At 33.6% G+C, this 115,343-nt stretch carries 95 protein-coding genes and 2 tRNA genes (1 of these 97 running past the window's edge); 53 read left to right on the top strand and 44 right to left on the bottom strand.

Features of this window, described 5'->3' with window-relative positions; all coding sequences use genetic code 11:
- Window positions 1–475, bottom strand: partial view of a hypothetical protein gene (locus tag GSY47_RS05520; RefSeq protein ID WP_179002349.1) — the 5' portion only. 140 nt of this gene lie to the left of the window's left edge; 475 of the gene's 615 nt are visible here — the first part of the coding sequence; its start codon is at window positions 473–475; its stop codon lies off the left edge, out of view.
- 172 nt (window positions 476–647) lie between these two features.
- On the opposite strand from GSY47_RS05520, the gene GSY47_RS05515 reads away from it, so the two are divergent.
- The 13 genes from GSY47_RS05515 (at window position 648) to GSY47_RS05455 (ending at window position 10,560) form a co-directional block, all read left to right on the top strand.
- Window positions 648–1,751 carry a BamA/TamA family outer membrane protein gene (locus GSY47_RS05515; RefSeq protein WP_179002348.1) on the top strand — a complete coding sequence of 368 codons (1,104 nt, stop codon included), beginning with the start codon at window positions 648–650 and terminating at the stop codon, window positions 1,749–1,751.
- 32 nt (window positions 1,752–1,783) lie between these two features.
- Window positions 1,784–2,947: a glycosyltransferase family 2 protein gene (locus tag GSY47_RS05510; RefSeq protein ID WP_179002347.1), complete on the top strand. Its 1,164-nt coding sequence runs from the start codon at window positions 1,784–1,786 to the stop codon at window positions 2,945–2,947.
- Window positions 2,948–3,031: 84 nt separating this feature from the next.
- Complete coding sequence (locus tag GSY47_RS05505) at window positions 3,032–4,387, top strand: dihydrolipoamide acetyltransferase family protein (RefSeq protein WP_179002346.1); 1,356 nt, start codon at window positions 3,032–3,034, stop codon at window positions 4,385–4,387.
- A gap of 221 nt (window positions 4,388–4,608) precedes the next feature.
- Window positions 4,609–5,379, top strand: coding sequence for a 3'-5' exonuclease (locus GSY47_RS05500; RefSeq protein ID WP_179002345.1), 771 nt, complete (start codon window positions 4,609–4,611; stop codon window positions 5,377–5,379).
- Window positions 5,380–5,469: 90 nt separating this feature from the next.
- Window positions 5,470–6,081: a fumarylacetoacetate hydrolase family protein gene (locus tag GSY47_RS05495; protein WP_179002344.1), complete on the top strand. Its 612-nt coding sequence runs from the start codon at window positions 5,470–5,472 to the stop codon at window positions 6,079–6,081.
- Complete coding sequence (locus GSY47_RS05490) at window positions 6,081–6,425, top strand: Hpt domain-containing protein (RefSeq protein WP_008468078.1); 345 nt, start codon at window positions 6,081–6,083, stop codon at window positions 6,423–6,425. The genes GSY47_RS05495 and GSY47_RS05490 overlap by 1 nt, the downstream gene beginning before the upstream one ends.
- Before the next feature lie 182 nt (window positions 6,426–6,607).
- Entirely contained in the window at window positions 6,608–7,861 is a 1,254-nt protein-coding gene (locus GSY47_RS05485; protein ID WP_179002343.1) for a CinA family nicotinamide mononucleotide deamidase-related protein, read from the top strand.
- 71 nt (window positions 7,862–7,932) lie between these two features.
- Window positions 7,933–8,169, top strand: a complete 237-nt coding sequence (gene rpmB, locus GSY47_RS05480) for a 50S ribosomal protein L28 (RefSeq protein WP_008468080.1) — start codon at window positions 7,933–7,935, stop codon at window positions 8,167–8,169.
- Between the two features lie 27 nt (window positions 8,170–8,196).
- The gene (gene rpmG, locus GSY47_RS05475; protein ID WP_008253902.1) at window positions 8,197–8,379 is read left to right on the top strand and encodes a 50S ribosomal protein L33; all 183 of its coding nucleotides are present in this window, start codon (window positions 8,197–8,199) and stop codon (window positions 8,377–8,379) included.
- 73 nt (window positions 8,380–8,452) lie between these two features.
- The gene (locus GSY47_RS05470) at window positions 8,453–8,605 is read left to right on the top strand and encodes a DUF4295 domain-containing protein (protein WP_008468081.1); all 153 of its coding nucleotides are present in this window, start codon (window positions 8,453–8,455) and stop codon (window positions 8,603–8,605) included.
- 187 nt (window positions 8,606–8,792) lie between these two features.
- The gene (gene ftsY, locus GSY47_RS05465; RefSeq protein WP_179002342.1) at window positions 8,793–9,746 is read left to right on the top strand and encodes a signal recognition particle-docking protein FtsY; all 954 of its coding nucleotides are present in this window, start codon (window positions 8,793–8,795) and stop codon (window positions 9,744–9,746) included.
- A gap of 6 nt (window positions 9,747–9,752) precedes the next feature.
- Window positions 9,753–9,935, top strand: coding sequence for a hypothetical protein (locus GSY47_RS05460; RefSeq protein WP_091492167.1), 183 nt, complete (start codon window positions 9,753–9,755; stop codon window positions 9,933–9,935).
- Between the two features lie 25 nt (window positions 9,936–9,960).
- The gene (locus GSY47_RS05455) at window positions 9,961–10,560 is read left to right on the top strand and encodes a Zn-dependent protease (RefSeq protein WP_179002341.1); all 600 of its coding nucleotides are present in this window, start codon (window positions 9,961–9,963) and stop codon (window positions 10,558–10,560) included.
- Window positions 10,561–10,575: 15 nt separating this feature from the next.
- Here GSY47_RS05455 and GSY47_RS05450 read toward each other — a convergent pair whose 3' ends face one another.
- Window positions 10,576–11,640 (bottom strand): serine hydrolase domain-containing protein, encoded by a 1,065-nt coding sequence (locus tag GSY47_RS05450; RefSeq protein ID WP_179002340.1) that lies wholly within the window; start codon window positions 11,638–11,640, stop codon window positions 10,576–10,578.
- Window positions 11,641–11,760: 120 nt separating this feature from the next.
- Between GSY47_RS05450 and GSY47_RS26270 the strand changes: the two genes are divergently transcribed.
- Genes GSY47_RS26270 through GSY47_RS05440 form a run of 3 tightly spaced genes read left to right on the top strand, consistent with a single transcriptional unit; the run spans window position 11,761 to window position 12,615 of the window.
- Window positions 11,761–11,883, top strand: a complete 123-nt coding sequence (locus tag GSY47_RS26270; protein WP_256871040.1) for a hypothetical protein — start codon at window positions 11,761–11,763, stop codon at window positions 11,881–11,883.
- Between the two features lie 14 nt (window positions 11,884–11,897).
- Complete coding sequence (locus GSY47_RS05445) at window positions 11,898–12,338, top strand: lipocalin family protein (protein WP_109194607.1); 441 nt, start codon at window positions 11,898–11,900, stop codon at window positions 12,336–12,338.
- Complete coding sequence (locus tag GSY47_RS05440; protein WP_091492161.1) at window positions 12,319–12,615, top strand: DUF721 domain-containing protein; 297 nt, start codon at window positions 12,319–12,321, stop codon at window positions 12,613–12,615. The genes GSY47_RS05445 and GSY47_RS05440 overlap by 20 nt, the downstream gene beginning before the upstream one ends.
- A 118-nt stretch (window positions 12,616–12,733) precedes the next feature.
- On the opposite strand, the gene GSY47_RS05435 is transcribed toward GSY47_RS05440, so the two are convergent.
- From GSY47_RS05435 to bshC, 3 genes are all read right to left on the bottom strand, one after another.
- The gene (locus GSY47_RS05435; protein ID WP_012026941.1) at window positions 12,734–13,153 is read right to left on the bottom strand and encodes a nucleoside-diphosphate kinase; all 420 of its coding nucleotides are present in this window, start codon (window positions 13,151–13,153) and stop codon (window positions 12,734–12,736) included.
- Window positions 13,154–13,375: 222 nt separating this feature from the next.
- Window positions 13,376–14,647: an acyltransferase family protein gene (locus tag GSY47_RS05430; RefSeq protein ID WP_179002339.1), complete on the bottom strand. Its 1,272-nt coding sequence runs from the start codon at window positions 14,645–14,647 to the stop codon at window positions 13,376–13,378.
- Window positions 14,648–14,770: 123 nt separating this feature from the next.
- Entirely contained in the window at window positions 14,771–16,360 is a 1,590-nt protein-coding gene (gene bshC, locus GSY47_RS05425; protein ID WP_179002338.1) for a bacillithiol biosynthesis cysteine-adding enzyme BshC, read from the bottom strand.
- Window positions 16,361–16,633: 273 nt separating this feature from the next.
- Between bshC and GSY47_RS05420 the strand changes: the two genes are divergently transcribed.
- From GSY47_RS05420 to GSY47_RS05405, 4 genes are all read left to right on the top strand, one after another.
- Complete coding sequence (locus GSY47_RS05420) at window positions 16,634–17,911, top strand: MFS transporter (RefSeq protein ID WP_179002337.1); 1,278 nt, start codon at window positions 16,634–16,636, stop codon at window positions 17,909–17,911.
- A 100-nt stretch (window positions 17,912–18,011) separates the two neighbouring features.
- Window positions 18,012–18,266, top strand: a complete 255-nt coding sequence (locus GSY47_RS05415; protein ID WP_179002336.1) for an autorepressor SdpR family transcription factor — start codon at window positions 18,012–18,014, stop codon at window positions 18,264–18,266.
- A 3-nt stretch (window positions 18,267–18,269) separates the two neighbouring features.
- On the top strand, window positions 18,270–18,932 hold the full coding sequence (locus GSY47_RS05410; RefSeq protein ID WP_179002335.1) for an SdpI family protein: 663 nt from the start codon (window positions 18,270–18,272) through the stop codon (window positions 18,930–18,932).
- A 21-nt stretch (window positions 18,933–18,953) separates the two neighbouring features.
- Entirely contained in the window at window positions 18,954–20,327 is a 1,374-nt protein-coding gene (locus GSY47_RS05405) for an alpha/beta hydrolase family protein (RefSeq protein WP_179002334.1), read from the top strand.
- 68 nt (window positions 20,328–20,395) lie between these two features.
- Here GSY47_RS05405 and GSY47_RS05400 read toward each other — a convergent pair whose 3' ends face one another.
- The gene (locus GSY47_RS05400) at window positions 20,396–27,625 is read right to left on the bottom strand and encodes an Ig-like domain-containing protein (protein WP_219071137.1); all 7,230 of its coding nucleotides are present in this window, start codon (window positions 27,623–27,625) and stop codon (window positions 20,396–20,398) included.
- Between the two features lie 133 nt (window positions 27,626–27,758).
- Here GSY47_RS05400 and GSY47_RS05395 point away from each other — a divergent pair, with 133 nt between their 5' ends.
- Window positions 27,759–29,963, top strand: coding sequence for a B12-binding domain-containing radical SAM protein (locus GSY47_RS05395; RefSeq protein ID WP_179002332.1), 2,205 nt, complete (start codon window positions 27,759–27,761; stop codon window positions 29,961–29,963).
- Window position 29,964: 1 nt separating this feature from the next.
- Here GSY47_RS05395 and GSY47_RS05390 read toward each other — a convergent pair whose 3' ends face one another.
- From GSY47_RS05390 to GSY47_RS05380, 3 genes are all read right to left on the bottom strand, one after another.
- Window positions 29,965–30,729, bottom strand: coding sequence for an MBL fold metallo-hydrolase (locus tag GSY47_RS05390; protein ID WP_179002331.1), 765 nt, complete (start codon window positions 30,727–30,729; stop codon window positions 29,965–29,967).
- Between the two features lie 85 nt (window positions 30,730–30,814).
- Complete coding sequence (locus tag GSY47_RS05385) at window positions 30,815–31,501, bottom strand: response regulator transcription factor (RefSeq protein ID WP_179002330.1); 687 nt, start codon at window positions 31,499–31,501, stop codon at window positions 30,815–30,817.
- A complete protein-coding gene (locus tag GSY47_RS05380; RefSeq protein WP_179002329.1) occupies window positions 31,498–32,763 on the bottom strand; it encodes a sensor histidine kinase in 1,266 nt (421 codons plus the stop codon). Before GSY47_RS05380 ends, GSY47_RS05385 begins: the two co-directional genes overlap by 4 nt.
- Window positions 32,764–32,927: 164 nt before the next feature.
- Here GSY47_RS05380 and GSY47_RS05375 point away from each other — a divergent pair, with 164 nt between their 5' ends.
- Both GSY47_RS05375 and GSY47_RS05370 read left to right on the top strand, forming a co-directional pair.
- Complete coding sequence (locus GSY47_RS05375) at window positions 32,928–33,344, top strand: DUF1573 domain-containing protein (protein ID WP_179002328.1); 417 nt, start codon at window positions 32,928–32,930, stop codon at window positions 33,342–33,344.
- 168 nt (window positions 33,345–33,512) lie between these two features.
- Window positions 33,513–35,090 (top strand): L,D-transpeptidase family protein, encoded by a 1,578-nt coding sequence (locus tag GSY47_RS05370; protein WP_179002327.1) that lies wholly within the window; start codon window positions 33,513–33,515, stop codon window positions 35,088–35,090.
- A gap of 129 nt (window positions 35,091–35,219) precedes the next feature.
- Here GSY47_RS05370 and GSY47_RS05365 read toward each other — a convergent pair whose 3' ends face one another.
- Complete coding sequence (locus GSY47_RS05365; RefSeq protein ID WP_219071136.1) at window positions 35,220–35,729, bottom strand: C40 family peptidase; 510 nt, start codon at window positions 35,727–35,729, stop codon at window positions 35,220–35,222.
- Between the two features lie 216 nt (window positions 35,730–35,945).
- Between GSY47_RS05365 and GSY47_RS05360 the strand changes: the two genes are divergently transcribed.
- The 3 genes from GSY47_RS05360 to bglX all read left to right on the top strand — a co-directional run bounded on the left by GSY47_RS05360 (window position 35,946) and on the right by bglX (window position 41,143).
- The gene (locus tag GSY47_RS05360; protein WP_179002325.1) at window positions 35,946–37,046 is read left to right on the top strand and encodes an SGNH/GDSL hydrolase family protein; all 1,101 of its coding nucleotides are present in this window, start codon (window positions 35,946–35,948) and stop codon (window positions 37,044–37,046) included.
- On the top strand, window positions 37,036–38,415 hold the full coding sequence (locus GSY47_RS05355; protein ID WP_179002324.1) for a sialate O-acetylesterase: 1,380 nt from the start codon (window positions 37,036–37,038) through the stop codon (window positions 38,413–38,415). Before GSY47_RS05360 ends, GSY47_RS05355 begins: the two co-directional genes overlap by 11 nt.
- 430 nt (window positions 38,416–38,845) lie before the next feature.
- Window positions 38,846–41,143 carry a beta-glucosidase BglX gene (gene bglX / locus GSY47_RS05350; RefSeq protein ID WP_179002323.1) on the top strand — a complete coding sequence of 766 codons (2,298 nt, stop codon included), beginning with the start codon at window positions 38,846–38,848 and terminating at the stop codon, window positions 41,141–41,143.
- Between the two features lie 200 nt (window positions 41,144–41,343).
- Here the strand turns inward: bglX and GSY47_RS05345 are convergent, their stop codons facing one another.
- Window positions 41,344–41,541 carry a DUF433 domain-containing protein gene (locus GSY47_RS05345; protein WP_179002322.1) on the bottom strand — a complete coding sequence of 66 codons (198 nt, stop codon included), beginning with the start codon at window positions 41,539–41,541 and terminating at the stop codon, window positions 41,344–41,346.
- 171 nt (window positions 41,542–41,712) lie between these two features.
- Between GSY47_RS05345 and GSY47_RS05340 the strand changes: the two genes are divergently transcribed.
- Window positions 41,713–42,669 (top strand): aldo/keto reductase, encoded by a 957-nt coding sequence (locus tag GSY47_RS05340; RefSeq protein ID WP_179002321.1) that lies wholly within the window; start codon window positions 41,713–41,715, stop codon window positions 42,667–42,669.
- Window positions 42,670–42,748: 79 nt separating this feature from the next.
- On the opposite strand, the gene GSY47_RS05335 is transcribed toward GSY47_RS05340, so the two are convergent.
- From GSY47_RS05335 to GSY47_RS05300, 8 genes are all read right to left on the bottom strand, one after another.
- On the bottom strand, window positions 42,749–44,728 hold the full coding sequence (locus GSY47_RS05335; RefSeq protein WP_179002320.1) for a glycoside hydrolase family 97 protein: 1,980 nt from the start codon (window positions 44,726–44,728) through the stop codon (window positions 42,749–42,751).
- A gap of 130 nt (window positions 44,729–44,858) precedes the next feature.
- A complete protein-coding gene (locus GSY47_RS05330; protein ID WP_179002319.1) occupies window positions 44,859–46,145 on the bottom strand; it encodes a glycoside hydrolase 5 family protein in 1,287 nt (428 codons plus the stop codon).
- A gap of 149 nt (window positions 46,146–46,294) precedes the next feature.
- Complete coding sequence (locus tag GSY47_RS05325) at window positions 46,295–47,524, bottom strand: glycoside hydrolase family 26 protein (protein ID WP_179002318.1); 1,230 nt, start codon at window positions 47,522–47,524, stop codon at window positions 46,295–46,297.
- Window positions 47,525–47,530: 6 nt separating this feature from the next.
- Window positions 47,531–48,079: a hypothetical protein gene (locus GSY47_RS05320; protein WP_179002317.1), complete on the bottom strand. Its 549-nt coding sequence runs from the start codon at window positions 48,077–48,079 to the stop codon at window positions 47,531–47,533.
- 28 nt (window positions 48,080–48,107) lie between these two features.
- Window positions 48,108–49,298 carry an AGE family epimerase/isomerase gene (locus GSY47_RS05315; RefSeq protein ID WP_179002316.1) on the bottom strand — a complete coding sequence of 397 codons (1,191 nt, stop codon included), beginning with the start codon at window positions 49,296–49,298 and terminating at the stop codon, window positions 48,108–48,110.
- Between the two features lie 6 nt (window positions 49,299–49,304).
- A complete protein-coding gene (locus GSY47_RS05310) occupies window positions 49,305–50,495 on the bottom strand; it encodes a glycoside hydrolase family 130 protein (protein WP_179002315.1) in 1,191 nt (396 codons plus the stop codon).
- 30 nt (window positions 50,496–50,525) lie between these two features.
- Window positions 50,526–51,914, bottom strand: coding sequence for an MFS transporter (locus GSY47_RS05305; RefSeq protein WP_179002314.1), 1,389 nt, complete (start codon window positions 51,912–51,914; stop codon window positions 50,526–50,528).
- Window positions 51,915–51,950: 36 nt separating this feature from the next.
- Window positions 51,951–53,087: a glycoside hydrolase family 26 protein gene (locus tag GSY47_RS05300; protein ID WP_179002313.1), complete on the bottom strand. Its 1,137-nt coding sequence runs from the start codon at window positions 53,085–53,087 to the stop codon at window positions 51,951–51,953.
- Window positions 53,088–53,394: 307 nt separating this feature from the next.
- Here GSY47_RS05300 and GSY47_RS05295 point away from each other — a divergent pair, with 307 nt between their 5' ends.
- From GSY47_RS05295 to GSY47_RS05260, 8 genes are all read left to right on the top strand, one after another.
- A complete protein-coding gene (locus GSY47_RS05295; protein ID WP_091492127.1) occupies window positions 53,395–54,273 on the top strand; it encodes an AraC family transcriptional regulator in 879 nt (292 codons plus the stop codon).
- 318 nt (window positions 54,274–54,591) lie between these two features.
- Window positions 54,592–57,759 (top strand): SusC/RagA family TonB-linked outer membrane protein, encoded by a 3,168-nt coding sequence (locus GSY47_RS05290; RefSeq protein WP_179002312.1) that lies wholly within the window; start codon window positions 54,592–54,594, stop codon window positions 57,757–57,759.
- Window positions 57,760–57,770: 11 nt separating this feature from the next.
- The gene (locus tag GSY47_RS05285) at window positions 57,771–59,333 is read left to right on the top strand and encodes a RagB/SusD family nutrient uptake outer membrane protein (RefSeq protein WP_179002311.1); all 1,563 of its coding nucleotides are present in this window, start codon (window positions 57,771–57,773) and stop codon (window positions 59,331–59,333) included.
- Between the two features lie 21 nt (window positions 59,334–59,354).
- Window positions 59,355–60,428, top strand: coding sequence for an IPT/TIG domain-containing protein (locus GSY47_RS05280; protein ID WP_179002310.1), 1,074 nt, complete (start codon window positions 59,355–59,357; stop codon window positions 60,426–60,428).
- A gap of 85 nt (window positions 60,429–60,513) precedes the next feature.
- Window positions 60,514–61,773, top strand: coding sequence for a fasciclin domain-containing protein (locus tag GSY47_RS05275; RefSeq protein WP_179002309.1), 1,260 nt, complete (start codon window positions 60,514–60,516; stop codon window positions 61,771–61,773).
- Window positions 61,774–61,856: 83 nt separating this feature from the next.
- A complete protein-coding gene (locus GSY47_RS05270) occupies window positions 61,857–63,089 on the top strand; it encodes a glycoside hydrolase family 27 protein (RefSeq protein WP_179002308.1) in 1,233 nt (410 codons plus the stop codon).
- A gap of 9 nt (window positions 63,090–63,098) precedes the next feature.
- Window positions 63,099–64,064 carry a glycoside hydrolase family 5 protein gene (locus GSY47_RS05265; protein WP_179002307.1) on the top strand — a complete coding sequence of 322 codons (966 nt, stop codon included), beginning with the start codon at window positions 63,099–63,101 and terminating at the stop codon, window positions 64,062–64,064.
- A 587-nt stretch (window positions 64,065–64,651) separates the two neighbouring features.
- Window positions 64,652–65,740 carry an outer membrane beta-barrel protein gene (locus tag GSY47_RS05260; RefSeq protein WP_179002306.1) on the top strand — a complete coding sequence of 363 codons (1,089 nt, stop codon included), beginning with the start codon at window positions 64,652–64,654 and terminating at the stop codon, window positions 65,738–65,740.
- Window positions 65,741–66,073: 333 nt separating this feature from the next.
- Here GSY47_RS05260 and GSY47_RS05255 read toward each other — a convergent pair whose 3' ends face one another.
- From GSY47_RS05255 to GSY47_RS05235, 5 genes are all read right to left on the bottom strand, one after another.
- Window positions 66,074–66,976: an N-acetylmuramoyl-L-alanine amidase gene (locus GSY47_RS05255; protein ID WP_179002305.1), complete on the bottom strand. Its 903-nt coding sequence runs from the start codon at window positions 66,974–66,976 to the stop codon at window positions 66,074–66,076.
- 26 nt (window positions 66,977–67,002) lie between these two features.
- Complete coding sequence (locus GSY47_RS05250) at window positions 67,003–67,551, bottom strand: hypothetical protein (protein WP_179002304.1); 549 nt, start codon at window positions 67,549–67,551, stop codon at window positions 67,003–67,005.
- Between the two features lie 42 nt (window positions 67,552–67,593).
- Window positions 67,594–68,907 (bottom strand): 30S ribosomal protein S12 methylthiotransferase RimO, encoded by a 1,314-nt coding sequence (gene rimO / locus GSY47_RS05245; protein ID WP_091492112.1) that lies wholly within the window; start codon window positions 68,905–68,907, stop codon window positions 67,594–67,596.
- A gap of 175 nt (window positions 68,908–69,082) precedes the next feature.
- The gene (locus tag GSY47_RS05240; RefSeq protein WP_179002302.1) at window positions 69,083–70,624 is read right to left on the bottom strand and encodes an OmpP1/FadL family transporter; all 1,542 of its coding nucleotides are present in this window, start codon (window positions 70,622–70,624) and stop codon (window positions 69,083–69,085) included.
- Window positions 70,625–70,664: 40 nt separating this feature from the next.
- Window positions 70,665–71,711, bottom strand: coding sequence for a hypothetical protein (locus GSY47_RS05235; RefSeq protein WP_179002301.1), 1,047 nt, complete (start codon window positions 71,709–71,711; stop codon window positions 70,665–70,667).
- 102 nt (window positions 71,712–71,813) lie between these two features.
- Between GSY47_RS05235 and proS the strand changes: the two genes are divergently transcribed.
- The 4 genes from proS (at window position 71,814) to rpsT (ending at window position 73,964) form a co-directional block, all read left to right on the top strand.
- Window positions 71,814–73,292 carry a proline--tRNA ligase gene (gene proS, locus GSY47_RS05230; protein WP_179002300.1) on the top strand — a complete coding sequence of 493 codons (1,479 nt, stop codon included), beginning with the start codon at window positions 71,814–71,816 and terminating at the stop codon, window positions 73,290–73,292.
- A gap of 78 nt (window positions 73,293–73,370) precedes the next feature.
- A tRNA-Glu gene (locus tag GSY47_RS05225) sits at window positions 73,371–73,442 on the top strand.
- Between the two features lie 44 nt (window positions 73,443–73,486).
- Window positions 73,487–73,558 (top strand) — tRNA-Glu (locus GSY47_RS05220).
- Between the two features lie 154 nt (window positions 73,559–73,712).
- A complete protein-coding gene (rpsT, locus tag GSY47_RS05215; protein ID WP_091492106.1) occupies window positions 73,713–73,964 on the top strand; it encodes a 30S ribosomal protein S20 in 252 nt (83 codons plus the stop codon).
- A gap of 200 nt (window positions 73,965–74,164) precedes the next feature.
- Here the strand turns inward: rpsT and GSY47_RS05210 are convergent, their stop codons facing one another.
- Both GSY47_RS05210 and GSY47_RS05205 read right to left on the bottom strand, forming a co-directional pair.
- Window positions 74,165–74,572 (bottom strand): response regulator, encoded by a 408-nt coding sequence (locus tag GSY47_RS05210; protein WP_179002299.1) that lies wholly within the window; start codon window positions 74,570–74,572, stop codon window positions 74,165–74,167.
- Window positions 74,573–74,577: 5 nt separating this feature from the next.
- A complete protein-coding gene (locus GSY47_RS05205; protein WP_179002298.1) occupies window positions 74,578–76,287 on the bottom strand; it encodes a PAS domain-containing sensor histidine kinase in 1,710 nt (569 codons plus the stop codon).
- 168 nt (window positions 76,288–76,455) lie between these two features.
- Here GSY47_RS05205 and typA point away from each other — a divergent pair, with 168 nt between their 5' ends.
- A complete protein-coding gene (typA, locus tag GSY47_RS05200; RefSeq protein WP_179002297.1) occupies window positions 76,456–78,252 on the top strand; it encodes a translational GTPase TypA in 1,797 nt (598 codons plus the stop codon).
- Window positions 78,253–78,341: 89 nt separating this feature from the next.
- On the opposite strand, the gene GSY47_RS05195 is transcribed toward typA, so the two are convergent.
- From GSY47_RS05195 to GSY47_RS05180, 4 genes are all read right to left on the bottom strand, one after another.
- Window positions 78,342–82,832 (bottom strand): T9SS type B sorting domain-containing protein, encoded by a 4,491-nt coding sequence (locus tag GSY47_RS05195; protein WP_179002296.1) that lies wholly within the window; start codon window positions 82,830–82,832, stop codon window positions 78,342–78,344.
- 193 nt (window positions 82,833–83,025) lie between these two features.
- Window positions 83,026–85,359, bottom strand: a complete 2,334-nt coding sequence (locus GSY47_RS05190) for a T9SS type B sorting domain-containing protein (protein WP_179002295.1) — start codon at window positions 85,357–85,359, stop codon at window positions 83,026–83,028.
- Between the two features lie 15 nt (window positions 85,360–85,374).
- Window positions 85,375–86,211: an ABC transporter permease gene (locus GSY47_RS05185; protein ID WP_179002294.1), complete on the bottom strand. Its 837-nt coding sequence runs from the start codon at window positions 86,209–86,211 to the stop codon at window positions 85,375–85,377.
- Between the two features lie 7 nt (window positions 86,212–86,218).
- A complete protein-coding gene (locus GSY47_RS05180) occupies window positions 86,219–87,127 on the bottom strand; it encodes an ABC transporter ATP-binding protein (protein WP_179002293.1) in 909 nt (302 codons plus the stop codon).
- Between the two features lie 106 nt (window positions 87,128–87,233).
- On the opposite strand from GSY47_RS05180, the gene GSY47_RS05175 reads away from it, so the two are divergent.
- Both GSY47_RS05175 and GSY47_RS05170 read left to right on the top strand, forming a co-directional pair.
- Window positions 87,234–88,286 (top strand): hypothetical protein, encoded by a 1,053-nt coding sequence (locus GSY47_RS05175; RefSeq protein ID WP_179002292.1) that lies wholly within the window; start codon window positions 87,234–87,236, stop codon window positions 88,284–88,286.
- An 82-nt stretch (window positions 88,287–88,368) separates the two neighbouring features.
- Window positions 88,369–89,226: an SdiA-regulated/phytase-like domain-containing protein gene (locus GSY47_RS05170; RefSeq protein WP_179002291.1), complete on the top strand. Its 858-nt coding sequence runs from the start codon at window positions 88,369–88,371 to the stop codon at window positions 89,224–89,226.
- 146 nt (window positions 89,227–89,372) lie between these two features.
- Here GSY47_RS05170 and GSY47_RS05165 read toward each other — a convergent pair whose 3' ends face one another.
- The gene (locus tag GSY47_RS05165) at window positions 89,373–93,104 is read right to left on the bottom strand and encodes a metallophosphoesterase (protein ID WP_179002290.1); all 3,732 of its coding nucleotides are present in this window, start codon (window positions 93,102–93,104) and stop codon (window positions 89,373–89,375) included.
- Window positions 93,105–93,130: 26 nt separating this feature from the next.
- On the opposite strand from GSY47_RS05165, the gene GSY47_RS05160 reads away from it, so the two are divergent.
- Entirely contained in the window at window positions 93,131–94,309 is a 1,179-nt protein-coding gene (locus tag GSY47_RS05160; RefSeq protein WP_179002289.1) for a Pycsar system effector family protein, read from the top strand.
- A 246-nt stretch (window positions 94,310–94,555) separates the two neighbouring features.
- Here GSY47_RS05160 and GSY47_RS05155 read toward each other — a convergent pair whose 3' ends face one another.
- Window positions 94,556–96,925 (bottom strand): GAF domain-containing protein, encoded by a 2,370-nt coding sequence (locus GSY47_RS05155; RefSeq protein ID WP_179002288.1) that lies wholly within the window; start codon window positions 96,923–96,925, stop codon window positions 94,556–94,558.
- 227 nt (window positions 96,926–97,152) lie between these two features.
- Here GSY47_RS05155 and GSY47_RS05150 point away from each other — a divergent pair, with 227 nt between their 5' ends.
- Both GSY47_RS05150 and GSY47_RS05145 read left to right on the top strand, forming a co-directional pair.
- On the top strand, window positions 97,153–97,905 hold the full coding sequence (locus GSY47_RS05150; protein ID WP_179002287.1) for an SDR family oxidoreductase: 753 nt from the start codon (window positions 97,153–97,155) through the stop codon (window positions 97,903–97,905).
- Window positions 97,906–97,977: 72 nt separating this feature from the next.
- Window positions 97,978–98,559 (top strand): TetR/AcrR family transcriptional regulator, encoded by a 582-nt coding sequence (locus tag GSY47_RS05145; protein WP_179002286.1) that lies wholly within the window; start codon window positions 97,978–97,980, stop codon window positions 98,557–98,559.
- An 85-nt stretch (window positions 98,560–98,644) separates the two neighbouring features.
- Here GSY47_RS05145 and GSY47_RS05140 read toward each other — a convergent pair whose 3' ends face one another.
- From GSY47_RS05140 to GSY47_RS05100, 9 genes are all read right to left on the bottom strand, one after another.
- Complete coding sequence (locus GSY47_RS05140) at window positions 98,645–99,703, bottom strand: nucleoid-associated protein (protein WP_179002285.1); 1,059 nt, start codon at window positions 99,701–99,703, stop codon at window positions 98,645–98,647.
- Window positions 99,704–99,749: 46 nt separating this feature from the next.
- Complete coding sequence (locus GSY47_RS05135; protein ID WP_179002284.1) at window positions 99,750–100,109, bottom strand: four helix bundle protein; 360 nt, start codon at window positions 100,107–100,109, stop codon at window positions 99,750–99,752.
- A 95-nt stretch (window positions 100,110–100,204) separates the two neighbouring features.
- Window positions 100,205–100,747 carry an IS1096 element passenger TnpR family protein gene (locus GSY47_RS05130; RefSeq protein ID WP_179002283.1) on the bottom strand — a complete coding sequence of 181 codons (543 nt, stop codon included), beginning with the start codon at window positions 100,745–100,747 and terminating at the stop codon, window positions 100,205–100,207.
- Between the two features lie 213 nt (window positions 100,748–100,960).
- On the bottom strand, window positions 100,961–101,563 hold the full coding sequence (locus GSY47_RS05125; protein ID WP_179002415.1) for an HPP family protein: 603 nt from the start codon (window positions 101,561–101,563) through the stop codon (window positions 100,961–100,963).
- A gap of 96 nt (window positions 101,564–101,659) precedes the next feature.
- Entirely contained in the window at window positions 101,660–102,937 is a 1,278-nt protein-coding gene (locus tag GSY47_RS05120) for a chloride channel protein (protein WP_179002282.1), read from the bottom strand.
- A gap of 344 nt (window positions 102,938–103,281) precedes the next feature.
- On the bottom strand, window positions 103,282–103,671 hold the full coding sequence (gene gloA2, locus GSY47_RS05115; RefSeq protein WP_179002281.1) for an SMU1112c/YaeR family gloxylase I-like metalloprotein: 390 nt from the start codon (window positions 103,669–103,671) through the stop codon (window positions 103,282–103,284).
- The gene (locus tag GSY47_RS05110) at window positions 103,671–104,246 is read right to left on the bottom strand and encodes a sugar O-acetyltransferase (protein WP_179002280.1); all 576 of its coding nucleotides are present in this window, start codon (window positions 104,244–104,246) and stop codon (window positions 103,671–103,673) included. Before GSY47_RS05110 ends, gloA2 begins: the two co-directional genes overlap by 1 nt.
- Window positions 104,247–104,249: 3 nt before the next feature.
- Entirely contained in the window at window positions 104,250–104,708 is a 459-nt protein-coding gene (locus GSY47_RS05105; RefSeq protein ID WP_179002279.1) for a YciI family protein, read from the bottom strand.
- Window positions 104,709–104,712: 4 nt separating this feature from the next.
- Window positions 104,713–105,177, bottom strand: coding sequence for a DinB family protein (locus GSY47_RS05100; protein ID WP_179002278.1), 465 nt, complete (start codon window positions 105,175–105,177; stop codon window positions 104,713–104,715).
- 139 nt (window positions 105,178–105,316) lie between these two features.
- On the opposite strand from GSY47_RS05100, the gene GSY47_RS05095 reads away from it, so the two are divergent.
- From GSY47_RS05095 to GSY47_RS05060, 8 genes are all read left to right on the top strand, one after another.
- A complete protein-coding gene (locus tag GSY47_RS05095; RefSeq protein ID WP_179002277.1) occupies window positions 105,317–107,476 on the top strand; it encodes a TonB-dependent receptor in 2,160 nt (719 codons plus the stop codon).
- 404 nt (window positions 107,477–107,880) lie between these two features.
- A complete protein-coding gene (locus GSY47_RS05090; protein WP_179002276.1) occupies window positions 107,881–108,501 on the top strand; it encodes a hypothetical protein in 621 nt (206 codons plus the stop codon).
- Between the two features lie 21 nt (window positions 108,502–108,522).
- Complete coding sequence (locus GSY47_RS05085; RefSeq protein ID WP_179002275.1) at window positions 108,523–109,860, top strand: 2TM domain-containing protein; 1,338 nt, start codon at window positions 108,523–108,525, stop codon at window positions 109,858–109,860.
- A gap of 2 nt (window positions 109,861–109,862) precedes the next feature.
- Complete coding sequence (locus GSY47_RS05080; RefSeq protein ID WP_179002274.1) at window positions 109,863–110,165, top strand: 2TM domain-containing protein; 303 nt, start codon at window positions 109,863–109,865, stop codon at window positions 110,163–110,165.
- Complete coding sequence (locus GSY47_RS05075) at window positions 110,156–110,497, top strand: 2TM domain-containing protein (RefSeq protein WP_246611271.1); 342 nt, start codon at window positions 110,156–110,158, stop codon at window positions 110,495–110,497. Before GSY47_RS05080 ends, GSY47_RS05075 begins: the two co-directional genes overlap by 10 nt.
- On the top strand, window positions 110,488–110,805 hold the full coding sequence (locus tag GSY47_RS05070; protein ID WP_179002273.1) for a 2TM domain-containing protein: 318 nt from the start codon (window positions 110,488–110,490) through the stop codon (window positions 110,803–110,805). The genes GSY47_RS05075 and GSY47_RS05070 overlap by 10 nt, the downstream gene beginning before the upstream one ends.
- Before the next feature lie 21 nt (window positions 110,806–110,826).
- Complete coding sequence (locus tag GSY47_RS05065; protein ID WP_179002272.1) at window positions 110,827–111,207, top strand: 2TM domain-containing protein; 381 nt, start codon at window positions 110,827–110,829, stop codon at window positions 111,205–111,207.
- Window positions 111,208–111,242: 35 nt separating this feature from the next.
- Window positions 111,243–112,007, top strand: coding sequence for a LytR/AlgR family response regulator transcription factor (locus GSY47_RS05060; RefSeq protein ID WP_179002271.1), 765 nt, complete (start codon window positions 111,243–111,245; stop codon window positions 112,005–112,007).
- A 105-nt stretch (window positions 112,008–112,112) separates the two neighbouring features.
- Here the strand turns inward: GSY47_RS05060 and GSY47_RS05055 are convergent, their stop codons facing one another.
- From GSY47_RS05055 to GSY47_RS05045, 3 genes are read right to left on the bottom strand one after another with little or no spacing between them, the layout of a single operon-like run.
- Window positions 112,113–113,138, bottom strand: a complete 1,026-nt coding sequence (locus GSY47_RS05055) for a COX15/CtaA family protein (protein ID WP_179002270.1) — start codon at window positions 113,136–113,138, stop codon at window positions 112,113–112,115.
- A gap of 15 nt (window positions 113,139–113,153) precedes the next feature.
- Window positions 113,154–114,587: a CCA tRNA nucleotidyltransferase gene (locus GSY47_RS05050; RefSeq protein ID WP_179002269.1), complete on the bottom strand. Its 1,434-nt coding sequence runs from the start codon at window positions 114,585–114,587 to the stop codon at window positions 113,154–113,156.
- 15 nt (window positions 114,588–114,602) lie between these two features.
- Window positions 114,603–114,977, bottom strand: a complete 375-nt coding sequence (locus tag GSY47_RS05045) for a GxxExxY protein (protein WP_179002268.1) — start codon at window positions 114,975–114,977, stop codon at window positions 114,603–114,605.
- Window positions 114,978–115,343: the final 366 nt, after the last annotated feature.

Below are 115,343 nucleotides of genomic sequence, written 5' to 3'. Positions count from 1 at the left end.
TTTTTATAGTTTTAAATTGATGGGTGGAAGCAGGCAGGCTAACTCTCGGATGTGAACCTCCATGTACGCAACCTGTTCCTTCTGAATTCCCTTCTCTTGCTTGTAATTTTATTGTTTGTGTAGATTGATAGGTAATTTCGACAAATTTTGATTCACTCGAAAGATTCGTCGGAATTCCGTCATTGGTTTCCGAAGGTGTAATCATAACATTGAGCTCAATTTCACCTTTTGGGTTATTTTTCGTGGTTATCGTAATTATTCCTTTTTTTATTCGAATAGCATTTAATGTTTCTTCACTTTCTTTTGAAGGGCCAGCGATAAACCATTTGTTAGATTTTACCAGATTTTCTCTTTTTTCCTGAGCTATCGCTGAAAAGCAAATAAGACTAAAAGCTAAAAAGTAAAGTGATAATTGACGCATAAGACTTTTTAAGATCAGATAATTAGAAACCCAAATGTAGCTTTTTTGAATCATTTTAAATCCGTTTTTATTCTACAAAAAATTTAAACATAATTCTAAATTAAAAATTCTAAATTTGTAAGAGATGGTTTTTAAAATATTGTGAGTGAGTAATTTAAAAATTATATATGTATGCTGTTTTTGTTTAATAAGCTCGTTTTGTAACGCTCAAAACGATAGTCTGACTGTGGGAAATCAGGACATATTAGATGTTGTTCACAAAATTTTTGACAAAAACGATACGATCAAAAAAGACAAGCAAAAAAAACTGGCATTCTCATTGCTTCCAGTTCCTGTTGATGTGAATTCGAGTACAGGTTTGGTGGTTTCCTTTTTAACTACTTTTTATCTCGGCGAAGATCACGAAAAAACGAAAATGTCTCAGGTTACTTTTTCACCTTATTTTAGTTTTACCAAACAATATGTTTTTCCTGTTCAGTCTTACGTTTACACAAGCGAAAATAAATGGAATTTTATAGGTGATTATCGATATATGATTTATCCTCAGGATACTTACGGTTTGGGTGAGCACGATTCAAAAGATAAAATGTCAACGCTCGATTATCAGCAGTGGCGGTTTTATCAGTTTGCAACCAGAAAAATTGTTGGGAATTATCGGTTGGGAATGGGTTTTCTTTTAGATAATTATCAAAATATTTCGGAGCAATCTTATATAGACGAGCAGACCGATTATAATCAGTACATGAAAGGAGATTATTCAGACGAAACTTCTTTCGGATTAGCGATTCAGGGTCTGTATGATTCACGGGAAAATATCATCAATCCAAAACAAGGATTGTATATTGAAGCCGATTTTCGTATGAATACAAGCGGAGTTGAAGGAGATAAATGGCAGTCCTTATATATAGACGCCAGAAAATACCATTCTTTCAGTAGAACCAAACACAGAGTTTGGGCTTCAAGAGCTTTTTATTGGTCAACATTTGGCGGAAAGCCTCATTATCTGGATTTGCCAAGTATTGGCTGGGACCGTGACGGAAAAACAGGAAGAGGTTTTACTAAAAACAGATACAGAAGCAATGCCTTAATTTACTTTGAAACCGAATATCGAACGGATATCAGTCGAAATGGTTTTTTTGGCGCTGTCTTTTTTACTAATATTTCTTCGGTTTCCAAACTTGAGACTTATCAATTCAAAAAATGGAATCCTGCGGTTGGAACCGGAATTCGTATCAAATGGAATAAAAGAAATGGCAGTAATCTGGCACTTGATTACGGAATTAGTAAAAACGACTGGTCGCTTCGTTTGGGGTTATCAGAAAATTTCTAACTTTCGACCAAAATCTACTAGATCAATTTTACATGCAGTTATCGATTATTATTCTCAATTATAATGTGCGTTACTTTCTCGAACAATGCGTTTTAAGTGTTCAGGAAGCAATTGCGGCAATCGATGCTGAAATTATTGTAGTAGATAATAATTCATCAGACGACAGTGTTTTGATGATGAGAGAAAAATTTCCAAAAGTAAAATTGATTGAAAACAAGGAGAATTTTGGTTTCCCAAAAGGAAATAATATTGGTTTTCGTCAAGCGAAAGGGAAATACATCTGCATCTTAAATCCTGATACCGTTGTTGCAGAAGATACATTCTTGAAGATTCTGGCTTTCGCCGAAAGGCAAAATAATCTCGGAATCATTGGCTGTAAACTAATTGATGGAACAGGAGAATTTCTGCCTGAAAGTAAAAGAGGAATACCGACACCCTGGGTTGCCTTTACGAAGATTTTCAGTTTGTATAAAATCTTTCCTAAAACAAAACTTTTCAATCAATATTACGCTCAGCATTTACATCAAAACGAAACTGGAAAAGTAGCTATTCTAGTTGGGGCTTTTATGTTTTTAGAAAGTAAACTTTATGAAGATTTAAACGGTTTTGACGAAGATTGTTTTATGTATGCAGACGATATCGATTTGTCGTATCGTGCTTTGCTTTTAGAAAAAGCTAATTTTTATTTTCACGAAACAACAGTTCTGCATTATAAAGGAGAAAGCACAATAAAAGATGAGCAATACATGAAACGATTTCAGGAATCGATGAATTTCTTTTATCAAAAACATTTCAAGAAATCCTGGTTCTTTAGTCTTTTTATTAAAATTGGGACATTTTTGTTTTCATTTGCCAAAATGTTTCAGGGAAAACCAAAAGAGAATCCGTTGCCGGAAAGCTATTTTTTATGCTCCGAAAATGAGAATTTCGCTAAAAAACTGGCTTCGATTTTGGAAAATAAAGTTGGTTTTTTAGAATTCAAAGAGGAAAAAATGGTAAATTCGTGCCTGATTTTAAAGGGTAAAAAGGCAGAGATCATTTTGGATAATCACTATATTTCATTCAAAAAATGTATCGAAATCATAGAAACTCTTAAAGATAAGAAGGTTACTTTTAAAATATTTCCCAAAAATGCGGGTTTTATTATTGGAAGCAATTCAAGAAATGACAGAGGGCAAATTATAAAAATTGAGTAAAAAATTATATTAAGTGTAATTTATGTTTAAAATATTCGTTAATTTCGCAATCTGAAAATCAAAAACATCTTTTAGATTAACAATATGGCAAGATTTGAATTAAAGCTTCCAAAAATGGGAGAAAGCGTCGCTGAAGCAACTATTACAAATTGGTTGAAAGAAGTTGGAGACAAAATTGAAGCTGATGAAGCGGTACTCGAAATTGCAACCGATAAAGTTGATAGTGAAGTACCTAGCGAAGTATCAGGAATTTTAGTTGAGCAATTGTTTGGTAAAGATGATTTAGTACAAGTAGGGCAGACTATTGCCATTATTGAGACTGAAGGCGGTGAAGCGGTGATTACAGAAACAATTTCAGTAGAAGAAACTGTAGCTCCGGCCGAAGCAGTTGAAATTGAAAAAACTATTGAAACGGTAAAAGAAACTGTAACAAGTACAGATTTTTCAGGTTCAGATAAATTCTTTTCTCCGCTAGTAAAAAATATCGCAAAAGAAGAAAACGTTACTTTAAACGAACTTGAAAATATTGCAGGTTCAGGAAAAGACGGACGTGTTACTAAAGAAGATATTTTAAAATATATAGAAGATCGCAAATCTGGAGTAGTGCAAACGCCAAAAGCGGTTGAAGAAACTCCAAAAGTACTTGCAGAAACTCCAAAAACTGAAACTCCTAAAGCAGTTGAACCAGTTGTTCAAAAAAGCCAGCAGGCTGTTCCGGTTTCTGTAAATGGAGGCGACGAAATTGTAGAGATGGACAGAATGCGTAAACTGATTTCAGGTTATATGACGGCTTCAGTTCAAACTTCGGCTCACGTACAGTCGTTTATTGAAGTAGATGTAACAAACATTGTGAAATGGAGAGATAAAGTAAAAACGGCTTTCGAAAAGAGAGAAGGCGAGAAATTGACTTTTACGCCGATTATGATGGAAGCGGTTGCTAAAGCCTTAAAAGATTTTCCTGGAATGAATATTTCTGTTGACGGGGATTATATCATCAAAAAGAAAAATATTAATTTAGGAATGGCGGCGGCATTGCCAAATGGGAATTTAATTGTCCCTGTAATTAAAAATGCAGATCAGTTGAATTTGGTTGGAATGGCAAAAGCGGTTAACGATTTAGGAAACCGTGCAAAAGCTGGAAAACTAAAACCAGACGATACACAAGGCGGAACTTACACGGTGACGAACGTTGGTACTTTTGGAAGTGTTTTCGGAACGCCAATTATTAATCAGCCTCAGGTTGGGATTTTAGCTCTTGGAGCAATTCGTAAAGTGCCTGCTGTTATCGAAACTCCGGAAGGAGATTTTATTGGAATTCGTCAGAAAATGTTCTTGTCTCATTCTTATGATCATAGAGTGGTAGATGGAGCATTGGGAGGAAGTTTTGTGAAAAGAGTGGCAGAATATTTAGAAGCTTTTGATGTAGATAGAGATTTCTAAAATCAATTATAAAAATATTTCAAATCCGATTGGTTTATAACTAATCGGATTTTTTTTGTGTTTTGTAAGAAAAGCGTTAAGTGGTAATGCTTTAAGTTGTTATTGATGTATTTCTTAAAAGTTAAAATCGTTAAATGAAAGCTTTTTTCGACAAAAAAAACGAGAATAAAGGAGGATATTCGGCTTTAAAAATTACATTTGTAGACTTATAAAAATTAGAAATGGAATTAAAACTTAACAAACCAATTTGCTTTTTTGATCTCGAAACAACGGGAATTGATATCGGTAAAGATAGAATCGTAGAAATTTCAATATTCAAAGTTTTTCCTAACGGAAACAAAGAAAGTAAAACCTGGTTGGTTAATCCAACAATTCCAATTCCGCCGCAAACTACTGCGGTACATGGCATCACTGATGAAAAAGTAGCAAACGAACCAACCTTTGCAGAATTAGCGTCACATATTCATAATATGATTAAAGACAGCGATTTGGGAGGATTTAACTCAGATCGTTTTGATATTCCGCTTTTAGCAGAAGAATTACTTCGTGCAGGAGTTGATTTTGACATGAAAAATAAAGTTTCTGTAGATGTGCAGACTATTTTTCATAAAATGGAAGAGCGAACTCTTAGTGCTGCTTTGAAATTTTATTGTGGAAAAAGTTTAGATAATGCCCATTCTGCTGAAGCGGATACTATGGCGACTTATGAAATTCTGAAAGCACAGTTAGATCGTTATCCAGAATTGGAAAATGACATGAAGGCTTTGTCTGAATTTACAACTCGTAAAAAAATAGCTGATTTTGCTGGAATGATTGCTTTTGATAAAGATGACGAAGAAATTTTTACTTTTGGCAAGCACAAAGGGGCAAAAGTGGAAAAAGTTTTGGAGTCAGAGCCAGGTTATTTCAGCTGGATTCAAAATGCTGATTTTCCTTTGTATACCAAAAAAGTTTTGACAGCAATTAAATTGAGAAAATTAAACACAAAGTAAAGTATGCAGTGTTCAGTTTTTAGTGTTCAGTCTCTGAATGCTATAGGTTTTGCTGAATACTAAAAACTGAAAACTGAACACTAAATAATAATGAAGATTATCTGTGTCGGCAGGAATTATGCCAATCATATAGAAGAATTAAAGAACGAACGTCCGAGTGAGCCGGTAGTTTTTATGAAACCCGATTCTGCGGTATTGCTGAAACAACATCCGTTTGTGATTCCGGAGTTTTCTGAGGATGTTCATCATGAAATAGAAATAATTGTAAAGATTAATAAAGTTGGAAAATACATCGAACCAAAATTTGCTCATAAATATTATGATGAGATTAGTGTTGGGATCGATTTTACAGCGAGGGATTTACAGAGTAAATTAAAAGAAAAAGGGCTTCCGTGGGAAAAAGCCAAAGCGTTTGACGGTTCGGCGGTTATTGGTGATTTTTTACCAAAAACAGATTTTCTTTCTATGGAAAATCTTAATTTTGAATTGAAAACAAATGGAGAAACAGTTCAAAAAGGAAATTCAAGCATGATGCTTTGGAAGATTGATGAATTAATTTCGCACGTCTCTCAGTTTTTTACCTTGAAAATTGGAGATATAATTTTTACAGGAACACCAGCTGGTGTTTCGGCTGTAAAACCAAATGATGTTTTAGAAGGCTTTTTAGAAGATAAAAAATTATTCAGAATACAAGTAAAATAATGGCTTTAAAGTATAACCTTTCGAAAGTGTATGCGCTTTCAGATAACGATCCTGAATTTGTAAATCAGATTTTAACTTTATTTGTTACAGAAGTTCCGGAAGATTTAAAACAAATTAAAGAAGGAATTAAGAAAAAGGATCATAAATATGCCTATTCTTATGCGCATAAAATTAAGCCAACATTAGATTTAATGGGTTTGAATGTGGCATTTGAAGAAATTCTTCAAGTAGAAGCTTGGACAAAAGCAGAAGGCAAGAAAAAAGATATTATTGAAACTTTTAAAAGTATTAAAGTCCAAGTAAAAGAAGCAATCAAAGAGATAAAAAAAGACTTTGATTTGTAAAACATAATCAGAACCCAATTCTTATATTGAAAAGGATTGGGTTTTGTTTTCTTATTTTGAAAGTAATAGATTCTTTTTAAAATTAGATTTAGAGTTCTGTTTCTTTAAAAAAGGATTCCAGAGCTAATTCTTCTTAAAATAATAAACCTGTTTGGATCAGGTAAACTTTCCTTAATATAGATATGAAAGCAGCAATCATAACAATTGGAGATGAAATTCTAATTGGTCAAATCGTAGATACAAATTCAGCTTTTATTGCTAAATCACTAGATCGAATTGGAGTTGAGGTAGCAGAAATGTTGTCTATAAGCGATGATAAAAAACATATTTTAGACACATTTGCTCAGTTGCAAAACAGAGTTGATGTTGTAATAGTTACGGGTGGGCTAGGTCCAACAAAAGATGATGTGACTAAAAAAACGTTCTGTGAATACTTTAATGATGAACTGGTTGTAAATCCAGAAGTTTTGGCGCATGTTACCGAATTAATAGAAGGTTTTTACAAAAGACCGATTTCTCAATTAAATAAAGATCAGGCTTTAGTGCCGTCAACTTGTACTGTATTGCCAAATAAAGTTGGAACGGCGCCAGGTATGTGGATGAAGAAAGAAAATACTGTTTTTATTTCGCTTCCGGGAGTTCCTTATGAAATGAAATATTTGGTTGAAGAAGAAATTATTTCTAAGATAGTCAAAGAATATAAACGTCCATATATCATTCATAAAACCATTTTGACTTATGGTCAAGGAGAAAGTTTGGTTGCGGAACGCATTGAGCATTGGGAAAATAATCTTCCAGAATTTATAAAACTGGCTTATCTGCCAAATCCAGGCCGAGTTCGTTTAAGATTAACAGCTAGAGGAGTGGATAAAGAAGTTTTAGAAGCGGCAATTGATGAAAATGTGCGTTCGTTAGATTTAATAATTCATGATATAATTGTGGGGTATGAAGAAAACGAAACATTAGAATCAGTAGTTGGAAAAATTTTGACTAAACAGCATAAAACGGTTTCAACAGCAGAAAGTTTTACTGGCGGAAGAGTAGCCTCGTTATTGTCTGCTGTTCCTGGAGCTTCCAGTTATTTTAAAGGAAGTGTCGTTTCTTATGCAACCGAAGCTAAAATAAATGTGCTTGGAGTTCCAGAAGATTTGGTAGCCAAACATTCTGTTGTAAGTGCGGAAGTCGCGTCGTCTATGGCTTTGAATGTGAAAAAGTTACTGCAAACGGATTATGGGATAGCTACGACAGGTAACGCGGGACCTTCAAAAGGAGATTCTGATGCGGAAATTGGTACTGTTTTTATTGCTTTGGCTACCCCAAATGAGGTAATTGTGGAAGAATTTAACTTCGGACAACCTCGTGAAAAAGTGGTAGATAGGGCAACAGTTAAGAGTTTGGAAATATTGCAGAAAGAAATTTTAAAATTTGTGCAATAATTTTTTGCTACAATGGTTTATTTTTCTTTTCTTTGCACCCTGATTTTGAATAACGATAAAAGATAAGTATAATGTCAAGAGTTTGTGACCTTACAGGTAAAAGAGCGATGGTAGGAAATAACGTTTCTCACGCTATGAACAAAACTAAGAGAAAGTTTTCTGTAAACTTAGTTAAAAAGCGTTTTTATCTTCCAGAAGAAGATAGATGGATTACTCTTAGAGTAGCAGCATCTACGATAAAAACAATTAATAAAAATGGAATCACTGCAGTTTTGAAAAAAGCGCAGTCAGAAGGATTTATCAAATAATCTTTTCCTAAATAAATATATAGCAAGATGGCAAAGAAAGGTAATAGAATCCAAGTAATTTTAGAATGTACTGAGCACAAGACTTCTGGTGTTCCAGGAACTTCTAGATATATTACAACTAAGAACAAAAAAAATACTCCAGACAGATTAGAGATTAAAAAATTTAATCCAATCTTAAAAAGAGTAACTGTTCACAAAGAAATTAAGTAATAATTAGAGATTTTGATAAAATCTCAAATGGTTTTTCATTTGAAGATTTATTGAATTCCAAAACATTTGAATCATGGCAAAGAAAACCGTAGCATCGTTACAAACATCTTCTAAGAGATTATCAAAAGCCATCAAAATGGTAAAATCTCCTAAAACTGGTGCATATACATTCGTAGAATCTATTATGGCTCCTGAAGAAGTTGATGAATTCTTGAAAAAGAAATAATTACAATTACATTATATAGAAAAGCTACTTTCTTTCGGAAGTAGCTTTTTTATTACCTATATTTGTCTGAAAATTTAAAGAATCGTAACAATTGGCCTCTTTTTGGAAAACAATTGCACTTTCTTTAAAGATTTGGATTTCTTGTCTGATAATCGAGAAATCTAGTAAATCTAATAATCTACAAAAAATGAGTTTTTTTAAAAAATTATTCTCTACCGAAAAAAAAGAGACTTTAGACAAAGGTCTTGAAAAAACAAAAACTACTTTTTTCTCGAAGTTAAGCAAAGCTGTTGCAGGAAAATCTAAAGTCGATGACGATGTTTTAGATAATCTTGAAGAAGTTTTGGTAGGTTCTGATGTCGGAGTTAACACGACGTTAAAAATCATTGAAAGAATAGAAAAACGTGTTGCAGAAGATAAATATTTAGGAACAGAAGAGTTAAACCAAATTCTAAGAGACGAAATAGGAGCTTTATTGTCTGAAACTAATACAGGCGAAGCGACTGAATTTGAAGTTCCAAAAGACAAGAAACCTTACGTTTTAATGGTTGTTGGGGTGAATGGAGTAGGGAAAACAACAACAATTGGAAAATTAGCTTATCAGTTTAAAAAAGCAGGACATAAGGTAGTTTTAGGTGCAGCAGATACTTTTCGTGCGGCGGCAATTGATCAATTACAAGTTTGGGCTGATAGAGTAGATGTGCCAATTGTGAGACAAAATATGGGAAGTGATCCAGCTTCTGTAGCTTTCGATACTTTGCAATCAGCTGTTGCTCAAAATGCAGATGTTGTTATTATTGATACAGCTGGGCGTCTGCATAATAAAATCAATTTGATGAATGAGCTTTCAAAAGTAAAACGTGTAATGCAGAAAGTAGTTGCTGATGCGCCACACGATGTGCTTTTAGTTTTAGATGGTTCTACTGGACAAAATGCTTTTGAACAAGCAAAACAATTTACAGCTGCAACAGAAGTTACTTCGCTAGCCGTAACTAAATTGGATGGAACGGCAAAAGGAGGAGTGGTTATTGGTATTTCAGACCAGTTTCAAATTCCAGTTAAATATATTGGTGTTGGCGAAGGAATTGAGGATTTACAAGTCTTTAATAAATATGAATTCGTTGATAGTTTCTTTAAATAAAAAATAATGAGTTTTGAATCTTTAAAAAACATATCTGCTGTTGCTTTTTATTTTGCTAGTGTGATATGTTTTGTTTTGGCAAATGTGCTGAAAGATAATAATCTTTCGGTTTACTATATTTTGATGGTTGCCGGAATTATTTTGTTCTTTTTAGGAGTTCTTAAAAGAACAAATGCGAATAAAAAATAATTGATTTAGTTCGTTTTTGACTAATATGAAATACGGTGTTTTCATTCTGTTGTTTAGTTTGTGCAGTTGCATAAACAAACGAGACAATGAAAATACTGTAAAAAGTCAAAAGGTTATAGTGATACAGCCTTTGGGTAATTTTGAACCCAAACAATCTCAAAAAGTTCTTACCGAAATAAAAACAATTAATCCTAATGTTGTTTTAAGGCAGAATATAGACTTTCCTGAAAAATCTTTTTATAAGCCCCGTAATAGATATCGTGCTGATAGTATTATTAAGAATCTTAAAAATAGTATTGGCAGTGATTCTGTTATTGTTGGTTTGTCACATTTTGACATTAGTACAACAAAAAACAATATTAAAGATTGGGGTGTAATGGGATTAGGTTACATGCCTGGAAAAGCCTGCGTTGTTTCCGATTTTAGGTTGTCTAAAAAACACAGAAATAGCCAGTTTTATAAATTGGTTTTACATGAATTAGGTCATACAGCAGGTTTACCGCATTGCAAAATTAAAACTTGTTTAATGCGTGATGCTGAAGGCGGAAACCCACTGAATGAAGAAAAAGATTTTTGTAAAAGCTGTAAAAGCTTTTTGAAAAATAAAGGATGGCAGTTGATTTAAACTGCAATTCGTAATTTATTGATATAAAGCATTAATTTTCTCCCACAACGTTTTGTCAAAATCAGATAGAGCAAGATTTACATTGTCAGCTGCATCTCCCATTCTAATTACAACCATGTTTTTGCTTGGAACTACGTAAATCTTTTGGTCATTTTTTCCTAATGCCATAAACATATCGCTTGGCCCGGTTGGAATTACACTTCCTTGAAATGTTAACTGCGATTGCGGTAAATGATAATTGGCTTTACCGTTTAGCCACCATAAATAACCGTAGCCTAAATTGATATTTTGTGAAGTATTTGTAGCTTCGTTAAAAAAGGCTTCGTTTAAAATTATGTTATTTTCCCATTTTCCTTTGTTAAGCATTAATAAGCCAAATCTAGCCATACTTCTTGTTGTGCTTGCATAGACACTATTTACGCCAAGCTGTATCCAATTGCCATCCATGCCGATTTTGTCTCTTAATCTGGTGTTGAAATAGTTCTGCCAAGTTTGTCCACTGGCTTTAGTAACTACATCTTGCAGTTTTACATAAACATTGTGGTAGGCCCAACGAGTTCCTGCATCGGCTTTGTAGATTAGGTCTTCTGGATCTACATCATCGGTAGCGTCATCAAGACCAGATGTCATGGTTAAAAGATGCTTGCAGTTTATGAGATTTTCTTTAGCAAGAGTTTCACTTGTCCAGCCAGTTCCTAAATATTGAGAAACTTTATTGGTTATATTTAAAAGCCCTTCTTGCTGCGCAATTCCAGTTACAGTTGAAGTTAAAGTTTTTCCTGCGCTTGCCCAATACCAGTTTGCAGTCGCGGTATGATTGTTAAAGTAATTTTCAAGAACGATTTTTCCGTTTACTAAAATGATGAAAGATTTGGAGTGTTTAAGCTCCAAATAATCTAAAAGTGGCTGTACAGCATTTTGATTCCATTTTAGCTCTGCGATTGATTTTGTTTCCCAAGTTGTTCCTGTTAGAGGAGGGAAATACATGCTTTCTGAGGTAGTTGTGTCGGGTTCTGCTGAATCTTTACTGCAGCTTATAAATAATAAGGCTGTCAATAATCCGTAAATAGTTTTGGTCATGTCTTTTTGTTTTTGGTTTTGGGGTTTGACCAAAAATATGTAAAATAGTTTAATGTGTTTTTTGATTTTTTGTTTCTTTTGATAATTATAAGGTTATCTTTGTAGTCCGAGAAAAATCTTTTGAAAACTGATGCCCTAGCCCTGATGGAAGTGGCATCTCCCGATTTAGAAAAACAAGGCTTTTTAGCCGTAGTTTTTGTTTATCGGGAATACAGCGAACAGCAGGTTTTCAGCTCCTTATAAAAATTCAAGTACTTATGAAAAACACTTTTATGATTTTGGTTTTATCGCTTTTGTTTGTAAGCTGTAAACAAGAAGTAAAACCTGAAGATATTGCTAAGTTAAACGGTTATTGGGAAATTGAAAAAGTAGTTTTTGACAAAGGCGAAGAGAAGGACTATAAGATGAATGAAACTTTTGATTTTTTTCAAATTAAAGATAATAAAGGCGTTCGAACGAAAGTAATGCCACAGTTTGACGGTACATTTTTAACTACGGATACTTTTGAAAATGTTTCGGTTCGTTTTGCGGGAGAACATGTTTTCCTGGATTATAAAACAGATTATACGAAATGGAGCGAAGAAATCATCTCGCTTTCGGATAAAGAATTAGTGGTTAAGAATCCACAAAAAATAGAATATCATTATAAAAAAGCAGCACCAATTAATCTCTTAAACGATGGCGAAAAGACTAAATAGCGAATCTACAATTAGTGCTGTTTTACAGCAAATTATTCAAGTGAATAAGTTACAAGCCGGAATGGATCAGATTGATGTTCGCGATGCCTGGAAAAATCTTATGGGAAGTGGCGTGAATACGTATACAAAAAATGTTATTCTTAAAGGGAGTACTTTGTATGTAGAACTTGGCTCTGCCGTTTTGCGTGAAGAATTAAGCCACGGAAAATCTAAAATCGTTAAAATGATTAATGAAGAATTGAGACGTGATGTCGTGAAGGATGTTGTGCTTCGCTAATTTTAGATTTTAGATTTTAGATTTTTCAATATAAAAAAAATCCATTCGCTCAGCGAATGGATTTTTTTATTTTTATGTTTAGCTCAGCAATCTAAAATCTGAACTCTAAAATCATAAATTAAAACTGCTCTCTTCCAGCAAAGTGGAATGCACTTTCGATAGCAGCATTTTCGTCGCTATCAGATCCGTGAACTGCGTTTTCTCCGATTGAAGTAGCGTATGCTTTACGAATAGTTCCTTCAGCAGCTTCAGCTGGGTTAGTAGCTCCAATTAAAGTTCTGAAATCTTCTACTGCGTTATCTTTTTCTAAAATAGCGGCAACGATTGGCCCGCGAGACATAAATTCAACTAATTCTCCGTAGAAAGGTCTTTCTGCGTGAACTGCGTAGAATGCTTTAGCATCTGCTACAGTTAATTGAGTTAATTTTAATGAAACGATTTTGAAACCACCATTAGTAATCATTGCTAAGATGTTCCCGATGTGTCCGTTTGCAACAGCATCTGGTTTAATCATTGTAAAAGTTCTATTTGTTGCCATTTTGTATTTTATTAAATTTTGTGCAAAAGTATACTTTTTTTATCAATTGATTTTAATAAATTCATAATTAAAAGTCGTTAGAAACGATGTTTTGGGCAAGAAATGTTTTTTATGGAAACCATATAAGTAACATAAGTTCATTTTAGAACGCGGTAAAATTTATTTGGTGTTTCTTCGTGAAGCTTTTAAATGAACTTATGTTACTTATATGGTGAAACAAATTTAGACTTTGAATATCAATTTGTTTCTATAGAAATTCCAAAGAATAAATGTCCAGATTGCTACATAGGTCAACGCGCCCGCTAAAGAAGCTGTCATTGGATTGCTGAAAAAAGGCGCAATTCCGAAATTATATAAATAGTTTAAAAGATTGGTTTGTTCTTCTGGATTGTGAGGATTTTGGAATCGGATCATGGTTAAGGCCTGCGGAATAATCTGTGATGCAAAAAACACAATCATTGGGTTAACTCCCCAAATTACAAATAGTTTGAATCCTTTTTTATATTCGGCTATATCAATGATGTAATACAATGCTGTTAGACATACGGTTGCAAGACCAGTTGTATATAAAACGTAACTGCTTGTCCAGATGGATTTGTTTATTGGGAAAACTAAATCCCACATTAATCCGAAGAAAATAAGCCCGACGCCAATCATTCCCATTCTTTGCGCTTTGTTGATTTTAGTTGCGCCGAGTAGTAAAATTTGTCCAATGAATAAACCGATAATCCCGTTTACAATAGACGGAATTGTGCTTAATATTCCTTCTGGATCCCAAGTTTTGGTTTCGTGATACATATGGCCTTTTAGCAAAACGCTGTCTACCCAAGCGGCTAAATTGGTTCCTCTTTCTAAATTGGCTTCTCCAAATCCTGGAACAGGAATTAAAGTCATAACTGCCCAATAGCCGAAAAGCAAAACGATTCCTGTAATTAATTGTGTTTTTCGAGAAGTTTTTAAGTACAAAAGAGAAACTACAAAATAAACAACGGCAATACGCTGTAAAACACCTGGAAGCCTTACATCTTGATAATTTTCAAATCCTCCATAAGCTAAAATGAGATACAATGCTAATATGCCGAAAGCGAAGATGTTTTTTAGCTTAGTACTGAAGCTTCCCATTAAGGCACAACCAACAGCAATGGTTACAGCTAATCGGGCAATAAGCAACGGAATTCCGTCTAAACCGAACAGCTCAATTTTGCCAAAGAAATTGAAAAATATTCCAAGACAGAGCATTCTTAAGGAACGAATCAGGATTTTATTGAATGTCGTATCGTCATAAACTTTGTCCGGCATTGCGAGCGGAACCGCAACTCCCATTATAAAAACAAAAAAAGGAAATACAAGATCGGTAGGTGTGCAGCCGTTCCAGTGCGCGTGTAAAAGCGGCGGATAAACATTGCCCCAGTCTCCCGGATTGTTTACAATAGTCATTAATAGAATAGTCAGTCCGCGAAAGACATCAAGCGAAATTAGGCGTTCTCTTACCATTTGGTTAGTTCGTTAATAGGTTATAAAATATAATTCTATTTGGTTTGAGAGAAGCAATACTTTCGGAAATGAGCTGGTTATTTATTCCTAAGCTATTACTTTGAATTTCTAAAGATAATTATTTTAGATTATTATGATATCAAAATTATGTTCTAAAGGTTTTAATTTTTGAATTAAAAGCGGTATCAATTGTTCTCCGTTTTCTAAATAAAATTCAGAAAAGTTGGCCTGACGCTCTTGTAAGCTGTGATTTGGAAATAATTCGCACTGCAAATCATTAACACGCTGTAATTGATCCTGAAGTTTTCTTTTTTGCGCTTTTAATAAACGTTTTTCTAAATTTTCTAATCCTTTTTTCTGTTTTACTTCCTGTGCTTTTACGGCTCCAGAAAATGATTTGTCGGTCTTTTCAGCCAATTCAAAAAGATAGTTGAATTGTTTTTCAAGTGCTTCTTTCTGCTCTGTTAAATCAATTGGAAATGGAGAAAGTTTATGCGTGATAGCATTTATTAAATTCTCTGACTTGCTGAACAAATCTTTCCAACTTAAACCTAAATTATCCGCTTTTTTAGCTTGTTTTTCAGTTGCTAAAAGAACAGAATTTCGAACTAATAAGATTGGAAAAGTAATGTTTACAGCATCAAAAAATCCTTTTAACTCCAACCAATATGCAATTTCTCCGCCTCCACCAATATAGCAAAGATTCGGAAGGATAATTTCTTGATACAACGGACGCATGATTACGTTTGGACTGAATTTTTCAGGATTGCTTTCTAGTAATTTTAGAATTTCTTCTTTTGAAAACGAGATTTTAGTATTGTTGACTAAATATTTATCATTTTCAAAAATAATTCTTTCGCGCAGTTTATCTTCGATATAAAATAAATTGATTTCTCTTGGATTTACCTGAACAGTATAATCTGAAAGTTGTTCAATTGATTTTTGTACCGCTTTAAATGAAGTTTGAATCTCTAATTCCTCTTTTACAAATGGAATAAAGGCACGTTTTAAATCGGCATCATCAGCATCAATAATAACCAAACCATAACTAGAAAAAAGAGCATTTGCTAAATAACGAGTAGCATCGGCTAATTTTTCATGTTTTAAGTACGCATCTTCAAATAGCTTTTTAAGTGCGTTAGCATTCGTGCTTGAACCAAGTTCTTTAGAATAGATTTCAAATAAATCTTCCAATCCGTCAGTGGATAATCTTCCAACTGGGCCTGTACTTTCAGCATTCCAGCGGATTTTTTTTCCTTTAAAATTAAAATAATTAATTTCTTCAAAATCGTGGTCTTCTGTTGCCATCCAATAAACCGGAACGAAATTATAAGAAGGGTATTTTGATTTTAACTCTTTGGTTAAATTAATGGTAGAAATGATTTTATACAAAAAATACAACGGTCCACTAAATAAATTTAGCTGATGTCCGGTTGTAATGGTAAAAGTATTTTCGAGTGCTAAAAGCGAAATATTTTGTTTTGTTGAATCGGAGATTTCAATATTCTCGTATTGTTTTTCCAAGGTTTTAACCAATGAAATTCGGTTGTTATGATCAAAATTAGCTGCTTTTTCAGCAATTTGTTTTTCGAAATTTTCTAAGGTTGGGAAATTATTGTACAGCGGTTTTAATTCTTCTTTTTGATCTAAGTAATCTTGCATTAGTTTAGAAAAATAACCAGAAGATTGAAAGCTGATACAGTCGGTAGGCATAATTTTAAATTTATTTTTGACAGCTGTAAATTTAATGAAAATATGCAGTTAAAAACGCTATTAACAATTGCTTAAGAATTGATAATTCCATTTTTGTTTTAAAGTTCCGATAATCAGGTTTTTGAAAACAGATGAAATCGTGCTTTTTAAAATATAAAATACATGAATTTTGTTAAAAAATAGAAAGTGTTTTAAAACTAATTCTCTTAAAGATAAATTATTAATAATGAAACTATATTTTTGTAATCAAAAAAAAAGTTACATCAATTTTACATGAAAACGAACCCGAATCAAAAGAACTCCTTAAAACATGTTCTTTTTGGAAGCCTTATTGGCACAACAATCGAATTTTTTGATTTTTATATTTATGCCAATGCAGCGGTGTTGGTTTTTCCACAGTTGTTTTTTCCTAGTTCAGATTCGACAATGGCAACATTGGAGTCTTTAGCAACATTTTCAATTGCATTTTTATCTCGTCCTTTGGGTTCTGCTTTTTTCGGACATTATGGAGATAAAATTGGTCGAAAATTTACTCTAGTTGCAGCTTTATTAACGATGGGAATTTCTACAGTTACGATTGGTTTTCTGCCAAGTTATGAAAGTATTGGAGTTGCAGCACCTTTATTGTTAATGCTTTGCAGATTTGGACAAGGTGTTGGTTTAGGAGGCGAGTGGGGAGGAGCCGTTTTATTAGCAATAGAAAATGCACCTCCTAATAAACGCGCTTGGTACGGAATGTTTCCGCAACTAGGAGCGCCAATTGGATTATTGCTTTCGGGCGGAACTTTTCTTTTATTGACCGATTCGATGAGCAATGAAGATTTTATGGATTATGGCTGGAGAATTCCTTTCATTGCCAGTGCACTTCTAGTAATTGTTGGATTTTACATCAGAACAAAAATTACGGAAACTCCTTCTTTCGAAAATTCTAAAAAAGAGCAGGAAGAAGTTAAAGTTCCTTTTCTGGAATTAGTAAAATCATATAAGAACCAATTGATTTTTGGAACTTTTGCAGCAATCACAACTTTCTTGGTTTTCTATTTGATGACTGTATTTACCTTAAGCTGGGCAACTTCAGATTTAGGAATCGTGAAAAGAGATGGATTGTTGATTCAGTTATTTTCTGTATTGTTTTTTGCGCTTTTTATTCCAGTTTCTGCGGTGGTGGCAGATAAAATTGGGCGCCGTAAAATGCTTATTCTGGCTACAGCTGCAATTGCTGTTTTTGGATTTTTCTTTTCTTATTTCTTGGGTTCAGGAAATATTGTATTAGTTACTACTTTTGCTTGCATCGGAATGTCTTTAATGGGATTTACTTATGGCCCTTTAGGAACTTTTTTATCTGAATTATTTCCTACGAATGTTCGTTATTCTGGAGCATCGTTAACTTTTAATATGGCTGGAATTTTGGGAGCAGCTTTTGCACCAATGATCGCCATTTGGCTAGCTAAGACATATGATGTGAGTTATGTAGGCTATTATTTGGTTACTGCCGCATTGATATCTTTGATTTCGTTTATAGTAATTAGTAAAGACGAGCATAAGTTTTAAAGGTTTCGTAAAAATATTTAAAAGCAGTAATGTAAAAAATTACTGCTTTTTTTTGTTACTTTAAAAAGTATTTAGATATTTGTCTAAATATATAAATGAGATGAATGATATTTTTAAAGCATTAAATGATGCAACCCGAAGAGAAATTTTGGAGCTCTTAAGACAAAAGGATTTGTCTGCGGGCGAAATTGCGGATGCATTTAATATTTCGAAACCTAGCATTTCGCATCATTTGGATATTTTGAGACGTGCAGATTTAATTACATCCGAAAAAAAAGGGCAATTCATCATTTATTCCATCAATACCACTATAATGGAAGATGTTTTGCAATGGATACTAACCTTTAAAAAATAAAAAATGAATTTAGAATTAAAAAAAGAGCTTCCAATCATTGGAATTATTTTGGTGCCTTTTGTTTATTTAGCAACAATCTGGAATGAGCTTCCGGAAACTGTTCCCATTCATTGGAACTCTAAAGGAGAGATTGATAATTGGGGAAATAAACTTAGCTTAATTGGAATGCTTTTCATGCTTCCTGTTTTAACTTATGTAATCCTGTCTGTGATTTCAAAGATTGATCCTAAAAAGAGAATGTCTCTAATGGGAAGGAAATTGTATCAGCTCAAATTTATTTTGGTTCTATTTATGTCAATTTTAGCCTTGTTTATTATTTACAGCACAAAAAGCCAAACTATTTCGAGTCCGAGTTTTGTTTTTGTAGTGCTTGGTGCTTTATTTATGATTTTAGGCAATTATTTTAAAGTAATGCAACCAAACTATTTTATAGGAATCAGAACACCGTGGACTTTAGAAAATCCAGAAATTTGGAAAACAACACATGTTTTTGCCGGGAAACTTTGGTTTATTGCAGGTCTAATTATCATTTTAGGAAGTTTGATTTTTGAAAGTGCTGGTTTTTCTAAAGTATTTATGATAATTGTTTTTGCCATTGCAATTGCTCCTATTGCTTACTCCTATTTAAAATTTAAAAGCCATACTAAAAAAGAAAATAATCTCTAACTAAACCAAATTCTGCTAAAAATGAAAAAAATAATACTTTTTCTAATTTTCGTTCTAACTTCTTCTGTAATATTTGGAAATGAAATTTTAGGAGATTGGAATGGTCTTTTGAAAGTCCCAGGTGCTCAACTAAGAGTGGTTATTCATATTACAAAAACTGAAAATGGATATGCTGCAACAATGGATAGTCCAGATCAGAAAGCGGTAGGAATTCCTGTTGCAAAAACTACTTTTATAGATGGTGTTTTAAAACTAGAAATTGAAGCTGTCAAAGGCTCTTATGAAGGGACATTCAATAGTGATAACACTATCAAAGGTAAGCTTACACAGAACGGACAGTCTTTTGAATTGAATTTTTCGAGAGAAATTGTTAATAAGGAAGTTCATGCAAGACCTCAAGAGCCACAGAAACCATTTTCGTATTATACCGAAGAGGTAAAAGTTGAAAATGAAAAGGATAAAATTACTTTGGCAGGGACTTTATCTCTTCCTAAAAAAGAAGGCAATTTCCCCGCAGTCATTTTAATTACGGGAAGTGGGGCTCAAAATAGAGATGAGGAAATACTTGGTCATAAACCTTTTCTAGTATTGTCTGATTATTTAGTAAAAAAAGGATTCGCGGTATTACGTATGGACGATCGCGGTTTTGGTGAATCTAGTGGCAAATTTAAAAATGCGACTACCGTAGATTTTGTTAATGATATTCAAGCTGGAGTTGCTTATTTAAAGACTAGAAAGGAAATAAATAAAAAGAAAATTGGTTTAATTGGTCATAGTGAAGGTGGTTTAATCGCACCAATGATTGCTGCAAACTCTAAAGATGTGGCTTTTATTGTACTATTAGCCGGACCGGGACTTTGTGGTGATAAATTGCTGTTAAGACAAAGTGAAGATTTACAAAGACAAAGCGGGGTTTCTGAAAAGGAGATTCAAAAAGAGTTTGAGATTTTAAAAGGTGCTTACGATTTAGTTATCGCTTCTTCTATTAATGATGAGAAATTTAAAAAGAGCATTGAAATTTATTTTGAATCTAAGTTAGGTGCTGAAAATATTGATAAAACTAAACATTATACAGCCTTTGTTATAGATAATTGGGGCTACAATTTTTTAAAGATTAATCCTGCTACTTATCTAGAAAAAGTAAAATGTCCAGTTTTGGCATTAAATGGAAACAAAGATTTGCAAGTTTCTGCCGAAGCTAATTTGGAAGTTATAAAAAAAGCTTTGGCAAAAGCAGGAAATAAAAACGTTACAGCTAAAATTTTGCCTAATTTGAATCATTTATTTCAGGAATGCCAAACAGGTTCTCCAAGTGAATATGAAACCATTGAACAAACATTTTCTCCAATTGCATTGGAAGAAATATCGAATTGGCTTTTAATACAGGCAAAGTAAAATTAAACTTGAAGTTTTAATAAAAAGTCCGCAATCTATAACAAGAATTGCGGACTTTGTATTTTGTGTTATCTCTTCAAACTAAAATGGCCTCTAAATTCTGTTCCATTTAAACGTTTCACAACAAACCAATAATCTGATGCAGGTTCCAGATGACCAAGGTAAGTTCCGTCCCAAGAAGTGTCTGGGCGTAATTCTTTAATAAGTTTCCCATAACGGTCAAAAATTCGAATACCACTGTTTGGGGCTAAGTAAGCAAAATCAATCGTCCAAGTATCATTATGACCATCATTATTCGGAGTAAAGAATTTTGGATATGGAAGTTCCTCAACAAAATGGATACAATCGCCAGTTGTTGCTTCTAGAATATTTATGGTAACAGGAATTCTATCACTTTCACAATTACTGATAGTTTGAGTGGCATAATAAATAATCCCATTTTCAAGAGGTGTTGATTCCGAAATAGAAATATTTGAAGAAATACTTTCATACCATTTTATATTCTGTCCAGAAATCTCAATGTTTTTGATTTTAGCATTCTTTTGAATACAAAATGATTGTGGTGAATCTGAAAATGGAATTTGGGTATCCTGGATTTTTACTGTTACAGCGAATCGCTGACTTTCGCAGTTATTTAGAGTTTGCGTAACATAATAAACAGCGCTTTGTAATAAGGTTGTTTCTGGTAAAATAGTTCCGCCTGTTAAAGCATCATACCATTTAATATTGGTTCCTGTAATGTTTAAATTTTCTAAAGTAGCAATTTCATCAATGCAGAATTGCTGACTATTTTTGCCAGTTGGCATACCTGTATCCTGAACTTTTACTAAAACAGGAGTTCGGTCGCTTTCGCAACCAACAGTTTGCGAAGCATAATAAGTTCTGTTATTTTCTAGTAAAGTGGTATTTGGCAGAGGAGCAGCAGAAAAACTGGTATCATACCATTTTATGTCTTGACCTGTCATTTGAATGTTACTTAATTTTGCATTCTCATTTTTACAAAACTCCAGAGTTCCATTTACAGTAGGAGCAACTGGTGTGTTTATAAATGTAATTGTAACTCCAAATCTAGAACCTTCACAATTGTTTTCGGTTTGAGAAGCGTAATAGGTTTTACCATCAATCAGATTAGTTGTTTTGGCTAATAAATTACCATTGGTTAGTGCATCGTACCATTTAATTTGATTTCCAGTTATTTGAATATTAGCAATTGTTGAATTTTGTCCTGTGCAAAATGTCTGATTTGCATTACCAGAAGGCATAGGAGTATCTTGAATTTTTATAGACAAAGCAATTCTTTCGCTTTCACAGCCATTTATAGTCTGAGAAGCATAATAGATCTTATTATCTTCAAGCAAAGTTGTGTTGGATAAAAGAGATCCATTTGTTGGCGCATTATACCATTTTATGTTTTGTCCTGTAACTTCTATTGAATTTAATGTCGCATTTTGTTGAATACAGAATGTTTGAGGGCTATCTAAAGCAGGCTTTTGAGTAAAATCTGTAAAAGGAGTTATGGTAACTGTTGTTGCATTTGAAACACAGCCGTTACTATTTTTTACCTTTATTAAATAGGTTTTGGGATCAAGATTTGATTTTGTTGCACTTGTAATCCAGCTGGCACCATCATCGAAACTATATTCTGATGCAACATCGGTAATTGTAATAGCGCCTTTAGGATTATTGCAATCGGGCTGCGTAGTTGTAAATAAAGGATTATTTGGATAATCTGTCGGACGATTAATGGTTGTAGATACAGAAGCAGACTCACAGCCACTACTGTTTTTAACACGAACGATATAGGTTCCAGCAACTAACTTTCCAGAATTTGGATTGGTTGAATAACTTTTACCATTGTCAAAACTGTATTGATCAGCAGTACTTGTAATCAAAATTGATCCAAATGGATTGCTACAGGTAATAGGCTGGGTTATATTTAAAGTTGGAACTGCAGGTGCATCTGGCGCTGCATTGATGGTTGCTTTGTACGCAACAGATTCACAACCATTTGTATATTTTATTCGAATAAAATAATTTCCAGGAGATAAATTGGCAGTATTGCTGGCACTCCACGTAAGACCATCGTCAAAACTATATAGATTAGCAATCGTAGAAACCATTATGTTGCCTGTAGACGAATTACAACCAATTGGGTCTGTAACTACAACTTGTGGTGCCTCAGGGATTACAGGTGCAGCTTGTATAGTAACGGGTGTGGCAAGAGAAATACAGCCCGAATTATATTTAATCATCAAATTATAGGTTCCTGAAGATAAATTAGATTTTGAATTGGATGTTCCAAACGTGATTCCGTTATCGAAACTATACAAATCTGCTGCGGTATCAATTGAAATTGATCCTGAAAAAGTGGTGCAATTAGGTTGAGCTGCTGTAAAGGCAGGAGCAGGAAGTGCTGATAATGGTGAAATTGTAACTGGAGCGGCATCTGAGACACAGCCCGCAGCATTTTTAATTTTTATAAAATAAGTGCCTGGAGAAAGATCTGTTTTGGTATTAGAAAAAACATAGGTTAATCCGTTGTCATAACTATAGGTTGCTGCATTTGTTGTAATGGTAATGGAACCTGTCGATGAGCTGCAATTTGGCTGAGTGGTAGTAAAGTTTGGAGCTGCTATTGTAGTACCAGAACTCAAATTGACAACAGTTGTTGTTGATTCGCAACTATATGAATTTGTCTTGATCTTAATAATATATGTACCAGCACCTACATTTATTTTCGTTGGATTTGTTGTCCAGCTGTTTCCATCATTGAAACTATAACTTATAGCTGATGTTGTTATGGTAATGCTACCGTCTGTCGCGCCACAAGAAGAAGGTTGGACTATCTTTACTGCTGGTGCAGCTGGAATTGAGGGAGGTGTATTTATGTAGATATAATTACCAGAAGAAGTGCAACCCAGAGTATTTTTTATTATTACATTATATGAACCACTGGCTAAATTTTTCTTTATAGGATTTGTTGTCCAAGTTATTCCTCCATCAAAGCTATATTGATCTGCAGTAGAATTTACTATTATAGTTCCAGTAGGATTACTACATGTGGGTTGAATAGAAGTTACACTCGGCGAAGGCAGATAATATTTATTTATGTATGTATATTGTGAATTTGATTTACAACCTATTGCATTTTTAATAAGAATATTATAAGACGAACTTGCAGGATTTAATAAAATAGGATTCGTAGTCCAAGTGCTGCCTCCATCAAAACTATAATTGTCTGCAGGAGTTGTTACGGTAATGCTTCCTCCATTTCCACAGCTAGGTTGTACTACTTTTATATTTGGGTTAGGAAGATAATATGGATTGATACTTACTGAGAGACCATTAGATTTACAACCTGCTGCATTTTTTATAATAATGTTATAGTAACCCGAAGTAAGTCCTGAAAGAACTGGATTAGTTGTCCAAGTATTGCCATAGTCAAAACTATAAGAACTTGCAACTGTTGCAATAGTAATGCTTCCATTGATTCCGCAGCTTGGCTGGATTAATGTAAAATCGGGATTAGGTAAATAATATTGCTGAAGGGTAGTGTACACATTGTAAGGGCTAGACGTGCATCCAGAAGCATTTTTTACTAATAAACTATAAGAGTTTGGACTTAGATTAGTAAATGTAGGATTAGTACTCCATGTTCTGCCTCCATCTATACTGTATTGTGCTTCAGTTGAGGTAAAGGTTATGCTTCCTCCAACCCCGCAAGTAGGTTGTGTTGTTTTAAAAGTGGGAGATGGAAGATAAAACTCTTGAAGTGATACCGAGGTTGAGTTAGAAACACAGCCTTGGGCATTTTTGATCATTAGATAATAATATCCAGCTGAAAGATTTGAAAAAACCGGATTTGTGGTCCAATTTGTCCCGTCAATACTATAAGAGCTAGCGGTTGTATTGATTGTAATACTTCCTTTTGTTCCGCATCCCGGCTGTATGGAGGTTACTTTGGGTTGGGCCAGCTTTGAGTTATCCATATAAATGGAAATATAGTTGGATGTACAATTATCTTTTTTTATCATTAAATAGTAAGATCCCTGAACTAAATTATTAAAAACATTACTTGTACTCCAGTTTCTTCCATAATCAATACTATAATAATCCGCAGTAGTGTTGAATGTAATATTTCCAATATTTCCACAACTTGGATTGGTAACCGTATAATCTGGATCAGGAAGCTTTGGATCGTTAATTATAACATTTACGTTGTTAGAAATACAACCTAAATTGTTTTTTATTGCAATACTAGAATACCTATAAGAATTAAGATTTAATAAGGAAGGAGAAGTTCCCCATGTATTACCTCCATCAAAACTATAGAAATCGGCAACTGTATTTATTGTAATGCTGCCAGAAGTTGTACAAGTGGGCTGAACAACTGTGTAATCAGGTTTATCTATATTAGGATTATTTAAATATATAGTATATGGAGAAGAGGTACATCCAAGATTATTTTTTATAATTATGCTATAAATACCAGGAGGTAATGATTTAGAATTAAGGGTTGTCCATGTTGCGCCATTGTCAAAACTATAAAAATCGGATAATGAGTTGATAGTAATTTTTCCGTTTACACCACAAGTTGGCTGTTCTACCGAAAGAATAGGGGTATTCAAGTAAGGCTGATATAAATAAACGTAACTAGTAGCACTGATACATCCTGCACTGTTTTTTATTTTTATCTGATAGGTTCCGAAAGGTAAAACTTTGACATTATTGCTGGTCCATGTTGCTCCATTATCAAAACTATATGAATCTGCTACTGTAGTAATAGTAATGTTACCATCTGTTCCGCAAACAGGTTGTTGAGTCGTATATTGAGGGTAGGTATCTTTAAAATCATTTAAATAAGCATAGGTATAATAAGAAGTACAACCTAAAGCATTTTTAATTCCTAAAGAATAACTTCCTGCATTTAAATTACTCATTTTATTGTCTGTAATCCATGTGCTTCCACCATCAAAAGTGTAAAAATCGGAAAGAGTATTGATGGTAATACTTCCTTTTGCACTACAATCAGGTAATACAACCGTATAAGTTGGAGTCTCAAGCGTATTACTACTGATGAGTACATTGTTTGCCGACGAAATACAGCCTTGTAAATCTTTGGTACGAATTTTATAATTTGCGGGTGAAAGATTGTTTGCAGTAGAATTATTTCCCCAAGTTACACCATCATCAAAGCTATAATATGAAGCTGGAGTTGTGATGGTAATACTGCCTTTATCTCCGCAAAATAAAGGATTTGTATAACTGTAATTTGGGTAAGAAGTAGAAGCGGCTGTAATAGTTACACTTTGAGAATAGGAAGTGCATCCATTTATGGTTTTTATTTTTACTAAATAGGTTCCAGGATATAGATTACTCTTTGTGTCGCTTGTGCCCCAAGTTGAACCATCATCAAAACTATACTGTGATGCTGGTGAAGTTACTTTTATTGTTCCTGTAGTTGAAAAACAAGAGGGTTGTGTAATTTGCAAGATTGGAGAAACGGCAGTTTGGCTTGGTTCGATAGTAACACTTGCATTGCTGGAGCATCCAAAGGAATCGGTTACGGTGACAGAGTAATCTCCTAATGAAGTTACCGTAATACTTTGTGTAGTTTCTCCTGTACTCCATAAATATGAAGCTCCTGAAGAAGAAGTTAATACCGTACTTCCAGAACAAACATTTAGGATACCTGTAATATTTGCTGTTGGATTTCTTACCTCTAAATTAGCAGAAATTATTTTGTAACAGGTAGCATCCTTACTTACTCTAACAAAAATCGAAGCACTTGAACTTGGATAACTTGTAAAATTGGAGATAGCATTCAAATTAGACTCTGCTTCGTTGTAATTTTTGAAATAACTAAAATTCAAGCCTGCAGTAGAAGGAACTATCAAAGAGTTTAATTTAGATAAATCAAAATTTTCGCTTCCATCTCGGTTGGCATCACATTGAGATATTTTGGCAGTAGTTACATTAATAGTACAACTTGAAGAGCAATTCAAAAAAGAAATATCCCAGCCAGGATTTGCATCAGGATCTATGGCAGAATCAAATGTAGTTCCTGCACAAGAAGTTCCAGAAATGTCATAATCTATTTGTACACCTACATTATAATTAGCGTTTGTAACATTTGGAAAATCACTGGCTTTTAATGTAAAACAGAATTTTTTATTTGTTGTGTCTAAACTTGAGGTGGTTGATGTACTATAAACCGATACGTTATTGCTGTTGTAAACATTTAAAGTGATTTTTTTTACCGATGCTGAAATTCCTCCAGAATTAGGAATAGTATAGTTACCACACACTGAAATAGGTAATGTTGGACAAACTTTATATAAAGGGTCAAGTTCTATAGAACCTTGTAAATTTTCAGCGGAATGTAACATACAAACATCATCAACATACATATACCCGAAATGCCCGCCCAATCCGCATCTTGAAGCCATAAATTCAACGGTAAATTCTTCGTTATTGGGAATTGATGAAATATCTAATAATCCTGATTGCCAATTATTAGTATATAAAGTAACATAACTAGAAGTCTGACTCGGGACCTTGCTGAAAATGCAGTTTTTTTCATCTCCTACTAAACAAAATTCACTGACCACTGCGTTATTTTTATCTAAAATACGTGCTTTTACGAAAGCTTGATTATCAGTATGGCTATTGTCGTATACACTTTGTAATACCGCTTTGTAATTAAATTTTAGATAATTTTCATTATTTGTCTTAAATCTTTTACCCTGAACAATAGAACCATAAGTAGAGGAATACTCATAATTAATTTTAAGGGCATATTGATCAAATGCTTTAATATCTCCTATATATGGGTCAACTAAATTCGCAGAAACACCAGTTGCCATAATGTTCATATTATTAGGATTATAGCGATTGATGTATGAATCGGCAGTATTGCTGATTGATCGGCATTGCGTTGGACCAGGAGGATCACCGATAGTACAAAGAAAATTCTTAAGATAACTGTTTCCATTTACAGTTTCATACTGTTCAAAACCTCCATTAGTACACATTTCTACTGCTTGAAGTGTAGCTGCTGTTTTTGAAGTTAAATTTCCGTCTTTTGAATTCAAAATTACTTTTTGAAGACTCAAGACTTCCGCTTTCATCTTTTCCTCTCTAATTTTCAAAAATTCTTTTTGCTGTTCCAAATTTTGAATTAGATGACCATGTTTATCTTCTAATAATAAACTATTGGAAGAATTTGGGGTAATTTCTTGTGCAAAAAGACATGAAAATTTGATAAAAACAATTAAAAAGAGTAAAAATTTCTTCATATAAGACATTTAAAACCGAAGCAAATGTAACTAATTATCTACAAAAGAAAATAAAAAATGCAATCCATAAATGACTAAAATTCTTTTGGTTGAAAAGTCGTCAATATGCTGTATTTTTGCAAAAAAAAAACTTTTGAAAACGAAACTTTTTGTAATTACACCGCCTTTTACTCAACTGAATACTCCGTATCCGGCAACGGCTTATATAAAAGGTTTTCTGAATACCAAAAATATCGAATCGGTTCAGGCTGATTTGGGTATTGATGTCATTTTGGAATTGTTTTCTAAGAGAGGACTTTCAGATTTGTTTGAAGTTTCCAGTTTTAGGTTTCCAGTTTCAGGTTCTGATGTTTCGGATAACTCAAAACGTATTTTTGCTTTACAGGATGAATACATCAAAACGATTGATTCTGTAATTCAGTTTTTACAGGGAAAAAATCCAACTTTGGCGTTGCAGATTTGTCAGGAAGATTTTCTGCCTGAAGCTTCTCGTTTTGCGCAGTTGGAAGAATTGGATTGGGCTTTTGGAACAATGGGAACTCATGATAAAGCCAAACATTTGGCTACTTTATATCTTGAAGATATTTCAGATTTTATTGTAGAATGTGTCGATGAGAATTTTGGTTTCAGCCGTTATGCAGAACGCTTGGGACGAAGTGCCAATTCATTTGACGAATTATATGCCGAACTTCAGAAAGAACCAACTTATATCGATTCCATTTTAATTTCACTTTTAAAAGCAAAAATCGAAGCGGTAAAACCTACGTTATTTTTAATTTCTGTTCCGTTTCCAGGAAATTTATATAGTGCATTTCGTTCTGCTCAATGGGTAAAACAAAATTATCCCGAAATTAAGATTTCGATGGGTGGAGGTTTTCCAAATACAGAATTACGTTCGCTTTCGGACAAACGCGTTTTTGAGTTTTTTGATTTTATTACTTTAGACGATGGCGAAGTGCCAATCGAGGAATTAATAGCCAATTTAGAAAATCCTGATTACAATTCTTATAAAAGAACTTTTCTGTTGGAAAATGGAGAAGTAGTTTATAAAAATAATTCCTTAAAACATGATTACAAGCAAGCTTACGTAGGAACGCCGGATTATTCAGATCTGCCTTTGGATAAATATATTTCGGTAATCGAAATTGTAAATCCGATGCACAGAATGTGGAGTGATGGTCGTTGGAATAAACTCACAATGGCACACGGCTGTTATTGGGGAAAATGTACTTTCTGTGATATTTCTTTAGATTACATAAAAGTTTACGAACCCGTTGCGGCAAGTCTGCTTTGCGATAGAATAGAAGAATTGATTGAAAAAACAGGTCAAAACGGATTTCACTTTGTAGACGAAGCGGCACCACCAGCTTTAATGCGTGCTTTAGCACTTGAAATCTTAAAAAGAAAACTGGCAGTAACTTGGTGGACAAACATTCGATTTGAAAAAAGTTTTTCTAAAGATTTGTGTTTATTATTAAAAGCTTCTGGTTGTATTGCCGTTTCTGGGGGTTTAGAAGTAGCTTCAGATCGATTACTGAAATTAATTGATAAGGGAGTAACAGTGGAACAAGTTGCCAAAGTAACACGAAATTTTACCGAAGCCGGAATTATGGTTCATGCGTATTTAATGTATGGATATCCAACGCAGACTATTCAGGAAACGGTTGATAGTTTAGAGATGGTTCGTCAATTATTTGAAGCTGGAGTTTTACAATCGGGTTTTTGGCATCAATTTGCTTTGACGGCTCATAGTCCCGTTGGGTTGTATCCGGAACAGTTTGGCGTGACCAAAAAAACAGAAGCAATTGGAACTTTTGCCAATAATGACATTGAATATACCGATGCAACCGGAATCAACCACGATAAATTTAGTTTCGGTTTAAAAAAATCGCTTTTTAATTTCATGTACGGAATCTGTTTTGATTACGAACTTCAAGAATGGTTCGATTTTAAAATTCCGAAAACAAAAATTCATCCTGATTTTATTTTTAATGCGCTTGAAGAACAGAATGATTTTAATACAAAACCAAATGCTAAAGTAGTTTGGTTGGGCGGAAAACCTTCGGCAGAACTTTTCACAAAATCAAAAAAAGGAAGAAGCTGGGAAATGATGTCTTTAACTTTTCATGATAAAAAAGAAAGTTTTGACATTCAGACTAGCAAAGAAGAAGGCGAATGGCTGATTTCGATTCTATCTAAAATTTCGATTTCAAAGACAAAAAACTTTACTTTTCAGGAAGTAAAAAATGATTTCGAAACATCGTTAGAAGATTTCGAATTATTTTGGTATTCAAAACCTGTCAATACTTTACGGGAGTTTGGATTATTAGTTTTATAAATTAATACTCCAAACATTCTCCATCTTTCGGAATAGCAGTTTTATTTAGAAGTCCATGATCAGACAACGTAGTCTTTAATTGCAATCTAGTTGTAGGACAATGATTTAAAGCTTCTAAATGATTGGCAAGAACTTTTCCTGGAGCAAGAGTAACAAATTTTAGAATATCATCCATTCGCATTAATAATGGTTGTCCCAAATCCAATCTCGCAGTGCCACAGGCGACAATCGAAATATCAGGTTTTAACTCTGTCAAAACTTTTTCTACATGTTCTGTAAAAATGGTATCAGAACTAATATAAATTGATTTTTGATCTGCCAATTCGATATGAAATCCCATTACATTTCCCATTAATTTGGCAATGAAACCGTAACCATGAATAGCTGGAATTCCAGTGATTTTTCCGTCGAGGAATTTTTGCGGTTCCCAATATTCTAAAGTTTGAATCACGCTGAGTCCGCGCTGTACAAGCGCTTTTTCATCTTTAGCACTACAGATTACGGGAACACTTTTTCTTCTTAGAAATACTTCGCCTGCTTTATCAATATGATCTGGGTGTAAATGCGTTATGAGACAATGCGTCACTCTGCTTAAAATATCACGACTGTTTTTGGGCAGTGCTACAAGCGGGTTTCGTTTGGGTTTGTATCTGAAAATAGTAAAAGGCGGAATCGTTTTTCTTTTACCTAACATAGGATCCACTAAAATAACATGCTTTTCTGTTTCAATTACCAAAGTGGCATTTCGCAAGTGATGTAATTTCATATCGAGGAAATTTAGATCTTAAAATTACGAAGTTTTTCGAAAATGTATTTACAGATTTTTCTTTATTTTTAGCAGAATTGTTATTTTACCCAATAGAAAACCTAAACCCAATTCCATGAAGGTTTTCGATAGAAATTCCGTCTTCATTGGCTAGAATTTTACGAAGACGAGAAATGAAAACATCCAAACTTCTTCCCATAAAATAATCATCTGTTCCCCATAAAGAAGTTAAGATTTGCTCACGCTTCAAAACTGAGTTTTTATGGTCCAGAAAAAGTTTCAATAATTCGGCTTCACGTTGCGTTAGTCCGACTTTCTCTTCATCATTAAAAAGAATAAAATTTTTAGTGTCAAACTGATATTTTCCGACTTCGTAAATGGTTTTTACCGGCGGAATATTTTTCTGCGAACGCTTTAAGAAAATCTCAATCTTCAAAAGCAGTTCTTCAATACTGAAAGGTTTTACTAAATAATCATCGGCACCTAAGCGTAAACCTTTAATTCTGTCTTCTTTTAAAGTTTTAGCCGAAAGAAAGATAATTGGAACATCAACATCAATTTTTCGAACCGCTTGAGCCAAATCAAAACCATCCATTTTGGGCATCATAATATCAAAAATGCAAATATCGAATTCTTCCTCTTCAAAAATGTTTAAAGCTGATTTTCCGTCAGAACAATGTGTTACATCATAATTATTCTGTTCCAGATTGTCTTTGGTTAAAAACGCAAGAGTTTCATCGTCTTCTGCATAAAGTATTTTGAAGTTTCTCATTTTTTATAAGGAATAGATAAAGTTATGGTAACACCTTTTTCTGTATTATTTTCGGCTTTTATTTTCCAGCTCTGAAGACTGCAAATTTCTTTGACGTAGTACAAGCCAAGACCAAATCCGTTGACTTCATTACTTTTTTCATTCTGAACGCGATAGAACTTATCAAAGATAAAAGATATTTTTTTAGGATTAATCCCAATTCCATTATCATTAAACTCCAGTTTTAAACAATTGTTTTCTTCTATGATTTTAATTTTGATTTCAGGTTTTTCATTGCAATATTTCACTGCATTGTCCAATAAATTATAAATCAGATTGCCAAAATGAAAAGAGTCTGTTTCTATTGAATATTTAGTGGATGCCGTTTCAATAGAAAGAGAAGCTTCAGGATATTTCAGCTTGATATTTTCTATCGCTTCTTCAATTATCGGAACAATTAAAACACTTTCCTTTTTAAGTTCTAGAGGCGTATAATCTGATTTGGCAATGTTTAAAATCTTTTCGATATGACCATTTAATTTATTTCCTTGATTGATGATAATATCCGTATAAGTATACAATTTTTTATCTTCTTTAATCGGCTTTTGTTCGATCAAATATTTGGAAGCAATCAGAATCGAAGCCAATGGCGTTTTAAACTCATGCGTCATATTATTAATGAAATCGCGCTGTAATTCGGAATATTTTTTCTGCTGTAAAAGTTTGAAGATAGAATAAACGTAAATCAGTAAAATTAAGATCAAAGCGGTTGAAAGGATAAACCAAAATCGCATGGAACTAAACAAATAAGTAGTTTCATTGGGGAAACGAACGGCAAAATAATAAACAAGATTTTTGTGTTTCGGGAAATAAACGGTCTTTTTGCATTCTGCTTTTTTCTTCGAAAGCGAAATATAATCGCCATAAATCATTTCATCGCTTTGACAGTTGTACATGGCATATTCGAAATCGGTCGTGATATTCATCTTTTTGAATTCCGTTTTCAGATAAAACTCTAAAATTTCGGGTTCAAATTCATTATCAACATTTACAATATAATAGTCATTAGAAATTTTCTGAACCGGATTCTGAGCAGGCAGTTCATGATTCGTTCCTTCGTACAATTTTTTAGCTACTTCCAATAAGGCAATATGTGCCTTCTGACTCAGTTTTTTCTGTTCAATCGTAAAAGCCTCTTTTGTCCATAGCAATTGCGCTACCAATATACTAATGATGGCTACCAATCCTAAGAGGATGATACTGTTGAGTTTATTAATTTTCAAGAATATGGGATTTTGAGAGTGTAATATTAATGAATTTTAGCCTGAAAATAGCCGATTAACAAGTCATTAACAAACATTTGAAAGCGGTTAACAGCGATTCGGTTTTGTCTGAATTACCTTTGTAATATCAAAATGAACTACAAACCATTTTAAATATATCCGTTATGAAAATGATTAAAATTTCGATGTTAGCTTTGGCTTTAGGCCTAATGTCTTTTTCGGCAATTGCTCCGGTAAAATCCTTAGTTTCAGAAACTGCAATTTCAGAAACTACAGCTTCTACAATTGTTTGGAAAGCAGAAACAATTGATGTTGGACAAATCCCGCAAGGAACTCCAAAAGCAATTGTTTACGAATTTAAAAATACTGGAAAAACAGCTGTAGTAATTACAAATGTTCAAGGTTCTTGCGGTTGTACTGCAACAGATTACACAAAAGAACCAATTCAGCCAGGTAAATCGGCAAAAGTTACTGCAACTTACAATGCTGCTAACAAAGGCGCTTTTACAAAAACGGTTACTGTTACAACTAGTGCAGAAACAACTCCAAAAATCCTTACTTTAAAAGGTACAGTTATCTAAGAATTTTTATTAGGTTGGTTATATGGCAAAAGCTCTAAACAAGAAATTGTTTGGAGCTTTTTATTTTTAGAGAATTTGCTGATAGCTTAAAAATGGCGTATTTAAGATTCAGTTTTTAAGATTTTGATTTAATAGAATTTTTTTTACTTTTAATAAAAATTCCTACTTATGAAAATTTGGTATACGCCCTTTATCGCAGTTGTTTTTTTGATCGTTTTTTCGTGTAATTCGAAAGCAGATAAAAAGGAAGAGAATTCAATAAAAACAGTTGAAAAGATTCCAGAATTAAAACTGACAATTGACAGTACACGCATTTCAAAATTTTATGAGAATTATCCAAAACTGGATAAATTTAAAAATGATGTAGCTTCTTTATATCAAAAAAACAAATCAACTCAATTGTGGCAGGATAATAAAGGAGTGGTTGAGTTTGGAAATACTTTATTTAATCAGTACAAAAATTTAGATCAGGAAGGATTAAAAGCCAATTATCCTTATAAAGACGAATTAAATTCTGTTTTTGAAAATAATCCAGCCAAAAAACTATCCAAAGAAGATACGGATTTACTGCTTTCCAATCTGTATTACTATTATGGTGAAAAAGTGGGTGGTTTTGACGAAAAAACAGTACTTTCTTTAGAATGGCTTTTGCCTCGTAAAAAACTGAATTACCAAGTGCTTTCAGATTCTATCTTTAAAAAATCAACCATTTTGGATGATAAGAAAAGAAAGATGTTCAGTCAGTATTACAAACTTCGTGATGCTCTAAAAGATTACAGGGAAATCGAGAAAAAAGGTGGTTGGAAAACCATTGAAACAGGAGACGATTATAAAAGCCTAAAAGTTGGCGATTCGTCCAATGTGATTGCTCAAATTAGAGAAAGACTTTTTGTCACCAAAGATCTAAAAGAAGACACTAAAAGTGCAGTTTGTGATACGGTTTTGATAAAAGCCATGAAGAACTACGAATTACGTCACGGTTATGCTCCAAAAAATACTATTCTTTTAGAACATATAAAGGATTTGAATATTCCGGTTTCAGAGCGAATCAAAACCATTATCGCCAATATGGAACGTTGTCGATGGATTGATCCTGAATTGGAAAAAGGTCAGAAATACATCGAAGTCAATATTCCAGAGTTTAAACTGTATATCATTGAAGACGGGAAAATAGCTTTTACTTCGGCAGTTGTTGTGGGTAAAGCGATGACCAAAACAGTTGTTTTCAGTGGTATGATGAGTAATATTGTTTTCAGTCCGTATTGGAATGTACCGCCTAGTATTATCAAATCGGAGATAAAACCAGGAATGGCCAGAGATAAAAATTATCTGCAAAAGAAAAACTTAGAATGGAACAACGGCTCAGTTCGTCAGCTTCCTGGGAGAAATAATTCATTGGGATTGGTTAAGTTTTTATTTCCCAATTCAAGTAATATTTATCTGCATGATACGCCTTCAAAAAGTTTATTCGAAAGAGAAAGTAGAGCGTTTAGCCACGGTTGCGTACGTGTAGCAAAACCAAGAGAATTGGCAATCGAATTATTAAAACCAGATCCGGCTTGGAATCCTGCCAGAATTGACAAAGCCATGCATGCCGGAAAAGAAAGTTGGTATACGTTGAAGAAAAAAGTTCCGGTTTATATTGGCTATTTTACGGCTTGGGTAGATCGTGAAGGCAATCTAAATTTCTATAAAGATATTTACCAAAGAGATGAAAGTTTATTAAAGCTTTTAACAGAAGAATAAAAGTTGATTTCACGCAGATTTGAAAAGATTTAAGCAGATGCTCGCAGATTTTATTTATTGCAGTGAGCAAAAAAGATCTAATTAATCTGCTCTAATCTGCAAAATCTGCGTGAAAAAATAATAATAAAATTATTTAGATAGAACATCAACACATTTATAAAAGCGTTTGGTATAATGTTCTGTATCAAGTGCTGTTATAGTAACTTGCTGTGCTTTTCCTGAAGAAGCATGAATAAATTTGGACTGCATTCCGTTTGCTTCGCAGATGATGCCAACGTGCCCCACAATATTTCTGTTTTTATAACCATAAAAAACTAAGACATCGCCAACTTTAAATTCTTCTGGTTTTAAAGCCGTTCCTAAATTTTTATATCCGCTTGAACTTCTTGGCAATGTCAATCCAAAATTGCTGAAAACGAAGCTTACAAATCCCGAACAATCAAAACCTTTTTTTGGATTACTGCTGGCGTATACATAAGGTGTTCCTAAATATTGTTTGGCATAAGCAATAATAGAATCACGATTTATTTCGGTCTGAATTTTAGCGTTTGGAACTATAATTTTCGGTTCTTTCTTTTTTACATTGAAAGAAGAAAGTAAAATAACAGGCAGTAAAAATAATAGTAGGCTCGATTTCATTTTTTTAGTCTTATATAAATTGAAACGCTAAAGATAAGCTGTTATTTTACTTTAAAAAGAACAAAAACACCCTAAAAAGTACGAATAAACATCTGATTGCCTCCTAATGATGTGTTTATGTGGTGTTTTTTTATTGCTTTTTGACATTTTAGTATCTTTCTGTGTAATTCATTTCAAATATATTTGTGAATCGTATTTAGATTTAACAAATAAATTATGTTTCTTAAAAAAATAGCTGTTTTAATTTCGTTTTTGCTGATTTCAGTCATTTCGAATGCACAAACTCAAAATTCGAATAAAACTTTTTTATACCAAGGTCGAGTTGATCAACTTCAAAATGATCAGGTTATTTTAATTGGAACGGCTTCTTCTGTTTCATTTAATTTTATAGGAAATAAATGTTCCATCTCGCTTCAAATCGTTGATTCTTATGAACATCACAATTATGTTCAATTGGTTTTGGATGGAAAGTATATTGGAAAGATTAGAATTGAAAAAGGAGCAGTTCAATCCTTTCCAATCAAAGTGACTTCCAATAAAAAAGAACATCGATTAGAAATTTATAAAAATACAGAAGCCCATAGTGGCAATATTTTGTTTGCTGGAACGACGGCGAAACTAATTCCCATTTCATTTAAAAAGAAAAAGAAAATCGAATTTATTGGGGATTCTATTACTTGTGGTGCCGCGAGTGATCCATCTGATGTTCCTTGCGATAAAGGCGAATATATGGATCATCATAATGGTTATTATGCTTACGGACCAACATTATCAAGAGCAATTGGTGCTGATTATTTAATGAGCTGTGTTTCTGGAATTGGAATGTATAGAAACTGGAATGATGAAAATAAAGACGAAGCGATAATGCCGGATGTTTATCCTAATTTATACCTGACAAAAGACGCTTCAAAACCTAGATATGATTTTGCTTTTCAGCCCGATATCATCAGTATTGCTTTGGGAACAAACGATTTTTCTGGCGGAGATGGTAAAAAAGAACGTCTTCCTTTTAATCCGGAAAAATATGTTTCCAATTATATTGATTTTATAAAAATGCTCTATAAACACAATCCAAAAGCACAGATTGTTATTACGAACAGTCCAATGGTTGGCGGAGACAAAGCATTAGTTTTTGAAGATTGTCTGAATAAAGTTAAAAACGCTTTCGCGGATGATAAATCACACAAAACAATTCAGATTTTTAAATTTAAACCCATGACTCCAAATGGATGTTCAGGTCATCCGGATGTGGCAGATCACAAGGTTTTGGCAAACGAATATGCACCATTTTTAAAGAAACTGCTAAATGAAAAATAATATCTATAAGTTTGTTTTCTTTTTATTGATTTCCAGTACTATGATGGCAAACGTTTCGCTTCCGAATATTTTTAGTGATAATATGGTTTTACAACGCAACTCTGAAGTGAAAATTTGGGGTTGGGCAAATCCAAAAGAAGAGATTAAACTGGTTTCCGGCTGGAATAATCAAGAATATAAAACCGTTGCAAATAATCAGGCAAAATGGGAATTGACCATTAAAACCCCTGAAGCGGGAGGGCCTTTTACAATTTCTATAAAAGGTTACAATGAAGTAGTTTTAAAAAATATTTTGATTGGAGAAGTTTGGCTTTGTTCCGGACAATCGAATATGGAAATGTCTGTAAGCTGGGGAATTGATGATGGAGAAGAAGAAGCTAAAAATGCAACAAATCCAAACATTCGATTTTTTACGGTTCCTAAATTGACGGCAGAAAATCCCCAGAATAATTTATTGGGAAACTGGACAGAATCGACTCCTGAAACCATGAAATATTTTAGTGCTGTTGGTTACTTTTTTGCAAAACGTCTTCGCGAGGATTTAAAGAATGTTCCCATCGGATTAATTTCTTCCAACTGGGGCGGAACTCCTGCTGAAATCTGGATGCCGGCAGAAGTCGTAAACAACGATCCAATTTTATTGGAGAACGCAAAAAAACTCAACGAACAAGAATACGGACCAAGACAACCCGGACGTGCTTACAATGCGATGATTTATCCAATTGCTGGATTTAAAATTGCGGGAACGCTTTGGTATCAGGGAGAATCGAATGTGGGTTCTTTGGTTTATGACAAAACATTAGGTGCTTTAATTACATCTTGGAGAAAAGAATGGAAAGATGATTTCCCTTTTTATTATGTTCAGATTGCACCTTTTAAAACAGGAACGAATAATTTCTCGAATGTAACAGTTAGAGATTCACAAAGAAAATTATTGAAAGAAGTTTCAAAAACGGGAATGGTTGTGATTAGTGATATTTCTGATACGATTGATATTCATCCCAAAAATAAAAAATCAGTTGGAATTCGTTTGGCGAATTTAGCTCTGGCTGAAAATTATAAAACGAATTCCAATTTAGTTAATGGACCGCTCTTTAAATCCATTAAAATAGATAAAAATAAAGTTACAGTTTCTTTTGATTATGGAGATGGACTTTATTTTAAAGATAAAAAATCGAATCAATTTGAAGTTGCGGGAGCAGATGGAGTTTTCTATCCTGCCGAAGCTTCAATTAAAAATAACGAAGTGATTTTGACAAGTAAAAAAGTAGCTTCTCCAGCAAAAGTGAGGTTTGCATGGGGAAATACAGTACAGTCAGATTTGTTTAACAAAGTGAATCTGCCTGCTTCTTGTTTTACGACGGAATGATTTTAGAATGTAGATTTTAGATTTTTTGACCACAGATTTTACTGATTGAACGGATTAATACTAATTTTTTGTTTTGCGTTTGTGAGGCTGAGTGGAGTTGAAGTTCTGCAAAGTTAAGTTTGTCATTTCGACTGGAAGGAGAAATCACACTAGAAACTCCATGCAGAATGTCGCCAATCTTTGTCGAATCCCGAGTGTGATTCCTCGTTCCTCGGAATGACAAAACTGTGTGTTGAAAAATAAAAATCAAAAACGCTCTTTTGAAACCGTTTGCGTGAGGGATAGAAGTGGAAAGCCCACAGTCTCGTCAGAATGACGAGACGAGGACTTGAAACGGATAGCCCGACCCGGAGGGACACGCCCAAAAAAACTTAGAATCTTAGCGTCTCAGAACCTTAGCAACTTAAAAAGAACTAACTAAACCACATATATGAAAAATAAAAAAATAATATTTATTGGGGTCTTTTCCCTTTTTACGATTGGAAATATGAATGCACAAAAAAAGCCGTATCTGGATAAGAATAAAACTGTTGAGCAGCGTATCGATTTGCTTTTGCCGTTAATGACCCTTGAGGAAAAGGTAGGACAGATGAATCAATATAATGGTTTTTGGGATGTTACGGGACCAGCACCAAAAGGCGGATCTGCCGAATTAAAATACGAACATTTAAGAAAAGGATTAGTCGGTTCGATGCTGACGGTGCGAGGCGTGAAAGAAGTTCGTGCCGTACAGAAAATTGCGGTAGAAGAAACCCGTTTAGGAATTCCGCTTATTATTGGTTTTGACGTAATACATGGTTATAAAACGTTAAGCCCGATTCCGCTGGCTGAAGCGGCGAGTTGGGATTTGGAAGCGATTAAGAAATCGGCGGCGATTGCGGCTGATGAAGCTTCGGCATCAGGGATTAATTGGACTTTTGGCCCAAATGTCGATGTGGCAAATGATGCTCGTTGGGGACGTGTGATGGAAGGTGCGGGTGAAGATCCGTATTTAGGAAGTAAAGTGGGTTATGCACGTGTGAAAGGTTTTCAAGGAGAAACTGTTGCAGATTTGGCTAAAGTAAATACGATTGCGGCTTGTGCGAAACACTTTGCGGCTTACGGTTATGTTGAAGCGGGATTGGAATATAATATTGTGGATATCAGTAATTCTAAATTGTACAATTCGGTTTTGCCTCCTTTTAAAGCGACTGTTGATGCTGGAGTTCGTACGTTTATGAATTCATTTAATACTTTGAATGGTGTTCCTGCGACTGGAAATGCCTTTTTACAAAGAGATATTTTAAAAGGAAAATGGAAGTTTGACGGATTTGTAATTTCTGATTACGCTTCGATTCGTGAAATGATTGCGCACGGTTATGCAAAAGACGAAGCTGATGCAACGGCTAAAGCGGTAATCGCTGGTTCTGATATGGATATGGAATCGTATTTATATGTAGCAAAGCTTGTTGATTTAGTAAAATCGGGAAAAGTAAAAGAAGCTTTGGTTGATGATGCTGTCCGAAGAATTTTGCGCGTGAAATTTGAATTGGGATTATTTGATGATCCTTACAGATATTGTGATGAAAAACGCGAGAAAGAAGTGGTTGGAAGTAAAGCCAATAACGATGGCGTTTTGGATATGGCGAAGAAATCGATCGTTTTATTGAAGAACGAAAAGAATTTGCTTCCGCTAAAGAAATCTGGACAGAAAATCGCTTTGATTGGCGCTTTAGCCAATGATAAAAACAGTCCGTTGGGAAGCTGGAGAATCGCAGCTTCTGATGATACTGCGGTTTCTGTTTTAGAAGGAATGCAGCAATACAAAGACAATCAACTTACTTTTGAAAAAGGTGTTGATTTATTGAAACAAAAAGCAACTTTCTTAACTGAAACAATTTTTAATACAACAGATAAAAGTGGCTTCGAAGCAGCGAAAAAAGCAGCAAAAAATGCTGACGTTGTAGTAATGGTTTTAGGAGAATACGGTTTTCAAAGCGGTGAGGGAAGAAGTAGAACTGATTTGAATTTACCAGGTTTACAGCAGGAATTACTAGAGGAAATTTACAAGGTAAATCCAAATGTAGTTTTGGTTTTAAATAACGGTCGTCCGTTGAGTATTCCGTGGGCGGCAGAAAATGTTCCAGCAATTGTAGAGGCTTGGCATTTGGGAACTCAGGCTGGAAATGCGGTTGCACAGGTTTTATACGGAGATTACAATCCGAGCGGGAAACTGCCAATGTCGTTTCCTAGAAATGTAGGTCAGGTGCCAATTTATTATAACAAATACAGTACAGGAAGACCAATTGACAGCGATAAAAATGTTTTCTGGTCGCATTATATGGATGTGGAAAAAACGCCTCAGTTTCCGTTTGGTTTTGGATTGAGCTATACTAAATTCGATTATAAAGATTTGAAATTGAATAAAACTTCTTTCGCAAAAGGAGAAAAGGTTCAAGTGAGCGTTACCGTTACAAACTCAGGAAATTATGATGGAAAAGAAGTAGTGCAATTATACATTCATGATGAATATGCAAGTATTGTTCGTCCAATTAAGGAATTAAAAGGTTTTGAATTGGTTAACTTAAAAAAAGGAGAAACGAAAACGGTAAACTTTACTTTGACAGATAAAGAACTTGGTTTTTATGATAACGAAGGAAATTATTTAGTAGAACCGGGAACTTTTAAAATCATGGTTGGAGGAAGCTCTGATAAAGGTTTGCAAGATCGTTTTGAGATAAAAGAATAGAAGGGTTTTTGCCGCAAAGGCACTAAGGCACAAAGTTTTTTTGGCCACGAATTCACTAATTTTTCAATAGCCCCTAGCTTTAGCTAGGGGGAATATGATTGAATAGAAAAAGGCTTTAGCCGAACTTTAAAGTTTGGCTAAAGCCTTTTTGATTGCGTTTATATTTTCATCCAGCTAAAGCTGGACGCTATTGAATATTATTATGCAGAAAAAATTAGAGTGGCAAGAATATGTTCTTTGTTTAATTCCGGAAAATCTTCAATAATTTGTTCAAAAGACATTCCTGTAGAAAGCCACGAAAGAATATCTGAAACACAAATTCTCGTTCCTGTTATGATAGGCTTACCGAATCTGATATCAGGATCTATCGAAATTAAATTTTGCCAATTATTATTCATAATTTTAAATTTTAAACAAATTTACAAAATTAAAAATGAATTAGATTTTTAATTTCCTCTCGCAGATTTAGCAAATTAGGCAGATTTTTTTATCTCCTGTATCTGCTAAATCTGCGGGAGTTTTTTGTATTTTTAAAACCTATTAAAACTCCAACTTTTTAAATTAAAACAATGAAATATAACAGATGCGGGAAAAGCGGTTTGCTGCTTCCAGAGATTTCTTTAGGATTATGGCATAACTTCGGATCAGTAGATAATTTTGATAATGCTGAAAGTATTGCGGTAGAAGCTTTTGATAAAGGAATTACTCATTATGATTTAGCTAATAATTATGGGCCGGTTCCAGGTTCTGCTGAAACTAATTTTGGTAAAATTTTGTGGCATAACTTTCAAGGAAACCTGCGTGATGAAATTATTATTTCAACCAAAGCAGGTTACACTATGTGGGATGGCCCTTATGGAGATTGGGGTTCAAGAAAATATTTGCTTTCAAGTTTAGATCAGAGCTTAAAGCGAATGAAAGTCGATTATGTCGATATCTTTTATTCGCATCGTCCAGATCCTGAAACACCAATCGAAGAAACCATGATGGCTTTAGATTATGCTGTTAGAAGTGGAAAGGCTTTATACGTTGGAATTAGTAATTATTCGGCAGAACAGACTCGTGTTGCGGTTGATGTTTTAAAGCAATTAGGAACGCCATGTCTGATTCACCAAGCCAAATATTCTATGTTGCAACGTTGGGTTGAAGATGGTCTATTAGATGTGCTAGAGGAAAAAGGGGTAGGTTGCATTGCTTTTTCGCCTTTGGCACAAGGACTTTTAACAGATAAATATTTAAACGGAATTCCAGAAAATTCAAGAGCGCATAATCCAAACGGACATTTGAGAGAAGATGAGGTTACGGAGGAAAGAATTCAGAAGTTAATTCAGCTGAATGAAATTGCTAAAAATAGAAACCAATCTTTGGCACAAATGGCTTTGGCTTGGTTGCAAAAAGACAAACGAATTACATCGGTTTTAATTGGGGCGAGTTCTGTAAAACAATTGTGTAATAATATTGATTGTCTTCAGAATACTGATTTTACGGCTGATGAGTTGAATGCGATTGAGAAGATTTTAGCATAACGTTTATGTTATGAGTAGCAAACCCGACAGGTTTTAAAAACCTGTCGGGTTTAAATTTTTATAGAATAGAGAGATTATTTTATTTAATAATCATCGCCAAACCGCCACCGCTTGCTAAATGATATTTTAGTTTCGTTGTCGAATCAACGGTTATGATTTCTTTTTTATAATCTGTTGCGGCTTTGTCAGCATTTAGGCCATCAGAGAAAATTTCTGCTTGGAATTTTTTGCCTTTTTCAAGGAAAGAAAAATCAATCGTAATATCTCTGGAATCCCAATTTGTTATGACACCCAGATACCACGTATTTCCTTTTCTTCGGGCAATTGAAACATATTTTCCAACTTTGCCATCAAGAGCTACAGTTTCATCAAAAGTAGTTGGAATTTTAGCAATAAAATCTGTGCTTTCCTGCTCTTTCATAAAAGCCGTTGGGCTGTCTGCCATCATTTGCAAAGGCGCTTCAAAAATAGTGTAAAGTGCCAATTGGTGACATCTGGTTCCCTGACTCATAGGAGTCGAATGACTAGGTTTGAATTCGCCTTTTGTTGCGTTTCGCATCGCGCCTGGTGTGTAATCCATTGGTCCAGCCATCATTCGGATAAATGGAATGGTACAATCATAAAGCGGAACATCATCATTTGGTGTCCATTTATTATTTTCAAGACCTTTTACACCTTCAAAATTTAAAATATTTGGAAATGTTCTCTGAATCCCTGTTGGTTTGTACATGCCGTGGAAATCAATGATTAATTTATGATTGGCTGCTTTCTGCGCAATATCATAAACGGAATTAACCATTTTAGCATCGTCACGATCTATAAAATCAACTTTAAAACCTTTTACGCCCAGTTTTGCATAATTGTCAAAAACGGCTTCTGTTTTATTATTGATTGCCATCCACGAAGCCCACAAAATAATACCAACATTTCTTTCTTTCGCGTAAGCAATTAAAGCTTCCAAATCTACATTTGGATTGTGTTTCATAATATCGGTTTCAACGCTCCAGCCTTCATCTAAAACTACATATTCAACCTTGTTTTTAGAAGCAAAATCAATATAGTATTTATAAGTCTGCGTATTGATTCCTGCTTTAAAATCGACATTGTAAATATTCCAGTCATTCCACCAATCCCAAGCCACTTTTCCGGGTTTTATCCACGAAATGTCTTTTATTCTTGACGGTTCTGCCAATTTCTGAACCATATCGTTATTGGCTAAATCGGCATCATTTTGAGCAATTACAAACGCTCTCCATGGAAAAGTTCTTGTTCCTTTGGTTTTTACCAAATAATCGGCTCTTTCGGTAATAAGTTTGTTGAGGTAATTAAATCCGCCGTTGGTTTCTTGGGTGGGATATTTAGAAAAACGAGACTCAAAACCTGTTTTATTTTTATTGTTGGTGACAAATAATCCTGGATAATCTTCTAAATCTGCTTCTAGAAAAACTGCTTTTTTATGGTTTTTATAATCAATTAAAAAAGGTAAAAATGCCAAAGTATCTTTAGAAAATTCACTTATTTTTTTGTTTTCATAATGTGATTCAAACGAAGAAATAAATTGATCTTTTGGATTTCTCAAATCACGGACATAAGGTATTAAAGTATTGTAATCCTGATCGAAATTTAAAACTACTTCTTCATTTTTAATCGTAATATCTTTTTTCTTTTTTGTAACAAATCGATAAGCTACGCCATCGTCAAAAACACGAAATTCAAGTGCGAAATCATTTTTAAAGTTGATAGTCAGTTTACTGTATTGATCTTTTACGGTTTTCTTTTTATACAAAGGCGTTTCAAAAGAAGTATTGACATTTTCTTTTTTTGAGTTTAAAACAACTGGATTTTTTCCTAAAACAACATTTCCGTCCAAAGTCAAAGCCATTTCGGACGGAGCTAAAATCAAGTCTTTTTCATGCGAAATGGACCATAAGATTTTGTCATTCACAGCAATTTTAACCTCGATTTTTCCATCAGGAGAAATTACGTTAAAATCCTGTTTCTTCTGTGAAAAACAAAAGTTTGCGAGTATAAAACAAAAAAGAATAAATATATTTTTCATGAAGTTTTGATTTTGGTTATTCTGTAGAGACGCACCGCAGTGTGTCTACGCCCAGTTCACGTCGCGCATATTCGTTACGCATAAGACGCACTGCAGTGCGTCTCTACGAAAAATAGGGATGAATTCTATTCTATTTTTTCAATTTCAGATTATAATCTTTTACAATTTCCAATGTCGATTTATCTCCGTTAAAAACCGAATTTAAACCTTGTGGTTCTTGCGGTGGATCTGTTGTGAAAGGCTCTCCTGGATTCCATTTTCCATCAGGATGAATTGCTTTTCCTTCGCCACCGTAACCCCAGAAATTGGCTGCTTGCAATGGTCCGCCATTTTTAACGCTTTCTGCAACTCTCCCGAAAATATAGCTGTAAAATTTATCTCGGTAAACAGAAGAAGCTCCAGCGTTCAGATTTTCATTTTCTCTCGGAAGTCCAAATTCTTCAATAATAATTGGTCTTTTAAGATTATTAGCCACTTTGATGTGGTCATCAATATATTTACCAGCATTTTCAATTGTTTTTGGCATTGTAGCTTTGGCATTGTCCGCTTTGAACCAATTCCAGTTTTTAGGCCAGATATGCATCGTTAAATAATCGATATTCGGATTTTGATGTGTTCTTTCGAAGATTTCCATACTGTCGTTCGAACTGTTTTTTCCTTCAGAACCTGTAGAAACCAAATGATTTTTGTCTAAACTGTCAATTAAATCTACAATATTATTCAGCCATTTGGTAAATTTTACTTCGTTTTCTACTGTAAAAAGCCTAGGCTCATTTCCAACCTGCCATGACATAATCGTATTATCTTCGTTGTATTTCTTTTTAGAATAAGCATTTGTTCTTCCAATAATAAATTTAACATGATTATTTAAAGCTTCCATACAAGGTTCACAGCTATGAAATTGCTCGGTATACGACATAAACTGAGGCCAAGTATTTGGTGGAATAGCAGGAACAGGAACTGGGCCTTTTCCATTCCATTCTAAATATTGCGACATACCGCCAGACCATTCCCAATTATTGGTTAAATATAAAACGGCGTACATGTTTCGTTTGCTCATTTCGTTGATTAAGAAATCTAGTCCATCTAATAAATCTTCGTCGTACTTTCCCTGTTCGTATTGTAATGCTGGGCGAACTGTAAAATCATATTTTCCGCCATCAGCACCTACTAAAATACGCAGATTATCGATTCCATTTTTCTTCATTAAATTCAGTTCACGAATTAGTCTTTTACGATCGCCAATTTTCTTTGAAGCCAGCATACTCCCGTACCAATAATTGGTTCCAATATAAGCATAAGGTTTGTCGCCTTTGTAAAACTGGTTTCCTTTTACGGTAATTTTTTCCTGTGCATGACAAGCTATCGTAGAGAAAATCAAGGCTAATGAAAGTGTTTTAAAAAATCTATTTTTCATAATTTGTATTTTAAGGAGCTAATCCCGCTATCCGTTGCAATCTTTTATTTTTTAAAGAAAAAAATAAAAGGATTTCCACTTCTATCGGGGCTAGGGCAATCCGTTATTTTACGCGTTTTACTGTGAACCTGAAACCTGAAACAAAAAAACTATTTTGGCATTTCATATATTTTCGGCAGGGAATTTACCAAAGCTGATTTTGTTTTGAGACTGTAAGTTTTAAAATCGGTTGCATTAGAAACCGTTCCATTTGGAACATAATAACCGTCCGAATTATTATTCCAAAACATAACATAACTTATCTGAATATCGTTTTTGGTTAAAGCGTTATATAGTAAAGTCGAAAACCAGTCGGTAATAGCAGGTGTTGTATTGGTAACGCGATAGCCTGTTTCAGTCAAAGCGGCGATTTTTACTTTTGCTTTTGCGTAATCCGAAAGAATTTTCAGTTTCGCATTGGCTTTGTCAGATCCTGTCTGCCCTTGATTATTAAAATCACCATAATTATCCATTCCTATAATATCGACATATTTATCACCAGGATAACGGCTTAAATAATTGGTTTCGGTAGTATATGAGTTATCAGGAGAAAAAGCATACAGAATGTTGTGGACTCCCTTTGTGTTTTTCAAATAATCAACCGTAAATTGATAAGCTTTTTTGTATTCATCTGCTGTACAAAAATCGGCTCCCCACCAAAACCAGCTTCCATCAAATTCATGAAAAGGTCTAAAGATTACAGGAATCAATTCGCCATTGGCACCTTTTAGATTTAGAATAACTTTGGCTACTTTATCTAATTTCTTTTTGTACCATTCGTTATTAACTCCGCCTGGAAGAATACTTCTAAAAGCAGTCGATTTTTGTTCAGAAGTCATATCAGCAGCATAAAAAGATTCTTCTTTATTAGGTTCTCTCAAATGCCAGCTGAAGGTATTGATTATTCCTTTCGCGTAAGCTGCTTTAGTATCAGCTACAATTTTTTGTTCCTGCTGATAAAACCAGTTGTTAGATTGTTCGTTATTGTTTTTGTCGGTTATAAACATAAAATCAGATCCTAAAACAGCAGGATCAATACCTGTATTTTTTTTGATGTCTGAATCTCCGCCAACGTCCTGATAAAAACCATTGAAAGCATCCTGTTGACCAATGGCAGTTTTGGTCTGCGCTAGTCTTTTTAAATTATAGAATAGCGCTTTAGTTTCGTTTGTAGCACTTGGGTCAACCATGTAAGTAGCTACATTTGATGTCGTTAATGGATCATCTTGTGTCGGTGGATCGACTATGATTTCGTTATTGGAATCATTATCTGAAGAACATCCAACCAAAATCAAAATAGAAAAACTCAGTGCTATTATTTTCAAAAGTGATTTTTTCATCTGAGTTTATTTGGTTTCTGGAATCAATTTTGAAAATTCCTCTTCAGAAAGCGTTGTTACTTTTATATCGTCAAAAAATACAGTACCGTTTGTTTGTGCCAAAGCCAGCATAACTTTAATTTTTTTTGCTTCTGAGGGAACTTTTACAGCCTTTTTATAATTGATCCAGTTGGTTGTTCCTTTTGCACGAGCAATTGTTTCGGAGCTAATTGATTTGTCTGCATTGTTGAGAAATTCTACAATTATGATTGCTGCTTTATAATCTTCTTTTTGATTTTCTACGCCTTCAGCTTTCATCCAGGCATTGCATTCGATTGCATAAGTATTTCTTGCAAGCGGAACAGTTTGATCAAATGCTCTCCATTCTGCACCCGTAAACTGATTAATTAAAGCGCTGTTTTTTCCTGATTTTTTATCATAAGGAGAAAGCGCACCATTTTCTTGTCCGTTCCAATTGGTTAAGTCGTATTCAAAACCTCCATTTTTTAAGAGATTGGTTTGTGCATCAATTAATAAAGAGGCTAGTAATAAACTAAAAAGAAAAAAATGTTTCATAACGACTTAAAATTAGAATTGAATAAAATTAATCTTGAATTCGCTGTATAAGTTCTATACAGGCGCGTCCATTGTGATAAGGGCATTTCCAGAATCCGGCTTTGTCTTTTTTCATTGCAGTATAGTCAGGGTAAACTCCCCAAACCCATTCTCCGTTTTGCTGGTCGATTATATGTTTTTTTATGAATTTCCAGTTCTTGTAAACAATATCCAGATATTCTTCTTTTCCTGTTAATTGATAAGCGTTGTAAAAACCAATTAAAGCTTCGGCTTGAGGCCACCAATGTTTTTCTGCTGTCAATTCCTCTTTTTCAGGATTGTACTCGTACCACAAACCGCCATCAGTGTCTAAACCTTCTTTGGTTGCTTCGGCAATTTGAACAGCATGTTTTTTGTAATTTGCAATCAAAGTTTCATTGCCTGAAATTTCGGCGCATTGCTGTAAAAGCCAAGCTGCTTCGATATCATGTCCGTATGAGATAACATCTGGTTTTTCTTTCCAGTTTTCATCAAAAAACAAGCGTAAATGTCCTGTTTTAGTATTGATGAAATATTTTTCGATAGTTTCCAGAAGTTCGATAATAACTTCAAGCAGTTTTTCGTCTTTCCAGACTTTATATAAATTCACATAACCTTCAATAATATGAAGATGTGTATTCATGGTTTTCTTTTCGTTGGCATCTTTAGCGCTTAGGCGTAAATCTTCAATTGGCTGCCAATCTCTGGTAAAAGCTTCAAAATAGCCTTTGTTGACAGGATCGTAACTATGTTCCTGAATTTTTTGATATAGATTTTTAGCTATTTCTAGTGCTTTTTCTTCTTTCGAAATCACATAATATTCAGATAATCCATAAATCGCAAAGGCTAGAGCATAAATCTGGTTTTTGGTGTCTTTTGGAGTTTTATCCTCGTTAATACTCCAAAAAAGACCTCCAAATTGTGTGTCATAAAAGTAAGCTGAAAGAAATTCAAATGCTCTCGCTGCCAGTTTTTTGTGGTTTTCGTTTTTTGTGATTTGATAACTGGCAGAAAAAGTCCAAAGAATTCGGGCATTTAAAACCGAACCTTTTTCTGCATTTGCAATGATATGATCGTTAAAATCGATTTGTCCAACAAAACCGCCATTTTGATCATCAATAGTACGTTCTGACCAATAATTTAATATGGAATCTAGTTCTGTAGTTAGTTCTGATTTTAAAAGCTTTGATTGTAATGACACGATATTTTAAATTGCGTTATTTCTTTCGATTTGATTGATAATAGTTTGTACAGATCCTGCAGAAACAAAAGTATCAGCAGGTGCATTTGTAACATAATCTACAAGTTTGTCAACTGTTGAAACGGCTACATGCATTCTAGTGTCTGAAGAAGCATAATATACATAAACAGTTCCGTCTTCATCTTCAATCCATCCATTAGAGAATAAAACATTCGAAACGTCACCAACTCTTTCAATACCTTCCGGTCCCATAAAGTGTCCAGCAGGAACGTGTGTTACTTTTGTAATGTCATTTAAATCGGTCATGAACATATACAATGTATAACGTAATCCTGCAGCAGTGTTACGAACTCCGTGTGCTAGATGTAACCAACCTTTTGAAGTTTTTATTGGAGCTGGTCCCAAACCATTTTTCAATTCATAAATGGTATGATATTGTTTTCCAAAAATGATTTTTTCATCTTTAACAATTGGGTTTTTCATGTCTTCTACATAACCTAAACCAATTCCACCGCCAGAACCAACATCTATAAAACCATCCTGCGGACGCGTGTATAAAGCATATTTTCCGTTTACAAATTCTGGATGGAGTACAACATTTCGCTGTTGACCTGTATTGGAGATTAAATCTGGAAGTCTTTCCCAATTTACTAAATCTTGAGAGCGTACAATTCCTGCATTGGCCACAGCCGAACTTGTATCGCCTTTTGGTGCTTTTGGATCTTTTCTTTCGGTACAGAAAATTCCATAGACATAACCGTCTTCATGATGGATTAAACGCATGTCGTATACATTTGTATCTGGATCTTCAGTCTGTGGAATTACACAAGGTTTATCCCAAAATTTGAAATTATCAATTCCGTTTGGACTTTCGGCAATCGCAAAAAACGATTTTCTGTCAATTCCCTCTACACGAACAGCCAGAAGATATTTGTCGTTCCATTTCATTGCACCAGCGTTAAAAGCGGCATTGATACCAATTCTTTCTTGCAAAAAAGGATTGGTATTTTCGTTAAAATCAAAACGCCAGTTTAAAGGAGCATGTGCTGCAGTAACAACAGGGTTTTTATAACGTTCATATATACCATTTCCAGCCGTTTGTTCTGGAGTGTTTTTAAGCTCAATCAGCGCTTTATGTTCTTTTTCTAATGCCGATTTTCTTTCCTGAAAAGTCGCCGAAGATGTTATTGTTGTCATATAAATTGATTTCTTTATCTGTATTGTTTGTTAATTTTGATCTCTCTTTTCGTTTAAATCCTGTTCTATAATTTGTAATTTTTCTTCTGATAAAGGGTAAAATAAAATGAATGCAACAGATATGGCTGCAGCAATTGCTGGCAGTATGCTTAACATTAATTGAATTCCGTTTTGAGTTGCCACGGTTTGCTCCACATTGGCCTGAAAACCAAAATAGCCTAAAAGCCAGCCAGCTCCAGCACCACCAATGGTCCAGCCAAATTTTTGTGACATTGATGAAGCAGAAAAAACCAATCCTGTTGCTCTTCGGCCTTGTTTCCATTCTGAATAATCGGCGCTGTCAGCATACATGGACCAGATTAAAGGGAAAATACAGCCCGCACAAATACTGATTAAAACCTGAAAACTCATGATTAAAAAAATATCTTCTTTCCCGAATAAATAGAAAATGAGGCTTAGAATTGCAGCTAAAGCCATAGCTCCAAAAAACGTTTTCTTTTTACCAATTTTATTAGCAATTGGTGTCGCGATTATTACACCGATGATGTTTGCTGCTTGTCCTAAAACCAAATAAATTGAAGTTGGTGTCATATGAAAATCACTTCCAAAAAGTGAAAAATCAAAGTTGACAGCACTGCTTACATAATATTTAAAATAATAAACCGCAGCACCGTCTCGAATAGAATTGAAAACCAATGCTCCAATTCCAGCGCCAAGTAAAATCCACCAAGGTTTGTTTTTCCAAAGATCTTTTAAATCTTCTTTTAGGTTATTTTGTTCGTCTGCAATAGGCTTGATTCTTTCTTTTGTGAATGCAAAACAAGCCCAGAAAAAGATAGTTGTAATGAAGCCGAAAACAGCAATTGTTGACAGCCAGCCTGATTTAGAATTGAGATTTCCTCCAAAATAGTTTACTAAAGGTTCAATTAACCAGAGCGCTAATAAACTTCCGCCAAAAGCAAAAACCATTCGGTAGGACGAAAGTGTATTTCTTTCTTTTCTATCAGAAGACATTACGCCTAAAAGTGAAGCGTAAGGAACATTGATTAAAGAATAAATCATCATCATTAAAGAATAGGTAACATAGGCATAAATAATTTTACCTTTTTCATCAAAATCAGGTGTGTAGAAAGTTAAAACTCCAATGACGGCAAAAGGTATAGCAACCCAAAGAAGATAAGGTCTAAATTTTCCCCATTTGCTTTTGGTTCTGTCAGCTAGAATTCCAACAATTGGGTCAAAACAAGAATCCCAGATTCGGGTAATTAAAAACATGGTTCCTACTACGGCAGGTGCTAATCCGAAAACGTCGGTGTAGAAAAACAGTAAATACATGCTGAAAATTTTCCAGAACATAGAGGAAGCAGCGTCTCCAAGACCGTAACCGATTTTTTCTTTTAAACTAATTTTGTCGTGCATTGGTTATTTTTTAAGGTTTTAATTTATTTTGGGCAGTTATTTTAATTTTTTTGGAATGTCTTTTTCAAATATAGTTTTATCTAGGTTATAAAAATCGAGAAAATCTTTTTCGCTTACTTGTCCAGAAAATGGAGCATAGTAATGCATTTTTTGCTCTTTTTCCTGCCAGCCATGATTTCTCCATAATAAGACATACGAAATCTTATAATCTCCAATCGCTTTTAATAAAGTTCCTGTCCACCATTTTGGATCTGGAACGGCTTCGTAACCAGCTTCTGCCAATGCGATTAATTTGTGTTTTTCAGTGCTTATTTTATTTAGGATTTTAAATTGATTCTGAACCTCGTTAATGAATTTTTCTCCATTTGGATCATTGCTGTTTTGGTAGCTGTCAAAACTTAAAATATCAGCATAATTATCTCCCGGATAATTAGTTAAGAAATCGGCTTCAGTGCCAAAACTACCTGTGTTGTATACGTAGATTAAATTGTGGACACCTTTTTTCTGAAGGTAGTCGAAGGTGAATTTCCAAGCCGTTTTAAATTCTTCAGGAGTACAATTTCCTTTTCCCCACCAAAACCAGCCACCGGTAAGTTCATGAAAAGGCCTGAAGAGAATCGGAATGTTTTTTCCATTTTTATCTTTTAAAGACAGGAAGAAGACTGCTGCTTTGTCTAGCCAAGAAGTGAATTTTTTGTGATTTTCCGCACCTGGTAAAATTGTTTTCAGCGAATTTGGAGTATGATCCCAAGCATCTTTACCAGTTGCTGGGTTGTCAAAATGCCAGCTTATGGTCGAAATCCCGCCTCTTGCATTGGACTCAATAATATATTGTTTCATTTTAGCAAAAGGAACACCGTCTATATTATTGGGACTGTCTTTCTCTAAGCCTGCAATGTCCCATCCATAAACGGCTGGGTAATCGCCAGCAACATCTTTTATATCGCTTCGTTCATCTTCATATTTCCATTTTACGCCATACGCTAGATCGTCTTGATGACCAAATAGAAAGCCTTTTTGAGATAGTGTATATAAGTTTTTGTAAAGTGTTTTAGTTTCTGAAGTTGCTTTTTTATCTGAAAGTGACAAATTTGTATCACTTGGTTTTTTCTGTGATTTACAAGAAGTACCAATTAATACAACTGTTAGAAGCATGATAAAATGTTTTTTCATTGTTGGATTGTTAGTTGTTAATGGAGCTAAATGCTAAAGATACAGTGATTTAGGTTCTGAAAATATATTGACTGTTTTGTTCGAAAATTCTTTAGCAATTTGTCTCTAAAATTATTAAAACTATAAAAAGATATTCGATTAAAAATGATTAATGTTTATTATTAAAGCTCTTTTTAAAGAAATGATAATTTATTTTTTCAAAGATAATTGGATGAATATCGTGTAATTAATATTATTTTATCAATTATATATCATATTATTGCAGTCAAAAAAGAGAAAAATTGCTTTCCTGAAAATAGTTTTTAAGATGAGTACTACAAAAAATTTTTATAGAGAAATTGCGCCTCTTTCAGCAGGTGATAGTTTTTTGGTTTTCGATCGTGTAAAAGACAGCTTCGATTTTCCTGTTCATTATCATCCAGAATTCGAAATAAACTTTATTTTAAACGGAAAAGGAGTGAAGAGAGTTGTGGGAGATAATATTGAAGAAATCGATAATGTCGAGCTGGTTTTGATTGGTCCCAATTTATATCATGGCTGGGAATTGAATAAATGTACTAGTAAAAAAATCCATGAGATCACGATTCAGTTTCATAATGATTTATTTCATGAATCTTTATTATCGAGACGTATCATGAATCCAATTCGGGATATGTTTAATCGATCTATTCATGGTATTCTTTTTTCTAAAAAAACGGCTGAAGAATTAACACCAAGGCTTGTGAGGCTCTCGAAACTAGATGGAATGGATTATTTTCTGGAAATTACTTCTCTATTATATGATCTGGCAAATTCTAGGAATCAACGTCTGCTTTCTACTTATACAGTAGATTATGATACGTTTGATGATTATGATAAGATGAAATTAGTTTACGAATATGTGCAGAAACATTTTGCTGAAAAAATCACTTTGGAAGATGTTGCCAATGTAGCCAGTATGTCTATTATTTCTTTTAACCGCTTTATTAAAAAACGTACTGGAAAAACTTTTGTGAATTATATTAATGATATCCGAATTGGTTATGCGGCACGCTGGCTGGTAGAAAAAGACATGAGTGTTTCTGAAGTGGCATTCAAATCAGGTTTTAATAATATTGCGAACTTCAATCGCAGTTTCAAAGCGACGAAAAACTGTACGCCTAGTCAGTATAGAGAAGACTTTTCTGGTTTGAAACGTATTTTATAATGATACTTTTTTATCACTAATAAATATTATTTTTAACGAAAACGTTTGATTTTAGGGTTTTTGTTAGTTTTTATGTATGGTTTAGGTTCTTTTGAGGATTGTCATTGAGAATAATGTAATTTTTAATGTGTTTTATTTTGATATGTGTTTTTTTATCCGTTTAAAGTAAAAATATTATCATTAAATGATATAATATTATCGATTTGATAATTCTCTCTGTTATAGATTTGTTAAATAATTTACGAGTACAAAAATACACTCCGATTTTTTATCTCTTAAATTGGCAATCAACAAATTTAAACTAACCAAACATTTATTATGAAAAAACTAATGACTAGCTTCATTCATTGGAAGGCTAACCACAGAGCCGCTCCTTTGATATTATTTTTGTTACTGACAAGTAATTTTGTTACGGCTCAGGTAAAGGTTTCTGGAACAGTGTCGGATGACAAAGGACTATCTATTCCTGGTGCGAACATAGTGGTTACAGGTACAAAAAAAACTGCTTCAACAGATTTTGATGGAAAATATTCTATTGATGCACCTGCAAATTCTACGATTTCTGTCTCGTTTATTGGCTATGTTACACAAACTATTAATGTGAAAAATGGAGGAACAATCAATGTTGTCTTAAAGCTTAGTGCAGAGGATTTACGTGAAGTTCTGGTAAATGTAGGATATCGTAGTGTTAAGAAAAAAGATTTAACTGGTGCTATTTCTACAGTAACTTCCAAAGATATTGCAGATTCTCCACAAGTATCAGTAGATCAATTATTACAAGGGCGTGCTGCAGGGGTGGCAGTAACGAATAATTCTGGACAGCCAGGAAGTAGTGTGTCAGTGAAAATACGTGGAACTACTTCGATATCTGGAACTAACGAACCGTTGTATGTGATAGATGGTATTCCGATTTCTGGAGATGCTGCAAATACAGCTACAGGAGGATCAATTGTTACAGGTTATTTGGGGGCAAATACTGGAAATGTAACATCAAGTCCGATTGCTTTTTTGAATCCTAATGATATTGAAACAATGGATATTTTGAAAGATGCCTCAGCAACTGCTATTTATGGTTCTAGAGCGTCGAATGGGGTTGTAATTATTACTACTAAAAGAGGTAAAAAGGGAACTGGGAAAATTACATATGATTCCTATTTCTCTGTTCAAAATGTAACTCGTTTATTAGATACTATGACTTTAAGTCAATACGCAGCGCAGCAAAATGCTTTGGCCGCTGTTTACGGTGTAACGCCGAGAGACGAGTTTGCAGTGCCATCTGTTTTAGGTAAAGGAACAAATTGGCAGGATGAGATTTATAAAACGGCAATAATGAATAATCATCAGATCTCGTTTTCAGGTGCAAAAGATGGTACTAATTATTATATTTCAGGTGGTTATACCAATCAGGAAGGTATTGTTATTGGTTCAGCTTTCAAAAGATATAGTTTTAAAACGAATATTGACAGCAAACTTAAAGATTGGCTGACAGTTGGGGTTTCTCTTGGAACTGGAATTACCAATGAAGACATCACTATTAATGGTGCAAGTAATGGAATTATTAGTACTTCTATCTTGTCTACTCCTGATGTTGCGGTAAAAGATACTAATGGTAACTATGCAGGACCACCGGCAGATGGATCAATTGGTGTTTGGATCAATCCAGTGGCTTCTGCTTTGATGAATACTAATAAACTGATTAAGAAAAATTTTATAGGAAATTTTTATGCGAGCTTCAGATTGGGAAAAGGACTTGAATATAAATTTGAATTTGGAGGATCTACAAATGTGGATAATTTTGAGGGTTTTCAACCTACTTATAAATGGGGTGCCGCAGTCAGAGAGACCAACCAGCTAACAGAGAGAGCAAACAATTGGTATGGTCTTAATGTTAAAAACGTTTTAACCTATAAAGTTGATGCAGGTAATCATCATTTTAATTTCTTAGCAGCTCAAGAGGCTAATGATAGTCATTGGTTTGGAAATTCACAAACAGTTTCTGGTTTGGTAAGTAATGATGTTCATTCTATTAGTTTAGGTGATCCAGATACACTTGTGGCTTCAGAATACAAAGGAAGCTCTGCTTTTTACTCTTACTTCGGAACTTTTAATTATGATTATGATAATAGATATACTCTCCTTGCATCAATGAGGGCAGACGGAAGTTCTAATTTTGGACCAGGTCAAAAATGGGGTTACTTTCCTTCGATTTCAGGTTCTTGGAAACTTTCAAACGAAAGTTTTATGGAAGGAACTAGAGAATATATTGACAATATCAAAATTAGAGTTGGTTATGGTGAGACAGGAAACCAAAATATTGGTGGCGGTGGTTACATGAGTACCGTTCGTGCAATAAAATCGGCTATGGGTAATTTCTTTACAGTCAATAACATTGCCAATCCTGACTTAACTTGGGAGACTTCTCAACAAACCAATATAGGTTTGGATTTTACACTTTTTAAATCAAAGCTGCAAGCAACGTTTGAAGTATATAGAAAACAGTCTGCTGGATTTTTATTTGTTTTACCGTTACCTTATTATGTTACAGGAACAGATGCTTATCAAGGAGGTTTAGGAGCACCTAGTGTAAATTTAGGTAGCTTAAGAAACCAAGGTTTTGAAATGACTCTAGATTATAATAATAAGTTTGGGAAGAATTTTTCTTGGACTTCAAAAGCGACTTTCTCAACTAATAGAGGTAAATTGTTAAGCCTGCAGGATAATTTTGATTTGACTAAAGATGTAATGCTTAATGATTATACTACAAAAGCAGTAACTAAAACAATAGTTGGTCAGGCAGTTGGTCAGTTTTACGGATATCAGTCTGTTGGTATAATCAGAACGAATGAACAATTGGCAAATGCACCTATTCCTTTTACAGGAAATAAAGCGGTAAAAAGTCAGTTAGGAGACGTTGAGTATGTAGATCAAAACAAAGATGGTCTTATTGATGAAAAGGATTTGACTTATATTGGTAATCCACAGCCAAAATTCACTTATGGTTTCAACAATACATTTACCTATAAAAATATTGATTTAGGGGTTCTGTTACAAGGAGTCTATGGTAATAAAGTAATGAACTTAACAAGACGTGCTGGTACTAAAAACCAACGTTTGTATGAAAATCAATTGGCTGAAGCTGCTGATTTTTGGACACCAGAAAATACGGATGCAAAGTATCCAAGACCTGATGGTGGAGACGGACATCCAAATATAGCTATCTCTGATCGTTATGTAGAGGACGGTTCATATTTAAGAATCCAGCAAGTAACTTTAGGTTATAATCTGCCTTCTGACGTGATTTCAAAAGCGAGCATTAGTAAATTAAGATTTTATTTTGGTATTCAAAATCTTTACACATTTACCAAATACACTGGTTATGATCCAGAGGTAGGATCGTACAATCAAGATCCATTATTATCAGGAATTGATTCTGGTCGTTATCCTACCAATCGTAGTTTCACTTTTGGAATGAATTTAGAATTTTAATTACTACTCTTATGAAAAAATATATCAATATAAAGACCTTAGTTTTATTCTTAACACTAGGTTTGGCAACTACTTCTTGCAGTGAAGATTTCTTGGATCGCCCGTCTGAAGATAGTTACAGCAGTTCTGAGTTTTATAATACTGATGAGCAGGTTGCAAGAACGACTTATGGAATGTATGGTGCAATGTGGGCTCCTTACTATACTAAAAATTTTTACGCTTTGTCTGAGTTGTCATCAGGAAATTGTTTGGCTTATGCTGATGGACCAGAGTTGATTCAGTTTAAATTGACTTCTGATAGTCCAATTTTGCTTGATCCGTGGAGAGCCTGTTTTGCAATTGTAGCTCAATCTAATAATTTAATTAATAATATTGAAAAAAATGCCACTGCAAATGTGAGCAGAGACGTCATTAAAAACACTGTAGCAGAAGCGCATTTTTTTAGAGCAATAGCCTATTTTTATTTGGTGCGTTTGTATGGAACTGTGCCTATTATAGAAGATAATTTAGCATTGGCTAAGGATCCTCTGGTTAATACCAATAGAATTGAAGATGTTTATATATTTATTGAAAATGATTTGAAATTTGCAGCAGCAAATCTTAAATCAAAAATAAGATCTAGAACTCCAGGAGGAGAAAATATTTTTGTAACTCAAGGTTCAGCTGAAGCATTTTTGGCCAAAGTATATTTATATGAGAAAAAATATGCAGATTCTAAAGCAATGGCTGAAAAGGTCATTAATTCGGGTGAGTTTGGATTACTTCCAAATTTTGCAGATTTGTTTCTAACAAGTAAAAATAACAACGAAGAATCTATTTATTCTTGGCAATGGTCTGGGGCTATAAATACTTATGGAGGAGGAAATTTCTCTAATATCCAATATGGTCTGGATATTTTGAATGATAATGCTTCTTATGGAGCTACTTATGTGCCAAGTAATGATGTTCAGGATGCTTTTGAAATTGGAGATTTAAGAAGAAAAGAATCTTTTATGGTTTATGGTGATTCTTATCCAAATATGAAAGGAGACGGTGTTGTAGGTTTCGTTATGGACAAAACGAAATATCCAGATGTATTGGCTAATACAGGAGCAGCTGTTAAGAAATATGTAGTAGGTCAGGCTACCAGTGAAACAGGGCCAGCTGATTCTTGGGGAGGAATGAATAACTGTAACTATATTATGCGTTATGCTGATCTTTTATTGATTCATGCTGAGGCAACTATGGCAGGAGCTGATGAAACTACAAACGCTGCAGCAAAAGAATCATTTAATAAAGTAAGACTTAGAGCAGGTCTTGGAACTTTAGGAACAAATGTGCCTTTAACAAAAGCCGCTTTATTTCATGAACGTAGAGTTGAATTTGCTTTTGAAGGAGAATTTTGGTTTGATTTAGGGAGATTGCCACGTCAGGAAGCAATTAATATAATTTCTCAGCAAGATAGAGGTTTTGATTCTCAAGGCGTAATGCATTACACTCCTACGCCAGCTGATTTTACTTATCCAAAACCAGATATTGAAGTTAGAAAAAATCCAAAGTTGAAAGAGGCACCAGTTCCTTACAATTTCAAATAATTTTTTTAAAAGTAAATCACTATGAAAAATATAAAAAATAAAATGTTATTGAAGTTGTATTTTTTGGCTTCGATCTCAATTTTGCTTTTGGCTTCTTGTTCAAACGATGATTCGAATGGTTCCTCTGGAAATATTGAAGTAACAGGAGTTAGCAAATCTGTTGTTGATGATCCTTTGGTTGAAGGAGATCGAGAAGTCGATGTTCCTACAGACATTATTAATGCAGGAAATTATTATATCATTAGAGGATCTGGTTTCGCTACATTAAAATCGATTTCATTTAATGGATTAGAGTCTTATTTTAATCCAACATTCGTAACAGATAATGCTATTGTTGTATTGGTAGATGAAAAAACACCTTATTATAATGAAATGGATGAGATGAAGATAGTTACAGCTAAAGGAACTTTAAGTTATAAAATAGCTATCAGACCTCCAAATCCAAGTATTAAAGGGTTTCCAATTAACCCTAATGCTGGAGATATAATCACGATTAAAGGAGAGTATTTTTTGCGTCCTGTAGTTAATTTTGGAACTACAACAGTTGAGCCTATCGAGTCATCGTTGACAGAAATAAAAGTAAAAGTCCCAGATGATTTTAAATATAAATATTTATCCATAACCAATGTTTCAGGAACAACTGTTGCAAGTCAGGCGTTAGGCAGTGAGATTTATGATGATGCTCCAACTAATATTTGGGGTTGGGATGAAAAATGGGATGGAACTAATGTTTTTGATTTGGCTTATACAAAAGATTTTAGTCAGGGTTCTAAATGTATCGAATGGAAATCAGGTGAGTGGGATGGTTATTTGATAGCCCTTGCTTCTTGGAATTTTACAGATACAGATAAATTCAAAGCGGTAAGATTTTCGGTTAAAGGTGCAAAAGCTGGAAAAGTGAAGTTTTTTGTTAACGGAAATGCTGATAGTAATTTCAAGGTTGTAGAATTTAAATCTGATTCATGGACTTATATTGAAATTCCTTTTAGTGATGTAGGTAATCCAGCCGTATTAAGCAAAATTGGATGGCAGGAATTTGGTGGTTTTGGTGGAAACACAATCTTGCTTGATGATATTGGTTTAGTATTAAAATAATTCTGAAGGATTTAATAATGTATACTTCAATAGTCAAATGGAGTTTATACTGTAGAATCCATAATTAAAAACTAAAAGAGAATTTATGAAAAATATATATAATAAAGTAAAACATATTGCTGTATGCGTCTTTTTGGTTGCTACAGTTTCTTCTTGTGATAACGAAATTCAAGATATTGGAGGGGCGGAGCAAAAGTATAACACTGTATACGGGATGCTTCAGGCAAATACCAATTTAACAGTATTTACAAAAGCAATAAAATTAGCAGGACTAGAATCAACACTGGATACGCCTGATGATTATACCTATTTTGTGCCTAATGATGTTACTTTTGAAGCTTATCTAGTGGCCAACGGTTATGTAAATAATTTAGGATATCCAGATATTAATTTGGTACCCGTAGCAGATTTGAAACAGCTTGTTTTAAGTCACGTTATTAAAGGGGTTAAAAAGAGAGTGGCTAAGCTCGAAGGTGTTCAAGCAGATTATTTGGAAACAGGAGATTATGCCACAATGGCAAATGCAGTAAACCCTGATCTATATCTGCTAAGCATTAATGTAACAAACGGTGTTTTAAAAGTAAACGGATCTGATAAAGCAGCACCAGGTTTAGATTATTATGGTACAAATGGTTTTATAAATGTTTTAAGTAATGTAATAGAATTAACGCCTCCTGCTCCAGTAATTAGCGGTTTGTCGCAAGTTTTAGCTTCTCCAGGTGATGTTATTACAATTACAGGTCAAAATTTTGTAAAAGTTAAAAGTGTGAAATTTGGATCTACTTCAGCTACAATTACGGTGGTGTCAAAAACAGAGATAAAAGCAACTGTTCCAGCCGATTTTGATTCGTATGCACTTATTGTTGTAGAAACTGATTTTGGAGTTTCTGCTCCAAGCGGTATTGGACTTAAATATTTATTATACGAAGACTCATTGAAAGGATGGGGCTGGGGCTGGGGAGGTGACATTACCTGGGAAAGCACAGAAAAAGTTAGCAGAGGAACAAATGCAATTAAAAAAATTGCAGAAGCTTGGAGCGGTCTTTTTATGCATTCTGATTTAGCTCTAAATACGGCGGATTATCAGTTTGTTAAAATGTCTATATTTCCAACAGAAAGCACTAAAATTATGGTCACGATAAATAGTGATACAGGTGATTCTGCTAAAGGTACAACGGTTACTTTAGTGCCAGGGCAATGGAATAATATTTCAATTCCCATTTCAGCTTTGCATCCAGATCTTTTAAATGGAGGTAATTTTGATAGTGTATTTATTCAAGAATTTTCTGGAGGTACAATTACTCCGGGTAGTATCCTTTATATAGATGATTTAGGATTTTTATAAAATAGTTTGTTTTAGTTAGTTTAAAAATGTTCTCTGATTGAAAAATTAGGGAACATTTTTTTAAATATTTTAAATTAGAAAAAATGAAAAAAATTGCTTTACTACTTGCTTTTAGTATAACCAGTTTTGGTTTTGGTCAAGGAAATACACATAAACAGCTAGGCGGAAAATTTGAAGGTCTTGCTATGACTCCGCCAATGGGCTGGAATTCGTGGAATACTTTTGCAACCAATATTGATGAAAAGTTAGTAAAGGAAACAGCAGATATTATGGTTTCGTCTGGTTTAGTGGCAGCTGGGTATAATTATATTGTATTAGATGATGGCTGGATGACACATGATAGAGATGAAAATGGTGATTTAGTGCCTGACCCCGTAAAGTTTCCAAACGGAATGAAAGCGTTGATTGATTATGTGCATAATAAAGGTTTGAAATTTGGTTTGTATAATTGTGCAGGAACAAAAACTTGTGCAGGTTATCCCGGAACAAGAGGTTACGAATATCAAGATGCTAGATTTTATGCAAAACTAGGAATCGATTTTCTAAAGTACGATTGGTGTAATACAGAAGGAATTACGGCTAAAGAAGCTTATACAACGATGAGTAATGCGCTGAAAACGGCTGGCAGGCCAATTGTTTTCAGTCTTTGTGAATGGGGCGACAATCAGCCATGGGAATGGGGAAAACCAATTGGAAATCTTTGGAGAATTTCGGGAGATATTTATCCTTGTTTTGATTGCGAATTCAAACATCCAGAAAATTGGTCTTCTTGGGGATTCATGAAAATCGCCGATATGCGAAAAGATATTCGTAAATATTCCGGTCCAGATCATTGGAATGATTTTGATATGATGGAGGTTGGAAACGAGATGAATGACACTGAAGATAAAACACATTTTGCAATGTGGTGCATGCTGTCTTCACCTTTATTTACAGGAAATGATTACAGGAAAATGTCAAAAGAAACTTTAGCAATTTTAACCAATAAAGAACTTTTGGCAGTAAATCAGGATAAATTAGGAATTCAAGGATTTAAATATTCTGTATTAGATGGAGTAGAAGTATGGGTGAAACCCCTTTCAGATGGAGCTTGGGCAGTGAGTTTTGTAAATAGAACAGAAACAGCGAAGAAATTCAATTTTGATTGGAATAAAAACAATTTCAAAGATGTTGATTTTGGATATGAAGCATATTTTGCTAAAACAACATTCAAAATAAAAGATCTTTGGAAAAATAAAGAAGTTGGAAATACTAAAAAAATATTTAGTACTCAAATAGCTTCTCATGATGTTGTTACTTTAAAATTAATTCCTTAAAAATGTGTTATGAAATTTAAGCTTTGTCATGTCATTGTTTTTCTTTTGATTTTTGTACATGCTTCAAAAGCTCAGTTTGTAAAAAAACATGGGCAGTTAAGCGTTCAAGGAACACAGTTGGTAGATAAGAATAATAATCCAATTGTTCTTAGAGGTTTGAGTTTTGGCTGGCACAGTTTATGGCCTAGATTTTATAATGAAAAAGCAGTAAACTGGCTTAAGAAAGATTTTAATTGTAATATAGTTCGTGCTGCAATGGGAGTGGAACTTGGGGATCTCTCCTATATAAATAATCCACAGTTTTCAAAAGAAAAGATTGAAGCTGTCATAAAAGGTGCTATAAAATCAGATGTATATGTAATTATAGATTGGCACAGCCACAATATAAACTTAAAAGAAGCCAAAGAGTTTTTTGCAGAAATGTCAAAAAAGTACGCTAAGTATCCCAATATTATATATGAAGTATTTAATGAGCCCGATTATGAGACTTGGTGGGAAGTAAAAAATTATGCTGAAGAAGTAATTACAGTGATTCGAGAGAACGATCCCAATAATATTATTTTAGTGGGATGCCCTCATTGGGATCAAGATATCGATCTTCCTGCTGAAGATCCCATAACAGGTTATACTAATATAATGTATACGATGCATTTTTATGCGGCAACACACGGAAAAGAATTAAGAGACAGAACGGATGCGGCAATAAAAAGCGGTCTGCCGGTTTTTGTATCAGAATCCGCAGGAATGGAAGCTTCGGGCGATGGACCATTAAATTACCAAGCTTGGCAGGATTATATTGACTGGATGGAAGCTAAAAAGATAAGCTGGATTACTTGGTCAGTATCGGATAAAGACGAAACATGTTCAATTTTAAAGAAAACTGCTGGATCTGAAGGAAAATGGAAAGATGAGGATTTAAAAGAGTCTGGAATAAAAGTCCGAGAGTATTTAAGAAAATATAATAAGTCGGAATAATAAAAGAATAAACAGGATGGCCCGCTCAAATAAGAGCGGGCTTTTTTATTATAAACCAGTTTTTGATTCTTAAAATTGCCATTGAATGCAATGTGCTTTTAAGATTAATTTTTGTAAGAATTATTTTCTTTGATTTTTATGATTGAGTTCATGTCTATCTGTTGTTTCTGTTTGTTATTATTTTTATATTTTTTGTAGTTACCCCTAAAATTTTAGGGGTCATTATATTTTTTTATACTTTTTATGGATGTTTTTTGTTTTTAAAAAGGGTTGTTTTTTGTTTTGTGTTGTGTTTTTTGGTCTATTTGTGTAAAAGTCTGTTGTTGAATTTTCAAAAACAATTAAAGAATAATATCAAATAACTATTATTGTTAATTTAATTTTTGTAATCCGTAATTCTTCACTAAAAACGTCAAAAAAGCGGTTTTGAATTATTCTGATGATACAAAAGTTAATAAATTCGCTAATGAAAATGATGATGATTTGAAGGCGCATGAAAGGTTTTAGAAATGACTTATACTATTACATAGATATATAAACGATTAACTAACCAGAATCAATTTAATAACTAAAAACCAATTTAAAACATGAAAAAAGCATTTCACATTTTAGCCGCGATGTTAACAAGTTCTTTTGCCTTTGCCCAAGAAGAGGAAGCAGCTACTCCAGCAACCACATGGGGAGGTTCTGCAGATGCGTACTATAAATATGATTTTTCAAAACAAATGAATGGATTAACGAGCTTCACCAACTCACAGAATTCATTCGAATTAGGAATGGCGTCGATAGAAGCAGGTCATACGTTCGGAAAAGCTTCTGTTTTTGTAGACTTAGGTTTCGGAAAAAGAGCAGCAGAGTTTTCGTATAATGAAACACCGGATAAAGATGCAAGTGCAAAATTTTTAATTAAACAGTTGTATTTTACCTATAATGTAACGGATGAATTTAAGTTCGTTGCGGGTAGTTTCGGAACTCATATCGGATATGAAGTTTTAGATGCTGTAGATAACAAAAACTACAGTATGTCGTATGCTTTCTCATACGGGCCGTTCTTTAATACAGGTGTAAAAGCTCAGTATACTTCTGGGAAATTTACAGCTATGTTAGGATTAACAAATCCAACCGATTTTAAATCGGCTATGGATGCGGGATCTTACCAAAAAACGTTCATTGGACAAGTAGGGTATATTGGTGATACGGGAAGTGCTTATTTGAACTTTACAACAGGAAGTACAAATGCAATACCAGGAAGTATCATTCCGGTGTCAGATGAGAATAAAACTCAGTTTGATTTGACTGCGTCTAAAACTATTAGTGATAGTTTCTCTCTTGGGTTAAATGCGACTTATGCAAAAACAACAAATGATTTTGATAGCGCTTTAGACGGAGAATGGTTTTCAATAGTTGGATATGCTAATTATTCTTTCAGTCCATCATTGTTGCTGGCTTACAGAATGGAGTATTTTGATGCTAAAGATGCAGCGCCAAGTATGGGAACATTAACAGGATCTAGTGTATTTGCAAACACAGTTTCTTTAAATTACAAAGTTGGAAAACTTACAATTATTCCTGAGCTAAGATACGATGCAGCGTCTGAAGATATATTCTTAGATAAAGATGCATTGCCAACAGGAGGAAGCTTCTATGCTTTAATTGCAACAACATACTCTTTCTAGAGATAAAGATTGATATTTTTTTTTTTTTTTGGAGCTGTCGAAACATATTAATGTTTTGGCAGCTTTTTTATTTTTAAGAATTATGAGTTTGGGGTTAAGAGTTAGAGGTTAAGAGTTGCAAGCTAGAAGTGAAAGTTGCAACTGTACATTATTAAATCGATTATAGCTGTGAAAAAATATTATTTGTTGTATTTATCACTGTAGAGATGCACCGCAGTGCATCTTTTTGCACACCATATTCTTATTGTTTTTTTCAAGTATGAGAGAGTATATAAATAAAAAAAACGCATTTCCTTATAGAAATGCGTTATATATCTTTAAGCCAATAATTATTTATTGAACTTGTTTTTTGTAAATGGAGTAGATAGTATCAATTGTTTTTCTATCTAAAGTTGAGGTTGTATCTGTTTGAATATAATGTAACTTGAATGCCTGAATTGCTGAGGTAAGATTTTTGGTATTATAACCTATAATTCTAAGAGCAGGTTCGATTTTAAAATCAAATGGCGCAGGTTCTAAAACTTCGTCCTGCCAGATTCCAAAGCCTTTTTCTGCAAGTGTTTTCCACGGAAACAATGCACTTGGATCTTGTTTTCTTCCTGGAGCAATATCGGCATGACCTATGAAGTTTTGAGTTGGAATATTGTAATCCTTTTTCAATTTTGTCAATAAAGCGACTAAACTGCTGATTTGTGCTTCTGTAAAAGGTTTAAAACCATTGTTATCAAGCTCAATTCCAATAGAGCAGGAGTTTAAATCGGTTACTTTTCCCCAAGTTGAGTTTCCTGCATGCCAAGCTCTAAGGTAATCATTAAGCATCTGAACTACTTTTCCATTTTCAGAAATGACATAATGAGCACTTACCTGTGTTTTGGTTTTGGTAAAAGTATTAATAGTCTGTTGTAATGAATCTTGAGCAGTATGATGGATGATAACGAAACTTGGTTTTCTTAAATTGAAATTTACCGTTCCAATCCATTCTGTGTTAATCCCATTTTGCAGATAAGTTGAATTTGTTTTGGATAAAGTATCCTTTACAATTTTCAACTGCTGTGCATAGGTAGTATCAATAACAACTGCGGCAGCTGGAATTGGCTGTGCTTCTTTGCTGGTGATCTGGTTTTCTAAAGTTTTTAGCTGCTGGTCGTACGCTTTTTCGGTAGTCTTGTATGGATTAGTAGAACAAGCGCTGATAATTACGGCTAAAATCAGATAACAAAAATGCTTTTTTGTCATAATTCGTTGTTTATAAGTTTAAACGATTATTCTTCAATTTTCGTATCTGCGTTTTCTTTTACTTCTTTAGAGTCTTTAGAATCCTTATTTTTTTTCTTTTTAGTCTTACCTGTTTTGCCTTCTTTCAATTTTTCCATGAAAGTCTTATAAGGTTCAACTTGATCGGGATTTAAAAAGGAGATTATTTTTTTATCAGTAGTTTCTCGTAGAGCTTTCATTTGCTCAATTTTTAAATCTTGATTGCTGCTCTCATTTTTTAATAAAATGCCTTGTTCTCTTAAGCTGTCTGCTAAAACATTTGTAATGGCAATTGCTTGTAGATCATCAAGTTTAAGTTCTGGTTTCATCTGTTCAGTAATTTTACTGGCAGTTTCTTCCACAGGAATTTCTTTAGGTTTGCTTTGTGAGCCTTGCCCTTGTCCTGCCATCATACTTCTATCCATTCCCATTCCGCCGCCTCTTCCATAACCGTTACCATAGCCATTATTATAGTAGCCGTTTCCATATTGTGCAGAAACAGAGTTGAAACAAAATAAAGTAAAAACGAAAATAATTAAGTTTTGTGTAAGTTTCATAAAAGTATTTTTGTCTAGTTTTAACAATTGTTCAGCGTAAATTTAAGCAGGTTCTCCGTATAAATCAAATTCTGTAGCTTCAATTATTTTTATATTAACAAATTCACCTGTTTTTACATAATGTTTAGATGCGTCTATTAAAACTTCATTGTCAACATCAGGGCTGTCAAATTCAGTACGTCCTACAAAGTGAGCTCCTTCTTTTCTGTCAATGATGCATTTGAAAACCTTGCCCACTTTTTCTTGGTTTAAGTCCCATGAAATTTGAGATTGTAATTCCATAATTTCATTTGCTCTTGCTTGTTTTACATCATCTGGAACATCGTCTTCTAATAAGTAAGCATGAGTATTTTCTTCATGAGAATAAGCAAAACATCCCATTCTGTCAAATTTCATTTCTTGAACAAAATCTTTCAAAATTTCAAAATCTTCCTGAGTTTCGCCGGGATAACCAACAATAAGAGTAGTTCTAATTGCCATTCCAGGAACTGCCGCTCGGAAATCTTTCAACAATTGAGTTGTTTTTGCTTGAGTAGTTCCACGTCGCATTGATTTCAAGATTGAATCTGAAATATGTTGTAACGGAATATCTATGTAATTACAGATTTTTGGTTCACGTTTCATGACATCCAAAACATCCATTGGGAAACCTGTTGGGAATGCATAATGCAGACGAATCCATTCTATACCTTCAACTTTAACCAAGGCTTCAAGTAATTCGGCAAGATTTCTTTTTTTATAAAGATCAAGACCGTAATAAGTTAAGTCCTGAGCAATTAAAATCAATTCTTTAACGCCATTTTTAGCAAGTCCTTCAGCTTCTTTAACTAATTTTTCAATTGGTTGAGAAACGTGAGAACCTCTCATTAGCGGAATTGCACAAAAACTGCAAGGCCTGTCACATCCTTCTGCGATTTTTAAATAGGCATAGTTTTTTGGAGTGGTAGTTAAACGTTCTCCAAGAAGCTCATGTTTATAATCAGCTCCTAAAGCTTTTAATAATTGAGGCAATTCTGTAGTCCCAAAATATTGATCTACATTCGGAATTTCTTTTTCTAAGTCTGGTCTGTAACGCTCAGACAAACATCCTGTTACGAATACTTTGTCAACAAGTCCTCTGTCTTTTTTATCGGCGTATTCCAAAATCATGTTTACTGATTCTGCTTTTGCATTGTCAATAAAACCACAAGTGTTGATTACAATAATGTTTCCTTCTTTTTCTGCTGGAGCTTCATGTTCAACTTCTTTTCCATTAGCGCGCAGCTGTCCCATAAGGACTTCACTGTCATAAACATTTTTTGAACACCCAAGAGTGATTACGTTAATTTTGTTCTTTTTTAAAGACTTGGTTCTCATACTTTTATAAATTGGAGTGCAAAATTACACTTTTTTATTCAAACACCGCTTGTTTCGGTTTTATTTAGGTGTTTTTTGTGAAGGTTTTTTGAATGGAAGACAGCTGTTTTACGGATAAAAAAAATCCGCCAAATTGATTTTTGACGGAAATCTTCATTCATCTATTTATTCTTAATTACAATTCAAATAATAAAGTAAGGGTTACATTGTTGAGTTTTGAATTGATGTTAGCTGCATCTGTAAAACCTTTTGAGAAAAAACCTTGGTTTGATTTTCTTTCTAAATAAGAATAAGCTAAATCTAACTTTGTTGATCCAAAGCTATAGCCTAAACCACCAGAATAGCTGTTCAAGTCTCCAATTGTAGTTCCGTTTTTATAAGGGCTGCCTTCAAAACGATAACCGCCTCTTAAACTTAGTTGTTTAATTTTGTATTCAGCTCCAATTCTTAGTTCTCCTGCAGTGGTCAGACTGTTGCTGATGTCTCTATTGATTCTTGAAAAACCTTCGTCATTTATTGGTTTGAATTTTGAATTTCCATAATCTTTTATTGCATAATCAATGCTTAATAAACCTGATTTTCCAAAAACGTATGCAGCACTGAAAGTCCATTTCGCAGGAGTTTGTAAGGTGTACGATTCATATACATTAACAACATTTGGATTTATTGGATTGTCAAAAGATGCTCCTGAACTGGTTTCTGTTGTTGTGTAGAGACTTTGAGAAAGCTCATCATATAACTCGTACCATGTATTAGATTCGTAAGCGACACCAAGTCTAAAGGCTTCTGTTACTTTGCCTATTGCTCCAAGTTGGAATGAAAATCCATTTCCATAAGTGTATAGCTCATTGTTGAAACGCAAATTTGAAATTGTTTCGTAGGTTTCTAAGGGGTTTTTGTTGTACTCATAAAAACTTGATGATCTCCTATAGTCAGTGACGTGAACGTTTAAGTTTGCTCCAAAATACAATCTTTCTTTGTATGAAGTTGCAATGTTGAAACTTACTTTACTGTTGTATCCTCTGGTGTAAACTTCGTTTTCTTGATGATAATTTCCGTTTTCTCCAGGCGCACCTGCTGGTACATTTGTTACGTATTGAGTGTTGTTGTCGTCTAAGGGGTTTACAGGATTAATTACGTAGCCTCTATATCCAAAATAGGCTTGCTGTTCTGCGAAAAATTGATCTCTGTAGTCTAAATTTTTAATAACGCCTAATGGAACTCCGTTATTTTGTCCTGGTTCGCCATTGGCATATGCTAGGAAATAGCCGTCAATTGATTTGGTTGGGTTTATTCCGGCAGAAAATATATTATTATTAAAATTATTTGTGTTTTCGTATGTGGCACCAATTGCAATTTTACTCCATTTATTCGAAGGGTTTCGGTCTTTAAAAACAAAAACTCCGCCTGCCTGGTTTAGGATGAATGAATTCGCTTTATCTGAAGTTTGATTCCCATAATATTCTGAATTGTTTTTAATATTCTGATTGCTAAAAGATACTCCGACTTGATTTGTATTAAAGATTGCAGATCCAGCAGGATTGACGCTTAGGGAAGATAAATCTCCTCCAACAGCTCCGAAAGCACCGCTCATGGCTCTAAATCGTGCGGTTCCGGTCAGGTTGTCTTGAGAATAACGTATGGCATCTGAAACTTCTTGAGAATATGACGCGCTGACAGTCATTCCTGTTATTAGTAGGAATAGTATTTTTTTCATTTGGATAAGTTTTAGTTTGAATTAGTTTACTGAGGAAAAATTATCTTCTTCCTCCGCCGCCACCGCCAGATCTCATGCCTCCGCCACCGCCTCCGCCAGACGATCTCATGCTTCCTCCTCCGCTGTTATTCATAGAACGTGATGGGCTAGGAGTGTAGTTTCTAGATGAACTGCTGTTGTTGCTAGGTGTGTAGCTTCTGTTTGTTGTGCCACTATTGTTGTAAGATCTTCTGTTAGCAGAGTTGCTGTAATCTGTGCTATTGTTGTAGCTTCTTCTATTTGTAAAGGTAGGACTGTCTGTGCCTCTATTATAGGTAGAGTTTGAGCTTCTTCTAAAGTCTGTGTAACCGTTAGATGATCTATTAGTGGTGTAATTTCTGTTGGTTGTGTAGCTACTTCTATTTGTAGTATAGCTTCTGTTAGTGGTGTAATTTCTATTTGTTGTAAAACCTCTGTTAGAAGAAGTATAGTTTCTATTGTTAGTGTAGTATCTATTTCCGTAGTAGGCAGCAGAGCCTCTTCTTCCGTAGCTATAGTTGTAGTTGTTGTAGCCATAATATCCGCCACCCCAATATCCTGGATAACCCCAGCCACCTCCCCAGTAGCCTGGATAACCCCAGCCACCCCAGTAGCCTGGATATCCCCAGCCAGCTCCCCAGTAGCCTCCGCCCCAGTAACCGCCGTAACCCCATCCGTAGTATGGATATCCCCATCCAAATCCCATTGACCATGTTGGGCTGGTATAGAAGTTTACTGAAACGTCAGAACTGCTGCTTCCCCATGCAGGATAGCCTACAGAGGCAGTTTGAGTGCTGTCGCTTTCTGAGTAGTTAGTATAGTTGTCAACGTCTGTAAAAATTTCAGTTGGCTGATCGTCGTCTTGCAAAGATCTGAAGTATTCTTTGTATTGATTGCTTGTGCCATTAGATTGTTGCACGTAGCGGTTTGATGATGAGTTACCATATACACCGTCATTATCGTAATAAGATGAATTTTGGTAAGAACCACACGACGCTAGTAATAAACTCACTAATCCAATTATGTAAAAATGATTAGAGTTTCGGCGAAGAGAAATGTTAGTTTTCATATCTGTGGTGATTTTTATTGTTGCACATTACAAAAATAGTTAGTTTTGTCAAACTATTTAGTTAAAATTATTGAAAACAAAATTTGTGCCAAACTATATAATATGAGTAAGAACCTCACTACAAGATCAGAAGATTATTCGAAATGGTATAACGAGCTGGTTGTTAAGGCAGATCTAGCTGAAAATTCAGGAGTTAGAGGATGTATGGTGATTAAGCCGTACGGATATGCCATTTGGGAAAAAATGCAGGCTGAATTAGATCGTATGTTCAAAGAAACGGGACATCAAAATGCTTATTTTCCTTTATTCGTGCCTAAGAGCATGTTTGAGGCTGAAGAGACAAATGCTGAAGGATTTGCAAAAGAATGTGCTGTTGTAACACATTACAGATTAAAAAATGATGAAGAAAGACCTGGGAAATTAATGGTTGATCCAAACGCTAAATTGGAAGAGGAGCTTATTGTTCGTCCAACCAGTGAGGCAATTATCTGGTCTACATATAAAGGATGGGTGCAATCTTATAGAGATTTGCCTTTATTGATCAATCAATGGGCAAATGTGGTTCGTTGGGAAATGCGTACGCGTTTGTTTTTAAGAACTGCTGAGTTTTTATGGCAGGAAGGACATACGGCTCACGCTACAAAAGCAGAAGCTATTGAAGAGTCTGAAAAAATGATGAATGTTTATGCTGATTTTGCTGAAAATTTTATGGCTATTCCAGTGGTAAAAGGATTCAAAACAGAAACAGAGCGTTTTGCGGGTGCTGATGAAACGTACTGTATTGAAGCATTAATGCAAGATGGAAAAGCATTACAAGCTGGAACATCGCACTTTTTAGGTCAGAACTTTGCAAAAGCTTTTGATGTTAAGTTTGCTAATGCAGAAGGAAAACAAGAGCATGTTTGGGGAACATCATGGGGGGTTTCAACTCGTTTGATGGGGGCTTTAATCATGACACATTCTGATGATCAAGGTTTGGTGTTGCCTCCAAATTTGGCGCCAATACAAGTCGTTATTGTTCCGATTCATAAAACTGATGAGCAATTAGCTCAGATTACGACTGCAGTTAATGAGTTAACAGCAAAATTAAGAAAGCTAAAAATCTCAGTTAAATATGATGATAGAACAACTCAAAAACCAGGATTTAAATTTGCGGAATGGGAATTAAAAGGTGTTCCTGTTAGAATTGCTGTTGGTCCAAAAGATTTAGAAAATGGAACTTTTGAGGTGGCAAGACGTGATAATTTGACGAAAGAAGTTGTTGCCAGCGAAAATATTGTTGATCATGTAAATAATCTTTTAGAGCAGGTTCAAAAAGATTTATTTGATAAAGCTTTGAATTATCGTAATACTCATATTACGGAAGTAAATAGTTTTGAGGAATTTAAGGAAGTTTTGGAAGGTAAAGGAGGTTTTATTTCAGCTCATTGGGATGGAACTGCAGCAACTGAAGAAAAAATAAAAGACTTAACAAAAGCAACCATTCGTTGTATTCCTTTGGATGCTGTTGAGGAGGTTGGAGCCTGTGTGTTTACTGGGAATCCTTCTTCTAAAAGAGTGCTTTTTGCAAAGGCGTATTAAAAAATTATAAAAAAAATAGCATCAGCTATTGTGCAGATAAAAAATAGATGTATCTTTGCATCCGCATTAGAGAAGCACGGTCCGTTCGTCTATCGGTTAGGACGCCAGGTTTTCATCCTGGTAAGGGGGGTTCGATTCCCCCACGGACTACAAGTTATATTACATATTGAATAGTTTCCAACTTAGGAGAATTAGGTCCGTTCGTCTAGGGGTTAGGACGCCAGGTTTTCATCCTGGTAACAGGGGTTCGATTCCCCTACGGACTACAAAATTAGTTGTAAATAAGTTTTGTAAAATAAAAATTGGTGTCTCGGTTTTTATTTTATTAGTTAAAACCAAAGTGATTGTTTTTACAATTGTGGGAGGTTTTTCTTTTTTAACTAGTATTTATAATAATTATTACATCTAAAATTAAAGAAAATGGCAAATCATAAGTCAGCATTAAAAAGAATCAGAAGTAACGAAAAGAAAAGAGTTCTTAACAGATATCAACATAAAACTACTCGTAATGCTATTAAAGCGTTAAGATTAGCTACTGATAAATCTGATGCTGCTGCTAAATTATCTACTGTAATCTCTATGATTGATAAATTAGCTAAAAAGAACATCATTCATGATAATAAAGCTTCTAACTTGAAGTCTAAATTAACTAAACACGTTGCTAAATTGTAATTAAACAATTTGCTAAAGATATAAAAGTCCTCTTTTAGAGGACTTTTTTTGTTTTATTCCAGTTGGTAAGGCCAAGAATAAAAAAATCCAGATTTCAATTTTTATGACAATTGAAATCTGGATTTTTTATTTGCGAAATCTAATGTTTAAAAACTTTAGTTTTTTTGGAGTTTAGAATCTAATATAGTTAAAAATGAACCTCATAGGCTTATTTTTTTCTTAAGATATTCTAGCATTGGAATTGTAATTGGTTTTGACAGGAAGTCAATGATAATCGGATATTTTTTTGCTTTGGCTAGATCTTCGGGGTCAATTGTAGAAGATAGGACAATTACAGGAACAGAATTGAATGTATTATAATCTGGCGAAGTGAAATGATCTAAAAATTCCCAGCCACCCATTATAGGCATATTTAGGTCCAGAAAAATTAATTCCGGCTTTTTTTTGCTTTTATCGTTGGTGTATTTTAAGGTGTTGAAATGATGGAGTGCTTCTTCACCGTTCTGAGCTGTAATAACTTCATGTGAAAATGAAGATTTAGAAATTACTTTTTTGCATAACATCAGCGTGATGGGGTCATCGTCGATGCATAAAATCTGCTCGAGCATAATAATTAGTTTTTAAATGTTATTGTAAATGTGGTTCCCTTGTTGACTTCGCTTTCTATAGAAATTATTCCTCCCATTGTTTCTACCTGCGATTTTACAAGATAAAGGCCTAATCCTTTACTATCTGGATAATTATGGAATCTTTGATAAAGTCCGAATATTTTATCTCGATTTCTTTCTAAGTCAATTCCAATTCCATTGTCTTTAAAGGTTAATATCGTTTTGTTGTCTATCTTATCGGCTGTAATTGATATTTTTAATTTTCTATTTTCTGATTTGTATTTAATTGAGTTGGTCAGTAGATTTAGTAAAATACTTTCAAGATACGCTTTGTTTGTATTAAGTTCTGGAACCTTGTCAAATTTAAGTTTGATTATTGGTTTATGCAGTTCTATCTGAAATGATAGCTGGCTGAAGACATTTTCAAAAACTTCTTTTAAAGAGACTTCTTCTTTTTGCATTGAAGGGTTGTCTTTTATGATAATAACTTTTACTAAGTCATTTATGGTTTCGTTTAATAAATGTGTTGATTTGGTGAAGCCAGCTAAAATTTCTTCCAATTCTTCATTTTCTAATGGAATATCTTCCATGAGATTTAATAATCCAATTAAATTCGATAAAGGCGCTCTCAGGTTATGAGAGGTGATGTAGGAGAATTGTTTTAAATCTTTATTGTTCTGTGTTAATTCGCGAATAAGATGTTCTTTTTCTGTTTCCAGTTTTTTCTCATCAGTGATATCTCGTTGTATTGAGATCCAATGAGAAATAACGCCTTCGTTATTGAAAATTGGAATCATAGAAAAACGTACCCAATATTCTTCTTTGTTTTTAGTATAAGTTATGGTTTCGATTAAACATTCTTCTTCATTTTTGATGGCTTTTAAGAGTTTCTTTAGCTCTTCAGAGTCGGAATTTGGTCCTTTAAAAATGTTTGGAGATTTTCCGATTATTTCATTGGATAGATAACCAGACATTTGTGAAAATGCGGGATTAACGTATACAATTTTTGGAATTTTTCCATCAGGAGAATTGGCTTCAGTAATTAAAATAGAATCTTTAGATTGTGTAATTACTGTTTCGAGAAGTTTTAAACGTTGTTCTTCTTCTTTTTGTTTTGTGATGTCCTGAATGGCTCCAATCATTCTGATGGCTCTGCCGTTTTCGTCCTTTAATAAAAAGCCTCTGTCGAGAACATATTTATAAGTTCCGTCAGCGCATCTAAAGCGATATTGATCCTGCCATTTTTCCGTTTTTTGTTCAATAAAAGAATATAGTTTTATTGACATTCGGATACTATCTTCCGGGTGAATTTTGTCAAACCACCATTTAGAAGTTTTGCCTACTTCTTCGGGATTATAACCAAAAACACCTTCTATGCCTTTATTCCAGTTAATACTGTCCTCTTGTATTTTCCAATCCCAAATAGTATCGCTTGTTGCTTTTGCTACAATGTCATATTTCTCATTAGATTCTTTTATTTCTTCGTTGGTTTTGTTTAGCTTTTCAAAAATTGTTTTGCTTCTTTTTTCGTTTTTTGAAAGTATAAATCTAAAGACCAATCCTGTAATTAAGATGAATATAATGTCTTTTATAAGGGATAAATACAAGTATTCTGAAGATGAAAAGTAACCTATGAGCAGTTTATGACATAAAACAGCCGTAAGTATCGAGATGATGGTGTAAATAAGAGTAATTTGGAGAGTTTTACTTTTCATTACTCCAAATATAGTTAAATTAACTATAACTAAACATATGTTAATACTATTTTGGGAGCTATATTTTGGCGTTTTGTATTAACTAATTGATTGTATATACGCAAACTATGATAGAAACATTTTTTTTTAAAAAATAAAGTGTACCTTTGCGCCCATTAAAAATCACAGATGGAATCTATTAGAAACATTGCAATTATTGCCCACGTCGATCACGGTAAAACAACTTTGGTTGATAAAATTATGTATCACTGTCAGTTATTTCGTGAGAACGAAAACACAGGTGATTTAATCTTAGATAATAATGATTTAGAGCGTGAGAGAGGTATTACAATTACTTCTAAAAACGTTTCGGTTCAATATAAAGGAACAAAAATCAATATTATCGATACTCCAGGCCACGCCGATTTTGGAGGTGAAGTAGAACGTGTATTGAACATGGCCGATGGTGTATGTTTGCTAGTTGATGCTTTCGAAGGTCCAATGCCTCAAACTCGTTTCGTTTTGCAAAAAGCGATCGATTTAGGATTAAAACCATGCGTGGTTATCAATAAAGTAGATAAAGAAAACTGTACTCCTGAAGAAGTTCACGAAAAAGTTTTTGACTTAATGTTTGAATTAGGTGCTACTGAAGAGCAATTGGATTTTCCAACTGTTTACGGTTCTGCTAAAAACAACTGGATGTCTGATGATTGGAAAAATCAAACGGAAAACATTGAGCCATTATTAGACATGGTTATTGCTAATGTTCCAGCTCCTAAAGTTTCTGAAGGAACTCCTCAAATGTTGATTACATCTTTAGATTTCTCTTCTTTTACAGGTCGTATCGCTATTGGACGTCTTGAAAGAGGTGTATTGAAAGAAGGATCACCTATTTCTTTAGTAAAAAGAGATGGTAAAGTAATCAAATCAAGAATTAAAGAATTACATACTTTTGAAGGTTTAGGCCGTAGAAAAGTAGAAGAAGTAGTTGCTGGAGATATTTGTGCTGTTGTAGGTATTGAAGGTTTTGAAATTGGTGATACTATTGCTGATTTTGAAAATCCTGAGGCTTTACAGACTATCGCAATCGATGAGCCAACAATGTCTATGTTGTTTACAATTAACGATTCACCTTTCTTTGGTAAAGAAGGTAAATTTGTTACTTCTCGTCATATCCGTGAAAGATTGACAAAAGAGTTGGAGAAAAACTTAGCAATGAAAGTTGGAGAAACTGATTCTGCTGATAAATTCATGGTTTTTGGTCGTGGTGTACTTCACTTATCGGTTCTTATTGAAACAATGAGAAGAGAAGGGTATGAGCTTCAAATTGGTCAGCCACAAGTTATCATCAAAGAAGTTGATGGTGTGAAATGTGAGCCAATTGAGGAATTAACTATCGATTTACCGGAAAATCTTTCAGGTAGAGCGGTTGAATTCGTTACAATCCGTAAAGGTGAAATGCTTTCTATGGAAGGTAAAGGTGAGCGTATGATTATTAAGTTCAATATTCCGTCTCGTGGAATTATCGGTTTAAGAAATCAATTACTTACTGCAACTGCTGGTGAAGCTATCATGGCACACCGTTTCATTGGATACGAACCATACAAAGGAGAAATTCCTGGACGTAACAACGGTTCATTAATCTCTATGGAAAATGGAAAAGCAATTCCTTACTCTATCGATAAATTACAAGATCGTGGTAAATTCTTCGTTGATCCAAATGAGGATATCTACGAAGGGCAAGTAATTGGAGAAAATACTCGTAGCGACGATATGACTGTTAACGTTACTAAAACGAAAAAACTTTCTAACGTTCGTTCTTCTGGAGCTGATGATAAAGCTAGAATTATTCCAGCTATCAAATTCTCTTTAGAAGAAGCTTTAGAGTACATTCAAAAAGATGAGTATGTTGAAGTTACTCCAAAATCTTTACGTTTAAGAAAAATCTACTTAAGCGAAACAGATAGAAAAAGATATAAAATCTAATAAATTTTAGATCTCAATATAAAAAATCCCAAATTCCAATTACTTGGAGTTTGGGATTTCTTTTTGCTATTTATTGGAATTTTAAAGATCTATCTTTTTAAACTGAAATGACCTTTTACTTCTCGTCCATCTTCCAATTTTATAGTATACCAATAATCATCGGCAGGCATTGGACTTCCGGTATATGTTCCATCCCAGCCATTTCCAGAAGCTATAATCTGTTTGATTAATTTACCATATCGATCGAAAATAAGGATTTTTGCTCCTGAGTTAAAAACGTCATCAGCTCCTTGTAGATTCCAATAATCATTGTGGCCATCATTATTTGGTGTGAAAAACTTAGGAATGCCAAGTACAGCGATAGTTTTGGAGATTTTGCCGCATTTATTTTTATCGTTGATATAAAGCTCGTGTATTCCTGCTCTAATATTTTCAAAGTAGTTTGAATCTTGAAAAGAACCATTTGGATCATCAATACTATATTCATAATTTCCTGTTCCCGAAACATTTACTTCAACTGTGTTAAAATCAGATAAGTCAGAGATAGTGACAGAATCGAGATGTGCAATATCCGAAGCGGTTACAGTGATGGTTCGAGTTCTGCTGCAGCTTGCCTCGTCTTTTGTGAAAACTTCTACAGTGTATTTTCCTTCTTCATTAACATCTAAAGTTTCATTCGTTTCTCCCGGAATTATGCTTCCATCTTTTGACCAGACATAAGTATATGTACTGGCTGGAATATTTCCGATGATTCCTGCATCAAGTTTAATGTAAAAGGTTGGTAAATTGGAACAAACTAATCCATCATCACTCTTATCAATATTAATATCTATATTGGGTTTTGCATTTACTTTTAATGTTATAAATGGTCCAATTCCAAAACAAGCATTATCCAGATTACTGTCTACTCTTACCCAAATATCTTGCTGATTTGGTTTTGAATTTCTATAACTAGAAGGATCTGATATTGCATTCATTTCTGCAAAAGCATCTATTTCATTAGCATAATACTTTATGGAATAATTGATACTTGCTGAAGGAAGCATCGCTTCAATTTCATTAGTTACACTACTAAAATCAAAGGTCGCAATGCCATCAGTATCAATACTTATGTTTTCAACTGAATCATCGCAAACGGTAAATGATCTTTTAAAAGCAGGGTCAATTTGTGTAGTTGAAACTACTAGATTTAATTGAGCAACAGAAAAACATCCGTTTGAATTTTCAACTCTTGTCCAAATACTTTTGTTATTGCTTGTAAAAGAAAGTGGATTTGAAATTAATGTAGCTGGATCTTTTGTATTTGCTCCAACTAAGCTAGTGTAATAGGTAAAAGTCTCGTTGGTCGAATTGGAAGAAACAAAGCTGTTTTTCTCCGTTATATTAAAATTTGAAATACCATCAGTATCGTCATCGCACTGCACGATTGTAACAGGAGAATTTAATACTGGAAGAGCTAGAATTTTTAATGTCACAGAATTAGCTGAAGTCAATCCGCAGGCATTATTAATTCTGTTTAAAAGCACGCGATATTGATAACCATTCATTGTATTACTTGTTTTCTGAATTGTCAAAGATGTGGTTTTGGTTCCAGTATAAACAGTATTTTCAGTTAAAGCATTCCAAACAATTCCACCATCACTTGAGACCTGCCATTGAAAACTGTCGGCATTAGACTCTACAGAGAAGATTGCTTTTTCTAACTCACAAATGGTTTGATTTTCTGGTTGTTTTGTAATTATAATTGGAGTTGCAATAATATAATTCCCATTTGGTGTTGTATAACCATCAGTTCTGCTGGTTACAATTCCAAATGAATTTACGAGTACAGGAGCGCTGCCTAATTGACCGTCAAAGTCTGGATCAGTAAACCCAGCTTCAGTAACATCGTTACAACCATCATCATCGCTGTCAATTTCTGTGTAATTTTTTATGCCGTCATTATCAGAATCTAAAACAGTATATTTTAAAATACCATTGTCAGGACTCGTTTCTAAAGAATTAGATAATCCGTTGGTTCCAAAATCCATTGTATCAATTACCCCATCTCTATTTGCATCTGGAGCGTTACTGCCAGATTCTACCAAATCATATATTCCGTCATTATCACTGTCTAAATCGAGATAATTTGGAATGCCGTCTTTATCAGTATCTAAGGCGTTTTCGGATAAAGTAAAAATATCGTCTAATCCGTCTAAATTAGTGTCTCTATTAGACAACGGTTTTGGTTGTATCTGCGATTCTATTAAGTCTGGAATTCCATCATTGTCTGAATCTAAATCTAATTGGTCAGGAATTCCGTCTCCATCGGTATCTTTAGGTACACAAGTCGCAATAAGTTTAAAGGTTGATTTGCTTTCTGTTTCATCGGACAGATTTTTATGAGTGATTTTAAACGATTGGGTTTGGTAAGATTGAAATTTGAATGTACCAGTTCCCGCTGGCAAAGGAACATTTCCATTTAATCGAAAGCGAATTTCGAAAGAAGAGAATTCCGTAACACCACTTTCATATATTCCATCATAATTAGTATCAATTAATAATTGATTATCAGGATTTAAAACAGTAAAAGTTTTATTGATATCTGAATTGATAATGTATTCTGAATCAGGATTTATTAATTCATCAGTGTTTGCTGTCGAGCTGTATTCTAAACGAAGGTTTATAGGATTTGTAAATTTTAGAGTATAACTCGTCGAAGCTCCTTTTCCAGATGCAATATGAGTAATAAAACTTCCATCTACACTTCCACTTATGGGCGCTACAACCGGCAAAGGATTGGTAATTTCACCAGAAAAAGAATTAGAATATGTGCCAACTTTAACTAATCCCAAAAGTGGATTTGAAACGTTTAATGGCTGATCTCCATAAGATTCTGTACAATTTGTTATTCCGTCATTATCATAATCAATGTCAATATTGTCGTTTACTAGATCATTGTCCTGATTAATAGGGCAATCACTTACCGGAATTTTGTCAGAGAAAATGTTCGTAACACAGCCAGATATACTTCCTCTTACTTGATAAAAGCCTGGTTGGGTAGGAGTGTAACTGTTTTTAGTTTCCCCTGGGATAAGAATATCGTCTTTATACCATTGAAAAGTATCATAAGAAGATAATGTATTTATTTTTAAAGATACATTTGGAATACATGAAGAATTGTCCAGTGTAATTTTACCACTGACAATTTCAGGTTTTAAATCAAAACCAGAATAATAACCGCCATAGGTTGCAGCGCCATTAGTGCCAAAATAAGAAACATAGATTTGCTTAGTTGATTTTACAGCTATATTTCCTGATAAATCTGGAATATTGTAACGTACAAAATCTGAAGTTCCCTGAATTGGAATTGGAGAATCTGTAATAGGGCTATTGTTTAACGAAACTGAAGCTCCAGTTTCGGTTACAATATTAAGAAAACCATTAAAAGTGTTACTGCCAATAGATTGAATTTGAGGAATATTATCTACTGTATTTGGTGTTGCACAGTTTATTGGAGGTACAAAGAACATATTTTGATTGGCGGGCTGTATGGTTCCTCCAATACTTTGATAAGCAAATACGTTTGCAGATGTCTTTACATATAAACTTCCATTATCAAATTGGCTTCCGTCAATTACTACATATTCTCCACTGTTAAGTGTTTTGTATGAAGATGAAGAACCGTTAAGAAAAACGTCTGTATTATTATAATGTGCAACTAGTAATACACGTTCTAATTCGTCAGTGCCAAGACCTTTTATGAATATATATTCTTTTCCTGTTTTTTCAAGAGAAACGATTTGGTCAAAGCCCACATCTCTTCCTGCAGGAACAGAATTTTTACCTTGATTGGTCATGACAGTACTATTACTTCCTCCAAATGAGCCAGAATTCACTACAACTGATTTGTCAGATTGGACTAATGCTCCAATCATTTTTGAGCTGTTTGAAACAGGCTGGCCATCATTGTAGTTTTTCAAAGCCAATACATAGCTTTCATTTTTATTTAATGTAACTGATATTGGCCCAGAAATTACTGTTCCATCTAAAAGCTGAGTACCGTTTTGAATATTTGAAATAGTGATTTTAGTATTGTTTTCTGTAGCCATGATTGAGGCGAAGTTCAACAATGTTTCGTCATATAATGGATTTAACATCGCTCCCAATCTAAAAGTGGTGCCAAGAGCACTGTTTCCTTTAGAAACTAAGCCACCGGCATGACTATATTGTCCATTTTGAGCTAATCCTGCATTTACTCTCACACTTACATAAATTAAATCCTCGGCTTCAATTACGTAACCGCGCCCCGACACAATTCCATTGCTGTTTGGTGGAGCAAATAATTGTGTATTACTTCCTGTTGCTATATAATAGAAATAAGGATTAGTACTACTTACGGTTCCATTGACTACGCTGCCATTATTGGCTATGATTTTGAAATTTACAGTTGTCAAACTTGGAGTTGAAATATATAAATATTGATCGTTTGCAAGTCCGTCAACAGAAATCAAAGGTGGAATATAATGAGTCTTACTAAATTGTGAGAAACAATCTAAAATGCAAAACAGAAACAGAAAGAAGGGTAATATTTTTTTCATTGGCTTGTTAAATGGCTGTTACTGATTTGAATCGCCTAAACCAAAAATAGAATATATTTTAATTCTCTTTTAATATTGATTGTTTTTTCTTTTCAAATAGTTGAAAATTTAAGAGTTTTTTAAAGTTTTCTTACTTCAAAATTGAGTCTAAGATGAAAAATTAAAAAACAAAATTAATGATTGAAGTGCTTTTTTATCTTTTTAAGCTAAAATGACCTTTTATTTTTCTGCCGTCTACAAATGTTAAAGTAAACCAATAATCGTCTGATGGTAATTGCTGTCCGTTAAAGTTTCCAGTCCAGCCTATACTATTTTGATTCATTTGTTTTAATAATTTTCCATAGCGGTCAAAAATACTTATGGTATAATTTGGAAGCAGATTAGAATCTTTAATAACCCATAAATCATTATATCCGTCTCCATTTGGAGTAAAAAATCTAGGATAATCTAGAACATATACTAAAAACAGATTGGACAAACCGCAACCATTTTTGTCTCTTGCGACAGCATTGTACGTTCCTGTAGGTACTCCGTTAAATGTTGGACTGTCTTGAAAAGTTAAGCCATCTAATGAAAATTCATAATCGCCAGTTCCAGTATATTCGAGTAGTACTGAATTATCGTTTCCTGAGAAATCTTTAATAACAGCGTTTGTAATAATCGCAGGTTCAGATGAAATAACTTTGAAGTTTTTCGTTTTTTCACAGCCATTGGAAGCTTTTACTGTTACTGAATAATCTCCAGCTGTATTAATATTTATAGTATTTGAGGTTTCTCCAGTATTCCATAAATAACTGCTGAAACCAGTATCAACAGTGAGAGTTAGAGTATTATTTGGGCATAAATATTTTGATTCGTCTTCAAAATTTGGAGGGTCAAAAGTATTTACTACAAGCGGAACAGGAACAATATCATAACAATCAGGGCCATTTACAACTCTGGCATAAATGGTTTGATTATAAGCAGTACTATTTTTAAAGATATTAGGTAACGGATTTGTTTCTGTTAATGCCTCAGTAGCCGTTAAAAAATAATTAGCTGTTAATCCGCTTGGAAGACCAGTTGTGATTACTGGTGTAACTTCAGTATTCAAATTGAACTGATAAAATCCGTCTTGAATTTCATCTCCATCACAAGTATTGATAGGAGCAGGATTTGTAATTGAAGTTGTTGCGATTTGCAGTGTTACGGTAGCTGTTATAAAACAGCCAAATTCATTTTCCAGACGAGCATATACAATTTGGTTTGGAGCTTTATTAATGTAGGCTTGTGGTATTGTGATTTTATTTGTTTTGTTTTGCGCATCTGCCAAAGTTTCATAATACCCTTCATTCAAAGTGGATGCGATATTGTTTTTTACGATATTATTTACTTTAGTTAAATCGAAAATTGAGAAACCATCAGTGTTGTCATCACATTGCAATAATGTAGTATTTGTTGAAAGAATCTCGGGAGCAAATTCAAGTTTAATTTCTCCCATTACAGCACAAGTTGATGGTGCAAATGTCACTTCTACTTTATAATTTCCAGTTTCTGTGGCATTATATGATGAAGCGTTTGCGCCAACAATTTCGACATTATCTTTAAACCATTTGTAAGTATAGGAAGGAGATAATTTTGTGTCCAAAAGTATTGTTTCTCCATAACAAACAGAATTATTGTTTGCTGCGGTTCTATCTTCACCAAAATCAATTTTTGAAGTGAAACTGCCTGCTTGTAAGAACACAGCTGAATCGTAATATTGAAATCTGTCATCGCCGATGACAAGTTTAATATGGTATGTTTTTCCAGGTGTAACGTTGGTTCTAGCATTCATTACAATGGTTTGTCCTGTAAAATTAATTGGAGCAGATGGCAGATTAAATCCATTAAAATATTCCTGATTGACTGCTGGACAACCATTATAATCATTTCCATTTCGATCTTTTCCAGGTACAATTGTGGGGCGAATATTTAATGAAGAAACGGGAGTATTTGTATTAGGTAATGTGGCTATATTTTTATAAAGGCCACTTGTCCCTGCTTCTTTAATTAAAAAAGCAAAACCATCTGAATAGGAACAAGGATAGCCATATTGGTACTCATTTGAAGCAAAAATGTAATTGAAACTAATTAAATCCGTTAAAGGAACAAAATCAAACTCTAAGACTGTTGCATTAACAGAAGTAATTCCTAAAGCTTGATTTAAATCAGAATCTCCTAACCAAACATTACTCCCTCCTCCCATTGACGCTGTATAAGGCCCTGCTATTTGTGATGCCATAGAGGTACTCAAAACCACACCTTCAGAAAACGGAAAATTGCTTGTACCTGAATTAAAATAAGCATAGCTCATAGGTACAATAGGAAAAGTTCCATCTCCCTTACCGGCAGTATTACCAATAGCAAGACAAGAGCTGTTGACTAAAGTGTTTTCTATTAATTGCTGTGGCGTTCTAACACCATCTATAGTGATTACTTGTGCATTGGCACAAATACATGTGAAGTTTACAAGTAATAAGATTAAAAGGCTTTTAAAATAATTCATAGTATAACAAATATACTATAAATCTCTATTTTTTAATAGTTTGTAAGAAAAATAAACAAATAAGAAAGTCCATGCTAAAACGATCAAAATACTAAAGTAGCTTACACTGTAATCAATGTCTGTTTCGATCCCAATTTGAGTACCGATATTTTTAACCACAGACAATCTAGGAGCTGGATTGACAATTAAATTTGACATGGATTCTAAAGGAAAAAACTGTGTGATTTTTTCATCAGTATTACTTTCAGGAAATACTTTAAAAGCTAGAAATCCTCTTAATATGCTTTCAATAATACTCCAAACTAAAAGAAAACCTAAAGCAAATGCTGATCTTTTTACAAAAATTCCTAAAAATAAACAGAAAGAAAAGAAACCTGTCAGTTTGACAAAAAAGGCTAAAAGATAATCTAAATCAGTAAAAATAATGCCTATTTCAGTATAAGAAGAAAAAGCTAGTCCTAAAATTAAACTCATTACAAAAACAAAAACAGTTGAGATAAATGCAAACAAAACAACCGTTAAAAATTTAGACAGAATAAATTCTTTTTTACTTAAACCATCGATCAAATTTTGTTTTAAAGTTCCATAACTGTATTCGTTTGCCATCATCGAAACGATAACAATAGCTAAAAATAATTTTAAGATAGCGGCCACATAAGTATTGAAATGCCAGATAAAAGGAAAATTAAAAATTCCCATTTCAGCCAAATGAAATTTGAAAGGCCCAATATCAAATTTTATGGCAGCAATTAAAGCAATAAAAGAAAGTAATATAAAATAAGTTAAAGTCAATATTTTACTGGCTTTATTCATCCAAATTTTTTGTAATTCTATAGAGAGAAGTCTTTTCATGGCTTGGTTAGTTTTTTGGATTGGTGTTTTTTGTTAATTCTAAAAATTGAGCTTCCAGACTATTTTTACGTTTTACCAAATGATTTAAAACAACATTTTTAGAAAACAGAAATTGGTTTAATTCAGAAGCTGGCAACTCTGATTTTAGATAGACCAAAACTTTTCCATCTTCTTCTTTTATTTGTCCAACTGCATCATGATTGCTTAAAACGGATTTTAAAACTTCATTGTCATTTGAAGAGACTTCGAAGAAGCCTTCATTCGAAGCCATTCCGTCTACAGAACCCGAGTATAAAACTTCTCCTTTTCTTAAGACAATTACTTCAGAGCAGACTTTTTCTACTTCGTCCAATAAATGTGAAGCCAATAAAATTGTCGTTCCCTGTGAAGCAATTTTTTTAATGATATCTCGAATCTGATGAATTCCCTGCGGATCTAATCCGTTGGTTGGTTCATCTAAAATCAAAATTTCAGGATCATTTAAGAGTGCCGATGCAATTGCCAGACGTTGTTTCATTCCCAGAGAAAAGGTACTGAACTTGCTGTCTTTTCTTTCGCTTAAACCAACCAATTCCAATTTTTCATTGACTTTGGCGTAATTGATATTTTTGATTTTGCAAACCAGTTTTAGGTTTTGCTCGGCAGTCATATAAGGATAGAAATTGGGTCTTTCTATAATGGCACCAACTTTTTTTAAAGCTTCGTGGGTTTCTACATTCCCGTCAAACCAGCGATAATTGCCGGAAGATTTATTGACAACATTTAAAACAATTCCTAATGTGGTCGATTTTCCGCTACCGTTTGGGCCAAGAATGCCATAAACACGACCTTTTTGTATTGAAAAAGATACATTTTTTAGCGCCTGGATTCGGCCGTATCTTTTATTTAGATTCTCAATGGTTAAAATGGTTTCCAAATTTTTCTGGTTTTAGTTTTTAGTATGACGAACCAATTCGATTTTTGTTACTTTAATTTCTAACATTCAATCGTATTGATGTAAATTTGTAATAAAGATATTCAAAATGAGCGAGCCTTTAATGGTTTTAAAAAAACCTTCTTATCCTTTAACACAACCACTTTTAAGTTATTTGGAGCGATACGAACGTATTTCTAAAGTTTCTGTGTTTTATGATGACTTGCTTCGTTTTTCGGGATCGATAAATGTTTATGACAAACATGACAATGACACACTTTGGATTCGCGTTTATTACAGTGAATTTGAACGCAATGAAATTGACTTAAACCTTAAACGAATTTATTCACTTTTGCATTCTGATGGTAACAGCGAGATTATTCAATTTCTAAATATTGATGCAATTGATTACTGTACTTTCGGGAATTCCAAACCTTTTAGAATTAAAGTTCGAAACATTCTCAATGATAACTACGTTCATTTTTATATCAAAAAAGCCGATGCTTCCCGAATTTATGGTTTGGAATTGGAAGATATTTTATCACCGGATAAAATCAACTTTCTAGTTTATAATGATACTTTAATCGAAGAGCATATTATTGGAATTCCAGGAGACGTTTTTATGGACACTTTGCTGGATGGCTGTTCAGAAATGGAAAAAGCACAGATTGCAAAAGAGTTTGTAAAGTTTAATGAGCGTTGTATGATTCGTCTTTTGGGAGATATGAGGGCATATAATTATGTCATTGTTCCAATTCACGATTTTGATCAGGTGGTGTATAAAATCCGCCCGATCGATTTTGACCAGCAATGTTACGAAGGAAATTTTAAAGTATATCGTCCGCAATTTTTCAAGGAAAATTTCCCAATGATTCAGCTGATTAAAGAAAAACTAGAAGAACGTTCTATTATTCAATATAAAGATGAAGAAAGAGCGATCTTGGCAAAACGTATTCATTCAGCAGAAAACAGAATTAAAAAACTTCTGAATATAATGTGTCACGATACCATTTCAACCGAAGAGCATCTCAATCAGCTCAAAATGGAATTATATAGATATACCAATGATATGAAATTTAAAAATGCCAAATCAATGGGACATGTCATGCATGCAGCATTCGAATTTATTACACGTAATTTTAAAAATACTAACTTAGTTTAAAAGGGTTGAACCATATAAGTTCATGAAGTCTGCTTCTTAAATTTACTTATATGACTTATATGGTCTGCAAAATTATAATCTTATGAAAAAATCTTTTTTAATAGCCGTTTCAATAGTTTTATTGGCTTGCCAACAGCAGTCCGGGAATGATTTAAAAGTGCTTTATTCGCTTCCAAAGAAATTAAAAGAAGTTTCAGGAATAACGTATTTTCCTGAGAACAATCTGCTTTATACCTTAGAAGACAGCGGTAATAAAAATGCTATCTATGCTTTAAATTCTAAAGGTAAAATAGAAAAAACGATTACAATTTCAAATGCCAAAAATGTAGATTGGGAAGACATTACAAAAGATAAAGCTGGAAATATTTACATTGGCGATTTCGGAAATAATGATAACGAAAGAAGAGATCTTTGCATTTATAAGCTGCCAAAAAATCAGTTGAATAAAGATGTGGCTTCCGCCGAATATAAAATCTCATTTTCATATCCGGAACAGAAAGAATTTCCTCCAAAGAAAAAAGAAATGTTTTATGACGTAGAAAGTTTCTTTGAGCACAACGGTTATTTCTACCTTTTCACAAAAAACAGAAGTAAAGGTTTTGATGGAACTGCTTTTATCTACAAAATAAAAAATGCTTCTGGAACTCAGAAAGCAATGAAAATAGGAGAGTTTAAAACCTGTAACAATTACAATCATTGTGTGCTGACGAGCGCGACAATAAGTCCAGACGGGAAAAAAGTAGCTTTGTTAAGTCACGACAAAGTTCTTTTGTTTAAAGGATTCAAAGGCGATTTATTTCATAAAGGAACTCAAACCCAAATAGAACTAAATCATTTTTCTCAAAAAGAAGCCATCGTTTTCAAAGACAACAACACCCTGTTAATCGCCGATGAAAAAGCCGATAAAATAGGAGGGAATGTGTATGAGTTTAGACTTTAAGGTTCTAAGATACTAAGGGACTAAGTCAAAAAAGTTAGCCACGAATTCACGAATTATTTGTAATTAAAATCCGTGAATTCGTGGCTTTTTTATCGCTATCTAAGAAAACCTTAGAACCTTAGCATCTCAGAATCTCAGTACCTTTTTTAAAAACTATATGCCGCTCCAAAAATAACCCTTCCAATTTCGTCAGGAGATTTAAAATATGATATTCTGGCAGTTAAAACATTAATTGCATTTAACCAAAGTCCTCCACCGTAATCGTGATGCCATTTTTTAGAATCTTCGCCATCAAGCCAAACCCTTCCGTAGTCAAATCCACCTAGAATTCCGTAAGTAAAAGGAGCAATAGTTTTTCTGATTCGGCCGATGCTTAAACGTAAGTCCGAACTTTGAGAGAAATACGAACTTCCTAAAAAGCGTTCGTTTCTAAAACCTCTTAAATCAGTATCGCCACCTAAAGAAGCACCTTGATAGAATTCGTAATTATTATTAAAAATAGCTTTTCCTTTAAGATAACTTGCTAAAACCAGTTTGCCCGTTTTATCAATTTTATGTGTAAATCCTAAAGCACTTTCTAGAGTTGGGAAATTTTTATTGGTTTCGTCCAGATTTGCCGTCCAAGTTCCAGCAATCATAAAAAACATTCCAAGAGTTGGCTTCGCAGCAAAATCAGAATTTTTGAAAAGATATTTCACTTTCAAACTTCCATAATTCTGAGTATTAAAAACATCTGGATTTACAATATTTGGAAGATTAATAAAACGATTCTCAGTCTCTTCAACCGTCATTCTCTGGAATATAGGCTGAACGCTGAATTCGCTTCCATATCTTCCAACATGTCTGATGGCTCCCGAAGCATTAAATTTTCTGATGCGGACACGGTTGTAGTCCAAACTTAAATCATCATCATATTTCGACTCATTTCCGTAGCCAAAATAATTCATGGCAAAATTTGGCGTCGTATAAAGTGATTCCACATCGATAACCCATTTTCCAAGTAATCCAGGGAAATGCGCCGCATAGTTAAACTCTAAACCTCCAGTTGCGAAATAGTAGAAAGCATTTAAAACATGTCTTTGCGTGTACGGATTCTGTTTAAAATTATTAACCGTGTAATTTAAATTGATGCCCACTTTTACACCATCATCAGGGTTAAAACCAATATTTGGAAGACCAGAAACTACATTGTATTTCGGTTTTTCATAGTTGTATAAGTTAACATCGTAATCGTCTGTTAACTGTGTTTGGGTTTTAGAATCTAAATTATAGGTGTTTTCTTTTGATTTAAAATCGTAAACAATAACCTTTCTTCCATTTTCAATATTGTAAGTATCGTTGTTCTGACCGCCAATTAAACGAATTTTAATATTCGATTTATAATTTCCTTTCACTTCAAAAGTATCATTATCATCTAAACCGTAAATCCATAAATTTTTAGTTTTGGCATCGGTAACGGTTTTAGTGTATTGTAATTCGTCGCCTTCTTTTTTCGATCTGAAAACTTGAATTTCAATGCTTTTCTTTGCATTATGATTCAAAACAAATTTGTCTTTTTTATCTGTTCCGGCAATCATAACAGTTCTGCTTAAAACATCAGCATAAATGGCAGCATATTTCTGAAGCTCTCTTTTTCTGTTTTTTAGTTTTCGGATAATTTCGTCAACCGTTTCATCCTGAACTTCTTTAGGCATATTTTTAAAAGACTTTTCAATATCAGCATCCGATAAATTGTCCTGAATATATTTTGCCTGCTCAATCCAGTCTTTTTGGTCAGCCGTTTTTAAGAAAGCCAAATCCTGAGGATAAGGTTCTCTACTCAGCCATTTAACGTTGCCAATTTTATCCTTAAAAGTTCTCATGTGTCGCAATGCCGGGATATTCATTAAAATAGAAAGCAAAGCACCATCATATTTTACAAAAGCCTGATCGCGATCTCGCGGAATTGGTTTATAAATTACTTTTCCGTCCTTTTTAAATTCGGCCCAACGCCATTGATCACTATGTCTGTCCCAGTCGCCAATTAAAATATCAAACAAACGGGCTTTTATGTATTCTTTTTCGTCAACCGAATATTTTTCATCTTTATGAAGATTCAGCATGACATCATCAGTTCCAATAATATTACTTGGATTTCCGAAGTTTTTTCCATCTAAATGATTATCAGCTGGTCTTTCTTCAATCATATACAACTGATCTCCAAAACCTGCATTAAATTCGCCCAGACCATTTTGTCTCGGAATATAATATAAAATCGGATTGGTGTGCAGTAATCCAATTTTGTTGGACATACCGTCAATTGCATAAGGAGCGTATGGATGAGAAGTGGTGTAAAAATCAAATAAAAAACTTTCGGCATACGTATCTTCAAAATCATTTACTACATATTGATCTTTAAAAGCAACAGATTGTAAAAATACTGTCGCACTTTTTTTCATGCCTCGCATGACAAATTCACGACCTTTTGGATCTGACATTCTCAAAGAGACAGACTGATGTCCTCCACCTTCACGAATAGGTTTCAAACCTCCTTTTAAAGTATCAACAGTTGCTACAGTGGCCTCAATTGGCATACTGTAATATTTTCTGTAATGTTTTCCGAATAAAAAACTATGAAACCAGCTTTTATCCGTCATTTTTGGCGAATAGATAGAAGTAGTAATTTTTGCCGGGAATTTATTTGGAATATTAGAAGCCCAGTTAATTTCTTTGGCTTTTATAATTTCGCGTTCAAAAAGCAGTTTTTCTTTATTATTTTCATTTCCATAGAAAGAAACTTTAGCATCGCCACTTTTAAATAATGTCAAAGTAGCGTAACCATTTCCTCCGTACGAAAAATCATTTTCGTTTACAGCTCTTGCCGCTTCAGATTTAGATCCCGCACCACTAATAATTTGCTGAATATTTTCATTGCTGATATATTGTAGATTATGATCGTGACCCGAAACTACAATTACATTTTTTTGCTTTTGCAAAAGCGTTTTAATTCGCTTGGCATAAATTGTATATTGTTTATTTTGAATATCCTGCGGACTAACACCGGAAGTTTTTCTCAATAAATTAATAAAAGATCCAATGACAGGTAGCGGAATTTTTTTCTCTAATGGAAATAATTGTTTTTCCAGTGAAAATTGTCCACCGTGAGTTCCGTTGCTCAACAAAGGATGATGAATTGCCAAAACAACCGTTTTTTCCTGATTTTTGTTTAAAAGACTTTCCAGTTCTTCAAAAAAAGCTTCTCTTGTTTTAATTTCGCAATTATCATTAATTGTTGGATGATCGTCCCAATCTTCTAGAAACCATTCACTATCAATAGTTATTAACGTTGTAATACTATCAATTTTGACATCTTCTATTGGACAAGACTTTCTAGGAAGAAATGCTTTCTTGTCGTTTAAATGTTTGGTCACAAAATCAGCTTGTAGTTCTAAGCCTTTAATACCGCTGTACCAATCGTGATTGCCGGGAATAAAAATAGTTTTTCCTCTGTAACCATCGGCTAACTTTAATTGATTTTTCAGTTTGGTTTCGGCTAAAGCCTTATCTCCAGACTTTTTATCACTCGGAAAACCTTTCGGATAGATATTGTCTCCTAAGAAAAGCAAAGTAGATTTTTTACTCGCTTTTTTCAGTCTTTGATGTAAAAGTTCGAGTGTTTGCTGCGCCTGTTCTTCGTCAGCATTTCCAGCATCTCCTACAAGAAAAAACGTATGGTCAATTTTTATGGTATCGGTTGCGTTTTCATTCTCGATAGAACTTACATTTTTTCCGTATTGGGGCTTGTGAGTTGCACAAGAATAAACGAGGGAAAGCAGCAATAAAGTAACCGTTCCAGTTTTAATTTTGGCAATAAAATGATTATCCAAAAACAATTTCATAATTTAGTGGTATAAAAATATTCTTTATGAATCTAATAGAACAATCCGAGGATTTCGTCAGTAATTTACTCAAAGATAAACTTTCTAATTTATATTCTTATCATAATTTTAACCATACTTTCACTGTAGTTACTGCGGTAAAAGAACTCTGTAAAAAAGAGGATGTTAAAGATGATGATAAGGAAGCGATTTTGGTTGCTGCTTGGTTTCATGATGCAGGATATGTAGAAGGTTATGAAAATCATGAAAAAGCGAGTGTTAAAATAGCTGCTGATTTTTTACGCGAAAAAGGTAAATCGGAAGAGTTTATTGCATTGGTTTCAAGTTTGATTCTAGCAACAGTTAAAGAATATGAACCTAAAACGCATTTAGAAAAGATAATCAGAGATGCCGATTATGCTCATTTAATGGGAGAAGAATATACTACAACCTGCGAATTATTGCGTTTGGAATTAAAAAACACAGGAATTGTAAGTTTCTCCAATTCGGAATGGACAAGAGAAAACTTAAACTTTTTACTAAACAAACATCGCTTTTACACCGATTATGCTCTTAGAAAATGGCAGCCATTAAAAGAAAAAAATCTGCTTTTGATTCAGAAGAAAATCAATAAACAAGAGTTAAAAGCGGCCGCAGCAATTGAAGAAGAAAATAAAAAGAAGGAAAAAGTAGAAAAACCAGATCGCGGCATCGATACTTTGTTTCGTGTAACACTTGGAAATCATACTCGCTTAAGTGGCATTGCCGATAGCAAAGCGAATATTTTATTATCAGTAAATGCTATTATTATTTCAATAGCTTTATCTTCTATTATTCCAAAGTTAGATAGTCCTAAAAATGCACATTTGGTTGTTCCAACTTTCATCATGCTGATGTCAAGTGTAATTACAATTATTTTTGCGATTCTTTCCACAAGACCCAAAGTAACATCTGGATTTTTTACACGAGAAGATGTTGAAGCCAAAAAAGTAAATTTAATGTTCTTTGGAAATTTTTATAAAATGCCTTTGGAAGATTATGACTGGGCCATGAATGAAATGATGAAAGACCGAGATTATCTGTATTCAACCATGATAAAAGATTTGTATTATCTGGGGTTGGTTTTACAGCGAAAGTATAATTTACTGCGTATTGCTTACAACTTCTTTATGTTCGGGTTGATTATTACGGTTATCTCGTTCGTAATTGCTTTTAAATCAATTTAAAATTTTAGAATCTATTTTTAAGATTAGCAACTTTGTCAAAGTTTCAAACTTTGACAAAGTTTTTTTATGCAAAAATATTTTTAAACACATAGAAACATAGTTTTTTCTTTAACTACAAAGAATAGAGAAAGAAACTAGTTTCTAACACATAGCTTACCTATGTGAATTAATGCAAGTGAAACGCCTTTTTGAAGCTCTAAAAGCTATGTCTCTATGTGTTTAAAAAATAAAAAAAAAGCCCAACTTTTAGTTGAGCTCATCTAATAAATCTTGATAAGTTATCTTTTTTACTGCAGAGTTTGAAGTGTTATTAATCACTTTTACACGAATGGCTCTTAAACCAGAAACTCCCTGAAGATCTTCAACTTCAAATTGTTCTATTGCCGGTTCTAGAATTTTTTTATGCTGTAAATATTTGATGTATTTTAAATATTCTGCTTCTTCGCTGTTTTGAGAATATACAATCGTGATTTTCTCTTTTTCAGTAATTCTTTCACTTGTTCCTTTAATATGCGATTTATCGATTCGTTTTTTAACGACTTCATATCTCGCATTATAAGTTCCATCAACATCAAAACGTTTTTCATCCATTCTAAAACGGATAGAAAGCGGCGAACTGAAAACCAAAATCAAAGAAGTTACATCCAATTCGTATGGAAGCGATTCTTTCAATTGATGATGTTCTAATTCCATTTCACACAAAGTCTGCAATTGCCACAAACGAAGATTATGCAGATACATAATGTCAAATGGTTTTGTAGGCGAAATTGAAGCTCCGATATATAAATTGTGTTCTACACCATCTGTTTTAAAACGCTCATAATAATGCGGATAAATCTGTTGCGCTTCAACTTGTTTTTTATCTAATACGGTTGCCAGTCTTTTATTAATGATTGACATGGCATTGTCAAATTTCTTTCTTTCCTGATAAAACATTCCTGTTTTTTCGTCCAGAGTTTCAAAGTAAAGTTTTTCTAATTTTTCGCTTTTAGGGTTACTTTTTGTGTTTTTAAGTATCGGATGAATTTCTTCTTCTATATATCGCTGAATATGCTGTTCTGTATCTGCTTTTAAAGGAAAATCCAATTCGCTTCGCAATGATTCCAGTTCAAATTTTCTTTGTTCCAAAAGAACTAGATTTGAATTTGCTTCTTGATTATCGAAAATTTCCAAAAGTGCAGAAAGCTGACTTTTTAAATCAATTTTTACAGTTTCATTTCTGTGTTCAGAAGAACCTTTTATATCAATCTGACCATAAAGCGGGAATACATTTTTAAATACAATTTCTTTAAAAATATAATCTTTTGTATGGTTTATGTTTTGAAAATAGTTTTGAGATTCTTTCCTAAACTTCCAATATACACTAGGATGAATCGTAGTATATTCTCGCTGAATAATCGCTTCGATCTGGTGTTGCATGTCTGTATTGTAACGATCAATGGTATCGGTTAAATACGGAAGAACCAATTCTAGTTTTGTTGCATTTACGCTGTTTAAATCTCTGGCATTTTCAGAAACTAATTCGATAACACCTAATAAATGACCATCTTTTGTAACTGGTGCAAAAACACAGCTCTGAATTCCCTGTCTCAACAGATGTTCTCCTAAATGTTTATTTGTCGATTCCTCGATAAACTTTTTCACATTTGAAATTACAAAAGGCTCATTTTTATCTAGAAGGTTTTCAAAAGAACATCCGAAAAAAGCATTTTTACAATCCACTTCCTGATCAGTGTGTAGTAAAAAGCTTGTGATCTGTTTGTCAAATTTAATAGGTCTAATAAACTTTTCTTCTTCAGGATTATAGATGATAAAACCAACTTTTAGACTCGGAATTTTAAAAATAGATCTAAAAATGTTTTCCAGAATATTATCAGAGTCTAGGCTTTTTGTATTTGGTTTTAAAAGATTACTCTTTAATGTAGAAATTGCACTTTCGGTTGTAGCATCAAAAAGAGAGACAATTCCAAAACCTTTTAAAATCCAGCTTCCCGGAGGAAATTTCGATTTCCACAACTCAATGTCATTATAATTATCAATTAATTGATCGATATCTTGCTGCGTTAATTCTACAGATTTTTCAGTTGGAGTAATTTCCATGAAATCTGCATTGTACAAAATGCGATAGTGTTTTTCGACACCTTCTTCATCTGGAATATCGTAGAAAAAAGGTTTGTTAAAATCAATATTATAATTATAATAGTATGCTAATATCAAACAGCAGTTATTTACATAAAATTGATGATCATCAAAATCACGAATTTCCATGTAAAATTCATCTCCAGCATTTTTTAGAATTTTCTTAAAGCGCTCTGTGTAATTAAAAGAAATATTTTGAAAGGGAATGGTAACGGCTTTTATTTCGTTCTGAGTTAAAGCAGTAGGAAATAAATCGGCTAGAATATTTTTGATTAAACCTTCATTCTCCTTAATAACCGAATAATCTTGAATTCCAGTTCGCAGCTCTGGAATCAATTCAATTTGTTTAAGAATAGCTTTAGCGTAGTTAGATCTATAATCGACGTCAGACAAAGCAATTTCTTCAAATGATTCAATTAGCTTGTGAAATGATATTATGGTAGTGAAAGGACTTTCTTTGAAAAATTGAATATCCATCTTGTTTATTTTTTAATGCAAAATTAAGGATAAATTAAGAATCAACGACATTTTACGATTTCTTTCCTTTATTATTCCATAGATAAATTCCTTATCTGACGGGCATTTCTAAAATCAGTTATTTATTTTAACAAAATATTAACTTGGCAAATAACGGAACGATCGTTCCGTTATTATATCTTTGTATCATAATAATTGAATAATCAATAACTTAAATAACAAATAAAATGAAAAATTTAGAAAACAAAGTTGCAATCGTAACAGGTGGAAACAGCGGAATTGGATATGCAGCTGCAGCAGAATTAGCATCAAAAGGTGCAAAAGTAATTGTAACAGGAAGAAACAAAGAAGCTTTAGCAAAAGCCGAAACAGAATTAAACGTTACTGGAATTGTAGCAGATCAATCAGATCTAAAATCGATTGATAATTTGGTTGAGGAAGTAAAAGGAAAATTCGGAAAAGTTGATATTTTATTTTTGAATGCAGGAATTGCAGCTTTTGCTCCAGTAGATTCAGCCTCAGAAGAGCATTATGACAGTATCATGAATGTAAATGTAAAAGGAGTTTATTTTACCGTTCAAAAAGTATTGCCAATTTTAAATGATGGAGGTTCTATTATTTTTAATACTTCAGTAAATGCTCAATTAGGAATGCCAGGTTCAAGTGTTTATGGAGCAAGCAAAGCCGCAGTTTTATCCTTAAATAGAATCTTTGCCGCTGAATTAGCAGGAAGAAAAATCAGAGTTAATGCCGTTTCTCCTGGCCCAATTGAAACACCTCTGTATGGAAAAGTAGGTTTAGAAAAAGAAGAAGTAGAAGGTTTAGGAGTTGCTTTAGGGCAAAAGATTTTATTAAAACGTTTTGGACAAGCTGCTGAAGTAGCAAAAACTATTGCTTTCCTTGCTTCAGATGATGCATCATTTATTACAGGAACAGAGATTGTTGTTGACGGTGGACTTACTGTAAACACAGTATTATAATTTTTTTGACTAATTCAGGAACGATTGTTCCGTTTAATCATTACCTTTGTAACGAAATTTAATTTGGATATCATGGCTAGAACGAAAGAATTTAATGAGGCAAAGGCTTTAGATAAAGCAATCGAAATTTTTTGGCATAAAGGATATAACGGAACATCTGCCCAAGATTTGGTAACATATTTAGGTTTAAGCCGTTCGAGTTTGTATGATACTTTTGGAGATAAACAAAAGTTGTTTTCCAAATCTTTACAGCGTTATCAACTACAGGCTCAGAATACTGTAAAAGAACTTTTAGAAAAGTCTGAAAATGTCAAAGAAACATTGCTGGATATTTTTAAACAAGCCGTAATCGAAAGTTTAGAAGACCGAATTACAAAAGGTTGTTTCATGGTTAACTCTTCTGTTGAGTTGGCTATGCATGATGAAGAGATTGCAAAGATTGTCAAAGATAATAGTCAGACAATGGAAGAAGTTTTTACAAATGCCGTTAAAAAAGGGCAGGAGTCAGGACATATTTCCAAACAGCTTGACGCGAAAGTTTTAGCTCGATTTATCTTCAATAATTATTCGGGTATTCGTGTTTTGGCAAGAACTGGAGAACGAGATAAGCAGGTTTATGATGATATTGTAAAAGCAGTATTTTCTGTTTTATAGAATGAAAATGCATGAAATAAAAACGGCAGTTACGTTAGTAACTGCCGTTTTTTGCTTTAAGTAAGTAATAGAAAATGAAAACTTCTTAGCTTTTTTCTTCTTTATTGAAATAAACTAAGTAGTAATACATTTTTTTTTCTTCATCCCAGCCTTTTTCAACAAATTTTTCTGCACTTTCAGGGTTGATAAAATCCATTTTAATCTGAATATGAGTGTCCAGATTAATTACGTTTTTAATCGATTTTCTAGCGTCAGAAACTGCTGCGTTGGCGATAGGGAATGAGGTTACATCTTCGATGCTGTATTTTTCTCCTTTATCCACTTTATAGTTTTTGAATTCAGGAATTAATTCAGGATTGTCTAGTACTTCATTCAAGAAATTCTGCTCCTCAAACTGATCATTTTTAGCGAAATAATTCACAGATCGATTCATAAACATTACTTCCTCTTTCTTGTCTTCTGCTGGCAAAACCACGTCTTTTGCGAAGTTTTGACAGAATTTTAAATATTTTTTAGTGATGAAATTTTCATCTTCAAAAGCGTCTACAGATAAAAAGTGCTCTAACCAGTAACGAGCATCATAACGGTTGCTGTCTACAGTTAAGATTTTATATCCTTCTTCTTTTTTAAAGTTAAAAATTAAACATCCTTTGTCTAATTTATTAAGGTTGATTCCTTGTTGTAAGATCATTTCAAGGTTACTTTCTTTTTCTTCAAACTGTAAAAAGTCAGCTTGTAATTCACTTTTAAAAATACCAATTGCATCAACTACATTGTTATCAATGCTTAAGTTGGTCAAATAGGTTACATAAACCTCTCCGTTTTTAATGTGCGGATGATTTGACTGCTCATATAAGTGCTTTGTGATGTTTTTGGAAACCTCATGAACATTTGCCGGATTAGTAAAAATCTCAGTGGCATATTTAAACATGTCGTTGTAGTCCAAGTCCACTTCGTGCGCAAACTGATAATAGTTTTCTTCTTTTTCTCTAAAAGGCTTAAAAAAGAACTCTTTTATCAAAGGAACAATTTCGTCATTAAGATTAAATGGCTGCTCTGATAAAAAAATAGCTTCGTTACGGCTTTTATTTCCTACGCGATGTATAGAAAGCGTATCGATGTGGGTGTTGAATAGGTTGATCATTTTTTTGAGTTGCTGAGATTCTAAGTTTCTAAGATTCTAAGTTTTTTTAGTTACTGTCTTTTAATTTTCTGATTAATGACGCTAACATTCTTTCGATCTCTCGACTATCCTCATATAAAAGGTTAAATTCTTCTTCGTTTATATAAATAATATTTTTTGCAATTTCGAGTTGAGTCTGCATCTCAAATACGGAACCAAGAGAAATATATAAAAATCGTAAAAAATCTTTAGTGGTTTCTCTACCTGATCCTTCCGCAATATTGCTCGGAATTGAAACTGAACTTCGACGTATCTGTGAAGTTAATCCAAACATTTCTTCTTTAGGAAATGTACTTGTTGTTTTGTAAATTTTGGTAACTAAGGATATTGATTTCTGCCAAACTAAGATTTTTCTAAAATGACTCATTTTTTTTACTTTTAAAATTAGATTTAAAAATAAGAAAAAACTCTCAAAATAAAAAAACTTAGAATCTTAGCGTCTCAGTATCTTAGTAACTAATGTCAGTTCCAATTCTCCTCAAATCCATAATCTTCGAAGCTGTCATCGCCTTCGAACATATCAAGATCATCTTCGTCTAGGTCGTCTTCAAATTCTCCGTAGATGTCGTTGTGCATATCATCGGCTTCGAAGTTTTTTTCGATAGCGTCTGAAGGCATTTCTCCGTGAGAAAATAACGTTTCAGGATAAGTTGCTCCTACAGCTTCATCTTCAACAGCAGCCAATTCTACTAAGAAAGTCCACATACTGATGAAATCGTAAACGTAGATAATTTTTGTGTTTTCTTTATCTAAGATACTAGATAACGGATAGTCGTTCATGGTTCTTATTTCGCCAGGAACATCTCCTGTATCAAAAAGCGGAATTTCATCTTCTTGATTCCAAGTATCATCGCAAGTATAAAATGAAGCCACTTCTGAGCCGTCAAAGCCAAAAGCGTTGAAGATTGCATTGTGTAAATCCTCAAGAGTATCTTCCTCAAGAATAGCAATGTCTCTAAAAATATCTTCTTCGGCGTCTAGAATTACTCTAAATTTATAAACCATAATCTTTGTTTTTATTGAGAGGTCAAAGGTAAAATATAAAAAACGAAATACGAATTTTGAATTACGATTTGTTGAAAAGATTTTAATCTTTTGATTTACTGTAGTTTATTTAGCTGGCGCTCCTGCAAGATTTTCAAAACTTTGTAGGTTTGCATTTGTATTTCAAGTTATACCTACAAAGTTTTGAAAACTTTGCAGGAATTGGAAATCTCATTAGGATTTTCCAGTCAGTCTCTTCCTAATTTTATGATAATGTTTGTGATAAGTGCTATGACTCGGATAACTTCTACTTGACGTCATATTGTTAAAAATCAAAGCGGTTACAAATAATATAAGTACGCCAACCAATACTGGTGAAATTACATACATATAACCTAAACCTTTTATTTGTGCAGAACCTGTAACGGCAATTAAGGCCGTTGCGCCTCCTGGCGGATGGAGTGTTTTGGTAATCTGCATAAAAATAATAGAAAGCGAAACTGCCAATGGAGCAGAAATCCAAACAATATCTGGAACAAGTTTATTTATGGTAACACCTATAATAGCTGAAATTAAATGCCCTCCAATTAAATTTCTTGGCTGTGAAAAAGGACTCTGGATAATTCCGTAAACCAAAACGCTGGATGCTCCAAAAGAACCAATCAAATATACAACATCACTTCCTGAAAAATGAGAAGCTTCTAAATAAGCCAAAATTCCAATTCCAACAAAAGATCCTAAAAACGACCAAAAATGTTCTTTATAATCAATTAAAGTTTCTTTATAAAGAATATAACGTGTTTTGCGATAGCTTCTTTTTAATTTTTGAGTTGGCATAATTTGATATTCAATTGTGGTATTATTAGCCACGAATTCACGAATTTTTTACGCAAAACATATTAGAGAAATTAGTGAATTTGTGGCGAAAAAAAATTATTTCGTCAAGCTTGGAGCGTAACTGTATACGGTATATGGATAAATTGTTTTTGCTGTATATTTTGAAATTAAACAAACTACCAAAATGGGTAAAAACAAAGTATAATCATTTGTTAAACCACATACTAAAAAGATGGCTGTAAATGGAGCGTGAATGCTGGCGCTTAAAACTGCGGCCATTCCGATAATCATAAAATTTACAGGAATTACATTGACATGAAAGAAGCTGTTTAAGATAGAAGCTAATAGCAATCCTAAAAAAGCACCGATAAACAAACTTGGCGCAAAAACACCTCCGTCGCCTCCTGATGCCAGTGTAATTGAAGTTACAATTGGTTTTAAGATCAATATTGCAATAAAAGTAAGTGCTAAAGTTATGGTTAACGGAAGCTGACTTGAACTGCCGAAAATCCCTTTGATAGCATGATATCCTTCTCCATATAATTGAGGAAAAAAGAATAACGAAATACTTAAAACAGCTGATCCAATAATGATTTTATAATAATGGGTATCAATTTTTCCGAATTGTGATTTGATGAATAAAACACATTTAGTCAAATAAACCGAATTCATACCTGCTAAAATTCCCAAAAGAATAAAGTACGGAATTGCTTTTAAGTGCCAAGTTGTAACAGATACGGCAAATAAAGGCTCTTCTTTTAAAATGGTCAGTAAACCAAATGCAATCGAAACTGCAATTACATTTGAGATAATAAAGGCACGAGTCACTTTTCTGGAAATTACTTCAAAAGCAAATAAAATTCCCGCAATCGGACTGCTGAAAAGTGCTGTAACTCCCGCAGCAACTCCCGCACAAATTAATTCGGTTTTGTATTGACGGAAAACATTTTCTTTTTCATGCGCAACAGAACCAATTGTTGCTGTAGCTACTACTGTCGAAACTTCGATTCCTGTTGAACCTCCGAAAATAACGGTTAATAATCCATTTATAAAGTGAGATGGAATTTTATAAGAGGGAAGATTTTTTTTAGTCTGTGTACTTTCAAAAACTTCTTTAATTCCTTTATTTTCTTTTTTCTTGAAAAGATACTGTCTCAGAAAATAAATTACAGATAATCCAAAAACTGGAAAAATAATGTAGAATACTGGATGAACCGATACCTCGTGAAAGAAGATTTCTTCGTAATATTCGGTTATTTTTTTTAGTGAAATTCCGAGAAAGGCAGAAAGGAAGCCAATTAGAATAGAAACAATAACTAATTTTCGGAATTTAATGAATTGATGATTTTTTTTGATTTGCGCCGTTTTGTTCATCAGAAGTAAATTTGAAATCGCACTTTTTTTATGCGGATCACAAAATTAAGCATCAAATTCGGTTTTTTATAGGAAATCTTGATTTTAGTGTGTTAAAATCGATATAAAGAAGAAAATTCGCTCAATATGTTTCCATGAGCATGACGTTGTGAATGAATCTGGCAAAGTCGCAGAAAAGCAAAATTTTTTTCTTGCAGATTTGGAAGATTGAGCAGATTTGATAAAAAAAGAAAAAAATAATCTCCATAATCTGCCAAATCTGCGAGAGATAAACTTTGAATCTTTTTAATTGGTGGCTACCAAAAAAAAACTTTGTGACTTAGCGCCTTCGTGGCAAAAAAAACTTATCTCTCATAAAACTCAATCGGCAGTAAATCAGGATCAGCAATAAAAGTGAAACGTTTTTCGGTTGTTTCATCAATTCTAATGGGTTCTGATTCTATGTTTTTGGAAGTTAAAAAAGCAATGGTTTCTTCCAGATTGATCACTTCAAAAGCCAAATGACGCAACCCAACTGCTTCAGGTCTTGAAGGTCTTTTTGGCGGATTAGGAAACGAGAATAATTCAACCACATAAGAACCATTTAAAGCCAAATCTAATTTATAAGACTGACGTTCTTCGCGATAAATTTCTCTAATAATAGTAAGACCCAAAATCTGAGTGTAGAAATATTTCGATTTTTCGTAGTCGGAACATAAAATGGCGATATGATGAACTTTGTTGAGAGTAAGCATTATGATTTGGATTCAGGTTCTTGATTTAATTTTTGAATAACTTTAGCTGGATTTCCAACAGCAAGCGAATTGTCCGGAATATCTTTTGTTACAACAGAGCCAGCTCCAATAACACAGCCTTTTCCAATTGTAACGCCAGGGCAGATAACCGAATTGCCTCCAATCCAGCAATCGTCTCCGATGGTAACAGGATAAGCATTTTCGAGTGTTTTTCTTAATTCAGCGTCAAGCGGATGCGAAGCGGTATAGATTTGAACATTCGGCGCAATGAATACATTCGAACCAATAGTTACAGGTGCACAGTCTAAAACAACACAATTTACATTAAAATAAACATTGTCTCCACAGAAAATATTATAACCATAATCACAATGAAAAGGAGGTTCGATATAAAGTCCTGCTCCAGCATTTGGAATAAGTTCTTTTAAAATTTCTTTGGCTTTTTTGGTAACTCTATATTCTTTTACATTCAAACTATGCAAAAGATTTTTGGCTGTTCGACGGCCTTTTACTAATTCTGGATCAAAGGCGTTGTAATATTCGCCAGAGATCATTTTTTCTTTTTCTGTTTTCATATTTTACATTTTCGTCTTGGCAATTTTATCGTGCATTTTCGGAATTTCCTGTAAAGCAGCAGAGCAATACCAAGGCGTTAATTCGGGTTCGAGTAAATTGGCTTTAATGGCTGGATCTGTTTCTACTAGTTTTTTTGCTTCTTCTACAGTTTCGACATTAAAAATATAAATACCTCTATAATTTCGGTCGTTTTCCATAAAAGGCCCAGCTAAAGCAAGTTTTCCTTCTTTGGCTAATTTACCAATGTTAGCCATATGACCTTCAAACAATTTTTTGCGTTCTTCTTTTGATGCGGTTGTATTGTTTCCCGATTTCAAAAGACAGAAAACATATTTCTTCATTCCGTATTCATCAGCATTTAGTGACTTTGCCAACTTTTCATCATATTTTATTTCAGTTTCCTGTGAGAAACCAATTGTATGGAAGAATAAAAAAGCTAAAAAGAAAACAGCGTTTTTCATAATATTATGTGTTTAATAACTTCTTCAAAATAACAATCTGCCCTAAATGATACACGTCATGCTGAATAATCCCATGAATATGCTCGTAATAGGTATGACCGTTATTGACATAGATTTTCGCTAAATCTTCATCATTAAAACTTTCAAAAAAAGTACTCCAAGATTCTTGTGATTTTGCCAATGTTTGAAGCGATTGCGCCCAGGCAGCTTCAGAAGGATCTAAAACAGGAACAAAATAATTATGATCCGGAGTTACGATTACTTCGCCTTGCATGCGTTCCAGAATGTTTCTTCTCCATTGTATCAAATGATTCACAATTTCCCAAATCGTGTTTAGATTTGGGTTTGCTTTTTTATAAGCTTGTTCTGCCGTTACATTTTTTAAGGTATTAGCCAGATTAACTTCCAGCCAAGGATTTCCATTATAAATGGATTGATATAGATTCGAAATTCGTTTGCTTTCTGACATATATGATGATTTTGGAATTCCTAGCTAAGATACAAATTTTGGTATTTACAACTCATCCTCGAAAATCTACAATTGGGTTATTATATATTTTTTAACAGGAATTGTTAAAATACATTTGCTTCATCAAAAACCAATAATCATGAAAACCAGAATTACTTTTATTTTATTATTGTTAAGCACTTTTACTTTTGCTCAAAATATTATTTCGGGAAAAGTTACAGACCAAAAAGGTAAACCAGTTGCAGGTGCAAATATTTACATTGATGGAACTTATGATGGAGCAACAAGTTCTGAAACTGGAGAATTTTCTTTTGAGACAACCGCAGAAGGAAATCAGTTTATAGTAATAAGCTTTTTACTTTTCGAAACCTATAAGAAAGAAATCGATGTTACTAATTTTAAAGATCAAACAGTAAAATTAAGAGAAAATATGAATGCTCTTGATGCTGTTGTAATCACAGCAGGAACATTAGAATCTGGTGAAAAAGCAAGAGTTTCGGTTTTAAAACCTTTAGACATTCTTACAACAGCAGGCTCGAATGGAAATATTGTCGCAACACTGCAAACGCTTCCAGGAACGCAAACGGTTGGTGAAGACGGACGTTTGTTTGTACGTGGAGGGGAAGCCAGCGAAACTCAGACTTTTGTAGATGGAATTCGTGTAGCGCAGCCGTATGGAGCGACAACGAATAATTTACCAACTCGAAGCCGTTTTTCACCAATGTTATTTAGCGGTATGGCTTTTTCTACCGGAGGTTATTCAGCTGAATATGGTGAAGCGTTATCAAGTGTTTTGCTTTTGAATACGAATGATGAAGAGGATCACGAAAAAACAGATATTGGATTAATGACGGTTGGATTGAGTTTAGGAAATACGCAGAAATGGAAAAAGAGTTCTTTGAGTGTGAACATGGCCTATATTAATTTAGCTCCTTACCAAGCCGTTATTCCTCAGAATGTAGATTGGAATAATCCGTATCAATCACTTGGAGGTGAAACGGTTTACAGATATAAATTCACAAACGGAATTTTTAAATTATATGCTTCTTTCGATTCAGAAAAATTCGATTTAAATCAGAAAAATATCAATTTCGAAAATCCGATTAGAACTGATATGAACAATAACAACTTTTATCTGAATTCTTCATATAAAGGAACAATTGGAACTGGCTGGCAGCTAACATCTGGAATCAGTTACGGTTATAGTAAAAATAAACTGAAGTATGATATTACTGATGTTGACAGTGATGAAAATGCAGCGCAGTTAAAATTGAAATTATCAAAAAAGGTTTCTAATTACTTCAGATTGTCTTTTGGTAGCGATTATTTCATTACAAAATACAATCAAAATTTTGATGACAATGTTTCTATCAATGGAGCAAACGGATACGACTCTAATATTTTTGCAAGTTATGCTGAAGGCGATATTGCTTTTTCTAAAAACCTAGCTTTAAAAGTTGGTTTAAGATATTCAAACAACAGTTTATTAAACGAAAACAATATTGCGCCGAGAGCTTCATTAGGATTTAAAGCTTCAAAAAGCAGTCAGTTCTCATTTGCTTACGGAGATTTTACTCAAACGCCTGTGGTTGATTATATTAAATATTCAAAATACCATCAGTTTGAAAGCGAAAAAGCAAGACACTATATTTTCAACTATACATTTACAAGACCTGGACAATTGCTTAGAACAGAGTTATATTACAAAGATTACAGCAACTTAGTTCAATATGATACACAAGATATTCAGTACAATTCTGTTTTCAATAACAATGGATCAGGTTACGCAAAAGGATTTGATTTGCTTTGGAGAGACAGCAATCTGTATAAAAACTTAGAATATTGGATTTCGTATTCTTATATTGATTCAGAAAGACAATATAAAAATTTCCCAACGATGGCAACTCCAAGTTTTATTGCAAATCATAGTTTGTCGGTTGTAACGAAATATTTTATTACAGATTGGAAATCACAAGTAGGATTTACCAATAGTTTCAGTTCAGGACGTCCATACAATGATCCAAACCAAACGCAATTTATGAGCGGAAAAACAAAATCATACAATAGTTTAAGTTTTAACTGGGCGTATTTATTGACAACTCAAAAAATCCTTTATTTCTCAGTGTCAAACATTTTAGGAACTCAGAATGTTTTTGGTTACGATTACGCAAAAACACCAGACGCAAGTGGAGTTTATCAAAGACAAGCCGTAGTGCCAACTGCAGATCGATTTTTCTTCGTTGGTTTCTTTTGGACGATCAGCCAGAATAAAAATGAGAATCAGTTGAAGAACTTGTAGTTCGTGGTATAGATGCTAAGTTGCTAAGATTCTTAGATACTAAGAAAAAAACTTAGAAGCTCAGCATCTCAGAAACTCAGAATCTTATAAAGAAACAATTCATCATCAAAAATCAACAACTCAGTATCATTTAATTTTAAAACAGTAAAATCCGATATACTTTTGAAGTATAAATTAAAAGTCGCTAAGCGGCAAAGATTCTAAGATACTAAGTGAAAAAGCTTAGAACCTTAGATTTCTTAAAAACTTAGAGGCTAAAAAAAAGAGTTTTAATCATCAATGAAATTTGAGAGAATAAGTTGCTAAAACCCTAAGATACTAAGAAAAAAACTTAGAGACTTAGCAACTCAGAACCTCAGAATCTTAAAAAAACAGAACCTTAGTAACTTTAAAAAAAAGAAATCATGACCAAAATTATCACAGTTATTACATTATTTATCTGCAGTTTATTATCTGCACAGACACAATTTGAACAAGGAATGAATAAAGCTTTCGGGCTTTGGAAAGAAGGTAAAAATGCAGAAGCTTCTGCAATGTTTGAAAGAATTGCAGCAGCGGAAAAAACGAGCTGGCTTCCTAATTATTATGTTGGTTTAGTAAACACATTATCAGTTTTTACAGAAAAAGATAAAACAAAAATAGAGTTATTGTTAGTAAAAGCTCAAGACGCTGTAGATGCAGAAATGCTAAAAGATCAAAGCAATTCAGAATTATACGTTTTACAAGCTTTAATCTATACTGGATATGTAGTAGCAGATCCAATGACAAACGGAATGAAATATTCTGGAAAAGTGATGGAAGCTTATGCCAAAGCAAAAGCACTTGATCCAAATAATCCTAGAGCAGTTTTTGGAGAAGCAGATTACCAATTAGGAGGTGCAAAATGGACAGGAGTAGATACAAAACCTTTGTGTGCACAAGTTAATAAAGCTATCGAACTTTTTGGTACATTTAAACCAGAAACACCTTTTTCTCCAAAATGGGGATTAGAAAGAGCTTTAGAAGTTCAGAAAACTTGTAAATAATTTAAACAGTTATAAGCCATCATGATATTAAAACCTAATTTGTTAAAAGCATGTTTAGTTGGAGGAATAGTATTTTTATTTTCTTTTCTAATTCGGTTTGCTTCTGTTGGAACGGCAGTTTTTAATAAGAATCTTTCCATCTATTTCTTGTACTGCATGCTTTACAGTGTGGTTTTGTATATCGTAAATGTTGTTCTTTTTGAGTTTTTGGATAGGGTCTTCAAAGAAAATCCGTATTCGCTAAAGAGAATCCTAATAGGTTTTGTAAGTTCATTTTTGATCTCGATGATTATAATCGGAATATTACGTTTGTTTACAAATGTAATAATCGAGAATAGGACAATTATTGGTTTTCTTGCCAATGAAAAAGCAGAAAATTATATCGAATCTGCGGTAATGACATTTATTGTTTTATTGTTTTTTCATGGACTTAATTTTTATAAACTCTATCAGGAAAATAAAGTCACACAGCAGAAAATTATTGCAGGAACAGCAAATGCGAAATTTGAAAGTTTAAAAAACCAGATCGACCCGCATTTTCTTTTTAACAGTTTGAATGTTTTAAGTTCATTGATTGAAGAAAATCCAGACAATGCACAACGTTTTACCACTTCTTTATCTAAAATCTATCGATATGTTTTGGAGCAGAAAGATAAAGAATTGGTTTCTGTTGAAGATGAATTATCATTCGCAAAAACGTATATGAATCTGTTGAAAATGCGATTTGAAAACAGCTTGTTTTATGAACTGCCAACCGAAAGCATAAATCCAGAGGCAAAAGTAGTACCGCTTTCGTTACAGCTTTTACTCGAAAATACGGTTAAACACAATGTGGTAAGTGAGCAGAAACCACTTCACATTAGGATATTTATTGATAAAGATTATTTAGCTATCCAAAATGATCTTCAGAAAAAAGAAGTGTTGCAGGACAGACGAGGTGTTGGGCTGCAGAATATTGTAAATCGATACGGAATTATTACCGATAGGAAAGTAAAAGTTCAGGAAGACGAGAAAAATTTTACGGTTAGAATTCCAATTTTAACAAAACAAATTGCAGTTATGGAAGCAAATGCAGATTTTAATGATGAAGCTAAAGCTTATTATAGAGCTAAAAAAAGAGTAGAAGAACTAAAAGGATTTTATGCCAATGTGATTTCTTATTGTTGTGTGATTCCGTTTTTAATTTTTATAAACTTACGATTTTCACCAGGATTTCAATGGTTTTGGTTTTCTGCTTTAGGATGGGGATTTGGAGTAGCAATGCACGCTTTTAAAGTGTTTGGTTACAGCTCCGATTGGGAAGAAAGAAAGATCAGAGAGATTATGGAAAGAGACAACAAACAAAAAACTTGGAAATAATCATGGAAAAAGATTTTACAGAAGCAGATCGTTATTATGATGCTCAAAAGAAAGTAAAAGAAATTCGAGAGTTTTACGAGCATCTTACAGTTTATGTATTGGTAAATCCAATTGTAATTGTAGTAAATCTTATGACTTCGCCTGGATATTTATGGTTTTTATGGTGTTTGATGGGCTGGGGAATGGCAATTGTTTTACACGGATTGAAAGTTTTTAGTCTGCCTCCTTTCTTTAATAAAAAATGGGAAGAAAGAAAGATTAAAGAAATCATGGACAAAGAAAAAAACAGAAAATCTTGGGAGTAATTATGGAAGCTAATTTTAATACAGATCAAGAACAGCAAGAATTGCAGCAATTGGCCAGCAAAAAAGTTTTGAAACTAAAATCATTTTACAAGCATACATTTCTTTACATGATTGGAATGACTCTTTTCCTTTTAAAAGAATACACAGAACTACCATTGAATGTTTTTCCAATTCAGTTTTTAAATGGTGTCGTAATGATTATCTGGTCAGCAGTTTATATAGGTTCAGCAATTGACGTTTTTGCTTCTTTCAGGATTTTTGATGAGGAATGGGAGGCACGTAAAGTAAAAAGTATTTTAGAAAAAAGAAAAACAACACAAAAATGGGAGTAATCATGGAAATGAATTTAAACGAAGAGGATAGATACCTCCAAGCAAGAAAAAAAGTAGAAAACTTAAAAGGTTTTTACGGAAATCTAGTTGCTTTTGTATTAGTTAATGCAATTTTGATTTTTATAAACTTATATACATCACCACAGTATTTATGGTTTTTCTGGCCATTGTTATGGTGGGGTGTAGGAGTAATTTTTCACGGATTAAAGGTTTTTGAAGTTTTTCCAGGAATGGGTAAAGAATGGGAAGAAAGAAAAATCAAAGAATTCATGGAAAAGGAAAAACAGAATAAAAACAAGTGGAAATAATTAGTTTAAAAGCATAATATTATGGGACGTTTAAGAAGATATATGTACGAAGATTATACAAGACAACATTCTGGAGAATTCAGTTCAGATGAAAGTTACAATGTCGCTTACAAAAAAGTAAAAAAGATAAAAGGATTTTACTCGCATTTAAAAGTTTATGTCATAGTAAATATCATTATCATTGCATCAAGTTTAAGCAGAAATCATGAAGTAGGAGGAATCGATTTCAGCGGTTTATCAGAATGGCATACCTATTCGACAGCCTTATTTTGGGGAATAGGTTTGGTAGCGCATGGATTGTCTGTTTTTAGCTCAGAATGGTTTTTTGGTTCTGACTGGGAGAAAAGAAAGATCCAAAAATATATGGATAAAGAAGCTTCAAATAAAAATAAATGGGAGTAACTTTGAACGAATATTTTTTCAAATTTTAGAAGTAAATGATCACATTAATTATAGAAGACGAAAAACCAGCTGCAAGATTGCTGCAAAGAAAACTTGAAAAGTTAGATGTAAAAGTAGAAACGATGCTTCATTCGGTTGAAGAATCTATCGAGTGGTTTGAAAATAACCCGCATCCAGATTTAATTTTTTTGGATATTCAATTGTCAGATGGTTTATCGTTTGAAATTTTTGAAAAAATCGATATCAAAAGTGCTATTATTTTCACAACTGCTTATGATGAATATGCATTAAAAGCGTTTAAATTAAACAGCATTGATTATCTATTAAAACCAATCGATGAAGATGATCTAGAAACAGCAGTTTCAAAATTTAAAACCCGAATACCGAAAGCAGCAGAAACTTCAAATCTGCAATTAGACTTTGAGCAGATTCGTCAAATGCTTTCCAATCCTTTTGAGAAAACGTATAAAAAGAGATTTACCGTTAAAATTGGACAGCATTTAAAAGTTATTACTACAGAAGAAATCGAATGTTTTTTCAGTGAAAACAAAGGAACTTATATTCATACCTATGAAAATCGAGATTATTTGATCGATTCGACTTTAGAAATCCTCGAGCAGGAACTAGACAAAAAGGATTTCTTTCGCGTAAGCAGAAAATTCATTGTGCCATTAAAAGCAATTAAAGAAATTCAGGTTTACACCAATTCACGTTTAAAAGTGATTTTACCAAGTTATAAAGAGGATGAGGTAATCGTGAGCCGTGAAAAAGTGCAGGATTTTAAAGCTTGGCTGGGATAAAAAGTAGATTATTATAGATTTTAATTCCTTGGGAGTAAAATTGATTAAATAAAAAAATATGGAGTCTTAATTTTTTAAGACTCCATTTCTTTTATAGATTACATTTTATTTGCTCAACCTATGCAAGGTAAACGTCATTGCACTCAAAAGAAAAAACGCCATAATCTGGTGAATTAATCCCAATGCCAAAGGAACGCTGTATAATAAAGTAAATACTCCAAGTAAAAACTGAATAAAAACAAAAACAACTAAAGTGTTGATTCCGTTTGACTGTGTTCTTGTAAGCGTATATTTTTTGCTTTTAAAGAAAAGAAATAAAATAGCAGCTACCACAACATAAGCAAAAGTTCTATGTACAAACTGAACCCCGCTTTTTCCTTCAATTAAATTCTTTACCAAAGAAGACTGCTCAATAAAAACCGATTCGTGAATAAATTCTCCATCACTCATCAAAGGCCAGTGATTGTGAATTAATCCAGCATTTAATCCTGCCACAAATCCACCGTAAATAATTTGGATTAATAAAGCTACTAAAGCATAACGCGCAATGGTGCGAAGCGGTAATATTTTATTGATGTTTCTTTCAGGATAAATCAAGTCCAAAGCCACCCAAAGCGTGTAAGCGAAAGTGATAAAAGCAAAAGTTAAGTGTAGTGAAAGTCTAAAGTGACTTACATCTGGATTATCGATTAATCCGCTGCGAACCATAAACCAGCCCAAAAATCCTTGGAAACCTCCCATTGCCAAAAGAACAATACACTTTTTGATAGTTGGAGTATCTAATTTCTTTTTGGCTAAAAAGTAAACAAAAGGAACAAAGAAAACCAATCCAATAATACGACCGATGAATCGGTGAAACCATTCCCAGAAATAAATGAATTTATAATCGGCTAATTGAAAATCGTTGTGAATATTGATTTTTTGATATTCAGGAAACTTTTTATACTCGTCAAAAGCGGCCTGCCATTTGGCATCTGTCAAAGGAGGGAAGGTATCGGTTACCAAATGCCAGTCGGTCATTGATAAACCTGAATTAGTTAAGCGGGTAATTCCGCCCACAACAACCATTAAAAATAATAAAACACAACCCGATAGTAACCAAATGATTACTGATTTATTCTCTTTTTTCATTTTATTAAATAATACTTATTTCTCAACTTTTTTTAAGCCTAATTTTGCCGCTCTTTTAATCACAAAATCATAAGCTGCTTGATATTCATTTGGAATGTCTCCTTCTAAAATAGCTTCTTTTACAGCTTCTTTTAAAACACCAATTTCTCTTGAAGGTTTCAAATCAAACATTTCCATAATTTCTTCCCCAGTAATTGGTGGTTGGAAATTACGTACATGATCACGTTCTTCAACTTCTACAATTTTCTTGCGGACGATTTCAAAGTTCTTATGATATTTCTTGAATTTCGAAGGATTTTTGGTTGTGATATCAGCTTCGCATAAAGTCATTAAATCTTCGACATCTTCGCCAGCATCAAAAACTAAACGACGAACTGCACTGTCAGTCACAATATCTTGCGCCAAAACAATCGGGCGTGAACTCATGATAACCATTTTCTGAACGAATTTCATTTTATGGTTCAAAGGCATGTGTAGACGTTCAAAGATTTTCTTTGCCATTTTCCCGCCCAAAAATTCATGTCCATGAAAAGTCCATCCTTGTTTTTTAGTGAAACGTTTGGTTGGTGCTTTTCCAATATCGTGCAATAAAGCAGACCAGCGTAACCAAACATCATCTGTATTTGGACAAATGTTATCTACAACTTCAAGCGTATGATAAAAGTTGTTTTTATGCGTATGACCTTCAATTTCTTCTACTTGATTTAAAGCTGTTAATTCAGGTAAAATAAGATCTAAAAGTCCAGTTTTATATAAAAGTAAAAATCCAGTTGAAGGTTTCGTTGTAGAAAGAATTTTGTTTAATTCATCCACAATTCTTTCGCCAGAAATAATTTTGATGCGATCAGCATTTTTTGTGATGGCATTCAATGAATTTTCTTCAATTTCAAAATTCAATTGTGTTGCAAAACGAATCGCACGAAGCATTCGCAGAGGATCATCAGAATAGGTAATATCTGGATCCAATGGCGTTTTTATTGTTTTATTTTCTAAATCTGTTAAGCCGTTAAAAGGGTCTAAAAGATCTCCAAAATTGTTTTCATTCAATGATAAAGCCAAAGCGTTGATGGTAAAATCACGACGATTCTGATCATCTTGTAAAGTTCCGTTTTCTACAATTGGATTTCGGCTGTCACGAGTGTAAGATTCTTTTCTTGCACCAACAAATTCGATATCGGTATCTTCAAAACGAAGCATGGCTGTTCCGTATGTTTTAAAAACCTGAACTTTCGGTTTATTTGGAAGTAAATCAGAAACTTTAAGCGCCAATTCGATACCGCTTCCAACTGCCACAACGTCGATATCTTTTTTAGAACCTCGATTTAAAAGCAAATCACGAACGAAACCTCCTATGACATAAGAGTCAACTTTTAGTTCCTGAGAAGCTTTCGAAATAACATCGAAGATTTTGTTTTGTAAAGCAGTTTTATAGTTTGTTTGTATAGCCACGAATTCACTAATTTTTTATAAAATAATACGTTTGTGTTCAAGTGAAGTAGAATTGAAGTTTGCCAAAATCGCTAGATTGTTTTTGGAAACTTTTAAATAATTAAGACATTGTGAAATATATTTTGGATGTAGAAAATCACTTGATTTTATTTCAAGTATAATTTTATCAAACAAAACAAAATCAGCATAAAACTTATGATCTAGAATAATGTCTTTATAATTTACTAAGTATTCTTTTTCTCTTTCAAATGGAATATTAGCTTTTTTAAATTCGTATTCTAAAGCATCTTTATATACAATTTCAGAAAAGCCTCCACCTAAATTTCTATGAACATCAAATAAAATTCCGATTATCTGATAACTTTCTTCTTGATACAATATTTTCGTCATGATCTAAATTTTTTCCGCCACGAATTCACGAATTTTTCTAATTAATTTTTTAAAAAGTTAATTCGTGAATTTGTGGCTATTATTTAGAATACAACTTTCAATTTTTGCATTGAAAATGTTTCTGGAATTTTATGGTTGCAAATTTACAACATAGAAAATGCCTTTTATAATCTAGAGCTCACTTTTTTGAATAAATTCACAATTTTTCAATTGAATTTTATGAAAATAAAAAATGGCAAAGTTGAATTAAGCGAATTTATTCGAAATCATATTCAAAGAATGAAAAATAATTCGTGGTTTTGACATAATCTAAATTTTCCGCCACGAATTCACGAATTAATTTAAATCATTTAGAATAAATTAGAG

Source organism: Flavobacterium quisquiliarum (assembly GCF_019308285.1).
GTDB lineage: Bacteria > Bacteroidota > Bacteroidia > Flavobacteriales > Flavobacteriaceae > Flavobacterium > Flavobacterium quisquiliarum.
This window is presented reverse-complemented; position numbering and strand designations above follow the sequence as displayed.

Bases quoted from the DNA above. Each gene is read 5' to 3' on its own strand.
- GSY47_RS05510 (WP_179002347.1), top strand. From the start codon at position 1,784: ATGCAGTTATCGATTATTATTCTCAATTATAATGTGCGTTACTTTCTC.
- GSY47_RS05505 (WP_179002346.1), top strand. From the start codon at position 3,032: ATGGCAAGATTTGAATTAAAGCTTCCAAAAATGGGAGAAAGCGTCGCT.
- GSY47_RS05500 (WP_179002345.1), top strand. From the start codon at position 4,609: ATGGAATTAAAACTTAACAAACCAATTTGCTTTTTTGATCTCGAAACA.
- GSY47_RS05495 (WP_179002344.1), top strand. From the start codon at position 5,470: ATGAAGATTATCTGTGTCGGCAGGAATTATGCCAATCATATAGAAGAA.
- GSY47_RS05490 (WP_008468078.1), top strand. From the start codon at position 6,081: ATGGCTTTAAAGTATAACCTTTCGAAAGTGTATGCGCTTTCAGATAAC.
- GSY47_RS05485 (WP_179002343.1), top strand. From the start codon at position 6,608: ATGAAAGCAGCAATCATAACAATTGGAGATGAAATTCTAATTGGTCAA.
- rpmB (WP_008468080.1), top strand. From the start codon at position 7,933: ATGTCAAGAGTTTGTGACCTTACAGGTAAAAGAGCGATGGTAGGAAAT.
- rpmG (WP_008253902.1), top strand. From the start codon at position 8,197: ATGGCAAAGAAAGGTAATAGAATCCAAGTAATTTTAGAATGTACTGAG.
- GSY47_RS05470 (WP_008468081.1), top strand. From the start codon at position 8,453: ATGGCAAAGAAAACCGTAGCATCGTTACAAACATCTTCTAAGAGATTA.
- ftsY (WP_179002342.1), top strand. From the start codon at position 8,793: ATGAGTTTTTTTAAAAAATTATTCTCTACCGAAAAAAAAGAGACTTTA.
- GSY47_RS05460 (WP_091492167.1), top strand. From the start codon at position 9,753: ATGAGTTTTGAATCTTTAAAAAACATATCTGCTGTTGCTTTTTATTTT.
- GSY47_RS05455 (WP_179002341.1), top strand. From the start codon at position 9,961: ATGAAATACGGTGTTTTCATTCTGTTGTTTAGTTTGTGCAGTTGCATA.
- GSY47_RS05450 (WP_179002340.1), bottom strand. From the start codon at position 11,640: ATGACCAAAACTATTTACGGATTATTGACAGCCTTATTATTTATAAGC.
- GSY47_RS05445 (WP_109194607.1), top strand. From the start codon at position 11,898: ATGAAAAACACTTTTATGATTTTGGTTTTATCGCTTTTGTTTGTAAGC.
- GSY47_RS05440 (WP_091492161.1), top strand. From the start codon at position 12,319: ATGGCGAAAAGACTAAATAGCGAATCTACAATTAGTGCTGTTTTACAG.
- GSY47_RS05435 (WP_012026941.1), bottom strand. From the start codon at position 13,153: ATGGCAACAAATAGAACTTTTACAATGATTAAACCAGATGCTGTTGCA.
- GSY47_RS05430 (WP_179002339.1), bottom strand. From the start codon at position 14,647: ATGGTAAGAGAACGCCTAATTTCGCTTGATGTCTTTCGCGGACTGACT.
- bshC (WP_179002338.1), bottom strand. From the start codon at position 16,360: ATGCCTACCGACTGTATCAGCTTTCAATCTTCTGGTTATTTTTCTAAA.
- GSY47_RS05420 (WP_179002337.1), top strand. From the start codon at position 16,634: ATGAAAACGAACCCGAATCAAAAGAACTCCTTAAAACATGTTCTTTTT.
- GSY47_RS05415 (WP_179002336.1), top strand. From the start codon at position 18,012: ATGAATGATATTTTTAAAGCATTAAATGATGCAACCCGAAGAGAAATT.
- GSY47_RS05410 (WP_179002335.1), top strand. From the start codon at position 18,270: ATGAATTTAGAATTAAAAAAAGAGCTTCCAATCATTGGAATTATTTTG.
- GSY47_RS05405 (WP_179002334.1), top strand. From the start codon at position 18,954: ATGAAAAAAATAATACTTTTTCTAATTTTCGTTCTAACTTCTTCTGTA.
- GSY47_RS05400 (WP_219071137.1), bottom strand. From the start codon at position 27,625: ATGAAGAAATTTTTACTCTTTTTAATTGTTTTTATCAAATTTTCATGT.
- GSY47_RS05390 (WP_179002331.1), bottom strand. From the start codon at position 30,729: ATGAAATTACATCACTTGCGAAATGCCACTTTGGTAATTGAAACAGAA.
- GSY47_RS05385 (WP_179002330.1), bottom strand. From the start codon at position 31,501: ATGAGAAACTTCAAAATACTTTATGCAGAAGACGATGAAACTCTTGCG.
- GSY47_RS05375 (WP_179002328.1), top strand. From the start codon at position 32,928: ATGAAAATGATTAAAATTTCGATGTTAGCTTTGGCTTTAGGCCTAATG.
- GSY47_RS05370 (WP_179002327.1), top strand. From the start codon at position 33,513: ATGAAAATTTGGTATACGCCCTTTATCGCAGTTGTTTTTTTGATCGTT.
- GSY47_RS05365 (WP_219071136.1), bottom strand. From the start codon at position 35,729: ATGAAATCGAGCCTACTATTATTTTTACTGCCTGTTATTTTACTTTCT.
- GSY47_RS05360 (WP_179002325.1), top strand. From the start codon at position 35,946: ATGTTTCTTAAAAAAATAGCTGTTTTAATTTCGTTTTTGCTGATTTCA.
- GSY47_RS05355 (WP_179002324.1), top strand. From the start codon at position 37,036: ATGAAAAATAATATCTATAAGTTTGTTTTCTTTTTATTGATTTCCAGT.
- bglX (WP_179002323.1), top strand. From the start codon at position 38,846: ATGAAAAATAAAAAAATAATATTTATTGGGGTCTTTTCCCTTTTTACG.
- GSY47_RS05345 (WP_179002322.1), bottom strand. From the start codon at position 41,541: ATGAATAATAATTGGCAAAATTTAATTTCGATAGATCCTGATATCAGA.
- GSY47_RS05340 (WP_179002321.1), top strand. From the start codon at position 41,713: ATGAAATATAACAGATGCGGGAAAAGCGGTTTGCTGCTTCCAGAGATT.
- GSY47_RS05335 (WP_179002320.1), bottom strand. From the start codon at position 44,728: ATGAAAAATATATTTATTCTTTTTTGTTTTATACTCGCAAACTTTTGT.
- GSY47_RS05330 (WP_179002319.1), bottom strand. From the start codon at position 46,145: ATGAAAAATAGATTTTTTAAAACACTTTCATTAGCCTTGATTTTCTCT.
- GSY47_RS05325 (WP_179002318.1), bottom strand. From the start codon at position 47,524: ATGAAAAAATCACTTTTGAAAATAATAGCACTGAGTTTTTCTATTTTG.
- GSY47_RS05320 (WP_179002317.1), bottom strand. From the start codon at position 48,079: ATGAAACATTTTTTTCTTTTTAGTTTATTACTAGCCTCTTTATTAATT.
- GSY47_RS05310 (WP_179002315.1), bottom strand. From the start codon at position 50,495: ATGACAACAATAACATCTTCGGCGACTTTTCAGGAAAGAAAATCGGCA.
- GSY47_RS05305 (WP_179002314.1), bottom strand. From the start codon at position 51,914: ATGCACGACAAAATTAGTTTAAAAGAAAAAATCGGTTACGGTCTTGGA.
- GSY47_RS05300 (WP_179002313.1), bottom strand. From the start codon at position 53,087: ATGAAAAAACATTTTATCATGCTTCTAACAGTTGTATTAATTGGTACT.
- GSY47_RS05295 (WP_091492127.1), top strand. From the start codon at position 53,395: ATGAGTACTACAAAAAATTTTTATAGAGAAATTGCGCCTCTTTCAGCA.
- GSY47_RS05290 (WP_179002312.1), top strand. From the start codon at position 54,592: ATGAAAAAACTAATGACTAGCTTCATTCATTGGAAGGCTAACCACAGA.
- GSY47_RS05285 (WP_179002311.1), top strand. From the start codon at position 57,771: ATGAAAAAATATATCAATATAAAGACCTTAGTTTTATTCTTAACACTA.
- GSY47_RS05280 (WP_179002310.1), top strand. From the start codon at position 59,355: ATGAAAAATATAAAAAATAAAATGTTATTGAAGTTGTATTTTTTGGCT.
- GSY47_RS05275 (WP_179002309.1), top strand. From the start codon at position 60,514: ATGAAAAATATATATAATAAAGTAAAACATATTGCTGTATGCGTCTTT.
- GSY47_RS05270 (WP_179002308.1), top strand. From the start codon at position 61,857: ATGAAAAAAATTGCTTTACTACTTGCTTTTAGTATAACCAGTTTTGGT.
- GSY47_RS05265 (WP_179002307.1), top strand. From the start codon at position 63,099: ATGAAATTTAAGCTTTGTCATGTCATTGTTTTTCTTTTGATTTTTGTA.
- GSY47_RS05260 (WP_179002306.1), top strand. From the start codon at position 64,652: ATGAAAAAAGCATTTCACATTTTAGCCGCGATGTTAACAAGTTCTTTT.
- GSY47_RS05255 (WP_179002305.1), bottom strand. From the start codon at position 66,976: ATGACAAAAAAGCATTTTTGTTATCTGATTTTAGCCGTAATTATCAGC.
- GSY47_RS05250 (WP_179002304.1), bottom strand. From the start codon at position 67,551: ATGAAACTTACACAAAACTTAATTATTTTCGTTTTTACTTTATTTTGT.
- rimO (WP_091492112.1), bottom strand. From the start codon at position 68,907: ATGAGAACCAAGTCTTTAAAAAAGAACAAAATTAACGTAATCACTCTT.
- GSY47_RS05240 (WP_179002302.1), bottom strand. From the start codon at position 70,624: ATGAAAAAAATACTATTCCTACTAATAACAGGAATGACTGTCAGCGCG.
- GSY47_RS05235 (WP_179002301.1), bottom strand. From the start codon at position 71,711: ATGAAAACTAACATTTCTCTTCGCCGAAACTCTAATCATTTTTACATA.
- proS (WP_179002300.1), top strand. From the start codon at position 71,814: ATGAGTAAGAACCTCACTACAAGATCAGAAGATTATTCGAAATGGTAT.
- rpsT (WP_091492106.1), top strand. From the start codon at position 73,713: ATGGCAAATCATAAGTCAGCATTAAAAAGAATCAGAAGTAACGAAAAG.
- GSY47_RS05210 (WP_179002299.1), bottom strand. From the start codon at position 74,572: ATGCTCGAGCAGATTTTATGCATCGACGATGACCCCATCACGCTGATG.
- GSY47_RS05205 (WP_179002298.1), bottom strand. From the start codon at position 76,287: ATGAAAAGTAAAACTCTCCAAATTACTCTTATTTACACCATCATCTCG.
- typA (WP_179002297.1), top strand. From the start codon at position 76,456: ATGGAATCTATTAGAAACATTGCAATTATTGCCCACGTCGATCACGGT.
- GSY47_RS05195 (WP_179002296.1), bottom strand. From the start codon at position 82,832: ATGAAAAAAATATTACCCTTCTTTCTGTTTCTGTTTTGCATTTTAGAT.
- GSY47_RS05190 (WP_179002295.1), bottom strand. From the start codon at position 85,359: ATGAATTATTTTAAAAGCCTTTTAATCTTATTACTTGTAAACTTCACA.
- GSY47_RS05185 (WP_179002294.1), bottom strand. From the start codon at position 86,211: ATGAAAAGACTTCTCTCTATAGAATTACAAAAAATTTGGATGAATAAA.
- GSY47_RS05175 (WP_179002292.1), top strand. From the start codon at position 87,234: ATGAGCGAGCCTTTAATGGTTTTAAAAAAACCTTCTTATCCTTTAACA.
- GSY47_RS05170 (WP_179002291.1), top strand. From the start codon at position 88,369: ATGAAAAAATCTTTTTTAATAGCCGTTTCAATAGTTTTATTGGCTTGC.
- GSY47_RS05165 (WP_179002290.1), bottom strand. From the start codon at position 93,104: ATGAAATTGTTTTTGGATAATCATTTTATTGCCAAAATTAAAACTGGA.
- GSY47_RS05160 (WP_179002289.1), top strand. From the start codon at position 93,131: ATGAATCTAATAGAACAATCCGAGGATTTCGTCAGTAATTTACTCAAA.
- GSY47_RS05155 (WP_179002288.1), bottom strand. From the start codon at position 96,925: ATGGATATTCAATTTTTCAAAGAAAGTCCTTTCACTACCATAATATCA.
- GSY47_RS05150 (WP_179002287.1), top strand. From the start codon at position 97,153: ATGAAAAATTTAGAAAACAAAGTTGCAATCGTAACAGGTGGAAACAGC.
- GSY47_RS05145 (WP_179002286.1), top strand. From the start codon at position 97,978: ATGGCTAGAACGAAAGAATTTAATGAGGCAAAGGCTTTAGATAAAGCA.
- GSY47_RS05140 (WP_179002285.1), bottom strand. From the start codon at position 99,703: ATGATCAACCTATTCAACACCCACATCGATACGCTTTCTATACATCGC.
- GSY47_RS05135 (WP_179002284.1), bottom strand. From the start codon at position 100,109: ATGAGTCATTTTAGAAAAATCTTAGTTTGGCAGAAATCAATATCCTTA.
- GSY47_RS05130 (WP_179002283.1), bottom strand. From the start codon at position 100,747: ATGGTTTATAAATTTAGAGTAATTCTAGACGCCGAAGAAGATATTTTT.
- GSY47_RS05125 (WP_179002415.1), bottom strand. From the start codon at position 101,563: ATGCCAACTCAAAAATTAAAAAGAAGCTATCGCAAAACACGTTATATT.
- GSY47_RS05120 (WP_179002282.1), bottom strand. From the start codon at position 102,937: ATGAACAAAACGGCGCAAATCAAAAAAAATCATCAATTCATTAAATTC.
- gloA2 (WP_179002281.1), bottom strand. From the start codon at position 103,671: ATGCTTACTCTCAACAAAGTTCATCATATCGCCATTTTATGTTCCGAC.
- GSY47_RS05110 (WP_179002280.1), bottom strand. From the start codon at position 104,246: ATGAAAACAGAAAAAGAAAAAATGATCTCTGGCGAATATTACAACGCC.
- GSY47_RS05105 (WP_179002279.1), bottom strand. From the start codon at position 104,708: ATGAAAAACGCTGTTTTCTTTTTAGCTTTTTTATTCTTCCATACAATT.
- GSY47_RS05100 (WP_179002278.1), bottom strand. From the start codon at position 105,177: ATGTCAGAAAGCAAACGAATTTCGAATCTATATCAATCCATTTATAAT.
- GSY47_RS05095 (WP_179002277.1), top strand. From the start codon at position 105,317: ATGAAAACCAGAATTACTTTTATTTTATTATTGTTAAGCACTTTTACT.
- GSY47_RS05090 (WP_179002276.1), top strand. From the start codon at position 107,881: ATGACCAAAATTATCACAGTTATTACATTATTTATCTGCAGTTTATTA.
- GSY47_RS05085 (WP_179002275.1), top strand. From the start codon at position 108,523: ATGATATTAAAACCTAATTTGTTAAAAGCATGTTTAGTTGGAGGAATA.
- GSY47_RS05080 (WP_179002274.1), top strand. From the start codon at position 109,863: ATGGAAAAAGATTTTACAGAAGCAGATCGTTATTATGATGCTCAAAAG.
- GSY47_RS05070 (WP_179002273.1), top strand. From the start codon at position 110,488: ATGGGAGTAATCATGGAAATGAATTTAAACGAAGAGGATAGATACCTC.
- GSY47_RS05065 (WP_179002272.1), top strand. From the start codon at position 110,827: ATGGGACGTTTAAGAAGATATATGTACGAAGATTATACAAGACAACAT.
- GSY47_RS05060 (WP_179002271.1), top strand. From the start codon at position 111,243: ATGATCACATTAATTATAGAAGACGAAAAACCAGCTGCAAGATTGCTG.
- GSY47_RS05055 (WP_179002270.1), bottom strand. From the start codon at position 113,138: ATGAAAAAAGAGAATAAATCAGTAATCATTTGGTTACTATCGGGTTGT.
- GSY47_RS05045 (WP_179002268.1), bottom strand. From the start codon at position 114,977: ATGACGAAAATATTGTATCAAGAAGAAAGTTATCAGATAATCGGAATT.